The following is a 112440-nucleotide window of genomic DNA, read 5'->3' on the forward strand; positions in this document are numbered from 1 at the left end:
GCCCATTCTTCGTCGCTGACATCGGATGGGTAAGGTTTGCGGTTTTCCATGGGGCTTGGATTTTACCGCTATGGGATAGTTCAGAACAGGCTCTAGTAACCATGTCACCATGGATGGTTTATTGGTGTTGGAACTCAAAGTCACTTGCTTGCCTGAATCTTTGTGTTTCAACGTGTCTGGCTACTAAGTGGTTATGCATAACCAACCTGGAATTCCGAGTTAAACCCATCCAGTAAGTGCGCGCTCATGCAGCTGGTTTGCGCCAGCTTTGTTTTGCTTGATTACTTAGAACTTGGCCAGCATTACGAGGCAGAGTGCCGCTGCCGGACGGTGAAGTAGTCGGGTATAGCTTAGCGCTAAAAGTTGCTTCTGATCTGTACTGTTCCCTATTCTAATGCTATGGTGCAGAACTACTATATTTTAATGGGGTGGCTAATTTTTGGTTTTATGCTAGGTTTTACTAGCAAATAAGTTCAAGCCTCTTTATGTATTTGGCGCGCCTGTAGGCTGATTTGTGATGCCAAACGGAATGTGGACCGATGGTGCCACCGTACTTGCCGACTTAAGATGGCCAGGTTGATCGTCGAAGAAAATATGAGGTTTCAGTATGCCAAGAACTCTCCCTTTCTCTATCCCTCCGAGGAAAAATGCGTCATTAGCCATTACCCTCCAACTCTTCAATGTTTTCAGCGCGCGCTCGTGAGATGGCGCATTTCGTGCGGTAACAATAGATATCCGAATCCGGTTTTTATACTCAGGGTTGCTCTTTTTATGTAGCTCCTCAATTGATTGGATCTTTGAGATTCTAACCAAAAACTCTTTTAGAGGCCCAGGGTTATGAGCTTGCATGACGTTCCTTACTTCGTGCTCATGAAAAGCTGTTAAACCCGATGTCTGCATAACGGACTCTGATTCATCACCAGCCAGAACCCCATCAAAGTCGAAAGCGATACGTAAGGTTTTGTCGTTTTCATCGTCATCAAATTTCGAATCAAGAACCAGTCCTGCAGGATGACCAAGACCAATGGCAGCATCAACATCCGGCTTATTGCCAGAAAGAAACAAAGCAATGTTCAGCGCGGGAATGTAATCATATGGAGAGCGCCCTTGCATGAATATTGCCCTGGTCATACCTAAGTTATAATGTTCGATTGTTTTCATGACGCGCAACCCAGTGTCGGGGTCATTCCGAGAGAGGAGTACCACCTCCACTAGCGGGTCAGATAGGCTGGGACTGAGGTCATTAAGCGCTAATAGGCGTTTAATAAATGGATAAGCGATTCCTTTAGGTAATGGATTTTCGAGATTCTCCTCTTGATATTTGCGATACTGCTCTTCGCCTTCTCTGCGAAAAACTGCATCAGATTCACTTAGATCGAAGACTGCGCTTGATGCGACACCGATGACTAGCCGGTTATCTAATTCGTATGGCACCTATGCTTCCTTTACGTTGACTCTTGCTGCGATAAGTCGGATGGAGTAATTGTGTTACAAGGGATTGATTTTTCGCCTATACTTATTCGAGCGAACGCCAAAACAAATTCAAAACCATAGAAATTCCTATATGCGCTTTTGTACATTTGATGGTGCCATATTGCCACCACCAAATCAATGGCTGGTGGCAATATGGCGCCACATGAAATTAGCCGTGCGCACGCCTTGTGCAACGGGCTGATGCAGGAGGGTGGACGGAGCCCGTCCCCGTCGCTCCACTTTGGTTCATCCCGCCCACCCTCTATACTGCCGCTTTGTTGAGAGAGGACTTGAAGCATGGAACACAACCCCTACCGCGACGATGTGGTGATTTCCTGGGCGGAGTTGCACCGCGACACCCGTCGTTTGTGTCATGAGTTGATGGCCAAGGGGCCGTTCAAGGGCATTATCGCCATTGCCCGGGGTGGGCTGATTCCGGCAGCCTTGGTGGCGCGGGAGTTGGAGATTCGCTTGATCGACACCATTTGCGCGGCCAGTTATGAATCCAGCGACGACGACAGCGCGCAAACCCAGCGCAAGGAAGTGCGCATCCTCAAGGGCATTGAGCATGATGGCGAGGGGTATTTGCTGATTGACGATCTGGTGGATACCGGCAACACCGCGCGGGTGATTCGTCAGTTGTTGCCCAAGGCGTATTTTGTCACGCTGTACGCCAAGCCGATGGGGCGTCAGGTGGTGGATTTGTGCGTGAAGGAGTTCAGCCAGGATAAATGGGTGTACTTCCCGTGGGACATCGATTATCAGTTTGTGCCGCCGATCAAGAAGCGGCTGAAAGCTGAGCAACAGGGGTGATGATGAACGGGCCTGAGTCGCGTGGCGATTCAGGCCCGTTTAGCGTGGCGAACAAAACCCGCCTGGCGTTGTTGCCCGACCTTGCCGTACTTACCTGTACGGTCTGCGGTCGTGCGCCTGGCCAGGATCGTGGCACTGGGTTTTGCAGTGGGTCTTGGTCTGAGCTGCGCGTGGTGAAATCACTCGGCGCAGCGTCAGGCGGCTTAGGCGTTCAGGTTTTTCGACACAATTTCATACACATCGCGCGACAGGCCGTCGTGGGCCAGCACGCGGGCCAGTTCCACGCGCATCAGCTCGGCGCGGGCCGGTTCGACGCGGCTGCGGCGGTTAAAGCAGCTGACCAGCCGCGAGGCCACTTGCGGGTTGATGGCGTCAATCGCCAGCACCTGGTCGGCCATAAAGCGGTAGCCGCTGCCGTCGGCGGCGTGGAAAGCGGCCAGGTTGCGGCCAAAGGCGCCAATCAGCGCGCGCACCTTGTTCGGGTTGGTCAGCGCAAAAGCCGGGTGCTCCATCAGCGCGGTGACGGTGCGCAGCACGTCCTGGCGGCGGCTGCCGGCTTGCAGGGTGAACCATTTGTCCATCACCAGGGCTTCGTCGGCAAAGCGCTGGGCAAAGTCGGCAAACAGGGTGTCGCGGGCGTGGCTGTGGCTGTCGGCCAGCGCCGCCAGCGCGCCCATGCGGTCGGTCATATTGTCGGCTTGCTGGTATTGCTGGCTGGCCAGCGCGCCAGCGTCGCCGCCGGGCAGTAGCGCCAGATAGGACAGCGCCAGGTTTTTCAGCGCGCGCCGGCCGGCGTCTTCGTGGCGGAAGGCCAGGCCGCTGTGGCGGCGCCAGGCGGCGTCCCAGCGCTCGGCCAGCGCCTGCGCCAGCTCGGCGCGCGCCTGTTCGCGCACCTGGCACAGGCGGGCGGGGTCGGCGTGGTCTTGCAGCTCCAGCAGCTCTACTTCGGCCGGCAGGGTCAGCGCCAGCGCGGCAAAGGCCGGGTCGCTGTCGGCGTGGTCCAGCAGTTGGGCAAAGGCGTCGATCAGGCAGGCCGACAGCGTGGCCTCGCCTTCGCCCCGGTACAGGCGCAACAGCTCGCGGGTGGCCAGGGTCTGGCCGGCTTCCCAGCGGTTGAAGGCGTCGCTGTCGTGGGCGCACAGAAAAGCCAGTTCTTCATCGCGGTAGGCGTAGTTCAGCCGCACCGGGGCCGAGAAGTTGCGCAGCAGCGAGGGCAGCGGTTTTTCGTTCAGGCCGACAAAGGTAAAGGTTTGTTCGGCCTCAGTCACCGACAGCACGCGGGTGAGCGGGCCGGGGGCGTCGTCGCTGGCCAGGGTAACCGGCAGCTCGCTGCCGTCGGCAGCCAGCAGGCCCACCGCCAGCGGGATGTGAAACGGCAGCTTGTCGGTTTGCCCTGGGGTGTCCGGGCAGTGCTGGCGCACGGTCAGCGAGGCGGCGCCGCCTTCGGCAAACCAATCCAGGCTGACATCCAGCACCGGCGTGCCGGCCTGGCTGTACCAGCGTTTGAACTGGGTGAGGTCGATATGGTTGGCGTCGGCCATGGCGGCGACAAAATCTTCGCAGGTCACCGCCTGGCCGTCGTGGCGGCGGAAGTACAAATCCATGCCCTGACGGAAGCCCGCCGCGCCCACCAGGGTGTGGATCATGCGCACCACTTCGGCGCCTTTTTCGTACACCGTCAGGGTGTAGAAATTATTCATCTCGATGTAGGACTCGGGGCGCACCGGGTGGGCGGTGGGGCCGGCGTCCTCAGGAAACTGCAAGGCGCGCAGGCCGCGCGCGTCTTCGATGCGCTTGACCGCGCGGCTTTGCATGTCTGCCGAGAATTCCTGGTCGCGGAACACCGTCAGCCCTTCTTTCAGGCTGAGCTGGAACCAATCCCGGCAGGTGACGCGGTTGCCGGTCCAGTTGTGGAAGTATTCATGGGCAATCACCGCCTCGACGCCTTCAAAGTCGAAGTCGGTGGCGGTTTCGCGGTTGGCCAGCACAAACTTGGTGTTGAAGATGTTCAGGCCTTTGTTTTCCATGGCGCCCATATTGAAGTCGCCAACGGCGACAATCATATACGTGTCCAGGTCGTATTCCAGGCCAAACACCTGCTCGTCCCACTGCATGGATTTTTTCAGCGAGCTCATCGCGTGGGCGGTTTTGTCCATGTCTGCCGGGGCGACGTAAATCTCCAGCGTCACCTTGCGCCCGCCGCGCGTGGTGTAGTGGTCGCGCAGCACCGACAATTTGCCGGCCACCACGGCAAACAGATAGGCCGGTTTCCGGTATGGGTCCACCCATTTCACCCAATGGCGCTTGCGGTTTTCGGTCAGCCCTTCGCCCACTTTATTGCCATTGGACAGCAGCACCGGAAAGCGCTGGCGATCAGCAATCAGCGTGGTGGAAAACTTGGCCATCACGTCCGGGCGGTCGAGGTAATAGGTGATTTTGCGAAAGCCTTCTGGCTCGCACTGGGTGTACAGATTGCCATTGGAGGCGTACAGGCCCATCAGCGAGGTGTTGGCGGCCGGCTCCAGCCGGGTTTCGATGTCCAGAATAAAGCTCTCGGGCACGCCGGGCAGAGTCAGCACTTCATCGGCCAGCGTCCACGCCGACGGCGCCAGCGCTTCGCCATCCAGCCGCACCGCCACCAGCTCGGCGCTGCCATCCAGCTGCAGCGTGTCGCTGGCGTCGGCCTTGGGGTTGCGTTTGACCACCATGCGCGCACGCACGCTGGTGTGGCTGTCCAGAATGTCGAATTCCAGATCGACGCGATCAATCAGGAACGGGGCCGGACGGTAGTCTTTCAGGTATTTGGCGACGGGCGCAGAAGCGGACATGGCGAGAAAAATCCAGGCAACAAAAGGGGGGGAGTGCAGCGGAAAACCGCAGACAGGCCATCTAGCAGACAACGTGCCAACCGGGGTTTCGTGATGCTGAACCATTATAACGCCGGCCTGACACGCCCGAAATGCATGACTGCACAGAAATCACCACAGGGCCGCTGCCAATCGGCCGGGGCAAAACCACCAAGCGATGCGCGCGCACCGCGTGGATTCCTTTGCTGCGCTAGCGTCGCGGACACAACCCAGCGCAGCGGTCCTGGCTAGGCGGGTGACCGCAGACAATACGAAAGTACCGCTCCGCCACGCCAGGCGGGTTGTATGAGCCGCGCTTACTCGTCCAGCAGCGCATTCAGCCGGATATTGGCGATGCGCACAATCTGGCTCAGCGCCTCGGCAAATTCGTCTTCTGGCGCGCGCGCCAGCCGCTGGCGCATGGCGGCCAGAATATCCGTCCGACTCAGGCCGGTGACGGCGATGATGAACGGCCAGCCAAAGCGCTGGCGATAGGCCAGGTTCAGCGCCTGCAACTCGGCAAATTCGGCTGGGGTGCAGGCGTTCAGCCCGGCGCCGGCTTGCTCGCGGGCGGAATCCGCCGTCAGCTCGCCGCGAATGGCCGCCTTGCCGGCCAGCTCCGGGTGGGCGCACATCAGCGCCAGCTGTTCATCGCGGCTGGCGGCGTGCAAGGTGGCGGTCAGCGCGGCGGTGAGCGCGGCGCGGTCGGCAAACGGGCGGCGCGCCCAGGCGAGGCGCATCACCCACGGCGAATGCTCGAACACCGCGCCGACGGCGGCAACAAAACCCTCATTGTCCAGGGCGGACAGCTGAGCAAGAGTCAAAAAAGCAGGCATATCAGTGGCCAGGCTGTGGTTCGTGTGGCTAGCCTACGAACTTGCCCGCCCTGCCGGCAAGCGGCGGCGGGATATAATGCTCTTGCCCGTGGCGATATATGACCGCACTGATCCGCTGCAAACGCTTCATTCCGTGGGATTATGCGCAAACCGCCATAGTCCTCATGCCTCCCCGCCCATCGGCAAGCTCCCTATAATCAGGCGCATCGAACACCGTTTTGCGAAAGCCGCCCATGGGACGCCTGACCACCCACGCCCTTGACACCGCCCACGGCTGCCCGGCCGCCGGGCTGGCCTACACCCTGTACCGGCTGGACGCCGCTGGCGCACGCCAGCTGCTGGCCCACGGCCACACCAACGCCGACGGCCGCGCCGATGCGCCGCTGCTGGCCGACGCCGCCCTGCTGGCCGGGGTGTATGAGCTGGAATTTGCCGCAGGCGATTATTTTCGCCGCCGGGGCGTGACCCTGCCCGAGCCACCGTTTTTGGATGTGGTCAGCCTGCGCTTTGGCGTGGCCGACCCCGCCGGCCACTACCATGTGCCGCTGCTGGTGTCGCCGTGGGCCTACTCCACCTACCGGGGCAGCTGATGGACAGCGGATACTGGCTGGAAATCGCCTCGCTGCTGCTGCGCTGGCTGCACCTGATTGTCGGCATCGCCTGGATTGGCTCGTCGTTTTACTTTGTCTGGCTGGACAACAGCCTGCGCCCGCCAACCGACCCGGCCTTGCGCGAAAAAGGCGTGGGCGGCGAGCTGTGGGCGGTGCATGGCGGCGGGTTTTACAACCCACAAAAATACCTGGTGGCCCCCAAACAACTGCCCGACGAACTGCATTGGTTCAAGTGGGAATCGTATTCCACCTGGCTGTCCGGTTTTGCCCTGATCAGCGTGCTGTATTACGCCCAGGCCGGCAGCTATATGATCGACCCGGCCAAGGCGGCGCTGTCGCCCGGCCAGGCGGTGGCGCTGGGCCTGGCCACGCTGGCTGGCGGCTGGCTGGTGTACGACGGCCTGTGCCGGCTGCTGATGCGCCGCTCGATCCTGCTGTTTGCCGCGCTGTACTTTGCCTTTGTGGTGGCGGTGGCCTGGGGGCTGACGCACTGGCTGTCTGGCCGGGCGGCGTTTATCCATGTCGGGGCCATGCTGGCCACCACCATGAGCGGCAATGTGTTTTTCTGGATCATCCCCGGCCAGAAAAAAACCGTGGCCGCCATGCGCCGGGGCGAGGCGCCCGACCCAATCCACGGCCAGCGCGCCAAGCAGCGCAGCGTGCACAACAACTACCTCACCCTGCCGGTGTTGTTCTGCATGATCTCCAACCACTACGCGCTGACCTATAACCACCCGCAGGCCTGGCTGGTGCTGGCGCTGATTTTGCTGGCCGGCGTGCTGATCCGGCATTTTTTCAATTTACGCCACCATGGCCGGCTGGCCTGGCACTACCCGCTGGCCGGCATTGCGCTGCTGCTGGGCGTGTTTATCTGGCTGGCGCCGAAAGCCCCAACGCCTGCCGCACAAGGCAGCGCCCCCGCGCCCACCCTGGCCGAAGTGCGCCCGGTGATTGCCGCGCGCTGCCTGGCCTGCCACGCCAGCGCGCCGACGCTGATGGCCGCCGCCCCGGCCGGACTGAAGCTGGACAGCGACGAAGCGCTATACGCCCAGCGTCAGCGCGTGGTGGACCAGGCCGTGCGGCTAAAAGCCATGCCGCTGGGCAACGTCACCCAAATGACCGACGCCGAGCGCGCGCTGCTGGCGCGCTGGGCGGCCGGCGGCTTTGCCCGCTGAGTTATCCACAGTTCGATTGTTATCCACAGGCCCCGATACCCATGCCCACCTCCGCCACCCAGCTGATTCGCGGCCACATCCTGCACTTTTTGGCCGACCCAGGCGAACACGACGCCGCTGACAGCTACCAAAGCCTGCCCGACGGCGCGCTGTGGATTGTCGATGGCCGCGTGGCCGACCTTGGCCCCTGGGCCGAACTGCGCGCGCGGCGCACCCCCGACGAACTGGCCGGGGCAGAATGCTTTGACTACGGCCAGCAGCTGGTGCTGCCCGGCCTGGTGGACACCCACTGTCACTACCCGCAATCCGGGGTGATCGCCTCGTTTGGCCACCAGCTGCTGGACTGGCTGAACGACTACACCTTTCCCGCCGAAGCCGCCTTTGCCGACCCGTGCGTGGCCGAGGCCGCTGCGGAATATTTTGTCGAACGCCTGCTGGCGCACGGCACCACCACGGCATCGGTGTTTGCCACCGTCCACCCGCAATCGGTAGATGCCTTTATGGCTGCCGCCGAACGCCGCCAGCTGCGCATGCTGTGCGGCAAAGTGATGATGGACCGCCACGCCCCGCCGGAGCTGTGCGACACCGTGGCCTCCGCCGAGCGCGACAGCCTGGCGCTGATCGAACGCTGGCACCGCCGTGGCCGGCTGCGCTACAGCCTGACCCCACGCTTTGCCCCCACCTCCACCCCCGAGCAACTGGCGCTGGCCGGCGCGCTCTACCGCAGCCAACCCGACCTGCACGTGCAATCCCACCTGGCGGAAAACCCCGACGAAATCGCCTGGGTGGGCCAGCTATTCCCGCAGCGCCGCGACTACCTGGACGTCTACGCCCACTACGGCCTGCTCGGCCCGCGCACCATCTACGGCCACTGCATCCACCTCGCCCCAGAGGAAATCCGCGACATGGCGCACACCGGCACCGCCGCCGCCTTCTGCCCCACCTCCAATCTGTTTTTGGGCAGCGGCCTGTTCAACCACGCCGCCGCGCTGGACGCCGGCATCCGCGTCGGCCTGGCCACCGACGTCGGCGGCGGCACCTCGTTCAGCCTGATCCGCACCCTGGGCGAAGCCTATAAAGTCTCACAAATGCTCGGCCGCCCGCTGCCGCCACTGCGCGCCTGGTGGCTGGCCACCCTGGCCGGGGCTCGCGCGCTTTATCTGGATGAACACATCGGCAACTTCCTGCCCGGCAAAGAAGCGGATTGCGTGGTGCTGAACCCAACGGCAACCCCGGAACTGGCCTATCGGTTGCAATATGGTGGGAGTTTGAGCGAGCAGCTGTTTGCGCTGATGGTGCTGGGGGATGAACGGTGCGTGGTGGCGACGCATGTGTTGGGGAGGGTGGCTGGTAAAGGTAATTCTAGTGTGTAACTTGTAAGCCAAAGAACCCTGCGTCATAATATTTATTTTTACGGCGATCTTTGAGTTTTTATCCCGCCTCTGTTGGTTTTCAAACATACTAAAAAGCAACTTGCCATATTCGGAGGAGAGTCATGCCTAAAGCACTGATGTCATGCAAAATAGGCGCACTAGCCATACTAGTCGTCAGTTTTTTTACCCATGCAAATGCCAGCCAGTGTGATGCTCTTGCAGCCCGATTCTTACAACAAGAACAGCAGGCTAAATTTTTACGAAACAGCGTTACAACAATTTTTTTCAAAAACCCTGCTACAAGTTCAATTTCACTCAACTGCTTGCGAAATCAGCCAAACTTTTCTTTTTTCTGGAATGGCGCTTTTCCAAGCAATGATTTCTTTTCTCTGACTGCCCGCGCGGGAGCCCTGCTCACCAATAAGAAGGAAAATGAAGTCCTCAAGGCGATTCATCGCTGCCATCAACACGCGCTCAAAGACCCTCAGGAACTGTCTAGCTTGGAATCAAAAGGGTTTGCCGTGGAGTGCCAAGCATTCATTCGCGATGGTGGCGGCACAAGTATCAGCATTTATAACAACAGCCAACAATAATTCTGGCAACACAACTGACCAGTTGTACAAACAGCTTTGCTGTTTTAGGGCTCTTTCCCATATTAGGATTAATGTCATGGCAGGTACAGTCTCTGGTGGTGTTCGTGTTCTCCTGCGACTTGAAGGTCTATGCCTGCTCGCGCTCAGCCTGCTGGCTTATGCGAAGTTCGGTGGACACTGGAGCACACTTTTCTGGTACTTTCTTTTGCCAGATCTGTCGTTTGCCGGCTATCTGGTAGGGCCCAGAACGGGAGCTATTGCTTATAATCTGGCGCACGCTCTGCTCGGCCCCGTATTCGTGTTGGCTGGCGGCATGTTTCTGTCGGAGCCGGCTGCCATCACAGCGGGCCTTATCTGGATGGCGCATATCGGATTTGATCGTGCTCTGGGTTATGGACTGAAATATTTTTCAGGGTTCAGATTCACTCATTTGGGGGTTATCGGCCGGGGACATGCAGATACCTAGCTTTTTAAGAGAATCAAGCGACTTACCGTGCCAGTTTGATGCATGGGAGAGACGCTTGCACAGCCTCAGCCCAGAAACGTGTGCCCCCTGAGTGAGTTTTCACAGGTCTATTTTGTCAAAAATACTGTGAATAACCCACAATTATCTATCACCCCGCCCGTACCCTCACCCCCCATGCCGCCAACGCCGTTACCGCCGCCAGCCCCATCACCGCTGCCCAACCCCAGGCCGCCAGCAGCAAACTGCCCAAGGCGGCGCCGCTGGCCATGCCGGTGAACATGCCCACAAACAGCACGGCGTTCAGGCGGCTGCGGGCGCCGGGGTCCAGCCGATACACCAGGGTTTGGTGGGCAATCAGCGTCACCTGCACGCCCAAATCAAACAGCAGCGCGCCGATGGCCAGCATGCCCAGTTGCCAGCTGTGCGGTGCCCACAGCCAGCTGGCGGTCAGCAGGGCAAAGGCCAGCGTGCTCAGCGCCGCGCCGGCGCGGGTGACGGCGCCGGGGCCGCGTTGGTCGGCCAGATGGCCAGCCAGCGGGGCGGCCAATGCGCCGGCGGCGCCGGCCACACCAAAGGCGCCTGCCGCGGCGCTGCCCAGCTGAAAACTGTCGTGCAGCATCACCGCCAAGGTAGACCAGAACGCGCTGAAACCCACCGCCAGCAAGCCTTGCGCCACTGCTGCGTGACGCAACGGGGCATGGGCGTGCCACAGCGTGCGCAACGAGCCCAGCAAGGCGTGATAGGGCAAGGCCGTGCCGGGGGTAAAGCGTGGCAGACGCCGCCAGGCCGCCAGGCCCACACCGGCAATGCTCAGCGCCGCCAGCACAAACATCCAGCGCCAGCCAAACTGCGCCGCCACCAGGCCGCTGACCACCCGCGACAGCAAAATACCCAGCAGCAGCCCGGTCATCACCGTGCCCACCACCCGGCCGCGCTGGTGCGGCGCAGCCAGGGTGGCGGCCGCCGGCACGATGTCTTGCGCCAGGGTGGCGCACAGGCCCACTGCCAGGCCGGCGGCCAGTAACAGCTCAATCGACGGCGCGGCGGCGGCCAGCAGCAGCGCGCCAGCCAGCAAACCGGCTTTGACCATGATCACCGTGCGGCGGTCGTGGCGGTCGCCCAGCGGGGCCAGCAGCAACAGGCCCAGCGCATAGCCCAGCTGCGTCAGCGTCGGAATCTGGCCCAATAGCCGCGCCGGGGCATGAATGTCGGCGCCCAGAATGCCCAGCATGGGCTGGCTGTAGTACAGCGAGGCCACCGACAAACCGGCGCTGATGGCCAGCAGCAAAATCAGGCTGGCGGACAAGGGCTCCGCATGGGCGCCATCGGTATGCGCAGCCGGTGCGGCGGAGGAAGAAGACAAGGACATGATCAGGCGCTCCAGAAGCATCGGAATAGATGGCCGCCATCTTGCCCATTCGCCAGGTGAATGCGTAGTGGGGCAAGACGCACAACTGTGATACGTTTCACGCATGACCTCATCCAAACCCAGCCCCCACAGCCTGTCTGGCGCCAGCAGCGACCGCATCGAGTTGCTGCACACCTTTGTGCGCATTGTCGAAGCCGGCAGCCTGTCTGCCGCCGCCGAGCAACTGGCCGCCACGCAACCGACCATCAGCCGGCGCTTGCAGGCGCTGGAGCGCCAGCTGGGTGTGCGCTTGTTGCAACGCACCACCCACAGCATGCGGCTGACGCTGGATGGCGAGCGCTGCTACGAGCGCGCCCGCGAGCTGCTGAGCAACTGGGCGTCGTTCGAATCGGATATGCGCGGCGTCAGTGACGAACCGGAAGGCGTGTTGCGGGTGATCGTGCCGCATGCTTTTGGCCAGGCGCGCTTGATTGCGCCGCTGGCGCAGTATCTGTTGCGCTATCCGCGCATGCAGGTGGAGTGGCTATTGCATGATGACCGGGCGATTCAGGATTACATCGCCGCCGGCATTGATTGCGCCATCCAGGTGGGCGAAGTCACCGACCCTGGCCTGGTGGCCATCCGGCTGAGCCAAGTGCCGCGCATTGTCGCCGCCGCCCCGGCGCTGCTGGGCGGCGCGCCCTTGCCGCAAGACCCCGGCGAGCTGGCCGAACTGCCCTGGCTGGCGCTGCGCACCTATTACCGCAACGAGGTGACGCTCAGCCACGCCGACAGCGGCAAGCGCCGCCGCTTTGCCATCGCCCCACGCTTTAGCACCGACAGCCTGTTTGCCCTGCGCAGCGCCATGCAGCACGGCCTGGGCGTGGGCATTGCCTCGGCCTGGGTGCTGGCCGACGACCTGGCCAGCGGCACGCTGGTGCGCCTGGCGCCACAGTGGCGCGCAGCGCCGCTGCCGGTGAGTTTGGTCTACCCGTATGCGCGCTTTTACCCGGCGCGGCTGCGCCGCTTTGCCGAGCTGATCCGCGAGGGCGCGCCGGCGATTTTTGGCGATGTGGCCGGGGGCTGATGCCGCATAGCACCGCGCATCACACGCCGCCCGGCAAGGTCAAACGCATGACCGGGCAGTCACGGTGGGACGCCAGTCCGCTGGTAAGGTGTTGTGCGCCGTGTTCAGTGCGGCGCATTCGGGTTCCGATGCGCCCACCCCGTCAGCCGCCGTTCCACCAGCGCAAACAACTGATACATCACCACCCCCATCACGCCGATCACCATCAGGCCGGCAAACACCAGCGGCATGTTCATCGACGAGCTGGCCGACATCATCAGGTAGCCGATGCCCAGGTTAGAGGCCACGGTTTCGGAGATCACCGAGCCGACAAAAGCCAGGGTGATGGCCACTTTCAGCGAGGCGAAGAAATACGGCAGGGCGCGCGGCAGGCCGACTTTAAACAGGATGTCCAGCCGGCGGGCGCCCAGCGAGCGCAGCACGTCTTCCAGCTCGGGTTCCAGTGTGGCCAGGCCGGTGGCGACGTTGACCACCACCGGAAAAAACGAAATCAAAAACGCCGTCAGGATGGCCGGCGCCGTGCCGATGCCAAACCACACCACCAGCACCGGCACAAAAGCCACTTTCGGGATGCTGTTAAAGCCCACCAGCAGCGGGTAGCAGGCTTTGTACACCAGCGGCGAGGCGCCGACGGCCAGGCCCAGCGCCAGGCCGACGGCCACCGCCAGGGCAAAGCCGGCCAGGGTGGTGAGCAGGGTTTGCGTGGCGTGCTGCATGATGGCGCCGGCAAATTCCTGGCCGCTGGCCCATACCGCCGTGGGCGCGGGCAGCAGGTAGTCGGGCAGGGCAAAGCCGACGCAGATCAGCTCCCACAGCACAAACAGCAGGGCGGTCAGCGCCCAGGGCGCGGCCTTGACCAGGGTTGAAGAAGGCAGGGACATCGCAGGCTCCGGATTCAGTGGCGCGGCTGGCCGATGTGCTCGCGCAGGGCGTGCACATGCTGGGCAAAGGCGTCGGTGTAGGTCAGGTCAAGGTCGCGCGGGCGCGGCAGGTCGATGGGGTGGCGCAGCAACACGCGGCCGGGCCGGGCGCTCATCACATACACGGTGTCGGCCAGAAACACCGCTTCGCGCAGGTCGTGGGTGACCAGAATCACGGTGAAGGGTTTTTCCTGCCACAGGTCGCGCAACATGCACCACAGCTCTTCGCGGGTGAAGGCGTCCAGCGCGCCAAACGGCTCGTCCAGCATCAACAGGCGCGGCTGGTGAATCAGCGCCCGGCAGATCGAGGCGCGCTGTTGCATCCCGCCAGACAATTCCCATGGATGTTTGTCGGCGTAGCCATCCAGCCCCACCCGCGCCAGCAGCGCGCGCGCCTGCGCTTCATATTCAGCGCGCTGTTTGCGCAGCAGGCCCCGATGCGGCTCGACGATTTCCAGCGGCAACATCACATTGTCCAGCGTGCTGCGCCACGGCAGCAGATTGGCGGCCTGAAACGCCATGCCGACGATTTTCAGCGGGCCGCCCACTTCGCGGCCATCGACAAACACATAGCCATTGCTGGGCGGACGCAGGCCGGAGGCCAGTTTCATCAGGGTGGATTTGCCGCAGCCGGACGGGCCCACCACGGCGACAAATTCGCCTTCGGCAATGTCCAGGTTCAGCCCCTGCACCGCCAGCGCGCCGCCTGGCGCGTAGGCCAGATCGACATTTTCAAAACGCACAAACGACATGCCCGGCCCCTTATTTCACCATCCGCTCGGCGCGCGCCGGCAGGAAGGCGGGGTTGAACAGCTCGGCGGCGGCCGGCACGCGGCTCAGGCCGTAGGCTTCGGCGGTTTCCGCCAGCGAGCGCTGCATGCGCTCGGCGGTGACCGCGCCCAGGCCATTGGCGCGCACCTCGGCGGTCAGCACGCTGTGGTCCAGCGCCAGTTTCAGCCGGCGGGTTTCCAGCGGCACATTGATCAGCGGGTCGCGCTCTTTCACATAGGCAATCGCGGCGGCCGGGTTGGCCAGGGTGTCTTTCAGCGCGCGGTTAAAGCCGCGCAGCACGGCGCTGACCGCTTTGGGATTCTCGGCCAGCAGCTTGGGGCTGGCGATGATGGCGTTGCCGTACAGCTCCACGCCGTGGTCCGGGTATTTCAGCGCGACGATGTCTTCTGACTTCACCCCGCGCGCTTCCAGATTGAGCACGCTGGTGAAATAAAAGCCGGTGATGGCGTCCACATCGCCGCGCGCCAGCAGGGTTTCCCGCAGCGCCGGCTCGACGGTTTGCCATTTCACGCTGGCCGGGTCCAGCTTGTTGGATTTGGCAAACGCCGGCCAGGCCTTGCGCCCGGCGTCGAACACCGGTGCGGCCAGGGTTTTGCCCACCAGATCGGCCGGCTTGCTGATGCCGGTTTTTTTCAGGGTCAGCACCGCTGCTGGGGTGGCGTTGTACACCATATACACCGCCTGGATTTTCGAGCCGGGGGTTTTCGCGTCGTATTCCACCAGGGCGTTGAAATCGGCAAACCCCATCTCATACGCGCCAGTGGCCACGCGGGTGACGGCGCCGGCCGAACCCGAGCCGGAATCAATTTCGACGTCTACGCCTTCAGCCTGAAAATACCCTTTGGCCTTGGCCAGTAAAAACGGTGCCGACGGGCCTTCAAATCGCCAGTCCAGGGTGAATTTCACCTTGGGCAAAGGCTCGGCCAGAGTGGGGGCGGCAATCAGCGCCAGGCTGGCGGCTAAAAACCAACGGCGGCAAACGTGCAGGCGGGTGAGCATGGGGCAACTCCAGAAAGGGGCGGAAAGCCCGCTTTCTGCAAGCCGCATGCCAGCATGCAAGAGATTGATTTACAAAGAAAAATAAAACTCGTTTATGCCAAAAGAAAATTTGACGCAAAAATAAGCGCAATACACCGGCCAAATCAGCACTTTGCCGTGCATTTATTTGGTGCGCGAGGATGTTTTTTGCCTCATTCAGGTGCGCGCTTGGGCAATATTTTAAATCAGATACGCGGGGTATATTGAATCGCCAATAGGGTCGGGATTATGTGATTTTGTTTATGCGGGGTATATCTGCGCCCAGCGGGAAAATCCGGTTAAATGCAGCTCATCCGCCCCATATTGCTGTGCAGCATACGGCAGCGGGGCCGAGAATAAGCGCCAACACAAGGCGCGAACAACGATTAGCAACGCTTAGAGCCGCTAACAAAACCCAGCGAAGCGGCCCTGGCTAGGCGTGTGACCGCAGACAGTACAAGTCGTACGGCAAGGTCACACAACAACGCCAGGGGGTTTTGTTAGCGGCTCTTAGCACACCCTTGATTTCTGCACTTCCTGGAGAACCCACATCATGGCCCATCGTCCCGCCGCGCTGCTTGCCCTCACCCTGCTGGCCGCCAGCGCCTCCGCCCTGGCCGCCGACTGGAGCGACACCTCTATTGGCTACCGCTACGGCACGCACTTTGCCGAGCCGTTCAACCAAAAAGACATCAGCAAGAGCATCATCAACCTGACCCACGCCAGCGGTTACAAGTATGGCAGCAACTTCTTCAACGCCGACCTGCTGCTGGCCGACAAAAACGACCCGGCCAGCGTCGGCTCCAACACCGGCTCGCAAGAAGTGTATGTGGTGTACCGCCACACCCTGGATCTGGGCAAGGTGACGGGCGCCGACCTGAAATTCGGCCCGGTGCGCGGCCTGGGCCTGACCGCCGGTTTTGACATCAACACCAAGGACGACGCCGGCTACAACTCGAAAAAACGCATGTGGGTGGCCGGCCCAACGGTGATGTTTGACGTACCGGGCTTTTTAAACCTCAGCCTGCTGCAACTGTGGGAAAGCAACGCCCCGTACAACGGCTATAGCAAGACCAGCGTCGAGCGCTACAACTACGATCCGCACCCGATGCTGAACCTGGCCTGGGGCATTCCGTTCTCCATCGGCTCGCTGCCGCTGTCGTTTGAAGGCTACGCCAACTTTATCGCCGCCAAGGGCAAAAACGAATTTGGCGTGGGCACCAAGCCCGAAACCAATATCGACATGCAGGTAATGTACGACCTCAGCCCGCTGGTCAACGCCCAGAAAAAAACCTTCCGCGTCGGCCTGGAATACCAATACTGGCGCAATAAGTTTGGCAACGACCACAAGGGCGCCGCCGGCAAGGGCGCATTCGCCAAAACGCCGATGATCCGGGCGGAATATCACTTCTGATGGGGGGATGGCGACTCACCGTCGCCACCTCATCCGGTCATGCCCGCGCGCATCCGGCGCCGCGCCCCGGCTTGCGTCGGCAAACCCACGCCAGCCGGGCGTCCGCCATCACACCTTGCGCACAAACTCCGACTTCAGCTTCATCGCGCCGATGCCGTCGATTTTGCAGTCGATATCGTGGTCGCCGTCGCACAGGCGGATGTTCTTCACCTTGGTGCCCACTTTCACCACCAGCGACGAGCCCTTGACCTTCAGGTCTTTGATCACCGTCACCGTGTCGCCGTCTTGCAGGACATTGCCCACCGAATCCTTGTACACCTTGTCGGCGTCGCCCGCGTCTGCCGGGGCGTCGGCCGACCATTCGTGGCCACATTCCGGGCAGACCAGCTGCACGCCGTCTTCGTAGGTGTATTCAGAGGTGCATTTCGGACAGGGAGGCAGCGTGCTCATGACAATTCTTTCAAGGCAAAAGGAAAAACCCGTGATTGTACAAGGGTTTTGCCGTGTCTGTCGTCACGGCGCGAATCTTGCTGCATCGGGGCATCCCCACTTTGTGCGAGCGCCCCGATGACCCCTTACAGCCTGCGCCGCAGCGCCGACTACCCTGCGGGCAATATCCTGCTGGACACCCGCTTTGCCGACAAAACCGTGCCGCTCTTGCTCAGCCATCAACCCGATGCGCTGGTGGCGGCCAATCTGCTGCCAGCCAGCGACACCGTGCGGCTGACTCACCTGAACAATCTGTTCAGCGTCACCCGCGACCTGGGCACCACGCTGGGCGCGGTGCGCGCGGGCGAAACCCTGCTGATTGTCTGCACCAACGCCAGGATTTACCACGCCGCGCTGAAATGGCTGAATGTGCGCGAGGACAGCGCCAACGATCCGCAGCACAGCCCGGCGCCATAAGAGCCGCTAAGAGTCGCTCACCAAACCCAGCGAAGCGATCCTGGCCAGGCGCGCGGCCGCAGACAGTACAACAAGTACGGCCAGGCCGTGCAACAACGCCAGGAGGGTTTTGTGAGCGGCGCCAAGAGTCGCTAAGAGCCGCTAACAAAACCCAGCGAAGCGGTCCTGGCTAGGCGTGTGACCGCAGACAGTACAAGCAGTACGACAAGGTCACACAACAACGCCAGGGGGTTTTGTTCGCGGCTCTAAGCCACTTGAGCGGTCGGCCATCACCGGGGTATAGTCAGCACTCCCGTTTTGTCATCTGCTTGTTGCCGCCATGTCTGATTGCCTGAATGCCCTGTGCATTGCCGTGAACCCTGCCGCTGCTGTGGCCGGGCGCGTGGGCATGGCCGCCAACAAATCGAAAAAACGACTTCTCCGCTGACGGGGATGTCGTGTCCCGTCTGGCGGATGGCCTGACGGGACGCTCACTGCATAGCCAATACAGTTTTGCCTTTCGTCGCGCCGCCGCTGCCGGGCGCGGGATGGTTATTCCATTCACGATACGAAAGGTTATTGCATGCACACCCGATTCTCTGGCCTCTGGCTGCCCATCATCACCCCCTACGCCGCAGACGGCGGCATCGACCACGCCGCACTGGCGGCGCTGGCGCAGAATCGCGCCCAACACGGCCTGGCTGGCCTGGTGGCCGGCGCCACCACCGGCGAAGGCGTGTTGCTGTCCGCCGACGAGCAAGAAGCGGTATTCGCCACCCTACGCGCCGCCGTGCCGCAGCTGCCGATTGTGCTGGGCGTCACCCAGTTTGCCACCGATGCCGCGCTGGCCCAGGCGCGCCGACTGGCGGCGCTGCGCCCGGAGGGTTTGTTGGTCACCCCGCCCAGCTATGTGCGTCCGTCGGCAGACGGCGTGCGCCGCCACTTCGAGGCCATCGCCGAAGCGGCGGACCTGCCGCTGCTGATTTACGACATCCCCTACCGCACGGGCGTCACCCTCAGCCTGGACACCCTGCGCGCGCTCAGCGCAGACCCGCGCATTGTCGGGGTCAAGGCTTGTGGCTGCACGCTGGAGCGCTGGATGCAGCTGATTCATGGCACGCGACTGAGCGTGCTGTGCGGCGACGACGCCGACACCTTTGCCGCGCTGTGCCTGGGCGCCGACGGCGCGATTGCCGCCTCGGCGCATCTGTTCACCGGCTGGCAGGCGCGCATGGCCGAACACCTGGCAGCCCAGCGCCTGCACGAAGCCCGACGCATCGCCGTGGCGCTGGACCCGCTGATCCGCCTGCTGTTCGCCGAACCCAACCCGGCCCCGCTCAAGGCGCTGCTGGCGCAACGGGGCGAATGCCGGGACAGCGTGCGCGCGCCGTTCACCCCGGCCAGTGTGGCGTTGCGGGCCAAGCTGTGGGATGTACACCAGAGCGTGGCCACCGGCTTGGAAGGCCTGATGCAGTAAGCGCCGCTCAGCCCTGGCCAGGCACCAAGCACACACCCAGCCGCTCCGCCAGCGCCAGCACGGCCTCCCAGGTCGGCAGATGATGCCGCAGGGAAAGGCTGTCGCTGGCCACCCGTAACGCATCCGCAGGCACGCGGTCGCCAAACAGCATATAGGCTTGTGCGGAATCATCTCGCCGAGAAGTCCACAGCAAACCCTGGGCTTGCGGGCACTGCTGGTAAATCGCCTGGGCCCAGGCGCGGGTGCGTGGGTAATGGGCTTTTTCGCAGTCGATGAGTTCAGCGCGCGAGATGCCCAGCTTATGCAGTGCAATGCTGCGCAGATCGACCAGTTGCAAGGTGTGTTGCAATGCCAGGATGGTATGGCTCTTCATGTCCAATCTGGCCAGATCGAGCGTTTTGTAGCCGGGTAGATAGGGCACATCGTGAAACACGGTTTCCATCAGTGCGCAATCTCTGCTGCTGCCGGCATAGAGCGTTGGCGCCGGGCGGTCAGGCGAGCTTTGAATTGGGCTGAAACGGGCATTGCCCTGGTAGCCCGGATTGAATTCTGTTGCTGTGTGCAGCATGCCGTGAACGCGATGCAGCAGGCTGCCTATGGGCAGCGAGACAAAGGAGAGGTCAAGCCGCGGTGGCGGCGTGAAAAGAGGAGAGGTGGAGTCGAGCGACATGGTGCAGCTTCCGTCAGTATAATCATTATACCCCTTTCAATATTATTTAATATGTTATTTTTCTAAGTTATTTGTCGCTTTAATCACCAAGCATAATCCATCTCCTCTATCTCGTCTTTTGCCGCAGCCAGCACCCGCGCGGGATCGTGTGCCAGCACATCCTGTGGGCGCTGCCCATCTAAAAACCCATTCACCGAAGCAAACCAGTAGGCCATGCCCCAGCCATCCTTGCGCGCCGACAGCACGGCAATCACTTCGGCCAAACAGCGCAGCGGCCGAAAATTGTGCTGGGCGTCCAGACCGTAGCCCGGAAAATAATCCACCCCGGCCAGTTGAATGGCGAACAGGCGGCCTTCTTTTTTCCACTTGTTCGGCTGTGCGCTGGGGTTGCGCGCACTCAAACCAGCCAGTTGCGCCAGCTGCGCCGCGCTCAGCCAGTCGGCGCTGTCCAACACGGCCTTACGCGCCTGAGCCAGCATGGCGGCTTCTTTCAGTAAATGGGGCGACGCGGGCGCGCGCGGGGTCAGCGCCTCGGCGAGTTGTTGCAGCGCCGCCGGTTCTTGGCGCTGGCTTAACAGCGTCAGCATCGCCGTGGCGACGGCAGACAAATTCTCCGCCAAGGTGGCAAACGCCACGTCATCGGCTTGCTCGGCATCGAAGGTCAATGCCAGCACTTTATCGTTCTCAGGCGTGAGGGTCAGTTGCGTGCGCACGTCGCGTATGGCGCCAGTCAGCACGCTTTTGATTGGGGCGTGGATTTCGCTCATCGCAGTGTTCAGTTATTTTGATGATCAATATTTTTGATACTCTAGATCATCAACAGCAGGCGTGCAAGACAAGAATGCCCCATACCTGCCGATACACGCTAAGACCAGCAATGTTCAGTGGCACGATGACACGTCACCAAGAGGCGACACACTCGGAGATATACAGGCTTGATGGCAGGCATTTTTGGGGAAGTAGAAAGGCCCCGGATGGGTTTTTCGAGCAGCGCTTATTTGGTCAGAATCAGCTTGCCCTGCCGGGTTTGCCGCAGTCGGTAAAGCTCGCCTTGATGGCGGATGTAGATCTCCGCGCGCCCGTCCAGCAGTTGGGCGCTGTCGAACACCCGAGCCGCCTCGGGCAGGGTGCCGGTGGGCGATGGCGGGGCGGAGGACAGCGGCAGGGAAGCGGGAGAAGTAACCATGGCAACAACGATAATGGTTATCGTTAGCACAGTCAAGCACGCACTGTCATGAGGGAGAATACGCCCCAAGCGCCGTGCGCCAGAGCGGATTAGCTCGCCCCCTCAGCAAAGCCTTGCTCGCCACGCCAGCATGCTCACAGGCCGGGATAAACAGCAAAGGCCAGATGCCCCCTGCCCGCGAAATGCGCCAACAAGTGCAATCTGGCCCTGGCTTGTGTCACCCAGGCCGGTGGCCGGGGTGGGTGATGCGTTAGAGTCGCTAACAAAACCCAGCGAAGCGGTCCTGGCTAGGCGTGTGACCGCAGACAGTACAAGTAGTACGACAAGGTCACACAACAACGCCAGGGGGTTTTGTTCGCGGCTCTTACTTGGGGATGTTCCCTTCCACGCCTTGCACGTAGAAGTTCATCTTTTTCAGCTCGGCGTCGCTGTAGGTTTTGCCGCTGGCCAGCACTTCCTTGCCGGATTGATCCTTGATCGGGCCGGTAAACGGATGCAGCTTGCCGGCTTTCAGTGCGTCACGACGCTCTTCGGCCAGTTTTTTCACCGCAGCCGGCACGGCCGGGCCAAAGTTGTCGATATTCACCGCGCCTTCTTTCACGCCCCACCACAGGTCGCCGGTTTTCCAGGTGCCGGCTTGCACTTCGTCCAGGGTTTTCTTGTAGATCACGCCCCAGTTGAGCACCGAAGCGGCCAGTTGCGCCTTGCCGCCAAACTTGCTCATGTCAGAATCCCAGCCAAAGGCCAGCACGCCTTTTTCTTGCGCGGTTTGCACCACGGCCGGCGAGTCGGTGTTTTGCATCAGCACATCGCAACCTTGCGAAATCAGCGCCAGCGCGGCTTCGCGCTCCTTGCCCGGATCAAACCAGGCGTTCACCCAGATGGCGCGGGTGGTGATGGCCGGGTTGACGCTGCGCGCGCCCAGGGTGAAGGCGTTGATGTTGCGGATGACTTCCGGGATGGGGATGGATGCCACCACGCCCAGCTTGTTGCCCTTGCTCATCTTGCCGGCCACCACGCCCAGCATGTAGGCGCCTTCGTAGGTGCGCACGTCGTACACGCCCAGGTTGGCGCCGGTCTTGTAGCCGGTGGCGTGCATGAACACGGTGTTGGGGAAGGCCTTGGCCACTTTCACCATTTGGTTCATATAGCCAAACGAGGTGCCAAACACCACTTTATTGCCCTTTTGCGCCAGATCGCGGAACACGCGCTCGGCATCGGCGGTTTCCGGCACGTTTTCCACAAAAGTGGTGGCCACTTTGCCGCCCGACTGCGCTTCCAGCGCCTTGCGGCCGACGTCATGGGCGTAGGTCCAGCCGTGGTCGCCCACCGGGCCGATGTAAACAAAGCCGGCTTTCACCGGATCGGCGGCGTGGGCCACGCCCAGGCCAGAGACGGCCACCGTCAGCGCGACGGCCAGGGTTTTCAGACGGGACAGCAACATGGTGTGATTCCTCGGTAGGGATGGACAAAGAAAATTGGTAAGCGCTGCTCACCAAACCCAGCGCAGCGCGCCTGGCTAGGCGTGTGACCGCAGACAGTGCAAGTCGTACGGCAAGGTCACACCACAACGCCAGGAGGGTTTGGTGAGCCGCGCTCAGTGTGGCAGGGTGTCGCCACACTGTAACAAAGCCCGACGGGGTTTACCCATCCGGCGGCGGTGATGATCAGTATTCAGTTGTGCATAGCACCCAGGCGGCTCAGTCCAGCGTGCGCCGCGCGCCGGGGCACACCACGCGACGGCGGCGAAGGTGATACATCTCCAGGTCTTCGCGGATAAAGAACGGCAGCTCCCACGGGTTTTTGTCGATAAACGCCTGGCGCACCGATTCAAACAGCGCGCTGCCGTTGGCAATCTGGTGGGCGTCGCCTTCGATGATGGTGTAGTTCCACTGGATGGCGCGCTCAAAGGTGAAAGTGGCGCGCTCGTCCATGACAAAAAAGCAATGCGGATTGCGCTTGAGCAGCCGGGATTTGAAGGTTTCCGGGAAGGTGATCAAGAAAATATCGTCGTCTTCGCTGGATAAAAACGCCAGCACAGTGGTGTGCGGCTGTTCCTGCGCCTGGGTGATCAGCACGCCCACTTTATTCTCGCGGTCACGGCCTTCGATGCGCGGCATGTGCAGCAATGGCGAGGCCGGCACCGGGTGTTCGGGGCGCGGGTCGGCCGGAAAGGCGTAGCCCGGTTCGGCGATTTCCACCACCGGGGCAAAGCCGTGCATCAGCACGCACTCGCGCGGCTCCAGCAGCGCCCAGTCGTCTTCTACGCTGAGCACCCGGCCTTTGTACGAGGCGCGATACACGCGGATGCCAGAATCAAACTCATCCACGCCGCTGCGGTTATCCAGATGCAGGGTAACCAGTTCGCCCACCTGCAAGGCATGGCCGCGCGGAAAAAACACGCGCAGGCGGTTATCCCATTGAGGGTATACGCCGCAGATGTGAATGACGATGTCGTCCTGTTGGTAACAGGCCAGCACGCCAAGGATTTGCTTGCCCAGATAGGTGACAAGATTCATGGCTTGGATTCCGCAGGGAGTGGGGGAATCCGGCAATCATACAACAGACATTCCCGGCCAGCGTGGCAGGATGCATGCGTGGCCAGTCGCCAGCCATAATCTGCGGCGCATAGTGCTTATCGCTGCCGGCCCCTGCCTGCCGGCGCGCGCCATGTGCTACTTTGAGCGCATGACAGCTTGAGTGTATGCATCATGATCGAACGACCGATTCAGTTTTATTTTCGCGGCGGCCTGCGCCAGATCGCCGGCCCCTCGCCCACCCGCACCGTGCTGCAATATCTGCGTGAAGACCTGCGCCAGACCGGCAGCAAGGAAGGCTGCGCCGAGGGTGATTGCGGCGCCTGCACGGTGGTGCTGGGCGAGCTGGACGCCGACGGCAGCCTGCGCCTGCGCGCAGTGAACGCCTGTATTCAGTTTTTGCCGGCGCTGGACGGCAAGGCGCTGTTCACCGTGGAAGACCTGGCCGACGCCGACGGCCTGCATCCGCTGCAACAGGCGCTGATCGACCACCACGGCGCGCAGTGCGGCTTTTGCACGCCGGGTTTTGCCATGTCGCTGTTTGCCCGCTACCACAGCCAGCCCGACTGCCCCAACCGCGCCGAGCTGGAAGACTGCCTGTCGGGCAATCTGTGTCGCTGCACCGGCTACCGGCCAATTCTCGACGCCGCCCAGGCCGCCTGGCAGGCCCCGCGCCGGCAGTGGGACAGCGCGCCGGTAGCAGCCGCTTTGCGCCAGTTGGCGGCGCTGCCGCCTTTGCACTATCGCGCCGCTGACGGCGGCGAGAGTTTCAGCCCGCGCAGCCTGGCCGAGCTGGCCGCGCTGCGCCAGCAACACCCCGCAGCCCGGCTGGTGGCCGGCGGCACCGACGTGGGGCTGTGGGTGACCAAGCAAGGCCGCGTGCTGGACAGCTTGATTCAGCTGGGCGCGGTGACCGAGCTGAAACAGATTGCCGAAGTAGACGGCCAGCTGGAAATCGGCGCCGCCGCGCCGCTGCACGACGCCTTTGCCGCGCTCAGCCAGTGGACGCCGCACTGGGCCGAGCTGGCGCGCCGCTTTGCCTCCACCCCGGTCAAGCACGCCGGCACGCTGGGCGGCAATATCGCCAATGGCTCGCCGATTGGCGACAGCATGCCGGCGCTGATTGCCCTGGGCGCCACGCTGCGCCTGCAACGCGGCGACGTGTGCCGCGAACTGGCGCTGGAAGATTTTTACCTGGCCTACCAGCGTACCGCGCTGGCCGAGGGCGAGTTTGTGCGCGCCGTGCGCGTGCCGCGCCCGCTGGGTGAATTCCGCGCCTATAAAGTGGCCAAGCGCCACGACCAGGATATTTCCGCCGTGGCCGCCGGCATGCAGGTACACACCAACGCTGCCGGCCAAGTGAGCTTGGCGCGGCTGGCCTACGGCGGCATGGCCGCCACCCCGCGCCGCGCCGAGCAGGCCGAGGCCGCCTTGCTGGGCGCGCCGTGGAGCGCCGCCAGCGTGCGCGCCGCCATGGCCGCGCTGGAAGGTGATTTTCAGCCGCTGAGCGACGCCCGCGCCCGCGCCGACTACCGCCGCCATGTCGCCGCGCAACTGCTGTGGCGCTTCTGGCTGGACAGCCAGGGCCAGGCCGGCCACCGGCTGGATGCCCTGGCTCCGATTAGTCTGGAGGGCTGCTGAGATGCGCGCCGACACCCCACCCAAGCCGGTAGGCCATGCCTTGCCGCACGAAAGCGCCGCGCTGCACGTCAGCGGCGCCGCCCACTATCTGGACGACCTGCCCGAGCTGGCCGGCACCCTGCACGCCGCCATTGGCCAGGCCCCCTGTGCGCATGGCCGCCTGCGCGCCTTGCAGCTGGACGCAGTGCGCGCCGCCCCCGGCGTGCGCGCCGTGCTCACCGCAGTGGATATTCCCGGCGACAATAATTGCGGCCCCATCCTGCACGACGACCCGCTGCTGGCGGCGGATGAGGTGCAGTTTTACGGCCAGCCGCTGTTTGTGGTGGCCGCCGACAGCCGCGAGCAGGCGCGCCAGGCGGTGCGGCTGGCGCAGATCGATATCGAGCCCTTGCCGGCGCTGCTGGACATCGACAGCGCGGTGGCCGCCGAATCCTGGGTGCTGCCGCCGTTCGAGATGCAGCGCGGCGAGGTGGACGCCGCCTTTGCCGCCGCGCCGCACCGCTTGTCCGGCCAGGCGCGGGTGGGCGGGCAGGAGCATTTTTATCTGGAAGGGCAGATTTCTTACGCCCAGCCCGGCGACGACGACAGCCTGCATGTGTGGTGCTCCACCCAGCACCCCAGCGAGATGCAGCAGCTGATTGCCCACGCGCTGGGCTGGCGCGCGCATCAAATCACCGTCAGTTGTCGGCGCATGGGCGGAGCGTTTGGCGGCAAAGAATCGCAATCGGCGCAATGGGCCTGCCTGGCGGCGCTGCTGGCGGTGCGCACTGGCCGGCCGGTCAAGCTGCGGCTGGACCGCGACGAGGACATGAGCGCCACCGGCAAGCGCCATGGCTTTCAGTATCAATGGCAGGCGGCGTTTGCCGACGATGGCCGGCTGGCCGGGCTCAAGCTGGAGATGGCCTCGCACTGCGGGTTTTCGGCGGATTTGTCTGGCCCAGTCAACGACCGCGCCATCTGCCATCTGGACAATGCCTATTATCTGGACGCGCTGGCGCTGCGCAGCCTGCGCTGCAAAACCCACACTGTGTCCAACACTGCGTTTCGCGGTTTTGGCGGCCCGCAGGGCATGTTCTTGATCGAAACCGTGCTGGACGACATCGCCCGCCATTTGCAGCTCGACCCGCTGGCGGTGCGTCAGGCCAATTTTTACGACAGCGAGCCGGGCGGCGCGCGCAGCGTCACCCACTACGGCATGCCGGTCACCGACAATATCGCCCCGGCGCTGGTGGCCGAGCTGGCCGCGCGCTGCCAATACGCCCAGCGCCGCCAGGCAATTGCCGAATTCAATGCCGCCAGCCCCACGCTCAAGCGCGGCCTGGCGCTGACCCCGGTGAAATTTGGCATCTCGTTCAACGCCACCCACTTCAACCAGGCCGGCGCGCTGGTGCATGTCTACACCGACGGCACCGTGCTGGCCTCGCACGGCGGCACCGAGATGGGCCAGGGCTTGTACACCAAGATTCGCCAGATCGTCGCCGGTGAATTTGGCCTGCCGCTGGCCGATGTGCGGCTGGCCGCCACCGACACCAGCCGGGTGTCCAACACCTCGGCCACCGCCGCCTCCAGCGGCACCGACCTGAACGGCAAGGCGGCGCAGGCAGCCTGCCAGCAGATCAAGGCGCGGCTGGCGGCGCTGATGGTCGAGCTGGCGGGCGGCGGCAGCGCCGACGCGGTGCGGTTTGCCGACGGCCAGGTGCGGCTGGCGGACTTCAGCCTGCCGTTTGCCGAGCTGGCCATGCGCGCCTACCGGGCGCGGGTGCAGCTGTGGGACAGCGGTTTTTATCGCACCCCGGACATTCACTTTGACCCGGTCAGCAAGCTGGGCCGGCCGTTTTATTACTTTGCCTACGGCGCGGCGGCCTGCGAAGTGGCCATCGACACGCTGACCGGCGAAAGCCGGGTGCTGCGCGCCGACCTGCTGCACGACGTCGGCCAGTCGATCAACCCGGCGCTGGACATTGGCCAGATCGAGGGCGGCTTTGTGCAGGGCATGGGCTGGCTGACCAGCGAAGAACTGTACTGGCGCGCCGACGGCAAGCTGATGACTCACGCGCCATCTACCTACAAAATCCCCACCGCAGCGGATGTGCCGGCGGTGTTCAATGTGGCGCTGTACGCCAACGCCAACCGCGAAGACAGCATCCACCGCAGCAAGGCGGTGGGCGAGCCGCCGTTCATGCTGGCGCTGGCGGTGTTTTTTGCCCTGCGCGACGCGGTGGCCGCCGCCTTGCCCGCCGGCGCGCCGGTGCAACTGGACGCGCCGGCCACGCCAGAGGCGATTGTGTGCGCGTTGCGCGCCGGGAGCGGCGCATGCGCTGGCTGAACGCGCTGCTGGACGGCCTGGCGGCGGGCGAACCGATGGTGTGGGTGAGCGTGGCGCGGCTGCATGGCTCCGGCCCGCGCGAAGTGGGCGCCAGCATGGTGGTGGGCGCACACCGCCAGGCCGACACCATTGGCGGCGGCCATCTGGAATGGCAGGCCATCGCCCAGGCGCGCCAACTGCTCAGCGCCAGCACTGGCCACCCGGCGGCCCGCGTCTGCCGTTACAATCTGGGCGCGCGGCTGGGCCAGTGCTGCGGCGGCGTGGTGTGGCTGCTGTTTGAGGTGATTGCCCCCAGCGCGCTGGCCGACTGGCAGGCGCGCGCCGCCCAGCTGAGCGCCGGCCAGCCGCTGTGGCGTGAACTGAACGCTGGCGAAGCGGCCTCACGCTGGCGCTTGGCGGCGCCCACCGAGGCCAGCAGCGCGCTGGACGGCGGCGAGCACGACTGGCGCTGGCGGCAGCGGCTGGCGCGCGCGCCGTTTCCGGTGTGGCTGTTTGGCGCCGGCCATGTCGCCCAGGCGCTGGTGACGCAATTGCGCCTGCTGGCGGCGCAGGTGCGCTGGATTGACCCGCGCGACGACGCCTTTGCCGGGCTGGACCTCACCGGGGTGGACGCACGGGTGAACGACGACCCGGCCAGCGAAGTGGCCGAAGCGCCGCCGGGCTGTTTTTACCTGGTGATGAGCCACAGCCACGCGCTGGATTTTGCCCTGTGCGAAGCCATCTTTGCCCGCCGCGACGCGGCGTATTTTGGCCTGATTGGCTCACGCAGCAAACGCGCCAGTTTTGAGCAGCGGCTGCTGGCGCGCGGGCTGGACGCCGACCGCCTGAGCGAGCTGACTTGCCCGATTGGCATTGCCGGCATCACCGACAAACAGCCGGCGGCGATTGCCTTGGCCGTTGCCGCGCAGATGTTGCAGCTGCACAATGCACGCCAATGGCTGAATCAGGCGCATACGCTGATTCAGCCGACTGTTTTTTATCCGGAGTAAGCATGTCGCAGACCCCTCCCCGTCTGACCCTGACCGGGATCAGCAAGCGTTACCCCAGCGTGGTCGCCAATGATGGCGTCAGCCTGTCGGTGGCGCCCGGCGAGATCCACGCCATTCTTGGCGAAAATGGCGCGGGCAAAAGCACGCTGATGAAAATCATCTATGGCGCGGTCAAGGCCGACGCTGGCGAAATCCGCTGGAACGGCCAGCCGGTGACCATCGCCAACCCGGCGCAGGCGCGCAAGCTGGGCATTGGCATGGTGTTTCAGCATTTTTCGCTGTTCGAAACCCTGACCGTGGTCGAGAACATCGCCCTGGCGCTGGATGCGCCGTTCGACCCGGCGGCGCTGGCGCTGCGGGTGCGCGAAGTGTCCGAGCGCTACGGCCTGCCGCTGGACCCGCACCGGCTGGTGCACAGCCTGTCGGTGGGCGAGCGCCAGCGGGTGGAAATCGTGCGCTGCCTGCTGCAAGACCCCAAGCTGTTGATCCTGGACGAGCCCACCTCGGTGCTCACCCCGCAGGCGGTGCAAAAGCTGTTCGACACCCTGCGCCGGCTGGCCAGCGAGGGCGTGTCGATTGTCTACATCAGCCACAAGCTGCACGAAATCCAAACCCTGTGCGACAGCGCCACCATTCTGCGCGGCGGCAAGGTGACCGGCGAGGCGATTCCGCGTGACGAAACCCCGGCCAGCCTGGCGCGGATGATGATCGGCCGCGAACTGCCGGTGTGCGAAGCGCCGCCCTACAGTGGCCCCAGCCGGCCCGTGCTGGAAATCCGCCAGCTCAGCCAGCGCAGCGACGACCCGTTTGGCACCTCGCTAACTGATGTCTCGTTGACGGTGAACGCGGGGGAGATCGTCGGCATTGCCGGGATTTCCGGCAATGGCCAGGCCGAGCTGCTGGCGGCGTTGTCGGGCGAAGCGCCCAGTGGCAAGACCACCGTCTGGCTGGATGGCGAAGCGATTGGCCATTTGCACCCTGGCCGCCGACGCGCGCGCGGGCTGGCCTTTGTGCCGGAAGAGCGCCTGGGGCGCGGCGCGGTGCCCTCGCAATCGCTGGCGCATAACGCCCTGCTCACCGGCCACCGTCACGGCGGCATGCGCCGTTTTGGCCTGGTCAGCTATGCGCGCGCGCGCCAGTTTGCCCAGGACTGCATCGCCCGCTTTGACGTGCGCTGCGGCGGTCCGCTGGCGGCGGCGCGTTCGCTGTCCGGCGGCAATTTGCAAAAATTCATTGTCGGGCGCGAGATCATGCTCAGCCCGAAAGCCATGATCGTCGCCCAGCCCACCTGGGGGGTGGACGTGGGCGCGGCGGCGTTTTTGCGCCAGACCCTGCTGGATTTGTCCCGCTCGGGCGTGGCGATTCTGGTGATTTCCGAGGAGTTGGAAGAATTGTTTGAAATCAGCGACCGCATCGCCGTGCTGGCCCAGGGCCGGCTGTCGGCGGCCGTGCCCAAGGCCGAGGCCGACGCCGAGTCGGTGGGCCTGCAAATGGCCGGCCTGTTCAACGCGGAGGCCAGCCATGCATCTGCTTGAACCCCGCCCGCAACCCTCGCAACTGATGCGCTGGACCGCGCCGCTGATCGCCATTGTCGCCACCCTGCTGGTGGGCTCGGGGCTCTTTCTGGCGCTGGGCAAAGACCCGCTGCAATCGTTCAAGGTGTTTTTTGTCGAGCCGCTGACCAGCAGCTACGGCTGGAGCGAACTGCTGATCAAGGCCTGTCCGCTGATCCTGATCGCCCAGGGCCTGGCCATTGGCTTTAAGGCGCGCATTTACAATATCGGCGCCGAAGGCCAGCTGATTGTCGGCGCGCTGGCCGGCGGCGGCATCGCCATCCAGTTTGGCGACAGCGGCGCGGCCTGGGTGCTGCCGGCCATGGTGCTGGCCGGCGCACTGGGCGGCGCGCTGTGGGGGGCGATTCCTGCGCTACTGAAAACCCGCTTCAACGCCGAAGAAACCCTCACCACGCTGATGCTGGCTTATGTGGCCAGTTTTCTGCTGTCGTATATGGTCAACGGCCCGTGGCGCGACCCGGAGGGGATGAATTTTCCGCAATCGGTGATGTTTGCCGATGGCGCGTTGTTCCCCATCCTGCTGGAAGGCTCGCGGGTGAATGGCTCGGTGTTCATCACCCTGTTTGCCGTGCTGGGCTTCTGGCTGTTCAACGCCAAGAGCTTTCTGGCCTACCAGCTGGAAGTGGGCGGCCAGGCCCCGGCGGCGGCGCGCTACGCCGGGTTTTCTGCCCAGCGCACGGTGTGGTTCAGCCTGGTGCTCTCCGGTCTCACCGCCGGCCTGGCCGGCGTGGGCGAAGTGGCCGGCCCGGTGGGCCAGCTTAACCTGAACATCTCGCCCGGCTACGGCTTTGCCGCCATCATCGTCGCTTATCTGGGCCGCCTGCACGCGCTGGGCATCGTGCTGGCCGGCGCGCTGATGGCGCTGATCTACCTGGGCGGCGAAGCCGCACAAGTGGCGCTGCAACTGCCAGCGGCGATTACCGGGATTTTTCAGGGCATGCTGCTGTTCTTCCTGCTCGGCGCCGATGCCTTTATCGACAACCGCCTGCGTCGGCGCAAGTAAGCGCGGCGCGCTGTGGCCCACGCCTGGATTCCCGCCTGCGCGGGAATGACGGTAGGGAGCGGGCGGTGGGTGAAATCGGCGGTGCGGGGCAAGCTACGGCGGTAATGCACCGCTGCCGGGCTTACCTCCTTCACCGCGTCATCCCCGCGCAGGCGGGGATCCAGAAGAATCCACAGCGCGCTGCCCTTGGCAGGATCACCCGACCAGGGCAGGGCGTGAAGAGAAACACCGCACGCTGTGGCCCGCCCTGGATTCCCGCCTGCGCGGGAATGACGGTAGGGAGCGGGCGGTGGGTGAAATCGGCGGGGTGAGGCAAGCTACGGCGGTAATGCACCGCCGCCGGGCTTACTTCCTTCACTGCGTCATCCCCGCGCAGGCGGGGATCCAGAAAGCCGCCACCGCGCACTGCCCGTGACCATTGTCACCGACAGACTGAACTGAAACCGTTTTACCCGGCTGCGCGCAGCAGTCGGACACAGACGCGCGCCGCTGGCTGGAGGCGGCGCGCCAGGAGATGCAAACATGATGGATTCCATGATTCCGGTGCTGGCCGGCACGCTGGCGGCGGCCACGCCGCTGATTTTTGCCGGGCTGGGCGAGCTGGTGGCCGAGCGCAGCGGGGTGATCAACCTTGGCGTGGAAGGCATGATTTTGATTGGCGCGATTGCCGGCTTTGCCGCCGCCGCCGAAACCGGGCTGGGCCCGGCCGCTGGCCTGCCGGCCGGTGCGCTGGCCGGCATGGGCGCGGCGCTGGTGTTTGCCGTGTTTGCGCTGTCGCTGGCCGCCAACCAGGCCGCCTGTGGGCTGGCGCTGACCATTTTTGGCATTGGCCTGTCGGCGTTTATTGGCCAGCACTATGTCAGCTACAGCCTGCCGGGGCTCAAGCCGCTGTCGATTCCGCTGTTGTCGGATATCCCGGTGATTGGCCCGGTGCTGTTTCACCAAGACGCCGTGGTGTATCTGTCACTGGCGGCGTTTGCCCTGGTGGCGTGGGTCTTGGCGAAAACCCGGCTGGGCCTGCTGCTGAAAGCGGTGGGCGAATCGCCCGAGGCGGCGCACGCCATTGGCTATCCGGTACTGGCCATCCGCTATGGCGCGGTGCTGTTTGGCGGGGCGATGGCCGGGCTGGGTGGGGCCTATCTGTCCACCGTGTACACCCCGCTGTGGGTGCAGAACATGAGCGCCGGGCGCGGCTGGATTGCCGTGGCGCTGGTGGTGTTTGCCGCCTGGAAGCCGGGCCGCCTGCTGCTGGGGGCGTATTTGTTTGGCGCGGTGACCATTCTGCAATTCCACGCCCAGGGCCTGGGCATTGCCCTGCCGGTGCAATTGCTGGCGGCGCTACCCTACCTGGCCACCATTGTGGTGCTGGTGCTGATCTCGCGCGACCGCCGCTTGTTGCAACTGAACCTGCCGGCGTCGCTGGGCAAGCCCTACCTGCCGTAAGCGCCACTCGAAGCGCTGCTCACCACACGCCGTATCGTGCGCCTGGCCAGGCGCGTGGTGCGGCGGCCTGGGATAGGGAAGGCCGTCAAAAAACCCTCATCTTGCTGTGCCAGACTGTTCGCCCGCCACCCTTGGCACCCATCACACTAAGCGTCGCTAACAAAACCCAGCGCAGCGGCCCTGGCCAGGCGTGTGCAGACAGTGCAAGCAGTACGGCAAGGTCACACAACAACGCCAGGGGGGGTGTTAGCGGCTTTTAAAGAGGCGAACACAATGCACAAAACCCTTCTGCTGGTCAGCGCCGCCGCGCTGTCCCTGCCCGCACTGGCGGCCGACAAGCCGGTATTTCCCACCCTCAATGGCCAACCGCCGCTGATCATCGCCCACCGTGGCGCCTCGGGCTATCTGCCCGACCACACGCTGGAAGGCTACGCCAAGGCCATCGAGCTGGGCGCGGATTTTATCGAGCCGGATCTGGTGATGACCAAGGACGGCGTGCTGATCGCCCGCCACGAACCCAATCTGAAAGACACCACCGACGTGGCCCGCCGCGCCGAGTTCGCCAGCCGCAAGCGCAAGATGATGGTGGATGGCGTGGAAGAAGAAGGCTGGTTCGCCAGCGACTTTACCCTGGCGGAAATCAAAACCCTGCGCGCCATCCAGCCGCGCGCCGACCGCAGCAAGGCGTTTGACGGGCAGTTTCAGATTCCGACTTTTGACGAAATCCTCGCCCTGCGCGCGCAAAAATCCAAAGAAACCGGCCGCCAGATTGGCGTCTACCCGGAAACCAAGCACCCGACCTATCACCAGCAACTCGGCCTGAGCCTGGAAAAACCGCTGGTGGCGCTGCTGGCCAAATATCAGCTGAACAGTCAAAAAGCCCCGGTGTTTATCCAGTCTTTTGAAGCGGCCAACCTCAAGCAATTGCGCAAGCTGACCTCGAACAAACTGGTGTACCTGCTGGATGCGGAAACCGTGCGCCCGGATGGCGTGGTCGAGCGCAAGATGCCGTATGACCATGTGCTCAGCGGCGACAAGCGCAGCTATGGCGATATGCTCAGCCCGGCCAACCTCAAGCAAGTGAAAACCTTTGCCGACGGCATCGGCCCGTGGAAGCCGTATCTGATCAGCTGGCAGGCGATGACCGACCCGAAAACCGGCAAGCCCATCGACGTCAACGGCGACAATGTGATCGACCAGCGCGACATGACCCTGCTGGAGGCCAACGACGTGGTCAAGCGCGCCCACCAGCTGGGCCTGGTGGTGCACCCGTTCACCTTCCGCAACGAAGCCAAGCTGCTGGCGGCCAATTTCCAGGACAACCCGGCGGAAGAATACCGGCTGTTTTTTACGCTGGGCGTGGACGGCGTGTTCAGCGACTTCACCGACACCGCCGTGGCCACCCGCACGCTGATGCAAATGCGTTAACACGCGCCAAAACCGGTGCGCCCCGCATATTCATGTGATGCGCTTCTCTTGGCCGATTCGCTATGCTTGCGCCTTGCCCTGTCGCCCCACCCGTACCGTCGGCAGCCCCCGGTGGCACGGGGTGTGGGCAGAATGTCACGCTTATGCGCTGACATCGGCGCATGCCGGATGAATGCTGTATGGCAGGCTTGACGCCGCACAACAAACTCTGGCTGAATCATACGATCCGCATTGCACCCGGGAGATGTCATGAAACCGGTTTCCAACACCTCGTTTCCGCTGTTCCTGCGCGCACCGCAGCCTGCCGCCAAAAGCGCCACGGGCAGCGACCCCGCCCCTGCCTTCGTGCTGCGTCCGCAGCCAGCCCCCGGCCAAGCGGCCACGCCCTGTCCGCCGCAAGCACCGAAACGTCTGGCATAATGCGCCAGCCGCACCTTGAAGGCGGTGTGACTCAAGGAAACCGCCATGCAACTCGCCACCTGGAACGTCAATTCTCTTAAAGTGCGCCTGCCGCAAGTGCTGGACTGGCTGGCCGCCAATCCGGTGGACGTGCTGTGCCTGCAAGAGCTCAAGCAAGAAGACCACGCCTTTCCGCTGGAAGCCCTGGCCGCCGCCGGCTACCGCGCCGAATTTGCCGGGCAAAAAACCTATAACGGCGTGGCGATTGTCTACCGCGACACGCTGACCGCCACTGAGGTCATCAAAGACATCCCTGATTACGACGACCCGCAACGCCGGGTAATTGCCGCCAGCTTTGGCGAGCTGCGCGTGGTGTGCGCGTATTTCGTCAATGGCGAGGCGGTGGATTCGGACAAATACACCTACAAACTCACCTGGCTGGGCAAGCTGGAGCGCTATCTGGCCGACAGCCTGGCGCGCTGGCCGCAGCTGGCCTTGCTGGGGGATTTCAACATCGCCCCGGACGACCGCGACGTGTACGACCCGGCCGGTTGGGCCGGCAAGGTGCTGTGCTCCGAGTCCGAGCGCGCGGCGTTTCAGCGCCTGGTGGCCATGGGCCTGGCCGACAGCTACCGGCATTTTCATGCCGACGGCGGCCAGTACAGCTGGTGGGATTACCGCGCGGCGATGTTCCGCCGCAATCTGGGCCTGCGCATCGACCATATCCTGCTGTCGCCGCCGCTGCTGGCGCGCGCGCAATCCTGCGAGATCGACCGCGCCCCGCGCAAAAATGAACGGCCATCAGACCACACGCCGGTGGTGGTCACCCTGGGCTGAGGCGAGCTTGGCGCCCATGTGGGCGCCGCGTCACACAATCTTCATTGTCAATACTTCAAATTTAGTTGTATAGTCAAAACATGGATAAATTTACTGCGGCCAAACTGTTTGAATCGCTGGCCTCCGGCGTGCGCCTGGATGTGTATCGCCTGTTGGTGCGCCATGGTCTGGATGGCCTGGTGGCGGGCGCCATTGCCGCCGAACTGGATATTCCGCCCACCAATCTGTCGTTTCACCTGAAGGCGCTGACCCAGGCCGGCTTGCTGACGGTGACGCAGGAAGGGCGTTTTCAACGTTATCGCGCCAATATTGCGCTGATGCTGGAGCTGATTGCCTACCTGAGCGCCGAATGCTGCGCCAGCCAGCCCGAGCAATGCGCCAGCCTGCGCGCCGCCTCGCCCTGCCCGGAGGCGCTGCTGCCGCCGCTGGCCGGCGCCCACCCGACGTGTTCTGACCCTGCTTGTGAGCCTTGAATGAATATTCTGTTTTTGTGCACCGGCAACTCCTGCCGCTCCATCCTGGCTGAGGCCACCTTCAACCACCTGGCCCCGGCCGGCTGGCGCGCGCTCAGCGCCGGCAGCCAGCCCACAGGCGAAGTGCATCCGCGCTCGCTGGCGCTGCTGGCCGCCGAGGGCATCGACGCCAGCGATTGCGCCAGCAAATCCTGGGACGCGCTGCCGGTGACGCCGGATATTGTCATCACCGTGTGCGCCAGCGCCGCCGGCGAAACCTGCCCGGCGTATCTGGGCCCGGTGTTGCGCAGCCACTGGGGGGTGGACGACCCGGCCAAGGCCACCGGCAGCCCGGCCGACATCGACGCCGCCTTTGTGCGCGCCTACCGCGTGCTGCGCGCGCGCATCGAAGCCCTGCTGGCCTTGCCGGCCGAACAGCTGCACGGCGAACGCGCCGCGCTGAAAGCCGAGCTGGACCGCATTGGCCAGCTGTCGGCGTGAGCGTGATTTTTTGACAGTATTATTTCAATCATGGATGGAGCTTTGAAATGAAAGCACTACAAAGCGCCTGACCCTGGAGCCAATATGTCTGTGCAATGTGAAGTCGCCGCCCGGCCGGCGGCGGCCATGAATCTGTTTGAACGTTACCTCACCCTGTGGGTGGCGCTGTGCATCGTGCTGGGCGTGGCGCTGGGCCAGTGGCTGCCTGGCGTGTTCCAGGCGGTGGCGCGGCTGGAGGTCGCCCAGGTGAATCTGCCGGTGGGCGTGCTGATCTGGGTGATGATCATCCCGATGCTGGTCAAGGTGGATTTTGCCGCCGTGCACCAGGTGCGCCAGCATGTGCGCGGCATTGGCGTGACCTTGTTCGTCAACTGGCTGGTCAAGCCGTTTTCCATGGCGCTGCTGGGCTGGCTGTTTGTGCGCCAGCTGTTTGCCCCGTGGCTACCGGCCGAGCAGCTGGACAGCTATATCGCCGGGCTGATTCTGCTGGCCGCCGCGCCGTGCACCGCCATGGTGTTTGTCTGGAGCCGGCTCACCCAGGGCGACCCGCTGTTCACCCTCAGCCAGGTGGCGCTGAACGACGTGATCATGGTGCTGGCCTTTGCCCCGCTGGTGGGCCTGCTGCTGGGGGTGTCGGCCATTGCCGTGCCGTGGGACACCCTGCTGACCTCGGTGCTGCTGTATATCGTGGCGCCGGTGCTGCTGGCCCAGCTGTGGCGGCGCGCGCTGCTGGCGCGCGGCCAGGCGGCTTTTGACGCCGCCATGGCGCGCATCGGCCCGTGGTCGATGGCGGCGCTGTTGCTCACCCTGGTGCTGCTGTTTGCTTTTCAGGGCGAGGCGATCTTGCGCCAACCGCTGGTGATTGCCCTGCTGGCCGTGCCGATTCTGCTGCAAGTGCTGTTTAACTCGGCGCTGGCCTACTGGCTTAACCGCGCGCTGGGCGAGCAACACTGCGTGGCCGGCCCCTCGGCGCTGATTGGCGCGTCCAATTTCTTTGAGCTGGCGGTGGCTGCCGCCATCAGCCTGTTTGGCCTGCACTCCGGCGCCGCGCTGGCCACCGTGGTGGGCGTGCTGATTGAAGTGCCGGTGATGCTGCTGGTGGTGCGCGTGGTCAACGGCAGCAAGGCGTGGTACGAGGCGGGCGCCTTACGGCGCTGAGAACGTGTTCAAAGTCTGCGAGACTCGGGTGATCCTGCGTTGAAATGCCCTGAAAAATGCTCATTGACCGTGTGTCAACTGCGCTTTTTGGGAGCATTTCGCCTTGGCTGACCCGTCGTTCGCTAGACTTTGCACTCGTTCTGAGGACGGACGGGCAAAGCGTCGTCGATATTCCGCTGGCGCGCAGTGCAGTTCGCGGGTGAACAGTTTGCGAAACGCGCCGGTGTCTTGATAGCCGACCCGCTGGGCAATCTCGCCGATGTCCAGCGTGGTGGTTTCCAGCAGGCGGCGGGCGGCAAACAGGCGTTGTTGTTGCAGGTGGCGCAACGGGGTGTCGCCCAGCGCTTGCCGAAAGCGGCGCATCAGCGTGCGCTCGCTGCTGTGCACCGCCGCCGCCAGCGCGGCCAGGCTGAAGGGTTGATCCAGCCGGGCGTGCATCCAGCGCTGGCAGTCGCTGACCAAGGGGTCGTTATGGCCGTTGTAGGCGGCCAGGGTGGCGTAGGGCGCTTGTGACACGCGGTTGGGGTCGATCAGCAAAATCCGCGCACAGACTTGCGCCACATCCTCGCCCAACAGCCGGGCAATCAGTTTCAGCGCCAAGTCCTGATAGGCGCTGGTGGCGCCGCTGCACAGGATGTGCGCGCTTTCGGTGACCAGCGCTTGCGCATCCAGCTGCACGGCCGGGTAGCGGCGGCGAAACCAGCCGGCCAGCCACCAGCTGAGCGTGGCCGGCTGGCCATCCAGCACGCCGGCCTCGGCCAGCAGCGCCACGCCAGTGCAATGCGCCGCCAGCACATGGCCGGCCTCGCGCCAGCCGCGCAGGCGCGCCACCAAGTCGGCATGGCTGGCCAGCACCCGCTCGAAGCTGGCGACATCGTCAAACATCACCCCCGGCACAATAATCACCTCGCCAGCGCTCAGCTCGGCAAAGCTGCCATCCGCCGCCAGGCGCAAGCCAGAAGACGCCGCCACCGGGCCGCCGTCGGCGCTGAGCAAACGCCAGCGCAGCCCCGGCCCGCCGCGCGTCGCCATTTGGCGGTTGGCCAGCATAAAGGCGTCGATCAATCCGGTGACGCCGCTGGTGAAAAACCCCGGCGGCAGCAAAAAGGCAATATCGGTCATGGTTGGCGGGATTGGCCTGAAAAATGGCAATCCTGCCACTACGCGCCCGCGCACGGCAAGCGCAGACTGTGGGCAAGCCGGTCATCCCGACCGCTCACACAGGAGCACACCGTGTCCGCCCTACGCCCCGACATCAGCGTGGCCGTGCTGAACCAGCGCGGCCAGGAATATCTGCCCGGTTATCTGGGCATTGAAATCCTCAGCCTGGCCCCTGGCCAGCTGAACAGCCGCATGCCCATCCGCAAACTGCACATCGCCCCCAATGAGTTTCTGCATGCCGCCAGCGTGGTGGCGCTGGCCGACACCAGTTGCGGCTACGCCACCATCGCCCACCTGCCGCCAGGCGCGCAGTCGTTCACCACCATCGAGCTGAAAAGCAATCACCTGGGCACCGTCACCGAAGGCGCGGTGGCCTGCGTGGCCAACGCCCAGCACCTGGGGCGCAGCACGCAAGTGTGGGACGCCGTGGTCAGCGACGAAGCCAGCGGGCGCACGCTGGCGCTGTTTCGCTGCACGCAGATGATTTTGTGGCCGAAGTAAGCGCGTGGCCGCGCAAGCTTAAATCCAATGTGTTGATTTGGCTGAATCGACCAGTCGCCAGTCACCATGATCTGAACCGATTGGCCGTTAGACCGCTATACGCTGTGGACACGCCTGGATTCCCGCCTGCGCGGGAATGACTCGGTGTCGTGCAACCAATAGTTCTTCGTGGTGCATGAACCCTCGTGTTTCAACGTGACGGGCTACTCGCCCAACAAGGAGCATCAAAATGTCACACGCTGCTGATTTTCCGACCCAACACGGCGCACAATTCAGCGTCGGCCATCTGGGCCCGTTTGCCGAGTTGCTCAACTACCGCTTTAGCGTGCCGGCGTTGAATGGCCGGGAGGTGCCGGGCAAGGTGTTTGTCAAAGACGCCCTACAGCTGACCGGGGTGGAGATGTCGTACAACTGTTTTCCGCCGGGGTTCAGCATGCCGTTTTTGCACGCCCACCGCGACAATGAAGAGGTGTATCTGTTTCTCAGCGGTCAGGGGGAATTCATGGTGGATGGCGAGGCGTTTGCCGTCAGCGAAGGCTCGGTGGTGCGCGTCGCCCCCGGCGGCTCGCGCGCCTACCGCAACGCCGGCGAGGCGCCGATGTATTTTATTGTCTTGCAGGTGAAGCACGGCAGCGAGCCGGCCAGCGGCATTGCCGATGGTGTGCCCATGGGCAAGCCGGAATGGCCGATAGTCCAGCCCGGCTGACCCTCATGGCTTAGCACTGGCGCTCGCGCATCTGCGCCGCCACCGCCTGGCTATCCGCCAGCAGGCGGGCCAACACGCCGGCTTCGTCGGCCGCAGCCGGGGCGGCGGCGGTTTCCAGGCTCAGGCGCAGCACCAGGCCGTGGCCGCTGGGGCGGACGTCGCCCAGCAGGGCGTCCACCCGCTCGCTCAGCTCGTCCGGCGCGTGCACGCCGCCAGCGCCCAGCGCCAGTTGCAGCGCGGCCAGCCGGGCGGCGGCGCAGGCGTGGCCGGCCTCGCCATCCAGCCGGGCTTGCAGCGCATGCGCCAAGCCGCGTTGCGGCGGCAGCAAGCTTTCCAGCGCGCAACGCAGGGGCGCGCCGCTGGCCTGGCACAGCGCCGCCAGCGCCAGCGCGCGGGCGCGGCATTCATTGGCGCGGCCGGGGGCGGCGTCGATAAAGTCGCGGTCGGCAATCACCACGGTCAGCGCGTGGCGCTGGCTCAGGCTGGCCAAGGCTTCGTGCAGCGCTTGCGGGTGGGTCAGATGGTGTTGCAGGCTCAGATCAGACATGGTTTCAGGCTCCTGTGTGGGGTGTCGCAGTCGGGAGCCTGAGTGTGGTGGGGTGCGGGTGCGCGCGGTGCGCAGAAGTCAAACCCTGAAAACACACATGCCGCCCAACCGGGGCGGCATGCGTTGCGTGGATTCGATGCTGGCTTTCAGCAATACGCAAACGAGTGACGCCCGGAGTCGGTGCGCCACCAATAATACGAATGTGCGTGGAGGATGTGCTGTGCCATAGTGCGGCCATCTTGCGCCGGGCGGGCCGGGCTTGTCAAGCGCAGGCTGTCAGCCCGTGCGGGCCTCATCCCATCCGCTCGGCCAAAAACTCCAGCAGCACCCGCACCCGGTGCGGAATCTGTTTATTGCCCGGCAGCAGCGCATACACCCCCAGCGGGGGCATGGCAAAGTCGCGCAAAATCACCTCCAGCCGGCCGCTGGCCAGCCAGTCTTCGACAATAAAATCCGGCTGACTGGTGATGCCCATGCCTTGCGCGGCGGCTTCGGCCAGCACTTCGCCGTTATTGGCGGTAAGCTGCGGGCGCACCGGCACGTTCAGCAATTGGCCGTCGATGTCAAAGCTCACCATGCTGTTGGACAGCGTGTAGCCCAAAAACGCATGGTGGGCCAGTTCGCGGGGGTGGCGCGGGCTGCCGTGGCGGGCCAGGTAATCCGGCGCGGCCACCACCCGGTTGACGCAGCCGCCCAGCCGCCGCGCCACATCGCCGCTGGCCAGCTGGCGGGTGACGCGGATGGAGAGATCAATCCCTTCTTCAATCAGATTCACCCGCCGGTCGCTGTAATCCATGTCCAGGGTAACTTCCGGGTGGCGGCGGGCGAATTCCAGCAAGAGCGGGGCCACCCGCTTGACGCCAAAGCTCAGCGGCAGGCTGATGCGAATCGGCCCGCGCGGGGTTTGCCGCTCGCTGGCGATATCGGTTTCGGCGGCTTCCACCAGGTTCAAAATCACCCGGCATTTTTCCAGATAGGCGGCGCCGGCCGAGGTCAGCGTCAGGCTGCGCGTGCTGCGCGCCATCAGCTTGCAGCCCAGGTGCTGCTCCAGCGCGGCCACCTGCCGGGTGACCACCGAGCGCGCCACGCCCATTTGCTGGGCGACAGCGCTAAAGCTGCCTAGTTCGGCCACCCGCACAAACAGGCGCATGGCGGCAAAGCGATCCATTGTTGCCAATCCAGCAATAGTGATTTCTGGATTGTCGGCTATTTCGCCTCAAAAAAGAAGTCTACAGTTCACCCATCGACAACACGGACACACCGCCGCCAAGAAAGCGAGCCCCGAGATGAACGCCCCCCTGCCCAGTTTGTTTGTGCCCCACGGCGCGCCCACCTTTGCCCTGGCGCCCGGCGCCGCCGGCGCGGCGCTGCGTGACGAGGCGCAGCGCCTGCCGCAGCCGCGCGCCATCATCATGGTCAGCGCCCATTGGGACACTGCCGTGCCTACCGTCGGCGTGGCCGACCGGCTGGACACCATTCACGATTTTTGGGGGTTTCCTGAGCCCTTATATGAAATCCGCTACCCGGCCAGCGGTTGCCGCGAAGCCGCAGGCGAAGTGGCCGCCGCCCTGAGCGCCGCCGGCTTGCCGGTGCAGCAGGACGCCGAGCGCGGGCTGGACCACGGCGCCTGGATTCCGCTGCGGCTGATGTATCCGCACGCCGAGGTGCCGGTGATTCCGCTGTCGCTGGTCAGCCACGGCGGCCCGCAGCTGGCCTGGCAAATGGGCCGCGCGCTGGCGCCGCTGACCCGCCAGGGCTTTTTGGTGATGGCTTCGGGCAACCTGACCCACAATCTGCGCGATTTTCAGCGCGCCTACGCCCAGGGCGGCAGTGGCTCGGGCTATGTCAAGCAGTTCACCGACTGGCTGGCCGCGCACGCTGCGGCCGGCGATGTGCCGGCGCTGCTGGATTACCGCCGCCAGGCCCCCGGCGGCGTGCAGGCCCACCCCAGCGATGAACATCTGCTGCCGTTTTATGTGGCGCTGGGTGCGGCGGGCGAGGGCGCGCAGGCAGAACGTTTTCATGCCGGCATTGATCACTACGTGATTGCCATGGACGCCTACCGCTTTACCCCGCGCGGCACGGCACTGAACTGATTGAATTGAACAAGGAACCCACCATGAACGCCGTTCGCTACACCGCCCCGGCCCGCCTGTTGCACTGGCTGATGGCCGCCCTGCTGATTGGCCTGCTGGCGCTGGGCTTTTATATGAGCGACCTGCCGCTGTCGCCAGAAAAACTGCAACTGTATGCCTGGCATAAATGGGCGGGCGTGACAGCGTTTATCTTGCTGGCGATTCGCTTGCTGTGGCGTGCAACCCATCGCCCGCCAGCGCTGCCGGCCAGCATGTCGGCTGCGGCGCAGCGCATGGCGCATCTGGGCCATCTGGCGCTGTATGGGCTGATGATCGCCATCCCGCTGTCCGGCTGGCTGATGAGCTCGGCCAAGGGCTTTCAGACCGTGTATTTCGGCGTGCTGCCCATCCCGGACTTGCTGGCCAAAAACCCCGAGCTGGGCGAGCTGCTGGCCACCTTGCATGGCGGGCTGAACCTGCTGCTGGTGGTCACCGTGCTGGGCCACGCCGCCGCCGCGCTGAAGCACCATTTTGTCGATAAAGACGATGTGCTGCGCCGCATGCTGCCCTGAGCGACGCTAAGAGCCGCTCACAAAACTCTCCTGGCGTTGTTGCGCGGCCTTGCCGTACTAAATGTACTGTCTGCGGCCGCACGCCTAGCCAGGATCGCTGCGCTGAGTTTTGTGAGCGACTCTTAACCGAGTCCATCCCAATTGAATGATTGAATATTGCCCCCCGGAGCGACCATGAACCTCAAACCGCTGATTCTCGCCGCCGCCAGCCTGCTGGCCGCCCAGGCCCACGCCACCGAATACAACCAGGTGCAGGCCGACAAAAGCGCCATCCAATTCAGTTACCAGCAAATGGGCGTGAAGATGGACGGCAAGTTCAAAAAGTTCACCAGCCAGCTGGCTTTCGACCCGGCCAAGCCCACCGCCGCCCGCGCGCAGTTTGACGTGGAATTGGCCAGCGTGGACGCTGGCTCCAGCGACGCCAATCAAGAAGTGGCCGGCAAAGCCTGGTTCAACAGCAAGGCTTTCCCCACCGCGCGCTTTGTCTCCAGCGAGGTCAAGCCGCTGGGCGGCAACCACTACGAAGTCACCGGCGAGCTGAGCATCAAGGGCCAGGCGCGCAAGATGGTGATCCCCGCCACCTTCACCGCACAAGGCGCCACTGGCGTGTTTGACGGCGCCTTCACCCTGCGCCGGGGCGACTTCAATATCGGCGAAGGCAGCTGGGCCAAGTTCGATATTGTCGCCAACGATGTGCACGTGCGTTTTCGCATCACCGCCGCTGGCAAGTAACTGAGCTGATTTGACCTGATTATTTTTTTACTGATCTTCTGACCCTACACCCCGACAGGAAACCACACCATGAACTTCATGCAAAAATCCCTCGCCGCCCTGGTTGTGTCTCTGGCTGCCGCCGCCCCGGCGCTGGCCGCCCCGGTGACCTACACCGTGGACAACACCCACACCTTCCCGCGCTTCTCCTACAGCCACTTTGGCTACTCCACCCAGCTGTCGCGCTTTGACACCACCCGTGGCAGCGTGGTGTTTGACGCCGCCGCCAAAACCGGCTCGGTGGACATCACCATCGACGCCAAATCGGTGAACACCGGCTACGCCACCTTTAACGAACACATCCAGGGCGAAGATTTCCTGGACACCGCCAAATTCCCCACCGCCACCTTCAAATCCACCAAGGTGATCTTCAAGGGCGACAAGCCGGTGAAGGTGGAAGGCAATCTGACGCTGAAGGGCGTGACCAAGCCGGTGACGCTGACGGTGACCTCGTTCCAGTCCATGGCCCACCCGATGCTGAAAAAGCCGGCCATCGGCGCCAACGCCTTCACCGTGGTCAAGCGCTCTGACTTTGGCGCTGGCAAGTACGCGCCGTACGTGGGCGACGAAGTGCGCATCGACATCGCACTGGAAGCGATTGCTGAGTAAACATCACTCCGCCACATGACAACCCCCTGCGTCAGGCGGCTGACGCAGGGGGTTGTCTATGCGCGTCAGCTCATGCCGCCTGCACCGAGCCCGGCAAAGGCCAATCCTCACAGCCCGGCGCCGGCTGCGGCGCGCCCCAGCCGCTCAAGGCCGGCAACACCCCGGCCCACACCGGGGCGGCTTCGTCTTCTGCCTTGTCCTGCGGCGGGCCGCTGCGCACCTTGCACACCGCCTGCTCCAGCGGCAAGGCCAGCACCGTGGTGGCCGCCAGCTCGCTGGCGTCCGGCTCGCGCACCTCATCCCAGCGGCCGGGCAGATAGTGCTCAAAAAACGCCTTGAGACTGGCGCGCTTGGCGTCTTCTCCTTCCAGCGCGGCAAACTGGCCGTAAATCAGCGCCGAGCGGTAATTCACCGAGGTTGAAAACGACGACTTGGCCAGCACCAGCCCATCAAACAAACTCACCGCCACGCACACACTGGCCCCGGCGCGCAAGGCGCGGATCATCCGGCTGCCATTCGAGCCGTGAATATACAAATGCTCACCTTCCCGCCAGCAGGCGGTGGGAATCTGCTGCACCTGGCCATCCAGCACAAAGGCAATGTGGCAAATCAGCGCCGAGTCCAGCAGCGCATGCAGGGTGTCGCGGTCATAATGCGCGCGCTCCGGGTGACGGCGCACTCGGGTCAGATCAGTCACGGTCAGTTGGCTCATGGCAACGCTCCTTGGGTCAAAGCAAAATAACACCGGGGGGGTTGGCATACACCGCCTGCCAGCTCGCCCCAGATCACGCCCCATCTTCGCCTACCTTTGGCTGCATAATAAGAGCCAATTTTGACTAAATCATGGAGCCAATCATGGCCGGAGAATGGGTAGCCGAATTGCTAGTCGGCCGCATTCTGCGCACCGAGCCCGCCAGCCTCAGCCGTCAGCTTTACACCCTGCTGCGCGCCGCCATGCTCGATGGCCGTTTGCCGGCCGACACGCGCCTGCCCTCGTCGCGCTGGCTGGCCAAAGAACTTGGCCTGGCGCGCAACACCGTGCTGGAGGTGTACGAGCAACTGCTGGCCGAGGGTTATCTGCGCGCGCGGCGTGGGGCGGGGAGTTTTGTTGAAGCCGGCCTGCTGCGCGCCGCCAGCGCCGCGCCCAGGCGCGCCCCGGCGCTGTCGCAGCGCGGGCAGACGCTGATCGACTGCGGGCCGACGCCGCTGGCGCTGGATGGCGCGTTTGCGCCGGGCGTGCCGGCCTTGTCGGCGTTTCCGCGCCAGCGCTGGCAGCGCGCGCTCAATCGCCATTTGCGCCATGCGCCAGCGCACTGGCTGGGCTACCAGGCGCAAGGCGGCCTGCCGGCGCTGCGCGAGGCGCTGGCGGCGTATCTTGGCCAGTCGCGCGGGGTGCGCTGCCAGCCCGAACAGCTGCTGATCACTGGCGGCGCGCAGCAGGCGCTTGATTGGCTGGCGCGGCTATTGGCCGATGTCGGCGATGTGGCGTGGATGGAAGACCCCGGTTATCTGGGCGCGCGCAGCGCGCTGACCGCCGCCGGTTTGCAGCTGCACCCGGCGCCAGTGGACGCCAGCGGGCTGGACGTGGCTTATGCGCAAGCGCAGTTGCCCGCGCCCCGGCTGATTTACGTCACCCCCTCGCACCAATACCCCGGCGGCGCAGTGATGCCGCTGGCGCGCCGGCAAGCCTTGCTGGCCTGCGCCGAAGCGCATGGCGCGTGGATTATCGAAGACGATTACGACAGCGAGTTCCGCTACGCCAGCCAGCCGGTGGCCGCCTTGCAGGGGCTGGCCGACAGCGCGCGGGTGATTTATCTGGGGACCTTATCCAAGGTGATGTGCCCGGCCTTGCGCCTGGCGTATTTGGTGGTGCCAGAAAGCCTGATCGACGCTTTTCGCCGCGCCAGTTGGCATCTGGCGCGCGAGGGGCATTACCCGACGCAGGCGGCGCTGGCGGATTTCATCAGCAGCGGCGAGCTGGCGCGGCATATCCGCCGCATGCGCGAGCTGTACCAAAGCCGTCAGCAGGCGCTGCGCCAGGCGGTGACGCAACAGCTGGGCGCGGCGCTGCCGCTGTCGGGCGGGGAGGCCGGCATGCATGTGCTGGCGCACTTGCCGGCGGAGATCGACGATGTGGCGCTGGCGCGGCGCGGCTGGCTGGAGCAGCAACTGGTGCTGCGGCCCTTATCCAGCCACAGCCTGCGCACGCCTGCGCCGCGCGGCTGGTTATTGGGTTACGCCGGGGTGGAGGAAAGCGCCATGGCGCCGGCGGTGGCGCGCATGGCGCGGCTGCTGGAGGGGGTGTGGTGAGCCGGCTCACCACACTCAGCGCCGTGCGCCTGGCCAGACCACGCAATAACGCCAGGAGGATTTGGTGAGCGACTCTTAACGTGGCGGAGTCAGCCAAGGCAAGGCTGCGCGCTCATAGCGACCATACATAAAACCGATGCTGCGCCGCCATTCGGCGCGCGCCTCGCCCCAGTGGGCAAAGCGCTCGGGGATGGGCAGCAACATGGCTTCGGTCGGGGCCAGGCCGCGCTCGGCGGCGTCGCGCAGGGTGGCGTCCAGCCAGTCCAGATAATCACGGGTGGCGGCAATCGGCGTGGCGTCGCGGCTGACCGGGCCATGGCCAGGCACCAGGAGCTTGAACGGCACGGCGGCCAGCTGCGCCAGCGATTGCCGCCATTGCGCCAGATCGGCATTGGGCAGGGTGGGGGTGCGCTGGTTGAACACCTGATCAATGGCGAACAGCACGCCAGTGGTGTGATCAAACACGGCGATATCGGATTGGGTGTGGCCGGGCACGGCGATGAACTCCAGCCGGTGGCCGCCAATATTGCGCACGCCCAGATTCAGCGGCGCCGTGGGGGCCAGCGCCTCGGTGCCGCGCATGCCGTCGCCCACCAGCCGGTACAGATTCTCGGCCAGACCCTCGCCTTCGGCTTTGATCATGGCCGTGGTTTTGGCGTCGGCGCGAATCGGCACGTCACGAAACGCCTGATTGCCCAAAAAGTGATCCGGGTGCTTGTGGGTGATGATGACTTCCAGCACGCGCTTGCCGGTGGTGTCTTCAATCAGCTTGCGGTAGCGCTCGCCAAACTGGCGCGAGGGGCCGCTGCCAATCACCACCACGCCTTCATCGGTGGCGATAAACGCCATATTCACCAAAAAGCCGCCGTTTTGCGGGGTGAAGTAACCGGTGTCGGCTTCCAGCATCCAGGTGTCGGGGGCAATGGCCTGGGGACGCAATTCCAGCGCGGCCGCCAGCGGAGCCAGCAGCAGGGCGCACCAGGCCAGGCAGAGGCGCAGGGTGGGCATAGTTGTTCTCCTTGCAAGAAGCGGCTGGCTTAGCGCCGCTGACAAAACCCTCTGGCGTTGTGGTGTGACCTTGCCGTACTGCTTGCACTGTCTGCGTGCGCCTAAGAGCCGCTAACAAAACCCCCTGACGTTGTTGTGTGACCTTGCCGTACTTGTTGTACTGTCTGCGGTCACACGCCTAGTCAGGACCGCTGCGCTGGGTTTTGTTCGCGACTCTAAGTCGGGATCACTGCGCGGGGTTTTGTGAGCAACGCTTATGGCGCCAGCGGCAGGGTGGCGGTGTAGTGGTTGCCGTCGTTGTCCTGGCTGCTGGCACGCAGCAGCGGCGTGGGGGTCGGGCGCAGATGCAGGGTGAACAGCGGGTTTTCCGCCAGCGAGGCGTCGGTTTCCAGCCGGGCCAGCAGGCGGTTGTCGGCGTCGCGGATGTCCAGCTGTTCGATATTAAAGCGGGCGACATTGCTGACCAGGCCGGTGTCCATCGGGTGCATCACTCCCAGGCGCACGCGCAGCGCGCCGTCTTCGCGCCAGGCACGGCCGCTGACCCGGCCCAGCAGGCTGTTCCAGTCCGTGGTGGAGCGGGTCTGGCTGGGCAGCGCGCAGCCGCCACCGGGCGCATCCAGCCATTGGCCGCTGACGTGCCACACGCCCTTGCCGTCCAGCGCGGCGGCGCGAATCGGCGTGGCCTGATTGACGCGCATGGCCACCGACAGGCGCGGCTGTGCCGCCAGCGGCTGGTAGCGCAGCGCGCGCGGAATCGGGTTGTAATCGGCAAACAGCACCAGCTCGCGCACCTCACCCAACTCGCGGGCGTCCACCGTCACCGGCACAAAATGGCCGTCTTCCACCCGCTCGGGGATGGTGACTTTGACTTTGGGGTCGAACACCACCTTGCCGCCGCCCAGCATCAGCTTGTGCATATTCGGCCACAAGGGCGAATTAAACGGGTCGCCAGCCGGCGCCGCCCGGGCGGGCAAGGCGCTGCATAGCGCAGCCAAACAGATCAAACGCAGCCATTGCATGGTGGTTCTCCTGCAAGCGCATGGATGAGGAAGGCACAGCGCACTGCCGCCAGGGAGTTTTGTGAGCGACGCTTAGCGGCGCTCAATGAGCAGCCGACGGCAAAAAGCGCACCTGATGCCGCTGGTAAATCCGTTCCAGCTCGCCAGACTGGCGCAAGGCTTCGATCACATCAGTCACCGCCCAGGCCAGGTCGCGCAGGCTTTCTTTGGTGGCCATGCCGATTTCCCACTGTGACTTGATCAGGCCTGGCGCCGCCAGCGGCTCAATGCGCTGGCCAGTGCCAGCCAAGGCCCAATCCAGCTCGCCCTGTGGGGCAAACACGGCGTCTACATCACCGGCCAGCAAGGCGCGGGCGGCGGCGGGGCTGTTGGGGTAGTGCTTGATGCTGTCGCGCAGCCGCCCGCCTTGCAAGGAAGACAAATACAAATCCGCCAGGCTGTCGTTTTCCACGCCGATGCGGCTGGCGCGGTCGATCAGGGTCATCGCGGTGGGACGCTGGCCGGCCCAGGCCAGCTGTTCGCTGGCGTAAGCGCCAAACAGCACGGCATTGTGGTTGCGCTGGGCAAATTCGGGATCGAACGGCACGCGCAACATCAGCTCGGCAGTGCCGCCGCCCAGGTAGTGGCCTTTCCAGATGGCGTTGCGCAAATCACCGTCTACATCGTCGGCCGGCGTCAGCGGCATGAAGGTGACTTTCAGCCCCAGCTCACGGCCAATGGTGCGCGCCAGATCGGCGTCGATGCCGCGCATCTCGCCGGCTTCCTGCCAGGAATACGGGGGGAAATCCCGATACAAAGCCACGCGCAAACCACCGGCGGCTTTCAGGTCGTCCAGATTGGGGGCGGCCCACACTGGCGCCGCGCACGCGCAGGCCAGCGCAGCCAACAGAAAATGGCGGCGGTTCATGTGTCTTCCTCGGGTGCGCGCCGACGCCAGCGCCGGACGTCATGGGCCCGGCTTTCTTGGCGGCAATGCATTGGCGCAGGCTGGCGCGAACGCCAGCCTGCTGGTCGCTCACCAAACCCGGCGCTGCGCGCCTGCCGCAGATCACGGCAAGGTCACACAAGCACAGCAGACGGGTGTTGTGCGCGATGCTTAGTCGATGTGAACAGTTTCAATCCAGCTGCGAATCGCCCAGGCGGCTTCTTGCGACAGCACGCCTTCAAACGACGGCATATAGGTCACGCCATTGCGCACCGAGCCGTGGCGGATGCGTTCCTGGAAGATCGGATCGCCTTCGTCCTGCAGCGGCAGCTTGCGCAGGTCCGGGGCGATGCCACCGGAAACGGCGTCAATGCCGTGGCAACGCGCGCAGTTTTGTGCAAACGCAGCCTTGCCAATGTGGATGGCATCGGCGTTGCCACGGTAGGGGTTGCTGTCCAGCCAGGTCGCGCCCAGTTTTTTCAGGTTGCCGGTGTCCACCGGTTGCGGCACGACGTCGCCGTGGGCGCTCGCCGCGCCCATGACCACCAGGGCGCCAGCGGCGGCCAGCGCCAGGGAGAGCAAACGCAGAGGGTGTTTCATGGTAGTGATCCTTCGCATGTCATCGGGGGGATGCAAGTCGGCTGATGTGGCGTCAGCCGGTCAATTCGTCAGCGCGCGGCGGCTCGCCAGCGGCTTCCAGGGCGGCCAGTTCATCATCGGTGAACAGCCGCGAGCGGGTGAGAAAGCGCACGCCCTCGGGCGCTTCCACAGAAAAACTTGAACCTCGGCCTTCGACCACGTCGATGGTGAGGTGGGTATTGCGCCAGTAGTCAAACTGAAAGGCGCTCATATAAAACGGACAGCCCACAATTTCGCCCAGCAAGACATCCTGATGTCCCAAGTGAAACTCGCCTTGCGGGTAACACATCGGTGCGCTGCCATCACAGCATCCGCCAGACTGGTGAAACAGCAGTGGGCCATGCTGGACAAGCAAACGTTCGATCAATTCTGCGGCCACAGGGGTGGCAACCACGCGTTCAACCATGACGATGCTCCTCTTGCCGGCCATACCGGCGGCACGGTGTCCGCGCAACCCTGCGGACAGGGGTGACGGGCGGCGCACCGCCCGTCGGCACATCTTTCTCGCCTGACGCCGAAGCGTCAGGTTCAGCGTGGCTCACTCACCAGAACGCCAGGAGCGTGTGGTGAGTGACGCTAGAGTCGCTCACCAAACCCAGCGAAGCGGTCCTGGCTAGGCGTGTGACCGCAGACAGTGCAAGTCGCACGGCAAGGTCACACAACAACGCCAGGGGGTTTTGTGAGTGGCGCTTAGAAGAAGCCCAGGGCGTTCGGGCTGTAGCTCACCAACAAGTTCTTGGTTTGCTGGTAGTGGTCCAGCATCATCTTGTGGGTTTCGCGGCCGATGCCGGACTTCTTGTAGCCACCGAAGGCGGCGTGAGCCGGGTACAGGTGGTAGCAGTTGGTCCACACGCGGCCGGCCTTGATGCCACGGCCCATGCGATACGCCAGGGTGCCATCACGGGTCCACACGCCAGCGCCCAGACCGAAGCTGGTGTCGTTGGCCAGCGCCAGGGCTTCTTCCTTGTCCTTGAAGGTGGTCACGGCCACCACCGGGCCAAAGATTTCTTCCTGGAACACGCGCATTTTGTTGTGGCCAGCCAGGATGGTCGGCTGCACATAGAAGCCGCCTTCCAGGTCGCCGCCCAGTTGCGCTTGGGCGCCGCCGGTCAACACTTGCGCGCCTTCCTGGCGGCCGATGTCGATGTAGGACAGGATCTTGTCCAGCTGTTCCTTGGAAGCCTGGGCGCCGATCATGGTGTCCGGATCATACGGGCTGCCTTGCTTGATGGCGTTGACGCGGGCGACAGCGCGTTCCATGAATTTTTCGTAGATGGATTCTTGTACCAGCACGCGGCTCGGGCAGGTGCACACTTCGCCTTGGTTCAGGGCAAACAGGGCAAAGCCTTCCAGCGCCTTGTCGAAGAAGGCGTCGTCTTCGCGCATGACGTCTTCGAAGAAGATGTTGGGGGACTTGCCGCCCAGCTCCAGGGTCACCGGAATGATGTTTTCCGAAGCGTATTGCATGATCAGGCGGCCGGTGGAGGTTTCACCGGTGAAGGCCACCTTGTTGATGCGGCTGTTGGTGGCCAGCGGCTTGCCGGCTTCCAGACCAAAGCCGTTCACCACGTTCAGCACGCCCGGCGGCAGCAGGTCGCCGATGACGTCCATCAGCACGACGATGCCCATCGGGGTTTGTTCGGCCGGCTTGAGCACCACGCAGTTGCCGGCGGCCAGGGCCGGGGCCAGCTTCCAGGCGGCCATCAGCAGCGGGAAGTTCCACGGAATGATCTGACCCACCACGCCCAGCGGCTCGTGGAAGTGATAGGCGACGGTGTTGTCGTCGATTTCGCAGACCGAGCCTTCTTGCGCACGCACGCAGCCGGCAAAGTAGCGGAAGTGGTCGATGGCCAAGGGGATGTCAGCGGCGTTGGTTTCGCGGATCGGCTTGCCGTTGTCGGCGGTTTCCACGGCGGCGATGAAGCTGGCGTACTGCTCCATGCGGTCGGCGATTTTCAGCAGGATGTTGGAGCGCTCGGCCGGCGAGGTGCGCGCCCATTTGTCGGCGGCGGCGTGAGCGGCGTCCAGCGCCAGTTCGATGTCTTCAGCGGTGGAGCGGGCGATTTCGCACAGCGGCTTGCCATCCACCGGGCTGATGTTCACAAAGTATTGACCACGAGTCGGGGCCACCCAGCCGCCGTTGATGAAGTTTTCGTAGCGGCTGCGCAGCGGAATTTTTTTGTCGATGCAATCGAGGGTGTGTTGCAGCATGGCGGTGTCTCCTGGCTCTGGGTTAGACGTGCTTGCTGTCGTTGTTGACAGTAAGCGGATTGTCGTCACCCGCCGGCCGCTCAGCCATGCTACTTTGGTCGAAAAGCCCACCTGTATCAGGATGAAACAGCGCGGGTGACTAGAAATGAAACAGCTGAGACAGTCTGCCATACCGATGGCATGATGCGTTATCGCAAAACTACCTAATCACCTGGAATTTTTCATGCTGGAACAGCGTATTGCCCAAGGGGGACCAAAGTCGTAGGCAGGCAGGGATTTTCGGGCATGTGGCTTGCGCTTTAGGCGGCGCAGTCACACCACACCCGAATACACATAATGGAGAAGACATGAAACACGCATCCCCCCTGACTCTGGCCGCCCTGATCGCCGCCGGCCTGGCCAGCACCCCAGCGCTGGCGCTGGAAGTCTATAACGACAAGGGCTGGACGCTGGACATCAGCGGCTCGGTCAACGCCTTCTACACCACCAGCAAAACCGAACAAAGCAACCGCTCCAGCCAGATCGAAAACGGCCTGCTGCCGGGCTACTTCAACATCACCGCCAGCACCAAGCAAAAAGGCTGGGACATCAAGGGTGTGATCGGCATTTGGCCGGGCCTGGATTCGGATTCTCCGGCCATCTCCAGCGCCACGGCCGGCGTGGGCAAATCCACGGTGGATGCCCGCACCAACTACCTGAGCTTTGGCAAGCCGAATGTCGGCACCTTCAAATTTGGCCGTGACGTCGGTCTGTTCCAGTCCAATGCCATTCTGAACGACATGACCCTGATCGGCGTGGGCGGCGGCGGCGGTCAGGCGCGTAATATCAACACCACCCTGGGTGGCATTGGCGCTGGCTACATCTACGCAGAATTCCAGCCGCAAATCACCTACACCACGCCCACTTTCAATGGCTTTTCCGCCACGGTCGGCGCCTTTGACAACAAGGACGTGAACGGCAGCGGCAAAACCGGCCGCAATGTCGGCTACCAAGGCCAGGCGCAATACGAATTCAAGAACAACACCCTGTCCGGCAAAGCCTGGCTGGGTTTTGTCAATCAACAGTTCAACCTGATCCGCAGCAACAACGCCACCGGCTTTGAACTGGGCGCCAAGATGGATATTGGCAACCTGGGCCTGATGGTGGAAGGCTTTACCGGCAAGGGCATTGGCGACACCATCTTGTTCTCGGGTGGCACCGACGCCCGTGGCGAAAACCGCCGTTCGGATGGCTATCTGCTGCAAGCCACCTATAAATTCGACGACCTCAAGCTGGGCGTGAGCCATGGTGAAAGCCGCACCAAGCGCACCAGCGCCGAAGGCAATGGCTACGCCAACCGCGTGGTGGGCACCACCCTGGGCGCCTACTACAGCCTGACCGACAACCTGACCCTGGTGGGCGAAGTCAACCGCCGCACCAACAAGGTCACCAACCGCGATACCGACGGCGTGTCGCTGGGCGCCATCCTGTTCTTCTAAGCGCATCCCCCCCGGCGCATTGGCAAACGCCCCAACCGAGTCTGCTCGGCTGGGGCGTTTTTTGTGCCAGGGGCATCAGTACAACAAGTACAGCCAGATCGGGCAACCACGCCAGGAGGGTTTTGTGAGCGGCGCTTATTGCAAGGCGTAGGGAAAGCGCCCCTCTTCGGTAATCCCCTTCATGATGCGGAAGGGGTGGTCGCCAAAGCGGATTTCGCCGCGCCGGCGCTCAAACAGGCTGGCGGGCTGGCGGGCGCTGGGCAGGGCGCGGCTGATCTGCTGGCGGGCACGGAACATCTGGATATTGATATAGGGCGGATCCACGCCCAGCATGCGCGCCAGATTATCCAGGGCAATCCAGCCCTGGCTGGGCGGCTCGATCCCTTGGCGGGCATCGCGCAGGCGCTGGCGGGCCAGGGTGGCCAGGGTGTAGTGGTGAATGCGTTCGCCCAGCGAGATCACCTGCTGGCCCACGTGCACATCCAGGCTGGCATGTTCTTCGTTCTGGCTCAGCCGGAAATCAAATTGCAGGGCTTGTGTGCTTTCCAGCAGCGCACCAGGCGGTGAGACTTCCTGAGTGGCGTCCAGTGCCTCGCCCTGCACAAATTCCCACAATTGCTGATCAATGCGCACGCAATCGCCATCGGCCAGTTCATCGACGCGATCCATGCGGTCCAGTAGCCAGCGTTCGTCTGCCCGGTAGATATTCACCTCGGCAGCGTCAGCGTGGGGCAGCAGGTTTTCGTCGGGGTGCAGGGTACGAATCTGGCAGGGCTCGTCCAGCGCAAACAGGCAGACGCAGGGGGCTTCCAGGTCGGAGACCGTCCATTGCGCCTCGTCGCTGGCGGCAAAGCGGATGACATCCCCCACTTTCAGCGCCCGCCACTGACCAGATAGCAGTTTATCGCCAGAGACGTAGGTGCCGTTGCGGCTCTGGTCGCAGATTTCCCATTGCTGGCCGTTCCAGCGCACCAGGGCGTGCAGCTTGGAAACGTCCGCCTCTTGCAGCACCGTGCGTGATGACGCGGGGTGCCGGCCAAAGGTGTGCACCGGTCGCAGCATGACGCGACGGCGCAGATGCTCATTATGCAAAATCGCCATGAATCAGCTCCTGACTAGATGTGGAAAGAAGCGCCGGCACGCTGTCACGGGCGTTGCCGCGCGGTGCCCCGACCAGAAAACCCCATGGCCAAGGCATATGGCACAAGCATTGTAACAACACAGCCGGGGATATGCCCGACGATTGCTGACGGGATTATACGTATAAATCACAAGGATTTAGCGCTTCCTCCGTCAACGCCTCCGACCGCCAGCCCAGTGCCGGCGGCACCGCCAGCAAGCGCGGATTGGCGCGCTCGGGCCAGATATGGCAGGCCCCAGGCACCACCACCTTGACCGTTGCCAGGGCGATGTCCGGGCGACTGTAGTCGTGCACGATGACTTCGTGCCCGACGGCCCGCCAGGCCGCCACACACAGGCGGATGTCGTCGGCGATATCGGCATGCTGCGCGGCGTCCTGCGGCATCTGTGCGCCCTCGGGCCATAAAAAGCCGGCATCCGGGCCAATGGCATCGGCCGCCAGGCATTTATCAGCGGCAATCAGTTGTGCCAGCTCGGTCAGCGCACGCTCGGCGGCCAGCTCGGCGCTCAGGCTGGCGCCAAAGCCCAGCGCCCAGCGGGCGCTGGCAGCGTGCCAGCCAATCGCGGCCAGCACGGGAATACCCAGGTCGTGGCTCAAGTCCAGCAGCCAGCATGACCAGTCACCGCCCAATGCCGTTGCCAGCTGGCGCAGGGCAGCATTGGCACACTGGGCGCGCGGACGGGGAATGCGGTTATACCACCAGATGGCGACGGCATCGCGTTCGATCACCTCCAACAAGCCTTGCAAGATGGCTTCTTCGCGGCAGTTCCCGCTGGCGCAACCATTGGAGCTCCAGTTGGCCGTATCTGCCCAGGGTGTGGGCACGTCGGCATAGCAGGCCGCCAGCGGCAAATAACGCGGAGCGTCGTCGCTGAGCGACCAGGCCGGCGTCCAGGCCAGTGGCGCGCGCGGATCATAGCGGCATTGGGCGGCGCGCTCGCCAGGGGGGGCGCTGGCACGTTGGGCCGCGCTGAAAAAACTCAGGGCATCGGGACGAATCGCCAGCGCCGGCAACTCGGCTTCACGCGCCACGCGCATGGCTTCGTCGCCCTGCCAGGCTGCGGCATAACGCTCGACGGCCTCGCACAGGGCACTGGCGCGCGACTGCGCATCGCTGGCCCCCTTGCCCAGACAGCTTTGCGCCACCACCGACGCCAAGCCCATCCCCTGAGGACGCCAGGGCCGGAAAAACTGGCTGTGATACACCGGCATGTCGCCTGCGCTGGACAGCGCGCACAAATCCGCCACCACGCCAGTCAGCGGGCTGACTTCGGCCAACAGGCGCGCCACGGTAGCGTGCGAAGCTTGCGTACGCGCCCCGCCCGCCACCCCCGCCAGTTTGGGCGTCGGCGCCAGACGCAAGGGCTGTTGCTGACGCGCCGCCAGCCAGTTGCGGTCGCCACAAGCCGGGCACTGCGGCCGCTGTGGGCTGGGGTGGCCATGCAGCGCGCCGTCGGCGTGCAGGCTGTGCAATGACAGACCCGCCAGCGGCTGGGCCAGGTGTTCCGCCAGACTCACCAGCCGCGCCCGCACGGCATCGGCCTGCACCGGCAGCGGCACGCCATGATGCAGGCCCGCCGGCAGGCTGCGCCAATAGGCGCGCACCGGCTGATTGCGGGCCAATCTTGCGTCCAGGCACTGCCAGCAGGGGCTGCCCGGCTGATGGTCAAAATACGGCCCCCACCATAAGGCCTCACCGCTCAGTCGCACCGGCAGCCAGGCCAGGCCGGCGACACGGCACTCGGCATCCAGCGCGGGCAGGCGCGGGTCGAAATAATCGTCGCACAGCACCAGCCGCAGCGGCTGCGCCGGCCTGAGCGCACCGGCCCAGTCCAACAGCGCCTGGCGATCCAAGGCCTGCGACAGCACAGCGACCTCCAGCGTGGCTGACAGCCGTTGCCAGTGCCACGGCGACTGAAAATCCGGGGTCAGCCAGCCGCCGGGCAGCTGTTGCGCTGAGCAGATCCAGCCTTCGTCGGCCATCTGCGCCAATGCGCCCAGCACGGCGGGGAGGTGCGCCAGCCAGTCGGGTTCGGCGCACACCGCCGCCAGCGGCTGAGCGCGAGCAATCAATTGCGCCACCCGGCGCACGGCGGGCTGCGCAAAGCGCAGCAGACCGGCGTCGTCCAGCAAGGTCACGCCATCGGCGTCGCACACGGCCTGATAGCGTGGCGGCCAGGCGGGGGTGAGCGTAAACCAGTCCATGCTAGGCCTCTGGCTCACCCAGCGCCAAGGTGGCCAGGGTATAGGGCGGGCGTTGATGGCGGGCCAGAAAATCCTCGGCAAATTGCCGATGGCCCAAGGAGAATTCGGCAAACGGGTGCTGCTCGGCCAGCACGCGCAGGCCAGGGCAGCCGGCAATCAGCTCGGCGGCGTCACGCGCGCCGCTTTGCACCGGCAGATGCACACCGCCCTGCACCGAAGGCACGGCCATGGCCGGGTGCAAAAAATCCGCCAGCAACTGGCCGCGCAGGCCATGGCGAACAAAATGCCCGGCGATGGCAGCCAGCAGGGCGCGCACGGCATCGGCCGGCAAATAGGGCAGCACGCCTTCCAGCACCAGCACATGTGGCACATCAGCGCACAAGCGGGCGGCGTGCAGCCAGCGGGTGTCTTGCAGCGAGCCAGCCCAGTCGTGCTCGCCGCCCTGGGCAGGCAAACACAGTCGGCGCACTGCCATCACCGCCGGCAGATCCACATAAAACCAGCCGACGGCGGCATCCAGCTCGGCCGCCAGACGGGCGCGCCGGGTGCATAGCCCAGCGCCCAGGGTCAGCAACTGACTGCCGGCACGCAAATCGGCGGCGCGCACGGCCTGATCAAAATACTGGCTGCGCACAATGATGCCGCGCACCAGCGCCGGGTCGGCGCACAGTTGCGCCGCCGGCAACGGGCAGGCGCGCATCACGTGCTCGGCCTGCGGGTCGCGCCAGCCCAGCTCGGGCACGGGGCAAGCACGCGCTGCCACGGTCAGCGCCAGGGTGGCCGAGCTGTCGGCGAGCGCCGACCAGGCAGCGCGGGCGGCGACAAGAGAAGGAAAGCGATCAGTCATGGCAAGTTTTCCAGACAAGGGGCGCAGGGCGCGCGCTTGCCGCATGACGCGCAAACGCCATGTGGCAAACGTGGCCCGCCAGCGCACACAGTGATGCGCTGGCAAAGCGGCCTGATAGAACAGCGCACAACACCCAGCTAGGCGCGCGACCGCAGACAGTACGGGTAGTACGGCAAGGTCGGGCAACAACGCCAGGAGGGTTTTGTGAGCGGCGCTTAGAGCCGCTCACAACACTCAGCGAAGCGGTCCTGGCTAGTAGCCAGTCACGTTGAAACACGAGGGTTCATGTGCCACGAAGAACCCCTCGTCGCACCACACCGCGTCATTCCCGCGCAGGCGGGAATCCAGGTGTGCCCACAGCGTACAGCCGGGTGAGCGCTCACCCGCGCCATGCCCACCGCGCACGCTGTGGCGCCGTCTGGGTTCCCGCCTTCGCGGGAACGACACCGGGGATGAAACTCATGCTGTTCAGATCATGGTGACTGGCTACTAGGCGTGTGACCGCAGACAGTACAAGTCGTACGGCAAGGTCACACAACAACGCCAGGAGGGTTTTGTGAGTGGCTCTTAGCAGGTGAACGGGTAGGCCGGGCCAGTATTGTTATACGAGGTCAGCGCGATCGGGCGCAGCGGCTCATCCTTCGGTGCATTCGGATAGTTGAGCACGATGCGGTTTTTGATCGGCGAGCCATCTGCGTTTTTCTGGTGCCATTTGCCGTCTTCCCACTTCAGATTGGGGTTGGCTTTAAATTGGATGACAAAGTTGAACGGGCAGTTATAGCCCAGCCACTGGCTGAGCACCGAGGTGGCGTCGCCGCCCGGCGGGTTGAGCAGGGCTTCCTTGAAGTTGGCGTCGGTCCAGGCTAGGGCGATGGCGCGCAGCACCACGCCGCCAAAGGCCAGCATGGAATCCGCGCCGCCACCCGGAATGCCCAGGTCGGTGGGCATGGCAGCCATCATCACGCCATTAGACGCCGGTTTCTGCTCGACATCACCCACCGGGCCGAGTAGATCCGGGAAGATTTGATAAAACGCCGCCAGGGCTTCGGTGGCGCCGTCGGTCGGGCGGGTCGGCAGCACGATTTCAAAGCGGTCGTCCATGCCAATCCAGCCGCCGGTGAGTTCCGGCTTCCACAGGGTTTGTTCGCTCGGGTTGACGCTGTTTTCCAGATGAATATCCAGTTTCGGCCAGACAGTAGTCAAACCGAATTGCTCGACCAGCAAGGGCTGAATATCGTCAGCGGCCAGCAAGGTGGTGGCAAATGCCGGATCGGCCCAAGAACGGGCAATCGCGCGCAGATAGGCCAGACGGAATTCCAGCATCGGTTCGCCGGCTTGCATGGAGAGGGTAGTCATCGTTGGAAGCTCCTAGTGGTTCAGGTGGGGGACAAATGGGCCCATGACGCCAGTTCGGGGCGCAGGGCAAGCAGTTCACGCACACGCTGCACAGCATGCGCGCGCAAATCGGGATCGGTGTCCAGCTCGGCCAGCAGGGTCATGGCCTGGGCTTCGGTGCGGCATTTGCCGCCAGTGCGGGCGCAGTCGGCGGCGGCAACGGCGGCGGCGCGCACCTGGCTGGCTTCGGCGCCGCTGGCGCGCAGATAGCGTGCCTTGTGCCAATAGAGCTCAGCTTCGTGCAGGCGCTCGGCCAGCGGGGCCACCAGCGACAGGCTGTCGTCCAGCCGCGCCAGCGCGCCGGCAAAATCGCCCTGGCGAGCCAGGGTGTGGGCGGCAAAAGCCCGGTAATAGGTTTGGCAGTAGCGGCAGCCAATGCTCCACAGCGCCTGAATACCCGTATCGGCATCTGCCACTTCACCCACTGCCCAGCTGCGGATGATTTGGGCATAGCCCAAAAATGCCGGCAGGCCGTAGCGATTGGCCAGTTCAATCAGCTCATCGCACACGGTTTGTGCGGCAATGGCGTCGTCACGGCCCAGCTCAAACAGGCCCAGATACAACAAAGCCATCCCCAGCGATGGCGCATGCGCCTGCTGGCGTGCGCGCGCCACCGCCACGCGGGCGTCGTCGCGGGCCAGTTGCTCGTGGCCCAAGCCCCAGCGCACCAGCGCACGTGCCGCGCGCGACCACACCAGGGTGTCCAGGCCAAAGCGCACGGCGTGGCCGGCATGGGCCTGGTGGTCATGGGTGTCAATGGCGGCGGTCAACTCGCGCTCGGCGTGGTCAAAGCGGCCTTCGGAGTAGTGCGCCAGCCCCAGCCACAGCCGCGCCGACACGTGGGTATGGCTGTCGTGACTGCTCAGCGCTTGCTGCAACATGGCGTCGGCCAGTTGCATGACTTCAGCGCGATTGCTGGCGACGTGGTGAAAGGTCAGCGTGGTCCACAGATGTTGCAGGCGCAGCTCGGCGGAGATGTCTTGCGCCAGAATGGCTTCGGACAGGGCGATTTTTTCTGCCACTTGCGGATGCGCCCAGCCGTATTTATTCATCAGCGCCTGGGTGACGCAGCCGTTCAGTTCCAGCCGGGCTTCCAGTTGGGCGCGGCCTTCCAGCCGGTGAATCCATTCGTCTACCTGGCCGGCGTAGGCCAGGGTTTCATCGTTGAGCGAGCGGTGCTGGGTCAGGCGCAGTTGGGCCAGCCCCAGTTCGACGGCGCGTGGGTAATGTTCGGCGCGGGCAAAGTGGTGGGCCACCGCGCCGGGGGCGTCGATCAGCTGTTGCGGGTCGTGCGCAACAATCGCCTGAGCCACCCGTTCATGGCGTTGGCGCTGCTGGCTGACCAGCATGATGTCGTAAGCAGCGTCGCGGATCAGCGCATGGCGGAACACATAGCGGTCGTGGTCGGCGCGCGCCAGCAGGCCGGCGTCTACCAGAATATGCAGCGCCAGGGCCAGCGCATCTGGCCCAGCCTCGGCGGCACACACGCGCAGCAAGCCGCCATCCACTTCGCGGCCAATGGTGGCGGCCAGTTGCAGAATGTCGCGCGCCGCGCCCAGTTGGTCAAAACGGCTGTGCAGCGATTCGCGCAGGGTGATGGGGATGGCGTTGACCTGGGCGCCAGGCTTGAAGCCCCACACCCCATCGGCTTCTACCAGGCTGGTGTCGCGCAGCACATGGGCCAGTTCCTGGATGAATAGCGGCACGCCTTCGGTGCGCGCCACCACGCTGTCCACCACGCTGTCGGCCAGCTGACGCGGGGCAAACAGGTGACGCACCATGGCGGCGGCCTCGGCCGGCTTGAGCCGGGCCAGCTCCAGGGCATGCACGGATTCGGCTTCCAGCGTCACGCCGGGACGGCAGGTCATCAGCAGCACCATGGCTTGCCCGCTCAGGCGCTGGGCCACATGGCGCAGGGCGTCCAGCGTGGCTGAATCCGCCCAGTGCAGGTCTTCCACCATCAGCAGCACCGGGGTTTGCCGGGCCAGATGCGCCAGCCACTGGGCCAGCGCCTCGATCAGCAATTGCTTTTGCAGCACGGGCGACACTGCGCCGGCATCCTGGCGGGCAAATGGCAGCGCCAGCCAGGCGCAAAAAATCGGCATCACCCGGTCCACATCACAACCGGCGTCGTGCAGCGCCTGGGTGAGGCGGGCGATTTGCGCCACCGGCTCGACGCCGGCCAGCACCTGTTGGCGCAGCAAGGACAGTAGCGGCGACAGGGCGTTGTTTTCGTATTCCGGAAAGCAACGGGCGCACAATGTCAGGCCGCCACGGCTGGCGATATGCCGACGCAGGGTTTCGCTCAGGCAGGATTTGCCCACCCCAGCCTCGCCACGCAGCAACCAGCCACTGCCTTGGCCCAGGCGGGCCTGCCGCCAGCCGCGCAACACCTGGCGCAGCTCACTGGCGCGACCGATGCAGCGGGTGTGCCAGGAATCCGACCCGGCGGCCACTTCGATGGGCTGCAAGGTGTGGGCCAAGAGCTTGAAGCAGCCTACGGTGGCCGACGCCGACGGCACGCGCACGCGCCCGGCCGCTTCAAACTCGGCCAGACCGCGCAGCAACTGGCGATAGGCCTCGCTGGCCCAGATTTCGCCGGGGCCGGCGTGGCTTTCCATTTGCAAGGCGATGTTCAGGGTATTGCCCGGCGAGACTTCACCGTCAGCGGCCACCACCATGCCGGCATGCAGGCCGATGCGCACTTGCAATTCGGCGCCGGCCCGGCACAAGGCGGCGTCGCCCTGGCGCGCGCACGCCAACTGGGCCAGCTCGACGGCAATACTGGCGGCCAAGCGCGCATCACCCTCGGTACTGCGCGGGTAGCCGAACATCACGCTGAACTGATGACCCAGCGAGCCAATCAGCGCACCTCCGCGCATCAGGGCGGCTTCCTGAAACACCTGGCACAAGGTGCGTTGCAGGCTCTCTTGCTGCTCAAAGCCGGCGTTGTCCAGGCTGTCGAAGGTTTCGGGCAGGCATACCGACACGCTGCAACACAACATGGTGACTTGGCGTTTTTCTTCGCGGCTGGGCTGGCAAATGGCGGTGGGCAGCTCGGCGGCGCGGTCGGCCGCAGGCAGCGGCAGCGACACACCCACCAGATCGTCCAGGCGGATGCGAGCCAGTTCCAGCAGCATATCGCCAGCGGAGGCATGGCGTTCGACGCGCTTCTTGCGCAGCGCCTTGCGCAACAAAGTAGCCACCGGGTGCAGGCCAATAGCCTTGGGCAGAACGGTTTCTTGCGGCACCAGCTTTTGATAAAAGATATCCGCTGCCGACGCGCCTTCAAACACCGGCCGCCCGGTCAGGCACTCGATAAACACCAGCGCCCAGGCGTACAAATCCGCCTGCACGCTGGGCGATTCGCCGCGCAATTGCTCGGGCGCACAGTAGGCTGGCGTGCCCAGGCACTCGTCGGCCAGGGTCATGTTTTTGAAATGCGGCTCGCGCAGATCCGGCGCCACGGTGCTGATGCCAAAATCCAGTACCTTGGCGTGGTTGACCACCCCATAGCGGGCAATCATGATGTTTTCTGGCTTGATGTCACGGTGCACAATGCCCAGTTGGTGGGCGCAAGCCAGCGCATCCAGCACCTGGCTCATCAGCCGGCCGGTTTCCAGTGGGTCCAGCGGGCCTTCTTGCAACAAACGCTGCTTGAGGGTCACACCGGGGACATATTCAAATACCCCGTAAACATACTGTCCGCATACGCCATCATCCAGCAGTTGCACAATGCTGGGATGACGCAGCCGTGAGCATAACGTGGTTTCTCGGCGGAAGCGCTCGATGCGGCGGGCATCGTCATGCACATGGGCAATCTTGATGGCGACGGTTTGGCCATTTTTGTCGGCGCGCGCCAGATACACGGCGCCATAGCTGCCGGCGCCCAGCAGGGATTCCAGGGTGTAACCGGGAATCTCGATGCGCACGGGTGACCCGGAGGGAGGGAGCGGGCGGGGGATGTCCCCGGCAAGAGGCGCTTTCATGGCTGGTCCTTATCCTTGGGTGGCTCAGGCGCGCATGCCCCATGCCAAACCAATGGACGTCATGGCCAACACATGAACTCTGCGCACCTGCATCATGCTGAACTCTCCGACTCAAAACGCCATGTGGATACACAGCCACCGCAGCATCAGGTCGAATGGCCCCATAGTGACACAGGGCAGCACGTTCTCGACACATGACATCACGCCTTCCGCCGTAGCGGATATTTGGCCAACCTTGCAGACCGACGGGAGCGGCAAATTCAACGCCACCCCAAAAACCATGTCGTTTTGCTAAATACGTAAAACTACTTGAGTAAATCTACGCATATTGACCCATATCCCGGATAGCTGCCTCAATTACACCTCATAACAACCATGGCATCAGGGTAGCTGGCAACAGGATGGACGTGCGGTGCCAGTGTTGTAATCGCGCATCATTGCTGAACAGGCTGCGCAAAAAGCATCACGCCGCCCCCAGGACAGGGGGCGGCGTGATGGCTCAGGCAGAGAGACGGCCGACTCAAAAGGCGGCCAGAGTATCAAGCAGGCAGGCTCAAGAAGCTGGGGCGCTCACTGCTGCCGGCGGGGTTTTCGGCTCGTCATGCGGCGCATCCGGGTGCCAGCCCAGGGTGAACAGCAGCACGGCAAAGCCAGCCACATAGCCCACCGGCACATGCCAGCCGTGGCGCAGCCATTGCCCGGCGGAGCGGCCCTCGGGGAACATATTGGTCAGCGCCACGCCAGAGGACGAACCAAACCACAGCATCGAGCCGCCAAAGCCAACGGCGTAGGCCAAAAAGCCCCAGTCGTAGCCGCCTTGCTTGAGCGCCAGCGCGGTGAGCGGGATGTTGTCAAAAATCGCCGAGATAAAGCCCAGCGCCAAGGCAGTCATCCACGAGGCGGGCGGCAGTTGCTCCACCGGCATCATCGAGGCGCACATCACCAGCGACAGCAAGAAGATCGAACCTTGCACGGTTTCCGGCAGCACTTCCCAGTCGTGACGGCGCACCGGGATAGTCAGCAGGATGGCGCTCCACACCGCCACGCCGATAAACGGAAAGCCGTCGGCCATACTGGTATAGAACGTGTTGACGGTGACATTGGCGCCCACGGCAAACACCAGCATCAGGCCAACAATCAACAAGCGCCCCCAATCCACATGGGTGTGGGCGTGGCTATGTTTGAGGATGGGCGAATAGGCATGCTGTTGCTTGGCGCCAAAGTAGCCGACAATCACCAGCGCCACCACGGCGGCGATATAAGCATCCAGCACAATCAACGGGCTGACGCCGTCGATCCACATCATGGTGGTGGTGGTGTCGCCCACCACCGAGCCGGCGCCACCGGCATTGGACGCGGCGACAATCGCCGCCAGAAAACCGATATGCACCTTGGCCTTGAACAGCTGGTGGGCCATGGCGCCGCCAATCAGCGCGGCGGCGATATTGTCCAGAAAGCTGGAAATCACAAACACCATCACCAGCAGCGCAAAGCCGCCCTTCCAGTCGTTGGGCAGGTATTTGGGCAGAATCACCGGCACATGGCTTTTTTCAAAATGCCGGGCCAGGATGGCAAAGCCGGTGAGCAGGCAGAACAAATTGGCCACCGTCACCCATTCGTGGTGCAAATGCCCGGCAAAACCGGCCAGACCCGCGCCAGTCACAAAGCCAGTGACGGCGATTTTATACACGCTGATGACGGCAAAACCGCCCAGCGCCACCCACAGCGAGAAGTGGTGAAACAGCGCCACGCCCAGCAGGGTGGCGGCAAACAAAAAGAACTCCAGCGGGATGCCGCCTACGCTGACGCCATTGCCGGCCAACGCCGACATGGGCAGCGCGAGGCCCGCGCCCAACAGGGCGATGCGCGAGGGAATAGTCATGATGGCTTACTCAAAGGTTGAAAAAACGGCAATCGCCCCGTCAAGACGCGACGCGCTGCGGCAGGCGCGCGGGCCAGGAGGCGCCGCCTGTTGCGTAGAATGTGGGCTCCACCCAACCGCGCCAGTAAAGATTGGGTGGGCGCTTCTTCAGCGCCGCTCACCCCACACTCAGCGCAGCGTCACAACGCCAGGAGGGTTTTGAGAGCGGCGCCCAGCACAGGCGGCCAGAACAACTTGCCAAGGCCGGCAGTATACCCAAGACACTTTCGGCCATGGATTCGGGTTATCCCGATCATTCCTCCCCGCCCGTGTCGCGGCGCGGCACGGTTTCAGGGTCGGCGATGATGGGCCGATAGATTTCCACCCGGTCGCCGGCCTTGAGCACGGCGTCGGGCTTGACCACGCGGCCAAAGATGCCCAGCTTGCGCTCGGCCAGCGCCACATGCGGAAACTGCTTGAGAATGCCAGAGCGCTCGATGGCCTCGACCACGGTGGATTCGTCCGGCACTTCCAGATTCAGCCAGACTTGCTGGCCCGGTTCGGAATAGACCACACCCACTTGCATGATGAAACTCCTTGATGATGTCGTCGATGTCGGCTTAGGGCGGCTCACAAAACCCAGCGAAGCGACCCTGGCTAGGCGCACGACCGCAGACAGTACAACAGTCGGGCAACAACGCCAGGAGGGTTTTGTGAGCGGTTCTTAGAGCGGCTCACAAAACCCAGCGCAGCGATCCTGGCTAGGCGCACGACCGCAGACAGTACGGGTAGTACGGCAAGGTCGTGCAACAACGCCAGGAGGGTTTTGTTAGCCGCTCTTAGCAGTGCGAAGGCTGGGCGGCGGGCGGCGGGGCGGCCTTGGCCAGACGGGCCTGGCGCAGCTCCATGGCGCGTTTGCCCGCCAGCAAAAAACCCAGCACGGCAAAGCCACCCGGCGGCAGAATCATCAGCAGGGCGCCGCCGTAGCCGGGCAGTTTCATTTCCAGGAAGGCAAAGCCCGGCCCGAGCAAGCCAGAGGCGTTGCTGAACAGCGTACCCGCGCCAAAGAACTCACGCACCAAGCCAATCACCGTCAAGGCGCCAGTAAAGCCCAGGCCCATGGCCAGGCCGTCCACGGCGGAAATCAGCACGCCGTTTTTCACGGCAAACGCCTCGGCGCGGCCCAGGATGGCGCAGTTGACCACAATCAGCGCAATAAACAGGCCCAGCACCTTGTATAGGTCGTGCATCCAGGCGTTGAGCACCATGTCCACCACGGTCACCAGGCCGGCAATCACCACCACAAACACCGGGATGCGCACTTGCGAGCTGACGGTGTGGCGAATCATCGACACCAGAATATTCGACACAATCAGCACTGCCGTGGTGGCCATCCCCATGCCCAGGCCATTGGTGCCGCTGGTGGTCACCGCCATGGCCGGACACATGGCCAGCAGTTGCGAGAACACCACGTTTTGTCCCCACAGGCCTTCTTTCATTACATTGCCCAGCGCGGGCGCCTTGCTGTCAGCCATGATCAGCCTCCGAGAATTTCCGCTTTGTGTTCACTGAAAAACAGCATGCCGCCCTTTACCGCCTTGACCACGGCGCGCGGGGTGATGGTGGCGCCGGCAAACTGGTCAAACACGCCGCCGTCTTTTTTCACGCCCCATTTGTCTGCCGGCGGCTCGCCCAGCGATTTGCCGTTGAAGCTGAGAATCCATTTGTCTTTGGCGATTTCAATCTTGTCGCCCAGACCAGGGGTTTCGGTGTGCTTGAGCACGCGCGCGCCCAGCATCTTGCCGTCCACATCCACCGCCATCAGCACCAGAATCTCGCCGCTGTAGCCGCGTTCGCTGACCTGAAACACCACGCCCTTGAGCGCGCTGCCCAGCCGGGCGCGGTAGATGGTCAGCGGTTTATCCTTGTATTGCAGGGTGACCACGTCCTTGACCAGGTCGTTGTCGGCAAAGCCCTTGGGCAGCACGTCGCTGAGCGAATTGCGCAGGTCGGCGGCCTCGGCGGCGGCGATGGCGTCGTGGGTGCTGGTGGCGGCCAGCGCCAGCGCGCCGCTGACCACCAGGGCCACCACGCCCAACAGCACGGGTTGATAGCCCAGTTTTTCCCGAATTGCATCCAGATTCATGTCAGGCCTCCTTGGGGGCGTCCAGCGGTTTGCCGTTGCGTTGACGGCCGAGGATGCGCGGCTTGAAGGCGCGGTCCAGCATCGGCGCCAGCGCATTCATGAACAGCACGGCAAACGCCATGCCCTCCGGGTAGCCGCCCCAGGTGCGGATGATCCAGGTCAAAAAGCCAATGCCCAGACCAAACAGCAGCTTGCCCAGCGGCGTGGTCGGCGAGGTCACATAGTCGGTGGCGATGAAAAACGCGCCCAGAATCGCCGCGCCAGACAGCAGGTGGGTGGCGGCGTCCAGGTAGTGCGCCGGATTGGCGGCGTGGCCGATGGCGGCCGGGATGGCCAGGCCAGCCAGCACCGCCAGCGGGATGTGCCAGGAGATAATGCGCACGGCGATCAGGTATAGCCCGCCGGCCAACAGCAGCGGCGCGGCGCTTTCACCCAGGCTGCCCACCCGCACGCCGTGCCAGGCGGCCAAGGGCGCATGGCCGCTGCTCAGGCTGTGCAGCAAATCCACGCCGCGCGACAGCTCGGTTTTGGCAAAGCCCAGCGGCGAAGCGCTGGCCATGGCGTCCGGAATCGGCATGGCGCCCAAAAAAATCATCAGGCTGTCGGCCAGGCCCGGCGCTGGCAGGCTGGCTTGCGCGCCCGGCAACACCCAGGTGGTCAGCGGCAGCGGAAACGACACCAGCAGCGCCACCCGCGCCACCATGGCCGGGTTGAACACGTTCTGCCCCAGGCCGCCAAACACCTGCTTGCCAATCACGATGGCGATAAAACCGCCCAGCACCGGGACCCACCACGGCGCCCACGGCGGCAAGGTCAGCGCCAGCAGCCAACCCGTGAGCAGGGCGGAATGGTCCTTGAGCACGCGCGCCGGCTGCGGATGGCCCTTCAGCCGCAGGCACAGCGCCTCAAACCCGGCACAAGAGGCCAGGGTCAGCGCCCACACCAGAAACGACGGCCAGCCATACAGCCAAAACGAAAACAAGGTGGCCGGAACCAGCGCCAGCTCCACCCGCAGCATGGTGCCTGTGACGGTTTTGCCCGCATGGGCGTGCGGCGAGGCAACCAGCTGGCTGCCCGACAAAGACGACGGCATCATGTCGGTTCTCCTTGCTTGCTTGCCTCAGCCGCAGCGGCGGTTTTGGCGGCGGCGGCAGCGCGCTCGGCCTTGCGGCGGGCGGCGGCTTCGGCCTTTTCCTGGGCTTCGCGCGCCAGCCGCGCTTCGCGCGCCTGGGCGAGTTTCTTGGTGGCCTCCATGCGCAGGGTGGCGCGGTCGCGGGCGGCCAGTTCGTTTTTGGCGTAGGTGAAGTGCTGCACCAGCGGAATGCTGGACGGGCACACATAGGCGCAACAGCCGCAGGCAATGCAGTCTTTCAGGCCCAGCTCCACGGCTTCGCCCAGGGCTTCCTTGCGGATATTGGCGGCCATGTCCGAGGGCAGCAGGCCCATCGGGCAGGCCTCTACGCAGCTGCCGCAGCGGATGCAGTCGCTGGCGTCTTCCAGCCTGGCTTCTTTGGCGTCCAGCGCCAGAATGCCGCTGACGCCCTTCATCACCGGCACGCGCCAATGCTGCACTTGCGCGCCCATCATCGGCCCGCCAATCACCCGGCGCGCCAGGCCAAGGCCGTCGCCCTTGAGGCCGCCGGCAAAGGCCAGCACGTCTTCAGCCAAGGCGCCCAGCGGCACGTCGATATTGCCCGGCGCATTCACGCACGCGCCGCCCAAGGTCACCAGCCGCGACACCAGCGGCCGGCCTTCGGCCACCGCCTGCCACACGGCCAGCGCCGTGCCCACATTGTTGACCAGCACGCCAGCGTCAAACGAGCGGCCATCGGCCGGCACTTCGATGCCGGTGAGGGTCTTGACCATCTGTTTGTCAAAGCCCATGGGAAAACGCGCCGGCACCGGGCACACGCGCACGGTGTCGTAGCCGGCGGCGGCGGCCTGCATGGCGGCGATGGCTTCGGGTTTATTGTCTTCAATGCCGATCAGCGCGCGCTTGGCGCCGCTGGCGTGCACGATCAGCCGCACGCCAGCGACGATGCCGGCCGCCTGGGTGCGCATCAGCACGTCGTCGCAGGACAGATAGGGCTCGCACTCGCCGCCATTGATGATGACGGTGTGAATGCCGGCGCGGTTGGCGCCGGTCAGCTTGACCGCCGACGGAAAGGTGCCGCCGCCCATGCCCACCACGCCAGCGGCGGCGACCTTTTTGTTGATCTCGGCCGGCGACAGGGCAAAGGGGTCGTCACAGCCTTTGAGCTCAATCCATTCATCCAGGCCATCCGGCTCAAGCATGATGGCGGGCATGGCCAGGCCGGAGGGATGCGGCGCGGTCACATCGGCCACCGCCAGCACCGTGCCGGAGGTCGGCGCGTGCACCGGCGCGGACACCATGCCCTGGGCTTCGGCCAGACATTCGCCTTTTTTGACTTTTTGGCCCACCAGCACAATCGGCCGGGCCGGGGCGCCCGAGTGTTGCGACAGCGGCAGATACAGCCGCGATGGCGCGGGCATCACCCGCACCGGCGCATCGGCGCCAGGGCGCTTGTGGTCGTCGGGGTGAATGCCCCAATCGGCGCTGCCCAGTAATTTATCCAGCAAGGTGCGCAGGTTCATGACAGGATTTCCTTGACGATTGAGCGATTCAGGCCACGGCGGCCGGGCGCGGCATCACCCAGTGTTGCAGGGTGACCGGCATCGGCTTCATCAGCAGGGCTTCGGTGGGGCACACCGGCACGCAGCTTTCGCAACCGGTGCAGGCTTCGCGCAGCACGTTGTGAATCTGGCGGGCGGCGCCGACGATGGCGTCGGTGGGGCACACCTTGGCGCAGCGGCAGCAGCCGATGCAGAGTTCTTCGGCGACGGCGGCCAGCTTGGGGCCGCTGTCGTCCATGCCGGACAAATCCAGGCTCAGCCCCAGCTTGGCGGCCAGCGCCGAGGCCAGCGCCTTGCCGCCGGGCGGGCACAGGGTGGCGGGGGCCGAACCATCCACGACGGCGGCGGCGGCGCCAGCACAGCCCGGAAAACCGCACTGGCCACAGTTGGAGCCGGGCATCATCTCCAGCACTTCATCCACCACAGGATTGCCTTCCACCTGCAAAAAGCGGTTGGCCACCCCCAGCACCACACCCAGCACGGCGCCCAGCACGGTCAGACTCAAGACAGCGGCAAGCATGACGGTTCCTTTCAGAGATTCAGATGTTCAAGCCGGAGAAGCCCATGAAGGCCAGCGCCAGCAAACTGATGGTGACAAAGGCGATGGGCGCGCCGTCAAAGGCCTGCGGCACGCGCGACAGCGCCACGCGTTCGCGCAGGCCGGCAAAGATCACCATCACCAAGGTAAAGCCCATAGCCGAGCCAAAGCCGTACACCAGGCTCTTGAACAGGCCAAATTGTTGAGAAATATTGAGCAGCGCCACGCCCAGCACGGCGCAGTTGGTGGTGATCAGCGGCAGATAGATGCCCAGCGCTTGGTACAGGCCGGGGCTCATCTTGCGAATCACCATTTCGGTGAACTGCACCACGGCGGCAATCACCAGAATGAAGGTGAGGATGCGCAGGTAAGAAAGCCCCAGCGGCGCCAGCAGCCAGTTTTCCAGCATCCAGGACGCGCCAGCCGCCAGGGTGATGACAAAGGTGGTGGCCAGGCCCATGCCCAGCGCGCTGTCCACGCTCTTGGACACCCCCATGGCCGGGCATAAGCCGAGAAACTTCACCAGCACCACGTTATTGACCAGGGCAGTGGACAATAACAGGAGAATATATTCGCTCATGATGCGCTCACAGACGGATTTGGGAATGTCCGCGCCTGTGCATAAGGCATGCCACGCCGGCCAGAGAAAACATAAACCCATGTATAAACTGGATTTTTTGTTTTGACGGCAAACATTGTTGCAACGCAATGTCGGGTATCCGACAGGGGTTTCGTCAGTTTTGTCCCTTGGCGAGCGATTTCAGCGATTTACCCGATTTCGATGGTCGGCACGATTCCTGCTAAGCCTTATTGCGCGCCAGCCCGCAGCTTTATTTAGAGTCGCTCACAAAGCTCAGCGAAGCGATCCTGGCCAGGCGTGCGGCCGCAGACAGCACAAGCAGTACGGCAAGGCCGCACAACAACGCCAGGAGGGTTTTGTGAGCGACGCTTTACACCCTGCCTGCGGCCTGACGCCCCACCACCCGCCGCATGCGCGCGGGGCCAAACCGGACAGACATCCGCACGCAAGGAGAGACCCATCATGTCGGCCGCATCCGCTTTCTCCCCCCAGGTTTCATTACCGCCGGAGCTGTACCGACAGGCGGTGGAAGAAGCCGATCTGGCCATCTCCATCACTGACCGCCACGCCAATATCCTGTACGCCAACGCCGCCTTCACCCGCGTCACCGGCTATCAGCCCGAGCAGGTGATTGGCCACAACGAATCCATGCTGTCGCACCGCACCACCCCGCGCGAGGTGTACCAGGAGCTCTGGAGCCGGCTGGCCGCCGGCCAGCCCTGGAATGGCCGGCTGCTCAACCGCCGGCAGGATGGCAGCGTGTACCTGGCCGAGGTCAGCATCACCCCGGTGCACGCGCCGGATGGCAGCGTCAGCCACTATCTGGGCATGCACCGCGACGTCACCACCCTGCGCCAGCTGGAATGCATGGTGAACAACCAAAAACAACTGATCGCCTCGGTGCTGGACGCCGCGCCGATGGTGTTTGCCCTGCTGGATGGCAATGGCGGGCTGATGCTGAGTAATCAGGCCTACCACAGCATGGCGCGCGAGCTGAGCAACGACAATCCGGCGCACGCGCTGATGGACACGCTGTGCCCGGACTGGCGCGCCCAACTGGCCAGCGACCCGGCGCACTGCACCTTCACCGACCAGGAAGCCCGGCTGGACCGGCCCGGCGGCGCGCCGCGCTGGTATACCTGCAGCGCCCAGCTGATTCGCCTGAGCAATGAGGCGGTGGATGGGTTTTTCTGTGCGCAAAACGCCGCTGGCCTGCTGCTGACCTGCACCGACATCACCGCGCTGCGCGCCGAGCAGGAGCGCGCGCGCACCGCCGCGCTGAAGGCCATTCTGGCTGACGAAGAACGGGTGGCGTCGATTCGCGAAAGCCTGTCGGCGGCCCTGTTCCGGCTGGAAGAGCCGATGAATGTGATTTTCTCGGCAGTCAACCTGCTGCGCCGACGCGACCCGGCCAGCGCCAGCATGCTGGAAGACGCGCTGGACGCCAGCCGCGTGCATCTGGACGCGCTGCGCGAGGTGATTCCGCCGCGCGGGCCGGAAACCATGAGCAACGTCAACCTCAACGAAATCCTGCGCGACGTGCTGGACATCGTCACCCCCAGCCTGCTGGCCAATGGCGTGGTGGTGGACTGGCTGCCGGCGCCCACCCTGCCCACCATGTACGGCCGCTCGGTGCAGTTGCGCATTCTGTTCAAGGCCCTGATCGACAACGCCATCGAGGCAATGAGCGGCAAGGGCTGGGCGCGACGCGAGCTGACACTGAAAACACGCCAGCGCGACGACTGTATTGTCATCACCGTCGCCGACCGGGGGCCAGGCATGAGCCCGGATTGCGAGCTGCGCGCCTTTGAGCCGTTTTTCACCACCAAACGCGGCGGCGGCCGCCACCTGGGCACCGGCTTGTCGCGCGCCTACCAGGTGGCGACCGACCACGGCGGTTATATCGACCTGGGAGAAAACCCTGGCGGCGGCTGCCTGGTGACCGTGGAATTCCGCCTTGACGGCGACCCGGTATGAGCCTGGCGTCGTCAATGCCCCTGAGTCCGGATAGAGCGAACTGAATGATGGATACCCCGCACCCCCCGCATGCGGCTGGTGGACAAGGTTGTCATTTTTGCCCCACCCATAGCCTGAACCTGTTGCAGCTGTCGGCGCTGTACGCGGTCAGCCAGGTGCTCAACCGCACCCTGGACACCGCCGACATGCTGCGCGAAATGCTGCGCGTGCTGCACGACGAAGCCGGCCTCACCCACGGCCTGATTGCCGTGGTCGAGCCGGACAGCGGCGCACTCATGGTGCATAGCCTGCACCATCCACAAGCGCCACAACCCGAAACGGTGCGCTATCAGCCTGGCGAGGGCATTCTCGGCCTGCTGCTGGAGCAGCCGCGCACGGTCATGCTCAAGCGCGTGGCCGATGAGCCGCGTTTTCTCAACCGGCTGGGCGTGTACGCCCCACACCTGCCGTTTATCGCCGTGCCGATCAAGGTTGGCAGCGCGGTGTGCGGCGTGCTGGCGGTGCAGCCGGAAGACGAAGACGACGGCTTGCTCAGCGACCGTGGCCAGTTTGTGGAAATGGTCGCCAACCTGATCGGCAAGAGCGTGCAGCTGGCGCGCGAAGTGGCGCAGGAGCGCCACGCGCTGATCGAAGAGCGCGACTCGCTGCGCCGCACCGTGCGCCAGCAGTTTGGCTTTGACAATGTCGCCGGCCACTCGGCCAGTATGCGCCGGGTGTTCGACCAGGCGCGTCAGGTGGCGCGCTGGAACACCACGGTGCTGATTCGCGGCGAAACCGGCACCGGCAAGGAGCTGATCGCCAACGCCATTCATTACCACTCGCCGCGCTCGCGCCATGCGCTGGTCAAGCTCAACTGCGCGGCGCTGCCGGAAAACCTGCTGGAAACCGAGCTGTTTGGCCACGAACGCGGCGCCTTCACCGGCGCGGTGGACACCCACAAGGGCCGTTTTGAGCAGGCGCATGGCGGCACCTTGTTTCTGGACGAAATCGGCGAAATTTCTTCGGCGTTTCAGGCCAAGCTGTTGCGGGTGTTGCAGGAAGGCGAGTTCGAGCGGGTGGGCGGCAGCCGCACCATCCGCGTGGACGTGCGGGTGATCGCCGCCACCCACCGTGACCTGGAAGCGGCGGTGGACGCTGGCGAATTCCGCGAGGATTTGTTTTACCGGCTGAACGTGATGCCCTTGTTTCTGCCGCCGCTGCGCGAGCGCATCGAGGACATCCCGGACATTGCCCAGCATCTGTTGGGCAAAATCGGCCAGGCGCAGGGCCGCAAGCTGCGCATGACCGACGCCGCCATCAGCCGGCTGGCCGCCCACCACTGGCCGGGCAATGTGCGCGAGCTGGAAAACTGTCTGGAGCGGGCGGCGGTGTTGTCAGAAGACGGCCGCATTGATGTGGGCTTGATCTGTTTTCCGGGCGCGCGCGAACGCGGCAACGCGCGCCCGGCGGCGGCGCGCCCCGCTCCCGCCATGCATGCTGCGCCGCCCTCGGTGGACGACCCTTCGCTGTCCGAGCGCGAACGGGTGATCGCCGCGCTGGAGCAAGCCGGCTGGGTGCAGGCCAAAGCCGCGCGCCTGTTGGGCATGACCCCCCGGCAGATTGCCTATCGCATCCAGACCTTGAATATCGAGGTCAAGCAGCTGTAATACAGCGCGATTTTCATCGCACGCCACAAGGCGCCACGCCCGCCAGACTGCGCGGCCGACAGCGCCAGGACACAAGCCCGACTGGGCTGGTGTCTTACCTACCGTCGTATTGTCAGATATATTACGCACTCACTGCGCCAGCCAGCGTGCCAGGCAAGCGCCACAAGCAACGCAACAAAGCTTCGCCAACGCCGGGCAGGGCCGCTGAACGGCGCCAAACCTGCTTGGCTGGCCAGATATTCTGCACCGCCCAGCTTGGGCACAGCATTTGCTAAGAGTCGCTCACCAAACTCAGCGAAGCGCGCCTGGCCAGGCGTGCTGCGGCAGACAGTACCAGCAGGACGACCAGGCCGCGCAACAAGGCCAGGAGGGTTTTGTGAGCGGCTCTAAACGCCCGGTTATATCCATCACACCATCACGCCAAATGCCCACCTTCACGCTTTTCTCTGTACGCACCGGAGCCCGCCATGCTGCAAGATGACCTGCAAGCCGTCTGGCTGACGCTCAAGCTGGCCAGTGTGGTCACCCTGTTGCTGTTGCTGATCGGCACGCCGCTGGCCTGGTGGCTGGCGCGCACCCGCTCACGCGCGCGCGAACTGGTGGCCGCGCTGGTGGCCATGCCGCTGGTGCTGCCGCCAACGGTGATCGGCTTTTATCTCTTGCTGCTGATGGGGCCGCACGGCCCAGTGGGCCAGGCCATGCAGGCGCTGGGGCTGCCGCTGCTGCCGTTCACCTTTCCGGGGGTGGTGATTGCCTCGGTGTGTTATTCGCTGCCGTTTGTGGTGCAGCCCATCCAGAATGCGTTTGAGGCGATTGGCGAACGGCCAGCCGAAGTGGCCGCCACCCTGCGCGCCAGCCCGTGGGACACGTTCTGGCATGTGATGGTGCCGCTGGCGCGGCCGGGCTTTCTGACCGGGGCGATTCTGGGTTTTGCCCACACCATCGGCGAATTTGGCGTAGTGCTGATGATTGGCGGCAATATTCCCGGCGTCAGCCGGGTGGTGTCGGTGCAGATTTACGACCATGTAGAAGCCATGGAATACGCCCAGGCGCACTGGCTGGCCGGCGGCATGGTGGCCTTCAGCCTGACCGTGCTGCTGGTGCTGTACACCCTGAACCCCAGCACACGAGAACGCCGATGAGCCAGCTGCGCGCCCGTTTTTCCCTGTACCGCCCGGCCTTCAGCCTGGAGATTGATCTGCACCTGCCCGGCCGTGGCGTCACCGCACTGTTTGGCCCATCCGGCTCGGGCAAGACCACCTGTTTGCGCGCCATTGCCGGCCTGGAGCGCGTGCCGGGTGGCCATGTCAGCCTGGGCGAGCAGGTCTGGCAGGATGACCGCCATTTCACCCCGCCGCACCAGCGCGCGCTGGGCATGGTGTTTCAGGAAGCCAGCCTGTTTGCCCACCTGAACGCCCGCGACAATTTGCTGTTTGGCTACCGACGCACGCCGGCCCATGAGCGGCGCTTTGGCGAAGAAGAAGTGGTCGAGCTGCTCGGCATCGGCGGCCTGTTGTCGCGCAAGCCGCACCAGCTATCTGGCGGCGAGCGCCAGCGGGTGGGCATTGGCCGCGCGCTGCTCACCTCGCCGCAACTCCTGCTGATGGACGAACCGCTGGCGGCGCTGGACTTGCGGCGCAAGCAGGAAATCCTGCCCTATCTGGAAAAAGTCACCACCCAACTGGAAATCCCGGTGCTCTACGTCAGCCACGCGCCAGACGAAGTCGCCCGGCTGGCCGACCATATGGTGGTGCTGGATCAGGGCCGGGTGCTGGCCAGCGGCGCGCTGAACGATGTGCTGGGCCGGGTGGATGTGCCGGCGGTGTTTGCCGACGACGCCGGCACGGTGCTCAGCGTCACCCTGACTTCGCACGAAGACGACGCGCTCAGCCGGCTCAGCTTTGCTGGTGGCGATATTTATGTGGCGCAACAGCCACAGCCGGTGGGCGCCCAACTGCGCTGCCGGGTGCACGCCCGCGACATCAGCCTAAGCCTGTCCGCCGCCACCGACGACAGCATTCTTAACCGGGTGACCGCACAGATCGAAGCACTGGCCCCCGCGCCGACGCCAGGTCATGTGCTGGTGCGGCTGAACGCGGGCGGCGCGCCGCTGTTGGCGCGGGTGACGCAACGCTCGGCGCGCGCGCTGAACCTGGCGCCCGGCATGACGGTGTTCGCCCAGATCAAGGCGGTGGCGCTGCTGGATTGAGCATGGCGCGCATCCACCGAATCGCGCCACTTAAAATGGCGCGATTCGCCATCACCCGGAACAGAACCCATGCCACAGCCCCGCCATCCACACGCTTGGCGCGCACGTGGCCTCACCTGATAAAAAAACCCGGCGCAAGGCTTGACAAGCCAAAAACACCCCCGTAATATTGCGCTCTCTTTTACGTGGCTATGTAGCTCAGTTGGTTAGAGCACAGCACTCATAATGCTGGGGTCACTGGTTCAACTCCAGTCATAGCCACCAAAGATTCCAAGCCCGTCGCCTCAGCGACGGGCTTTTTGCATTGTCGCCCGCCCGCCGCCGGATGGCTTGGGGTATCATGGCGGGCTGTTTAGCCACCCTGTCACCCAGACGGATTCCCGTGAGCAAGAAAGTCTTTATCAAAACCTTCGGCTGCCAGATGAACGAGTATGACTCGGCCAAAATGCTGGATGTGCTGGGGGCCAGCGAAGGCGCTGTCCGCACCGACACCCCGGAAGACGCCGACATCATTCTGTTCAACACCTGTTCGGTGCGCGAAAAAGCCCAGGAAAAAGTGTTTTCCGACTTGGGCCGCGTGCGCGAGCTCAAGCTGCAACGCCCTGATCTGGTGATTGGCGTGGGCGGTTGCGTGGCCAGTCAGGAGGGCGAAGCGATTGTCAAACGCGCACCCTTTGTCGATGTGGTGTTTGGCCCGCAAACCCTGCACCGCCTGCCGGACATGCTGCGCGCGCGCAGCGACAGCGGCCGCGCCCAGGTGGATATTTCCTTCCCGGAAATCGAAAAATTCGACCATCTGCCGCCAGCGCGGGTGGAAGGCGGCGCGGCGTTTGTCTCCATCATGGAAGGCTGCTCGAAATACTGCACCTTCTGCGTGGTGCCCTATACCCGTGGCGAAGAAGTCTCGCGTCCGCTGGACGATGTGCTGGTGGAAATCGCCGGCCTGGCGCAACAGGGGGTAAAAGAAATCACCCTGCTGGGCCAGAACGTCAACGCCTATCGCGGCCTGATGCACGACGGCGAAATCGCCGACTTTGCCCTGCTGCTGGACTATGTGCACGAGATCCCCGGCGTGGAGCGCATCCGCTTCACCACCAGCCATCCGCGCGAATTCACCGACCGCATCATTGATTGCTACGCGCGCCTGCCCAAGCTGGTGTCGCATCTGCATCTGCCGGTGCAATCCGGCTCGGACCGGGTGCTGGCGGCGATGAAGCGCGGCTACACCGTGCTGGAATATAAATCCATCATCCGCAAGCTGCGCGCGGTGCGCCCGGACTTGTGCCTGAGCTCGGATTTTATTGTCGGCTTCCCCGGCGAAACCGAGGCGGACTTTGACGCCACGCTGAAACTGGCCAAGGACCTGGCTTTTGATTTCAGCTTTGTGTTCATCTACAGCCCGCGCCCCGGCACGCCGGCGGCCAATCTGCCGGATGACATTGCGCACAGCGAGAAGGTGCGCCGGCTGGAGGCGCTGAACGAGGTGATCGAAGCCGAGGGCCTGCGCATCAATCAAAGCATGGTGGGCACGGTGCAGCGCGTGCTGGTGGAAGACATCTCGCGCCGCGACGCCGAGGTGCTGGCGGCGCGCACCATGAACAACCGGGTGGTGAACGTGCCCGGCCTGCCGCGCCTGTTGCGCCAGATGATCGACGTGCGCATCACCGAGGCTTACCCCCATTCGCTGCGCGGAGAAATCGTCACCCGCGAAAGCATTGCCTGAGCGCGCCATGTCCCTGAGCCAACGCATTCAATTCACCCCGGTGGACAACGCCCGCCTGCAAAACCTGTGCGGCCCGCTGGACGAAAACCTGAAACAGATCGAAACCGCGCTGGATGTCAGCATCGCCCGGCGCGGCGAGGGTTTCAAGGTGGTGGGCGCACGGGCCGCCGACGCGGTGACCGCGCTGGAGATGTTCTACCTGCGCGCCGAGCGCCAGCCGCTGGAGGTCGAAGACATTCAGCTGGGCTTGGTGGAGTTTCAGCGCACGCCGCCCGAGGCGGTCGACGAGGGCGTGCCGGTGCTGATGACCCGGCGCGGCGACCTGCGCGGGCGCACCCAGCGCCAGAACCACTATCTGAGCGCCATCCAGAACCACGACATCACCTTTGGCATCGGCCCGGCCGGCACCGGCAAAACCTATCTGGCGGTGGCCAGCGCGGTGGACGCCATGGAGCGCGACGCGGTCAAGCGCATTGTGCTGGTGCGCCCGGCGGTGGAAGCCGGCGAAAAGCTGGGTTTTCTGCCCGGCGATCTGGCGCAGAAAGTCGATCCCTATCTGCGCCCACTGTACGATGCGCTGTATGACCTGATGGGCTTTGACCGGGTGAGCAAGCTGTTTGAAAAAAACCTGATCGAAATCGCCCCGCTGGCGTATATGCGCGGCCGCACGCTGAACCACGCCTTTATCATTCTGGATGAGGCGCAGAACACCACGCCCGAGCAGATGAAGATGTTCCTCACCCGCATCGGCTTTGGCTCCAAGGCAGTGATCACCGGCGACGTCACCCAGATCGACCTGGCCCGCCACCAAAAGAGCGGCCTGATTGAGGTGGAAAAAATCCTCAATCAGGTGCGCGGCATTTGTTTTCACCATTTTCAAAGCGACGACGTGGTGCGCCATCCCCTGGTGCAGAAAATCGTTGACGCTTACGACCGCTGGCAAGCCGCCAGCCCGGATACCCACGCATGAAACTCGCCAAGACTGTTTACCGCCCCCGCCCGCGCCAGCTCGATCTGGACGTGCATTACGCCGTGCCGCTGATCGGCCTGCCCAGCCCCGAGCAGTTCTCGCGCTGGGTGGCCGCCGCGCTGCGCAATGGCCCGCGCCTGGCGCAAATCGGCCTGCGCGTGGTGGATGAGGCCGAAGGCCGCGAGCTAAACCACGGCTATCGCGGCAAGGACGCCGCCACCAATGTGCTGAGCTTTGCCCTGAACGAGGGCGAAGACAGCCCGGCCGATTTGCCGCTGTTTGGCGACATCGTGCTGTGCGCGCCAGTGGTGGCGCACGAGGCCGCCGAGCAAGGCAAGACCCTGCACGCCCATTACGCCCACCTGACTGTGCATGGCGTGCTGCATCTGTGCGGCCACGACCATGAGGACGACAGCGAGGCCGAAGCGATGGAAGCGCTTGAAACTGTCATCCTGGCAAGGTTAGGATACGACAACCCTTACGCCGAATCGGCTGACTGAACCTCACACTATGGACGAAGCTGGCAGTAAACCATCCTGGCTGGAGCGCCTGTCGGCGCTGCTGATGCGCGAACCGGAAGACCGCGAAGAGCTGATCGAACAATTGCACGCGGCGTTTGAGCGCAATCTGCTCGACGCCGACGCCCTGGGCATGATCGAAGGCGTGTTGCAGGTGGGCGAATTATCAGTGCGCGACATCATGATTCCGCGCAGCCAGATGGATGTGATCCGCGTCAGCGAATCGGTGGCGCATTTCCTGCCCTTCGTGCTGGACACCGCGCATTCGCGCTTTCCGGTGATTGGCCGCGACAAGGACGATGTGCTGGGCATCCTGCTGGCCAAAGACCTGCTGCGCTACTTTGCCGACCCGGACGCCTTTGACCTGCGCGACAGCCTGCGCCCGGCGGTGTTCATCCCCGAATCCAAACGCCTGAACGTGCTGCTGAAGGAATTTCGCAGCACGCGCAACCACATGGCCATCGTGGTGGACGAATACGGCGGCGTGGCCGGGCTGGTGACCATCGAAGATGTGATCGAGCAAATCATCGGCGACATCGAAGACGAATACGACTTTGACGAAACCGAGAGCAATATCATCCGCGACCACAGCGGCCGCTACCGGGTGAAGGCGCTGACCGAGATCGAAGACTTCAATGCCGCGCTGGGCGTGGCCTTTGCCGATGACGAATACGACACTATCGGCGGCTTGGTGGTGTCCCGCTTTGGCCATCTGCCCAAGCGCGGCGAGAGCATCGACCACGCCGGCCTGCGCTTTCAGGTGATCCGCGCCGACAGCCGGCGCATTCACTCCCTGCTGGTCGAACGCCTGCCCGAGGCAGACACGACCGAGCAACCAGCCCCTGCCGCATGAAACTCCCTGATTCGCGCGCCAGCCACTGGCTGCTGACCGTCGCCAGCGGCGCGCTCAGCGTGCTGTGCTTTGCCCCATTCCGCCAGTTCTGGTTGATGCCGCTATTGCTGGCGCTGCTGTTCAGTCTGGCGCTGGCGCAACCGCGCGCGCGCCAGGCCGCCGGCTTGGGCGCGCTGTGGGGGCTGTCCGCCTACACGGCCAATTTCTACTGGATTTATATCAGCCTGCACGACGTGGGCGGCATGCCGGCCTGGCTGGCGCTGCCGATGACGCTGCTGCTGCCGGCTTATCTCTGCCTGTACCCTGCTTTGGCGCTGGGACTGGCTCACCGGCTGGGTGCGGAACGGGCGTGGTGGACCTTGCCAGCGTTATGGATACTAAGCGAATGGCTGCGCGCGACGGTGATGACCGGCTTTCCCTGGGGCAATATCGGCTACAGCCAGATCCCGGAAGGCCCGCTGGCCGGCTGGGCGCCAGTGGGTGGGGTGTATCTGGTGGCGGCCTGGGTAGCTTTGAGCGCTGCCGCGCTGGCGCACAGCGCACGCCATGGCCTGCGCCGCGCCGCGCCGGCACTGGCGCTAGGCGTATTGGTCTGGCTGGCGGGCATGGGCCTGAAAACAGTGTCCTGGACCGAGGATGCAGGAGAGCTGGACGTCGCGCTGCTACAAGGCAATATCGCCCAGGAAATGAAATGGCGGCCAGAAACTTTTGCCCACACCTTGCAGACCTATCAACAGCTGCTTGATCAATATCCCGCCCGGGTGGTGATTCTGCCGGAAACCGCCATTCCGCTGTTTGCCGATCAGGTTCCGCCTGGCGTGCTGGCCTGGCTGGCCGACAGCGCGCGCGCGCAGGGCAGCGAATTGGTGACAGGCATGCCTTATCTGCATCCGCAAAACCCTGATCGCTATTACAACGCGGCGCTGGCGCTGACCTCGCCACAGCCAGTATACGGCAAGGATCATCTGGTGCCATTTGGCGAATTTGTGCCGCTCCCCTGGCTGACCGGCTGGGTATATCGCTACCTGAACATGCCACTGGCAGGTTTTAGCTCGGGCGGTGCAGTGCAAGCACCCATGCAGTTGGCCGGCCACCGGCTGGCGTTCAACATCTGCTATGAAGACAGCTTTGGCGATGAGCTGCGCGCAGGCGCGCGGCAAGCAGAAGCCTTGGTGAACCTGAGCAATCTGGCCTGGTTTGGTCATTCCACCGCCGCCGACCAGCATTTGCAGCTGTCGCAAACCCGTGCACTGGAAACCGGCCGCCCGATGCTGCGCGCCACCAACACCGGCGCCACCGCCGTGGTGCGCGCCGATGGCAGCGTGCAGGCGCGACTGGCGGACTTCACCACGGGCGGCTTGCGCGCCCGAGTGGAAACCCGGCGCGGTAATACACCTTACCTGCGTGGGGGCGACCTTCCAACTCTACTGGCCTCGCTTATGGTGTTATTAGCAGCCTTCTGGACACGCAGGCATTGCCAGACTCACCTTGATTCTGACAAGAATCTCCACGATTTTCGCCACAGTGGCCATAAAGGAGCACCATGAGACACTTTACTTTTTCATTTATTTTTACCGCTATCGCCCTAGCGCTAGTCGGAGCCTGGGGATTTCATTTAGGTGGAATGCCCACAGCCCTGACAGCCATGACCTTAGCTGCGGTGTTAGCCGCCATGGAAGTTTCTTTATCGTTTGACAACGCAGTGGTCAACGCGGGTGTGCTCAAAACGATGAACCACTTCTGGCGGATCATGTTTTTGACTGTTGGCATCTTGGTAGCCGTATTCGGCATGCGCCTGCTGTTTCCGATCATGATAGTGTCGGTTGCAGCAGAGATGAGCATGGGCGATGTAGTGCGTATGGCGCTCGAACAACCGGATGCCTATGCCGCACGCCTGACCGCCCACCACGCCGAAGTCTCAGCATTTGGTGGCATGTTCCTGCTACTGGTGTTCCTCAATTACTTTTTTGACGACGAAAAGGAAACTCACTGGTTTCACTGGCTAGAGAGCCGTCTGGGTGGACTGGGCCGCATCAATGCCATCGGTGTACTGGTTGCATTGCTAGCACTGATGGTGAGCTTGCGCGGCGTAGGAGAAGCACAACGTCTAGCCGTGCTACTTGCAGGCATCTGGGGCATCCTGACCTATTTGCTGGTGGATTGCCTGGCGGCGCTGCTGGAACAAGACGAAGACAGCAACAATGGCCAGGTGGTGCGCCGGGCCGGGCTGGGGGCGTTCATGTATCTGGAAGTGCTGGACGCTTCGTTCTCGTTTGACGGCGTGATTGGCGCGTTCGCCATCACCAAAGACATCGTGATCATCATGTCCGGCCTGGGTATTGGCGCCATGTTCGTGCGTTCGATCACCATTTATCTGGTGGAAAAAGGCACGCTGGACGAGTATGTGTTTCTGGAGCACGGCGCCCACTACGCGATTGGCGCACTGGCGCTGATCATGCTGGCGTCGATGAAGTGGCACATCCCCGAGCTGTTTACCGGCTTGATTGGCATTGCTTTGATTGTGTTGTCGGTATGGTCGTCAATCCGTTATAGCAAGACGCAAGCTGCCAACTGAACACAAAACCAGCAGAATCAGACGGGCAACGGTGGTGGGCTATAACAGGTGGCGCGATTGCGGCCAGCCGCCTTGCTGACATACATGGCGGCATCGGCCGCGGCCACCAGGTCCTGCAAGATACGGCCATGCGCTGGCGCGTGGGCAATGCCGATGCTGGCAGAGATCTGGAAGCTGCGCCCATCCACTTCAAAAGGCATGCTCAGTTGCTGATTCAGGCGGCCAGCCACCCGTTCCGCCAACGCGGGCAAGGCTGGCGCACTCAGCACCACGACAAATTCGTCGCCGCCATAGCGGCCAACAATATCGGTTGGCCGCACCGATTGCTGGATGCGCCGGGCGGCTTTAATCAGGATCTGGTCACCGGTCTGGTGCCCTTGCGCGTCATTGATGTCCTTGAAATGATCCAGATCGACAAACAGCACAGCCAAGGGTAAGGCATGCTCCAGCGACTGTGCCAGTAATTCATTGAAGCAAGCGCGGTTATACAGGCCGGTCAGCTCATCATGGCTGGATAAATAACGCAGCTTATGAGCATGGGCATGGCTGTCTGTCAAGTCGTGCTGCACCAGCACCACGGTATCCGCACTGTCGGTCAGGCGCTGCACGGTCAGTTGATAGACGCGCGGCTGGCCATCGGCATCAAACAGGCTGAGTTCTTCAGGAGGGGCGTGCGTCTGGCTGCCCTGCAATACCCGCGACAGCTTGGCCAGCCAGCTTTCCGTCACCGGGCGATCCCCCGCGCGAGTACGATACAACGACAACAAGCTGTCATGGTCGTGCTGCTCGCCGGTAAAACGGCGCCATTCCGGATTGCCATGCAGCGGAAACCCGCCGCGCCCCAGCACCACCACCGCATCCGGCAGGCTGTCGATCAGTTGGGCCAGACGAGACACCTCTGCCTGGGTACGGGCCTCCATGGAACGAATGGCGCTGAAGCGCTGGCGTACCATCATCAGCGTGGCGGCCAACAGGCCGGCCAGCAGCGGCAAGAATACCCAAAGCGACATCTGCAAATTACTGCGCCAGTCGGCCAGCACGCGCGCACGATTTTCTGCGGCCACCACCACCACTGGCATGCGACGGGCAGCACGATAACTTTCCAGCACTGGCTCACCCAGACGCAGACGTTCAGCGGCAGGGCCGATTTCCCGCGCAGCCAGTTGTACGCCAAAGCGATCCTGGCGTTCCACCGTGGTCAGCCACTGGCCGCTGCCGTATGCAAACAGTGGTACGCCGTCATAGCGATAGACCTCCAGGCGACCTTCGCCCAGCAAATCCAGTCGGGAAAAATAATTGCGGAATGTCTCAGGCGACAAGGTAGCCACCGCCCACCATTGTTCGCCTTCTAGCTCAAGTGGCATGGCCGCGAGGACAAAACCCGGAGCATCACTGATCACAACCTTGCCTGCCTCAGCAAGATCACGCCCAGGATAGGCCTGAGAGAGCCACATCAGCGCACCGCGCTGCGGGGCTTCCGGCAGCAACAAACCCAGATTGGCAGGCTCGGAGCTGGCCACCACGCGACCATCAGTGCGGACCAGCGAAACACTGCGCACATTCGGCACACCTTGCAAACCGGCCTTGAGCAAGGCTTGTGCCTGCCCGCCCAGACGGGCACTGGCCGGCAGCTGTTCCCACTGGCTGGCCCGATCCATTAACAGCAGGCGGGTTTGCTCCAGCGCCTGTGAGAGATAATCCTCGGCCACCATCGCCCCGACATCCAACTGGCGGGCATGGGTGTCGATCGTCTGCCGATAGTCCCTTGAAATGCCCCAGGCCAGCAAGCCAATACCGGAACAGGCAAAGATGGCCAGCAGAATATACAGCATGCGGTTGGCGCGACCGGTAATGTCGCCATCAAAGGCACGCCCTCCCCAGGAAAACTCCGACTCGCTCACTGAGCATCCCTGACAATCGGTTGCAAATCATAGCGCTGTGCCAACAGGCGCAGGCGGCCGGAGCGTTGCTGATTGCGCACAAACTGGTTCAGCGTACCCAGCCAGGCCGGCTGGCCCGGGGCAATGGCATAGGCGTAATTCACCACATGAAACGGCTTGTCCGGGGCGATGATCCGCACCCAGTCATGGTCTTTGACCATGCGGCGTGTAAATGGATAATCCGACATGAACACATCGGCACGTCCGGATTCCACCTCGCCCTCGCGAGTGGCTGGTGGCGCCACCACCAGCAGCCTGGCTGCATGCAGGCGCTCGCGCATCAGCGGTTCGTGAAAAGTCCCGGCGGCCACGGCCACCACTCGACCAGGGCGATCAATGTCCAACCAGGACTGGACATTGACATTGCTGCGGCTGGCCACTGCATAGACATCGCTGAACATATGCGGCTGGGTGAAATCCATCACAGCCTGACGGGCAGGTGTCACGGCCACGGCAAACATGCCAACGTCGCAGCGATTACCCAGCAGATCGTCCTTGAGCTTGGCAAAATTGCTGTCGATGAATTTCAGCGAGACATTTTGCTGGGTAGCCAGATCACGCGCCATGTCGGCATCTACCCCCGCCACCGCACCAGACTTGGGATTGCGGTAGGAGATGCCATAGTATTCCGGCCAAATGCACACCCGCAGCTCACCCCGTGCCTTGATGTCATGCAGGCGGTCTGCCGCCAGCACCAGGCTGCCGTGCAGCAACAGACCCAGCGCAATAAAAAATGCTTTCATGCTCAATCCGGTGACCTTGTCGGCCAGGAAAAAACCACACCATGCGCCGGTCCACTCCCAGTCGAAACCTGCTGGCCCGGCCGGCGCGCCGCCGCAGACACTACCGCAGCCAGCCCGCAGACACAACCATTGTCAGAGATTTTTGTGAAGGCGAGCAAAACCTGCGATACATGCTGTGAATACAGTGTGCCATCTGATCACAGCAACACAATGGCAGGCCAGACAAAAGCCTGCTGATAGTAGCCAACTGGTCGCAGCAGATAAAACAAAACCCCGCCAAGGCGGGGTTTTGTTTATGCCAGAGTCGAATCCGACTTAAGCCTCGGCTTCGTCAGCCAGCTCAACAGCTTCGACATCCGGGCGATCCACCAGCTCAACCAGAGCCAGCGGCGCATTGTCGCCCTTGCGGAAACCGCATTTCAGGATGCGCAGATAGCCGCCGTTGCGGGTGGCGTAACGCGGACCCAGCACGTCGAACAGCTTGACCACGATCTGACGGTCGCGAGTGCGATCGAAAGCCAGGCGACGGTTAGCCAGCGACGGCTTCTTGCCCAGGGTGATCAGCGGTTCTGCGACACGGCGCAGTTCCTTGGCTTTCGGCAGCGTGGTCACGATGGCTTCGTGACGCAGCAGCGAGTTCGCCATATTGCGAAGCATCGCCAGACGATGGCTCGTCGTGCGATTGAGTTTACGATTGCTTAAACGATGACGCATGTCTTTATCCTTTTGTCACACACCGCTTACGGCTGCTTGTCCAGCCCTGCCGGCGGCCAGTTTTCGAGCTTCATGCCCAGCGTCAGACCCTTGGAAGCCAATACTTCCTTGATTTCATTGAGCGACTTGCGACCCAGGTTCGGGGTCTTGAGCAACTCGGTCTCGGTGCGCTGAATCAGGTCGCCGATGTAGTAGATGTTTTCTGCCTTCAGGCAGTTGGCAGAGCGGACAGTCAGCTCAAGGTCGTCCACCGGACGCAGCAGGATCGGATCGACCTGCGGAGCGCGAACTTCTTCCACTTCGACAGCAGTGCCCTGGAGATCGGCGAAGATGGACAGTTGATCCATCAGGATGCGCGCGGCAGCGCGCACCGCTTCTTCCGGCTCGATCACGCCATTGGTTTCAATGTCCATCACCAGACGGTCAAGGTCAGTCCGCTGCTCAACGCGAGCATTTTCCACCGTGAAGCTGACACGGTGAACCGGGCTGAACGACGCATCCAGGAGGATGTTGCCAATAGTGCGGTTATCGTCCTGGTTGACACGGACCGACACCGGCTGGTAGCCGCGGCCCTTCTCAACCTTGATCTCCATTTCGATCTTGCCGTTGGCGGCGAGATGGCAAATCGGATGATCCGGATTCACCACTTCCACGTCATGCGGCAGCTCGATATCGCCGGCCAGCACAGGGCCTTCACCTTCTTTTTTGAGGGTGAGCAGCACACTGTCGCGACCATGAAGTTTGAGCACCACGCCCTTCAGGTTCAGGAGAATGTCAACAACATCCTCCCGAACGCCGTCGAGCGCGGAGTATTCATGCAAAACGCCAGCGATAGACACTTCGGTCGGCGCAAAACCAGGCATGGACGACAGCAGGATGCGGCGCAGCGCGTTGCCCAGGGTATGGGCGTAGCCACGCTCGAACGGCTCCATGGTGACGCGCGCTTGCGTAGCCGACACCGGCTGCACGTCGATCAGACGCGGTTTGAGAAATTCCGAAGCGCTGTTTTGCATAGTGTTTCCTTGTTGGCTAGCGATTACTTGGAGTAGAACTCAACGACAAGCTGCTCGTTGATATCGCTAGACAGATCGGTACGTTCCGGGGCGGACTTAAAGACGCCTTCCATCTTCTTGGCGTCGATGCTCACCCAGGACGGCATGCCGATTTGTTCGGCCAGCGCCAGGGCTTCCTGGATACGGACTTGCTTCTTGGACTTTTCACGCACAGCCACCACGTCGCCAGATTTGACCTGGAACGACGGGATGTTCACGCATTGACCGTTGACGGTGATCGCCTTGTGGCTGACCAACTGACGCGCTTCAGCGCGAGTCGAGCCAAAGCCCATGCGATACACCACGTTGTCCAGGCGCGATTCCAGCAGTTGCAGCAGGTTTTCGCCAGTGGAACCCTTGCGGCGGGCGGCTTCAGCGAAGTACTTGCGGAACTGACGCTCCAGCACGCCGTAGATGCGGCGGATCTTTTGCTTTTCACGCAGTTGGACGCCATAGTCCGACACGCGGGTGTTCTTAGCGCCATGCTGACCCGGACGGGTGTCCAGCTTGCACTTGCTGTCCAGCGAGCGGCGAGCGCTCTTCAGGAACAGGTCGGTGCCCTCGCGACGCGCGAGTTTACATTTCGGGCCGATGTAACGTGCCATGTTGACTCTTTCTCCTGATTAGATGCGACGTTTCTTGGGAGGACGGCAGCCGTTGTGCGGAACCGGCGTCACATCGGAGATGCTGGTAATCTTGAAACCCAGCGAGTTCAGAGCACGCACAGCCGATTCACGGCCGGGGCCGGGGCCCTTGATGCGCACTTCAAGATTCTTAACGCCATATTCTTGGGCAACTTTACCAGCGGCTTCCGCGGCTACCTGAGCTGCGAAAGGTGTACTTTTGCGCGAACCTTTAAAACCAGCACCGCCGGAGGTAGCCCAAGACAAAGCATTCCCTTGACGATCGGTGATGGTGATGATGGTGTTATTAAAGGACGCGTGAACGTGAACGATCCCTTCGGATACGCTCTTCTTCACTTTTTTGCGTACACGCACTGTGTTTGCTTTAGCCATTATTGATCCTTACGAATTACTTCTTGCCGGCAATCGCCTTGCGCGGACCTTTACGGGTACGGGCATTGGTGCGAGTGCGCTGGCCACGGCACGGCAGGCCGCGACGATGGCGCAGGCCACGATAGCAGCCCAAATCCATCAGGCGCTTGATGCTCATGGTGACTTCACGGCGCAGATCACCTTCAACGGTGAACTTGGCCACTTCGTCACGCAGCTTTTCCATTTCAGCGTCGGTCAGGTCTTTGACCTTGGTCGACTCGGTCACGCCAGTAGCCTGGCAGATAGCCTGGGCACGGGTCTTGCCGATACCGTAGATGGCTTGCAGGCCAATCACGGTGTGCTGATGATTAGGAATGTTTACCCCAGCAATACGGGCCATACATTATCCTCAAATCTAAAAAGTTGGCGATTCTAGCACGCAATCGCACGGGCAACAAATCAGCCCTGCTTTTGCTTGTGCCGCGGATCCGTGCAGATCACGCGAACGATGCGATTGCGACGGATGATCTTGCAGTTACGGCAAATTTTCTTTACCGACGGCTGGACTCTCATTGATTTTCCTTTCGAAAGAACTGGGCGCCAAATGGATGCTTACTTGGCGCGGAACACGATTCTGGCGCGGCTCAGATCATACGGGGTCAGTTCCACTGTCACCTTGTCACCAGGCAGGATGCGAATATAGTGCATGCGCATCTTGCCGGAGATGTGGCCCAGCACCACGTGCCCGTTTTCGAGCTTGACCCGGAAGGTTGCATTGGGCAACGTTTCCAGGACTTCGCCTTGCATCTGGATCGTATCTTCTTTAGCCATGTTTCACTTTGCCTGAATACGGTTGTTAGCGCGACATCAGGCCGCTGTTCTTGAAGTTGGCCTTCTTGAGCAGGTTTTCGTATTGATGGGTCATCACGTACGATTGCACCTGCGCCATGAAGTCCATGGTCACGACAACGATGATCAACAGCGAAGTGCCGCCAAAGTAGAACGGAACGTTCCACTTCAGGATCAGGAACTCCGGCAGCAGACAGACCAGACCAATATAGATCGCACCAATCAGCGTCAGACGCAGAATGATCCGTTCGATATAGCGCGAAGTCTGCTCACCCGGACGAATGCCCGGAATGAAGGCGCCGCTCTTTTTCAGGTTGTCGGCGGTTTCCTTCGGATTGAACACCAGAGCGGTGTAGAAATAGCAGAAGAAAACGATTGCCGCTGCGTACAGCAGCACATACACCGGCTGTCCCGGATGCAGGGAGTTGCTGATCGATTTCAGCCAGCCCAGCCCTTCAGTGTTGCCAAACCAGCCCACCACCGTAGCAGGAAACAAAATGATGCTGGATGCGAAAATGGGCGGAATCACACCCGCCATGTTCAGCTTCAGCGGCAGGTGCGTGCTTTGCCCCTGCATCACTCGGTTACCCACCTGGCGCTTGGCATAGTTGACCAGCACCTTGCGTTGGCCGCGTTCGACAAACACGACCAGATACGTCACAGCAATGACCCCGATGAACAGTGCGATCACCAGCAGAATCGGCAGGCTGCCTTGCGAGGTCAGCGTCAGCGTCTTGCCAATGGCCGACGGCACACCCGCAGCAATACCGCCGCAGATGATCAGGGAAATGCCATTGCCAATGCCACGCTCGGTGATCTGTTCGCCCAGCCACATCAGGAACATCGTGCCAGTCACCAGGGTGACGACCGTGGTCAGGTAGAACTCGAATTGCGAGGTCACCACCAGATTGGGCTGCTTGAACAACATCACGGCAATGCCGAAGCTTTGGAAGGTTGCCAGCAACACGGTGGCGTACCGTGTGTACTGGGTGATCTTCCGCCGTCCCGCGTCGCCCTCTTTTTTCAGCTGCTTGAGGCTGGGCAATACTTCACTGGCCAGCTGCAGAATGATGGAAGCCGAGATGTACGGCATGATGCCAATAGCAAACACCGTAAACCGGGACAGGGCCCCGCCCGAAAACATGTTGAACATGTCGAGGAGGCCCGTCTGGGACGACTGGAACAACTTCGCTAGCTCGGCCGGGTTGATGCCCGGAACCGGAATGTGCGCACCGATACGGTAAACGATCAACGCACCGATCAAAAACCAGATGCGCTTTTTCAGATCACCAAACTTGTTGGTGTTCGCCGCTAGAGAAGGATTGGCCACTTAAATCGCGCCTTATTCAGCGAAACGGCCACCGGCGGCTTCGATCGCGGCGCGAGCGCCGGCGGTTGCCGAAATGCCACGCAGGGTCAGCGCACGTTCCACGGTACCGGAAGCAATGACTTTGGCAGCCTTGGCGCCGTTAGGCAGCAGGCCGGCTTGAGCCAGGGTCAGCAGGTCGATTTCATCAACCGGCAGTTTGCTCAGCTCGTCCAGGCGCACTTCCACGGTCAGGTGCTTGGTCAGCGACTTGAAGCCACGCTTGGGCAGGCGACGATGCAGCGGCATTTGACCGCCTTCGAAACCCACTTTGTGGAAGCCACCAGAACGCGACTTCTGGCCTTTGTGACCGCGACCGGCAGTCTTGCCCAGGCCGCTGCCAATGCCGCGACCGACGCGACGCTTGGCGTGCTTGGCGCCAGCGCCCGGCTTGATGGTATTGAGTTGCATGGTCAGCCCTCGCACTTCAACAGGTAGCTGATCTTGTTGATCATGCCGCGATTTTCAGGGGTGTCGATTACTTCGACGGACTGGCGAATTTTCTTCAGACCCAGGCCGCGAGCGCACGCCTTGTGCGACTCGATGCGACCGATCAGGCTCTTCACCAAGGTCACTTTGACGGTTTTGTTGTCACTCATTCTTCCACTCCCAGGATTTCCGCCACGGTCTTGCCGCGCTTGGCAGCGACGTCGCCCGGGGTGTACATCTTGGACAGGCCGTCCAGGGTGGCGCGAACGATGTTGTACGGGTTGGTCGAACCGTGGCACTTGGCCGACACGTTCTTCACACCCAGAGCATCGAACACGGCGCGCATCGGGCCGCCGGCGATGATACCGGTACCTTCCGGAGCCGGTTGCATGAACACGGTGGTGGCGCCATGCTTACCGGTCACGGCGTGGTGCAGGGTGCCGTTCTTGAGCGGAATCTTGACCATCTTGCGACGGGCTTCTTCCATTGCTTTTTGCACAGCAACCGGCACTTCCTTGGACTTGCCTTTGCCCATGCCGATGCCGCCATCGCCATCGCCGACCACGGTCAGCGCGGAGAAAGCCATGATGCGACCGCCCTTGACCACTTTGGTCACGCGGTTGACACCGATCATCTTCTCGATGAGGCCGTCGCCGCGTTCTTCGATTTCGTGCTTAGCCATTATTCACTCCGAATTAGAATACGAGACCGTGCTCGCGCGCGGCTTCGGCCAGGGCCTTGACGCGGCCATGGTAGTGGAAGCCGGAACGATCAAACGCGACCTTCTCGATGCCGGCGGCCTTGGCCTTCTCGGCAATGCGCTGACCCACCAGAGCAGCGGCCTTGGCGTTGCCGCCGTTGCTCACGTCCTTGCGCACTTCAACTTCGAGGGTGGAAGCGCTGGCCAGCACTTTGCTGCCAGTCTCATCAATGATCTGAGCGTAAATATGGCAGTTGCTGCGATGCACGCTAAGGCGTGCCACTTTGAGCTCCGCAATCTTGGCACGGGTTTTACGTGCACGACGGAGTCGAGCTTCTTTCTTATCCATGACTGGGCCTCAGTTATTTCTTCTTGGTTTCTTTCAAAACCACCACTTCGTCAGCATAGCGAACGCCCTTGCCCTTATAGGGTTCCGGCGAGCGGTAAGCACGGATTTCGGCAGCGACCTGACCCACTTTTTGCTTATCCACGCCCTTGAGCAGGATTTCGGTCTGGGTCGGGGTTTCCACCTTGACGCCTGCCGGCATCGGGTGAGCCACCGGGTGGGAGAAGCCAAGAGACAGGTTGAGGGTGTCACCCTGGGCTTGGGCACGATAGCCCACGCCAACCAGGGTCAGCTTCTTTTCGAAGCCCTTGGACACGCCGATCACCATGTTGTTGACCAGGGCGCGCATGGTGCCAGACATGGAACGGGCAAACTTGCTGTCGTTCTTGGCAGCGAAAGTCAGAGCGTTTTCTTCCAGCTTGACATCCACTTCGCCGTTCAGCGGCACGGAGATGCTGCCCAGCGAACCTTTGATGGTCAGCTCGGCTGCGGAAAACTTGGCTTCAACGCCAGCGGGCAGAGCGACCGGATTTTTAGCGACGCGAGACATTTTTCCTCCTTACGCCACGATGCACAGCAGCTCGCCGCCGACACCGGCTGCGCGCGCCTTGCGATCAGTCATGACACCCTTGGAGGTGGACACGATGGCCACGCCCAGGCCGTTCATGACCTTCGGAATGTCGTTGGAGCCCTTGTAGATACGCAGGCCAGGACGGGAAACGCGCTCGATGCGCTCGATCACCGGACGACCAGCGTAGTACTTCAGCTGAATGTCAAGCACCGGCTTGTTGTCTTCGGCGCGAACGGCGAATTCTTCGACGTAGCCTTCATCCTTCAGCACCTGGGCAATCGCCACTTTCAGCTTGGACGACGGCATCGATACCGAGGCCTTGTCCGCACGCTGAGCGTTGCGGATGCGGGTCAGCATATCGGAAATAGGATCATGCATGCTCATTGTATAATTCCCCTATTACCAGCTGGCTTTCACGATGCCCGGGATTTCCCCACGCATTGCGATTTCACGGAGCTTGTTACGGCCCAGGCCGAACTTGCGGAACACGCCACGGGCGCGGCCGGTCAGCGCACAACGGTTGCGCTGGCGCACCGGGCTGGCGTTGCGCGGCAGCTGTTGCAGCTTCAGACGGGCTTCGAAGCGCTCTTCGTCGGACAGGCTGGCGTTGTTGATGACGGCCATCAACTGTTCACGCTTGGCGGCGAACTTGGCGACCAGCTTGGCCCGCTTGTCTTCGCGGTTGATCAGTGCGAGTTTTGCCATGTTATTAACCCTTGAACGGGAACTTGAACGCAGCCAGCAGCGCGCGGGCTTCTTCGTCAGTTTTAGCGGTAGTGGTGATGGTGATGTTCATCCCGCGCAGCGCATCGATCTTGTCGTACTCGATTTCCGGGAAGATGATCTGCTCACGCACACCCATGTTGTAGTTACCGCGACCGTCAAAGGACTTGCCGTTGATGCCACGGAAATCACGCACGCGCGGCAGCGCGATGGTGATCAGGCGATCCAGGAATTCGTACATGCGCTCGCGGCGCAGGGTCACCTTGCAGCCGATCGGGTAGCCATCACGAATCTTGAAGCCGGCGATCGACTTGCGGGCAGTGGTCACCACCGGTTTTTGACCGGCGATCTTCTGCATGTCGCCAACGGCGTGTTCCAGAACCTTTTTGTCCGCCACAGCTTCGCCCACACCCATGTTCAGGGTGATCTTTTCGATGCGCGGGACTTCCATGACGGATTTGTAACCAAACTGTTTCATCAGTTCGGGCACAATGGCGCTTTTGTAGTAGTCGTGCAAACGTGCCATGTTCACTCCTTAAGCGCCGACAACTTCGCCGTTCGATTTGAACACGCGAACCTTGCGGCCATCTTCCAGCAGCTTGAAGCCAACACGATCGGCCTTCTGGGTTGCCGGGTTGAACAGAGCCACGTTGGAAACATCAATCGGCATGGTTTTTTCAACAACACCGCCCTGAACGCCTTTAACCGGGTTCGGCTTTTGGTGTTTCTTCACCACGTTGACGCCTTCGACGATCAGTTTGCCGTCGAGGACGCGCAGCACGGCGCCACGCTTGCCTTTGTCTTTGCCGGTGAGAACGATAACGTCGTCACCTTTGCGAATCTTTTGCATGCTGAGCCTCTCCTTACAGCACTTCAGGCGCGAGCGACACGATCTTCATGAAGCGCTCGGTACGCAGTTCGCGGGTTACCGGCCCGAAGATGCGGGTGCCAATCGGCTCAAGCTTGTTGTTGAGCAGCACGGCGGCATTGCCGTCGAACTTGATCAACGAGCCGTCCGGACGGCGAACGCCCTTGGCGGTGCGAACCACCACAGCGTTGTACACGTCGCCCTTTTTGACACGGCCACGCGGTGCAGCATCTTTGATGCTCACCTTGATGATGTCGCCCACAGATGCGTAGCGACGCTTCGAGCCACCGAGAACCTTGATGCACATCACTTGACGCGCACCAGTGTTGTCAGCGACCTCCAGCATGGTCTGCATTTGAATCATGGATTTTTTACCTTTCCAACTTAACCCGTTCTTGGTCTCACCAGATTGGTGAAGCGCCGCACTCGGAGGTGCGGCGCATCAAACGGCCAGTTTTGGAACCCGTACGGGTAAGTCGCCAGAAACTGGCGATTGAAAAAATGGCATTATACAGAGAGCTTGCGCTCTCTGCAACAGGCATTACACCTGACGTGCCTTTTCCACCAAAGCCGAAACCACCCAGGTCTTGGTCTTCGAGAGCGGGCGGGATTCGGTGATGATCACCGTATCGCCGATGCCGAACTCGTTGTTCTCGTCATGGGCGTGGAACTTCTTCGACAGACGGATCACCTTGCCATAGATCGGGTGCTTGACCTTGCGCTCAACCAACACGACAACAGTCTTATCCATCTTGTCGCTGACCACTTTGCCGGTCAGCGTGCGGACGATTTTCGTGGTTTCGCTCATATCAAGCTGCCTTCTCATGCAAAACGGTGCGCACGCGAGCGATGTCGCGACGAACCTTTTTCAGTTCGCTGGTCTTGGCCAGCTGTTGGGTAGCCAGCTGCATGCGCAGGCCGAACTGGGCCTTCAACAGGCTCAGCAGTTCGGACTTGAGCTCTTCAGCCGACTTAGCTCTCAGTTCAGACGCTTTCATTTATTGACCTACCTGTCTCACGACGAACGTGGTGGGAATCGGCAGCTTGGCGGCGGCCAGGCGGAAGGCTTCGCGGGCCAATTCTTCGCCCACACCGTCCATCTCGTACAGCACCTTGCCAGGCTGGATTTCAGCCACGTAGTACTCGGGGCTACCCTTACCGTTACCCATACGAACTTCGGCCGGCTTGGAAGAAATCGGCTTGTCCGGGAACACACGGATCCAGATCTTGCCGCCACGCTTGATGTGACGGGTCATCGCGCGACGCGCGGCTTCGATCTGGCGGGCGGTCAGACGGCCACGACCCACGGCCTTCAGGCCGAAGTCGCCAAAGCTCACCTTGTTGCCACGGGTGGCGACGCCGGTGTTGCGGCCTTTTTGCTGTTTACGGTACTTGAGTCTAGTTGGTTGCAGCATGACGCGACCCTGCCTTTCTCGATTTCTTCTCCGGTTGCACCGGCTCGGCCTGAACCTGACCCGGCTTCACTTCGCCTTTGTACACCCACACCTTGATGCCGATGATGCCGTAGGTGGTCTTGGCTTCGGAGGTGGCGTAGTCCACGTCGGCGCGCAGGGTGTGCAGCGGCACACGGCCTTCGCGGTACCATTCGCTACGGGCAATTTCAATGCCGTTCAGACGGCCCGAGCTCATGATCTTGATGCCCTGGGCGCCCATGCGCATGGCGTTTTGCATGGCGCGCTTCATGGCGCGGCGGAACATCACGCGCTTTTCCAGCTGGGCGGCGATGCCGTCGGCGATGATTTGTGCGTCGATTTCCGGCTTGCGGACTTCTTCGATGCTCACGTGCACCGGCACGCCCATGCGGCGGGCCAGTTCTTGCTTGAGCAACTCGATGTCTTCACCCTTCTTGCCAATCACTACACCCGGACGGGCGCTGTGAATGGTGATGCGGGCGCTCTTGGCCGGGCGCTCAATCACCACACGGCTCACCGAGGCGTGGCTCAGCTTCTTTTTCAGGAAGTCGCGAACCTCAATGTCTTCCTTCAGCATGCCGGCAAAGTTTTGGCTATTGGCAAACCACTTGGAAGACCAGTTTTTGTTTACGCAGAGGCGGAAACCCCGCGGATCAATCTTCTGTCCCATGCTCTTGTCCTTAGTTGCCCACGGTCAGCGTGATGTGGCAGGTTTGCTTCTCGATGCGGTTGCCACGACCCTTGGCACGGGCAGTGAAGCGCTTCAGGCTCGGGCCCTTGTCCACGTAAACCGTCGTCACCTTCAGGGTGTCGATGTCAGCGCCTTCGTTGTGCTCGGCATTGGCGATGGCGCTTTCCAGCACCTTCTTCAGCAGCACAGCGCCCTTTTTCGGGCTGAAGGTCAGGATGTTCAGCGCAGCGTCAACCGGCAGGCCGCGAACTTGGTCGGCCACCAGGCGGCACTTTTGTGCCGACAGGCGAGCGTTTTTCAAAACAGCAGAAACTCTCATCGCATCACCTTACCGTTTGGCCTTCTTGTCGGCCGCGTGGCCTTTGAAGGTGCGAGTCAGGGAAAATTCACCCAGCTTGTGACCAACCATGTTTTCGGTGACATACACCGGCACATGGGTCTTGCCGTTGTGCACGGCGATGGTGAAGCCGACAAACTCGGGCAGAACGGTGGAGCGACGGGACCAGGTCTTGATCGGGCGCTTGTCGCTCGTTGCGCGGGCAGCATCGACCTTCTTGATCAGGTGCAGGTCAACGAACGGGCCCTTTTTAATCGAACGTGCCATTGTCAATTACCCTTTATTCGAATAGCGGCGGCGCACAATCATATTGTTGGTGCGCTTGTTGCGACGGGTGCGGTAACCCTTGGTCGGAGTGCCCCACGGGCTGACCGGATCGCGACCGGCAGCGGTCTTGCCTTCGCCACCACCATGCGGGTGATCAACCGGGTTCATCGCCACACCGCGAACGGTCGGACGAATGCCCTTCCAGCGCTTGGCGCCGGCTTTGCCGATGGATTTCAGTTGATGCTCTTCGTTGCCCACTTCGCCAATGGTGGCGCGGCAGTCAACGTGCACACGGCGGATTTCGCCAGAGCGCAGACGCAGCTGAGCGTAAGAGCCTTCGCGGGCCAGCAGTTGCACGGAAGCGCCAGCAGAGCGAGCCAGTTGCGCGCCCTTGCCCGGCTGCATCTCGATGCAGTGGATGGTGGTACCCACCGGGATATTGCGCAGCGGCAGCGCGTTACCAGCCTTGATCGGGGCTTCCGAGCCGGACATCAGCACGGCGCCGGCCTTCACGCCCTTCGGGGCGATGATGTAGCGGCGCTCGCCGTCGGCGTAGCACAGCAGGGCGATGTGCGCGGTGCGGTTCGGATCGTATTCGATGCGCTCAACCTTGGCGGCAATGCCATCCTTGTTGCGACGGAAGTCGACAACGCGGTAGTGGTGCTTGTGACCACCGCCCTTGTGACGGGTGGTGATGTGACCGTTGTTGTTGCGGCCGGCGTTCTGGATCTGCTTTTCCAGCAACGGTGCGTACGGAGCGCCCTTGTGCAGGTCCGGATTGACAACCTTGACGACCGCGCGGCGACCCGGAGACGTCGGTTTAACTTTCACTAATGCCATGATCTGTCTCCCTTACTGCACGGCGGAAAAGTCGATTTCCTGGCCCGGGGTCAGGCTCACGTAAGCCTTTTTCCAGTCGCTGCGACGGCCGGTAAAGCGACCGAAGCGCTTGACCTTGCCCTTCACGTTCAGGATTTGCACGCTGTCCACCTTGACGTTGAACAGCAGCTCGACAGCGGCTTTCACTTCCGGCTTGGTTGCGTCGGTAGCCACCTTGAACACAACTTGCTCGTACTTGTCTGCCACGAGGGTGCTTTTCTCGGAGACAACCGGAGCAAGGATTACTTGCGTCAGACGTTCCTGGTTCATGCCCATTGCTCCTCGAGTTGCTTCACGGCATCACGGGTGATGACGATCTTCTTGAAACGCACCAGGCTGTACGGGTCAGCCTGAGCGGCTTCGATCACCAGCACGTTGGTCAGGTTGCGGGAGGACAGATACAGGTTTTCGTCCAGTTCCTTGGTGATCACCAGCGCCTGCTCCAGACCCAGGGACTTCACCTTGGCGGCGAATTCCTTGGTTTTCGGGCTGTCGACGGTCAGGGAATCCACCACCACCAGGCGTTCGTCACGCACCAGTTGCGACAGAATGGCCGACACGCCAGCGCGGAACATCTTGCGGTTCACTTTCTGACCGAAGTTTTCTTCCGGGCTGTTCGGGAAGACCTTACCACCCCCACGCCAGATCGGGCTGGAAGCCATACCGCCACGCGCGCGGCCGGTACCCTTTTGGCGCCACGGCTTGCGGGTGGACTTGGCGATCTCGCTGCGGTCTTTTTGCGCGCGGTTGCCGCTGCGGGCATTGGCCAGGTAAGCGGTCACCACCTGGTGAACCAGGGCTTCGTTGTATTCGCGGCCAAACAGGGCGTCGGACGCCTGCAGGCTTTCAACGGCCTGGCCTTGCTGATTGATTACTTTCAGTTCCATCACGCACCTGCCTTCACTGCCGGACGAACGACCACATCACCGCCCTTGGAGCCCGGGACAGCGCCCTTGACCAACAGCAGTTGACGTTCCACATCGATGCGGACGACTTCCAGGCTTTGCACGGTGCTCTTGACGTTACCCAGCTGACCGGCCATGCGCTTGCCCGGAAACACGCGACCCGGATCCTGGGCCATACCGATGGAGCCCGGAGCGCGGTGCGACACGGAGTTACCGTGAGAGGCGCGGTTGGAAGAGAAGTTGTGACGCTTGATGGAGCCGGCGAAACCCTTACCTTGGCTGGTGCCGGTCACGTCGACCAGTTGACCCACCTGGAACACTTCGACGGTGATGGCGTCGCCAACCTTCAGCTCGCCCAGCTTGGCGGCGTCCAGAGCGAATTCGTGCAGACCGCGACCTGCTTCGACGCCAGCCTTGGCGAAATGACCGGCTTCGGCTTTGTTCACGCGATTGGCTTTGCGCGAACCGAAGGTCACTTGCACGGCGCTGTAGCCGTCAGTTTCGGCGGTTTTGATTTGCGTGACGCGGTTGTTGGACATGTCCAGCACCGTCACCGGGATGGTTGCGCCATCCTCGGCAAAGATGCGGGTCATGCCGACTTTGCGACCGACAAGACCTAAACTCATCGTTATTTCCTTTATCAGGCGCCGGTTACGATTGACCGGCGTAATAAAAAACGGGCTCACCAACAGGTGAGCCCGCGAATCTAACACAGCTTTTCTAATGACTGCAAGCACTTACAGTCAGAAAAATCACCAGTGTCTCATTATTGCAGCTTGATCTCGACATCCACGCCGGCCGGCAGGTCCAGCTTCATCAGGGCATCGACGGTCTTGTCGGTCGGATCGACGATGTCCATCAGGCGCAGGTGGGTGCGGATTTCGAACTGATCGCGCGAGGTTTTGTTGACGTGCGGGGAACGCAGCACGTCATAACGCTCGATCTTGGTCGGCAGCGGCACCGGACCCTTGACCACAGCGCCAGTGCGCTTGGCGGTATCGACGATTTCCTGGGCGGAACGGTCGATCAGGTTGTAGTCAAACGCCTTCAGACGGATGCGGATTTTCTGGCTTTGCATGTTCAATCCTCTCCGGCTTACTTGATGATCTTGGCAACCACGCCTGCGCCGACGGTGCGACCGCCTTCACGGATGGCGAAGCGCAGACCGTCTTCCATGGCGATCGGGGCGATCAGGGCAACGCTGAATTCCACGTTGTCACCCGGCATCACCATTTCCACGCCTTCTTTCAGCGAGATGGCGCCGGTCACGTCGGTGGTGCGGAAGTAGAACTGCGGGCGGTAGTTGGCGAAGAACGGGGTGTGACGGCCGCCTTCGTCCTTGCTCAGCACGTACACCGAAGCTTCGAACTCGGTGTGCGGGGTGATGGAGCCCGGCTTGGCCAGCACTTGGCCACGCTCAACGTCTTCACGCTTGGTGCCGCGCAGCAGCACGCCCACGTTGTCGCCAGCTTGACCTTGGTCCAGCAGCTTGCGGAACATTTCCACGCCGGTGCAGGTGGTCTTGGTGGTGGCCTTCAGGCCCACGATTTCCACTTCTTCGCCGACCTTGACGATGCCGCGCTCAACGCGACCGGTCACCACGGTGCCACGACCGGAGATCGAGAACACGTCTTCGATCGGCAGCAGGAACGGCTTGTCGATGGCGCGTTCCGGGGTCGGGATGTAGGTGTCCAGGGCTTCAGCCAGACGGAAGATTGCCGGTTCGCCGTATTCGGATTGGTCGCCTTCCAGCGCCAGACGGGCGGAGCCAGTCACGATCGGGGTGTCGTCACCCGGGAAGTCGTAGGAAGACAGCAGATCGCGCACTTCCATTTCCACCAGTTCCAGCAGTTCAGCGTCGTCCACCAGATCAGCCTTGTTCAGGAAGACGATGATGTACGGCACGCCCACTTGGCGGGACAGCAGGATGTGTTCGCGGGTTTGCGGCATCGGGCCGTCAGCGGCCGAGCACACCAGGATGGCGCCGTCCATTTGGGCTGCGCCGGTAATCATGTTCTTCACATAGTCAGCGTGACCCGGGCAGTCCACGTGAGCGTAGTGACGGTTTTCGGTTTCGTATTCGACGTGTGCGGTATTGATGGTAATGCCGCGGGCCTTTTCTTCCGGCGCGCTGTCGATTTGGTCGTAACCCTTGGCTTCGCCACCGAATTTCTTCGACAGGATCGTGGTGATCGCAGCGGTCAGGGTGGTCTTGCCGTGGTCAACGTGACCGATGGTGCCAACGTTGACGTGCGGTTTGGTCCGTTCGAACTTTTCCTTAGCCATTTCGCTAAATTCCTTAATAAAGAGCGTATGTAGAGATAAAGCCGGTTTCCGCCAGACAAGGCAGAAACCGGGGTGCGGCAATTACTTGCGGCTGGCCATCACGGCGTCGGCAACGTTGCGCGGCGCTTCGGAGTAGTGCTTGAACTCCATCGAGTAGGTGGCGCGGCCTTGCGACATCGAGCGCAGGTCGGTCGAGTAACCGAACATCTCGGCCAGCGGCACTTCGGCTTTGATCTTCTTGCCGCCAATGCCGTCATCGTCCATGCCTTGCACGATGCCGCGACGACGGTTCAGGTCACCCATCACGTCGCCCATGTAGTCTTCCGGCGTTTCCACTTCCACGGCCATCATCGGCTCGAGAATCACCGGACCGGCGCGACGCATGGCTTCCTTGAATGCCATGGAGCCAGCCAGTTCGAAGGCGATTTGCGAGGAGTCAACATCGTGGTAAGAACCGAAGGTCAGACGCACAGTCACGTCCACCACCGGGAAGCCAGCCAGAATGCCGCTGCCCAGGGTGTTCTGGATACCCTTGTCCACCGACGGGATGAATTCGCGCGGAATCACGCCACCCTTGATTTCGTCGAAGAACTGGTAGCCCTTGCCTTCGCCAGACGGCTCCAGGGTGATCACGGCGTGACCGTACTGACCCTTACCACCAGACTGCTTGACGTGCTTGCCTTCCACGTCAGTGACCTTCTTGGTGATGGTTTCGCGGTAGGCCACTTGCGGGGCGCCCACGTTGGCTTCCACACCGAATTCACGACGCATGCGATCGACCAGAATTTCCAGGTGCAGTTCGCCCATGCCGGAAATAATGGTTTGACCGGATTCTTCGTCGGTGCGCACGCGGAACGACGGGTCTTCCTTGGCCAGGCGGTTCAGGGCCACGCCCATCTTTTCCTGGTCAGCCTTGGTCTTCGGCTCAACAGCCACGTGAATCACCGGCTCCGGGAACTCCATGCGTTCCAGGATCAGCGGCGCGTCGGTGGAACACAGGGTTTCGCCCGTGGTCACTTCTTTCAGGCCGATACCGGCAGCGATGTCGCCTGCGCGAACTTCGGTGATTTCCTGACGCTCGTTGGCGTGCATCTGCACGATACGGCCGATGCGCTCTTTCTTGCCCTTCACCGAGTTCAGCACGGTGTCACCGGAGTTCACCACACCGGAGTAGACGCGGAAGAAGGTCAGCTGACCCACGTACGGGTCGTTCATCAGCTTGAAGGCCAGCGCGGAGAACGGCGCATCGTCGGAAGCTTCGCGGGTGGTCGGGGTGCCGTCTTCCAGCTCGCCCGGAACCGGCGGAACGTCCAGCGGGCTCGGCAGCAGCTCGATCACGGCATCCAGCATACGCTGCACGCCCTTGTTCTTGAAGGCGGAGCCGCACAGCATCGGCTGGATTTCGCAGCGCAGGGTGCGCTCGCGCAGACCACGGATGATCTCTTCCTCGGTCAGGGTTTCGCCTTCGAGGTATTTGTTCATGGTGTCTTCGTCAACTTCAGCCGCCGCTTCCACCATTTTTTCGCGCCATTCTTCGGCCACGTCAACCAGATCAGCCGGAATGTCGCCGTATTCGAACTTCATGCCTTGCGAGGCTTCGTCCCAAATAATGGCTTTCATCTTCAGCAGGTCAACCACACCGGCGAAGCCGTCTTCGGCGCCGATCGGCACCACGATGGGCACCGGGTTACCGCGCAGGCGGGTCTTGACTTGTTCCACAGCGCGGAAGAAGTTGGCGCCCTGACGGTCCATCTTGTTGACGAAGGCGATGCGGGGCACGCCGTACTTGTTGGCTTGACGCCACACGGTTTCGGACTGCGGCTGAACGCCACCCACCGCGCAGTACACCATCACGGCGCCGTCCAGCACACGCATGGAGCGCTCCACCTCAATAGTGAAGTCCACGTGGCCCGGGGTGTCGATGATGTTGAAGCGGTGCTCGGGGAATTGCAGCCCCATGCCCTTCCAGAACGTGGTGGTCGCGGCGGAGGTGATGGTGATGCCACGCTCCTGCTCTTGCTCCATCCAGTCCATGGTGGCGGCGCCGTCGTGCACTTCGCCGATCTTGTGGTTCACACCGGTGTAGAACAGGATGCGTTCGGTCGTCGTCGTCTTACCAGCATCAATGTGTGCGCTAATGCCGATATTACGGTAGCGCTCAATGGGGGTTTTTCTAGCCACAGCCAAAACCTTTTCAGCAATAAAGATCGGTTAGAAGCGGAAGTGCGAGAAGGCTTTGTTGGCTTCTGCCATACGGTGCACTTCGTCACGCTTTTTCATTGCGCCGCCGCGACCTTCTGCTGCATCCAGAAGCTCACCAGCCAGACGCAGGTCCATGGATTTCTCACCGCGCTTGCGAGCGGCTTCACGCAGCCAGCGCATGGCCAGAGCCAGACGGCGGGACGGGCGGACTTCAACCGGAACCTGGTAGTTGGCGCCGCCAACTCGACGGGACTTCACTTCAACGATCGGCTTCACGTTGCCGATGGCGGTGGAGAACACTTCGAGTGCATTCTTGCCAGTCTTCTTTTCGATCTGGGCCAGCGCGCCGTAGACGATGCGTTCGGCAACAGACTTCTTGCCGTCGATCATCACGACGTTCATGAACTTGGACAATTCGACGTTGCCGAACTTCGGATCCGGCAATACATCGCGTTTCGGTACTTCTCTGCGTCTTGGCATAATAACCTCTGGATATTTCAATTCAGTTGAGCGAAATGCGCTCTCGGCCGCCCATGTGGGGACAGCCACTTACTCGACGGCACAGCGGGCCGCCTAGTTGTACGGCAAGGGGTCCGATTACTTCGGACGCTTGGCGCCGTACTTGGAACGCGACTGCTTACGATCTTTCACGCCAGCCGTATCCAAGGAACCGCGCACGGTGTGATAACGCACACCCGGCAAATCCTTCACACGACCACCGCGGATCAGCACGACGCTGTGTTCCTGCAGGTTGTGGCCTTCACCGCCGATGTAGCTGGTGACTTCGAAGCCGTTGGTCAGGCGCACACGGCAAACCTTACGCAGCGCCGAGTTCGGCTTTTTCGGGGTGGTGGTGTACACGCGGGTGCACACGCCACGTTTTTGCGGGCAGGCTTCCAGGGCCGGCACCTTGCTGCTTTCGCGCACCGGCGTGCGCGGCTTACGAACAAGCTGGTTGATTGTTGGCATTGATGGTTGGTTCCTAGAAAAGTCAATGGCGACATGCATGCATGTCGCCGCAAAAGACCCGGCATTATAGGGGAACAGTTTCGCCAGCGTCAATGAACAGCACATCGCCAACCCACGGTAATACCTTGGATTGGCGATGTTTTTCACGACAGTCTTGCCTTAGGCGTTGTGTTCCTGACTGGCCGGGCTGTCTTCCAGCAGGGAGTCGGTCATCAAACGATCCCCGCCGGCCTGGCTTTGCCGACGGCGAGTGTTGTGATAGGCCAGACCCGTGCCTGCCGGAATCAAACGACCGACGATCACGTTTTCCTTCAGGCCGCGCAGATCATCGCGCTTGCCCATGATCGCGGCTTCAGTCAGCACGCGGGTGGTTTCCTGGAAGGACGCCGCCGAGATGAACGAGTCGGTGGACAACGACGCCTTGGTGATGCCCAACAGCACGTTTTCGTACTGCGCCGGAATCTTGTTCTCGGCGTTCAGGCGATCGTTGGCTTCCAGCACTTCGGCGCGTTCGACTTGCTCACCCTGGATGAAGTCGGAATCACCCGAATCCGAAATCACCACACGACGCAGCATCTGGCGAATGATCACCTCGATGTGCTTGTCGTTAATCTTCACACCTTGCAAGCGGTACACTTCCTGCACTTCCTGCACGATGTAGCGCGACAGCGCCTCGATGCCCTGCAGACGCAGGATATCGTGCGGATCGACCGGGCCGTCGACAATCACTTCGCCACGGTTCACCACCTGACCGTCGTGGACCAGCACATGCTTGTCCTTCGGAATCAGGGTTTCGCTGGCGCTGCCGTCCAGATCAGTGATGATCAGACGCTGCTTGCCCTTGGTGTCCTTGCCGAACGACACGGTGCCGGTCACTTCCGCCAGCATGCCGGCATCCTTGGGCGAACGGGCTTCGAACAGCTCGGCCACACGCGGCAGACCCCCGGTAATATCGCGGGTCTTGGACGATTCTTGCGGGATGCGGGCCAGCACTTCACCCACGCCCACTTCCTGACCGTCCTTCACCGTAATAATGGCGCCGACCTGGAAGGTGATGTTCACCGACGCGTCGGAGCCGGCCAGCTTGACTTCCAGTCCGTATTCGTCGAGCAGTTTCACCTGCGGACGCAGCACCTTGGAGGTGGCGCCAGCGCGACGTTTCGGGTCAATCACCACCAGGGTGGACAGACCGGTCACATCGTCAACCTGCTTGGCTACGGTCACGCCTTCTTCGATGTTCTCGAATTTCACGCGGCCGCCGTATTCGGTAATGATCGGACGGGTGTGCGGATCCCAGGTGGCCAGCACCTGGCCAGCCTTCAGCGGCATGCCGTCCTGCACCATCAGTGTGGCGCCGTACGGTACCTTGTGACGTTCGCGCTCGCGGCCGTTGTCGTCCTGAATCACCACTTCGCCGGAACGGGCGATCACCACCAGTTCGCCCTTGTCGGTCTTGACGTAGCGCATCTGCGAAGAGAAGCGCGCCACACCGTTGGACTTGGATTCCACCTGGCTGGCAGCAGCGGCTCGCGACGCGGCGCCACCGATGTGGAAGGTCCGCATGGTCAGCTGGGTGCCCGGTTCGCCAATCGACTGGGCAGCGATCACGCCCACGGCTTCGCCGGTGTTCACCAGCTTGCCGCGGCCCAGATCACGGCCGTAGCACTTGGCGCACAGGCCATAGCGGGTTTCGCAGGTCAGCGGCGTGCGCACCTTGACTTCGTCGATGCCCAGGGCGTCGATATTGTCAACAGCAGCCTCGTCCAGCAGGGTGCCGGCTTCGTATACAGTTTCGCCAGTGGACGGGTTGACCACGTCGATAGCGGCCACGCGGCCAAGGATACGGTCGCGCAGCGGCTCGATCACATCACCGCCTTGCAGCACGGCCTTCATCGACACACCGTGGCTGGTGCCGCAGTTGTCTTCGATCACCACCAGATCCTGGGTCACGTCAACCAGACGACGGGTCAGGTAACCGGAGTTGGCGGTCTTCAGCGCGGTATCGGCCAGACCCTTACGGGCGCCGTGCGTCGAGATGAAGTACTGCAACACGGTCAAACCTTCGCGGAAGTTCGAGGTAATCGGCGTTTCGATAATCGAGCCATCCGGCTTGGCCATCAGGCCCCGCATACCGGCCAGCTGACGAATCTGCGCCACCGAACCCCGGGCGCCGGAGTCGGCCATCATGTAAATGGCGTTGAACGACTCTTGATCGACTTCCTTGCCTTCACGGTTGATGGTTTTTTCTTTACCCAACTGCTCCATCATGGCCTTGGCCACCTGGTCGCCGCAACGACCCCAGATATCCACCACCTTGTTGTAGCGTTCGCCCTGGGTGACCAGACCCTGACGGTACTGTTCTTCGATTTCCTTGACTTCTTTTTGCGCGCTGGCCAGCAGGTCGACCTTCTTGGTCGGCACCAGCATATCGTCCACGCAAATGGAGATGCCGGCGCGGGTGGAGAAGGCAAAACCGGTGTACATCAGCTGGTCAGCGAAGATCACCGTGTCGCGGATGCCGCAACGACGGAACGAAGCGTTGATCAGCTTGGAGATTTCTTTCTTCTTCAGCGCCTTGTTGATGTGCTCGAAACCCAGGCCCTTGGGCAGGATGTCAGACAGCAGCGCACGGCCGACGGTGGTCTCGAAACGACGCATCACCGGCTGGAATTCGCCCTGGTCGTCCAGCTCCCACTCTTTCAGGCGCACCGAGATGCGCGAGGCCAGTTCCACCTGACGGGTTTCGTAGGCGCGGCTGACTTCCGACACATTGGCAAACGCCATGCCTTCGCCACGGCCGTTGATCTTGTCGCGGGTCAGGTAGTACAGACCCAGCACGATATCCTGCGACGGCACGATGATCGGTTCGCCGTTGGCCGGCGACAGCACGTTGTTGGAGGCCAGCATCAGGGTGCGGGCTTCCATCTGCGCTTCCAGCGACAGCGGCACGTGAACGGCCATCTGGTCACCGTCAAAGTCGGCGTTAAAGGCCGCGCACACCAGCGGGTGCAGCTGGATGGCCTTGCCTTCGATCAGCGTCGGTTCAAACGCCTGGATGCCCAGACGGTGCAGGGTCGGCGCGCGGTTCAGCAGCACCGGATGTTCGCGGATGACTTCTTCCAGGATGTCCCAGACTTCCGGCACTTCCTGCTCGACCAGCTTTTTGGCGGCCTTGATGGTGGACGCCATGCCCAGCACTTCCAGCTTGTGGAAGATGAACGGCTTGAACAGCTCCAGCGCCATTTTCTTCGGCAGACCGCACTGATGCAGACGCAGCGCCGGACCCACGGTAATCACCGAACGGCCCGAGTAGTCCACGCGCTTACCCAGCAGGTTTTGACGGAAGCGACCGCCCTTACCCTTGATCATGTCAGCCAGCGACTTCAGCGGGCGCTTGTTGGCGCCAGTCATCGCCTTGCCGCGACGGCCGTTGTCCAGCAGGCTGTCCACCGCTTCTTGCAGCATGCGCTTTTCGTTGCGCACGATGATTTCCGGCGCGCGCAGCTCCAGCAGACGCTTCAGGCGGTTGTTGCGGTTGATGACGCGACGATACAGGTCGTTCAGGTCGGAGGTGGCGAAGCGGCCGCCATCCAGCGGCACCAGCGGACGCAGTTCCGGCGGCAGCACCGGCAGCACTTCCAGAATCATCCATTCCGGCTTGATGCCGGAACGCTGGAAGGCTTCCAGCACTTTCAGACGCTTGGCGATCTTCTTGATCTTGGTGTCCGAGCTGGTGCTGGCCAGTTCGTGGCGCAGGGTTTCGATTTCGCTGTTGATGTCCATGCGGCGCAGCAGTTCGCCCACCGCTTCGGCGCCCATCAGCGCAGCAAATTCGTCGCCGTATTCTTCCAGCTTGTCCAGGTAGTCTTCTTCGGTCAGCAGTTGCTTGTATTGCAGCGGGGTCATGCCGCTGTCCACCACCACATAACCTTCAAAGTACAGCACGCGTTCGATGTCGCGCAGGGTCATGTCGAGCACCATACCCAGACGGGACGGCAGGCTCTTCAGGAACCAGATGTGCGCCACCGGGCTGGCCAGCTCGATGTGGCCCATGCGCTCGCGGCGCACCTTGGACAGGGTGACTTCCACGCCGCACTTTTCGCAGATCACGCCGCGATGCTTGAGGCGCTTGTACTTGCCGCACAGGCATTCGTAGTCTTTGATCGGGCCAAAAATGCGCGCGCAGAACAGGCCATCGCGTTCCGGCTTGAAGGTGCGATAGTTGATGGTCTCCGGCTTTTTCACTTCGCCGAACGACCAGGAGCGGATTTTCTCCGGCGAGGCGACGCCGATCTTGATCGCGTCGAACTCTTCTTCCTGCGTGACCTGTTTGAATAAATCGAGCAGAGCTTTCATGACTTCTCCAGTGAGGCGTTCGGGGTCGGCGAGCGCGGTGCGCTCACCCCATTCCCCTCACAAGTTCTTAGTAGCGGTCCAGGTCGATGTCGAGACCCAGCGAGCGAATTTCCTTCACCAGCACATTGAAGGATTCCGGCATGCCGGCATCAATCTTGTGCTCGCCCTTGACGATGTTCTCGTAAACCTTGGTCCGGCCGGTCACGTCATCCGACTTCACCGTCAGCATTTCCTGCAGGGTGTAGGCGGCGCCGTAGGCTTCCAGCGCCCACACTTCCATTTCACCGAAACGCTGACCACCAAACTGCGCCTTACCACCCAGCGGCTGCTGGGTCACCAGCGAGTACGGGCCGGTGGAGCGGGCGTGCATCTTGTCGTCGACCAAGTGGTGCAGCTTCAGGAAGTGCATGATGCCCACGGTGGTGCGACGCTCGAACGGCTCGCCGGAACGGCCATCGTACAGTTGCAGCTGGGTCTTGGACGGATTGAAGCCCATGCGCGGCGACAGCGGGTCGCTGTCCGGATAGGCCAGATCCAGCATGCGCTTGATTTCTTCTTCCTTGGCGCCATCGAACACCGGGGTGGCGAACGGCACACCGCGACGCAGGTTGTGCGCCAGGTCCATGATCTCCACATCGGTCAGGTTGGCGATGTCTTCCGACTTGCCGCTGCTGTTGTAGAGCTTTTCCAGGTATTCGCGCATTTCCGCCACATTGCGCTGTTCGCGCAGCATGCGGTCAAACTGCTTGCCCAGACCGCGCGCGGCCCAGCCCAGGTGAACTTCCAGGATCTGACCGACGTTCATCCGCGACGGCACACCCAGCGGGTTCAGCACGATGTCCACCGGCGTGCCATCGGCCATGAACGGCATGTCTTCCACCGGCAGAATCTTGGAGACCACACCCTTGTTACCGTGACGACCGGCCATCTTGTCACCCGGTTGCAGGCGACGTTTGACGGCGATGTACACCTTGACCATCTTCTGCACGCCCGGCGGCAGTTCGTCGCCCTGGGTCAGCTTGCGCTTCTTGTCGTCAAACTTCAGGTCGAATTCTTCGCGCTTCTGGATCAGCGATTCTTTCATCAGCTCCAGTTGCTTGGCGATGTCTTCATCGGCCATGCGAATGTCGAACCAGTCGTGCTTGGACGGCAGGCTGTCCAGGTATTCCTTGCTGATTTCGCTGCCCTTGGCCAGACGCTTCGGACCGCCATTGGCCACTTTGCCGGCGATCAGACGTTCGATCCGGCTGAAGGCGTCAGCTTCGAAGATGCGCATCTGGTCGTTCAGGTCCAGACGATAGCGCTTGAGTTCTTCGTCGATGATGGACTGGGCGCGCTTGTCGCGCTCGATGCCTTCGCGGGTGAACACCTGCACATCGATCACCGTGCCTTGCATGCCGGTCGGGATGCGCAGCGAGGTGTCTTTCACGTCCGAGGCTTTTTCGCCAAAGATGGCGCGCAGCAGCTTTTCTTCCGGGGTCAGCTGGGTTTCGCCCTTCGGCGTCACCTTGCCCACCAGCACGTCGCCGGCTTCCACTTCGGCGCCGATGTAGACAATGCCGGATTCGTCCAGACGGCCTTGCATGCGCTCGGACAGGTTCGGAATATCACGGGTGATTTCTTCCGGCCCCAGCTTGGTGTCGCGCGCCACCACTTGCAGTTCTTCGATGTGAATCGAGGTGTAGCGGTCATCGGCCACCACGCGCTCGGAAATCAGGATCGAATCTTCGAAGTTGTAGCCGTTCCACGGCATGAAGGCGATGGTCATGTTCTGACCCAGCGCCAGTTCGCCCAAGTCAGTCGACGCGCCATCGGCCAGCACGTCGCCACGGGCGACATGGTCACCCACCTTGACGATGGGGCGCTGGTTGATGTTGGTATTCTGGTTGGAGCGGGTGTACTTGGTCATATTGTAGATGTCCACACCCACTTCGCCGGCCAGCGCTTCCTCGTCATTGACGCGGATCACCACCCGGTTGGCGTCGACATACTCGACCAGACCGCCACGACGGGCCACCACGGTGGTGCCCGAGTCAGTGGCCACGGCGCGCTCGATGCCGGTACCGACCAGCGGCTTTTCGGCACGCAGGCAAGGCACAGCCTGACGCTGCATGTTGGCGCCCATCAGTGCACGGTTGGCATCATCGTGCTCCAGGAACGGAATCAACGAAGCCGCCACCGACACCACCTGGCTCGGAGCCACGTCCATGTACTGCACGCGATCCGGCATGGCCAGAATGGTTTCACCCTTTTCACGGCAGGTGACCAGCTCATCAATCAGGCGGCCTTCGTCGTCCAGCTCGGCGTTGGCCTGAGCGATCACATAGCGGCCTTCTTCGATGGCCGACAGGTAATGGATTTCGTCGGTGACCTTGCTGTCCACCACCTTGCGGTACGGAGTTTCCAGGAAACCGTACTCATTGGTGCGGGCATAAATGGCCAGCGAGTTGATCAGGCCGATGTTCGGGCCTTCCGGCGTTTCAATCGGGCACACGCGGCCGTAGTGGGTCGGGTGCACGTCACGCACTTCAAAGCCAGCGCGTTCGCGGGTCAAACCGCCCGGGCCCAGGGCCGACACGCGGCGCTTGTGGGTGACTTCCGACAGCGGGTTGGTCTGGTCCATGAACTGCGACAATTGACTGGAGCCGAAAAACTCCTTGATGGCGGCGCTGACCGGCTTGGCGTTGATCAGGTCGTGCGGCATCAGGTTGTCGGATTCAGCCTGGTTCAGGCGTTCCTTGACGGCGCGCTCAACGCGCACCAGACCGGCGCGGAATTGGTTCTCGGCCAGTTCGCCCACCGAACGCACGCGACGGTTGCCCAGGTGATCGATGTCATCGACTTCGCCACGGCCATTGCGCAGGTCCACCAGAATCTTGATCACGGCGACGATGTCTTCATGGGACAGCGTGCCGGAACCCACCAGCTCATCACGGCCGATGCGGCGGTTGAACTTCATGCGGCCGACGCGCGACAGGTCGTAGGCGTCTTCGTTGAAGAACAGGCGCTGGAACAGTGCTTCCACGGCTTCTTCGGTCGGCGGCTCGCCCGGGCGCATCATGCGATAGATGGCGACCTTGGCTTGCAGCTGGTCCTGGATGTCGTCACTGCGCATGGTCTGCGAAATGAAGGCGCCCTGGTCCAGTTCGTTGGTGTACAGCACGTCCACCTGACGCACATCGCAGATGT

At 62.7% G+C, this 112440-nt stretch carries 114 protein-coding genes and 1 tRNA gene (1 of these 115 only partly in view); 42 read left to right on the forward strand and 73 right to left on the reverse strand.

Features of this window, described 5'->3' with window-relative positions:
- Positions 1–483 precede the first annotated feature (483 nt).
- On the reverse strand, positions 484–1434 hold the full coding sequence (locus DFR34_RS05195) for a 5'-nucleotidase (protein ID WP_110390110.1): 951 nt from the start codon (positions 1432–1434) through the stop codon (positions 484–486).
- Between the two features lie 336 nt (positions 1435–1770).
- Here DFR34_RS05195 and gpt point away from each other — a divergent pair, with 336 nt between their 5' ends.
- On the forward strand, positions 1771–2286 hold the full coding sequence (gene gpt / locus DFR34_RS05200) for a xanthine phosphoribosyltransferase (RefSeq protein ID WP_110390111.1): 516 nt from the start codon (positions 1771–1773) through the stop codon (positions 2284–2286).
- Positions 2287–2489: 203 nt separating this feature from the next.
- On the opposite strand, the gene pepN is transcribed toward gpt, so the two are convergent.
- Complete coding sequence (gene pepN / locus DFR34_RS05205; RefSeq protein WP_110390112.1) at positions 2490–5114, reverse strand: aminopeptidase N; 2625 nt, start codon at positions 5112–5114, stop codon at positions 2490–2492.
- 335 nt (positions 5115–5449) lie between these two features.
- Positions 5450–5968, reverse strand: coding sequence for a 2-oxo-4-hydroxy-4-carboxy-5-ureidoimidazoline decarboxylase (gene uraD, locus DFR34_RS05210; RefSeq protein ID WP_110390113.1), 519 nt, complete (start codon positions 5966–5968; stop codon positions 5450–5452).
- Positions 5969–6201: 233 nt separating this feature from the next.
- Between uraD and uraH the strand changes: the two genes are divergently transcribed.
- From uraH to DFR34_RS05230, 5 genes are all read left to right on the forward strand, one after another.
- On the forward strand, positions 6202–6558 hold the full coding sequence (uraH, locus tag DFR34_RS05215) for a hydroxyisourate hydrolase (protein WP_110390114.1): 357 nt from the start codon (positions 6202–6204) through the stop codon (positions 6556–6558).
- The gene (locus tag DFR34_RS05220) at positions 6558–7754 is read left to right on the forward strand and encodes a urate hydroxylase PuuD (protein WP_110390115.1); all 1197 of its coding nucleotides are present in this window, start codon (positions 6558–6560) and stop codon (positions 7752–7754) included. Before uraH ends, DFR34_RS05220 begins: the two co-directional genes overlap by 1 nt.
- A 41-nt stretch (positions 7755–7795) precedes the next feature.
- A complete protein-coding gene (gene guaD / locus DFR34_RS05225) occupies positions 7796–9127 on the forward strand; it encodes a guanine deaminase (RefSeq protein WP_110390116.1) in 1332 nt (443 codons plus the stop codon).
- 122 nt (positions 9128–9249) lie between these two features.
- Complete coding sequence (locus DFR34_RS16775) at positions 9250–9720, forward strand: hypothetical protein (protein ID WP_146215059.1); 471 nt, start codon at positions 9250–9252, stop codon at positions 9718–9720.
- A 76-nt stretch (positions 9721–9796) separates the two neighbouring features.
- Positions 9797–10186: a DUF4260 domain-containing protein gene (locus DFR34_RS05230; RefSeq protein ID WP_110390117.1), complete on the forward strand. Its 390-nt coding sequence runs from the start codon at positions 9797–9799 to the stop codon at positions 10184–10186.
- 148 nt (positions 10187–10334) lie between these two features.
- Here the strand turns inward: DFR34_RS05230 and DFR34_RS05235 are convergent, their stop codons facing one another.
- Positions 10335–11555: an MFS transporter gene (locus DFR34_RS05235; protein ID WP_110390274.1), complete on the reverse strand. Its 1221-nt coding sequence runs from the start codon at positions 11553–11555 to the stop codon at positions 10335–10337.
- 103 nt (positions 11556–11658) lie between these two features.
- Between DFR34_RS05235 and DFR34_RS05240 the strand changes: the two genes are divergently transcribed.
- Positions 11659–12621 carry a LysR family transcriptional regulator gene (locus DFR34_RS05240; RefSeq protein ID WP_110390118.1) on the forward strand — a complete coding sequence of 321 codons (963 nt, stop codon included), beginning with the start codon at positions 11659–11661 and terminating at the stop codon, positions 12619–12621.
- Between the two features lie 104 nt (positions 12622–12725).
- Here DFR34_RS05240 and DFR34_RS05245 read toward each other — a convergent pair whose 3' ends face one another.
- The 3 genes from DFR34_RS05245 to DFR34_RS05255 are packed head-to-tail and all read right to left on the reverse strand — an operon-like array spanning position 12726 to position 15332.
- Positions 12726–13502 (reverse strand): ABC transporter permease, encoded by a 777-nt coding sequence (locus DFR34_RS05245; protein ID WP_110390119.1) that lies wholly within the window; start codon positions 13500–13502, stop codon positions 12726–12728.
- 14 nt (positions 13503–13516) lie between these two features.
- Positions 13517–14293 carry an ABC transporter ATP-binding protein gene (locus DFR34_RS05250; RefSeq protein WP_110390120.1) on the reverse strand — a complete coding sequence of 259 codons (777 nt, stop codon included), beginning with the start codon at positions 14291–14293 and terminating at the stop codon, positions 13517–13519.
- A gap of 10 nt (positions 14294–14303) precedes the next feature.
- Positions 14304–15332 carry an ABC transporter substrate-binding protein gene (locus DFR34_RS05255; RefSeq protein ID WP_110390121.1) on the reverse strand — a complete coding sequence of 343 codons (1029 nt, stop codon included), beginning with the start codon at positions 15330–15332 and terminating at the stop codon, positions 14304–14306.
- A gap of 54 nt (positions 15333–15386) precedes the next feature.
- Between DFR34_RS05255 and DFR34_RS16780 the strand changes: the two genes are divergently transcribed.
- Both DFR34_RS16780 and DFR34_RS05260 read left to right on the forward strand, forming a co-directional pair.
- On the forward strand, positions 15387–15578 hold the full coding sequence (locus DFR34_RS16780; RefSeq protein ID WP_146215060.1) for a hypothetical protein: 192 nt from the start codon (positions 15387–15389) through the stop codon (positions 15576–15578).
- A gap of 325 nt (positions 15579–15903) precedes the next feature.
- Entirely contained in the window at positions 15904–16764 is an 861-nt protein-coding gene (locus DFR34_RS05260; protein WP_110390122.1) for an outer envelope protein, read from the forward strand.
- 108 nt (positions 16765–16872) lie between these two features.
- Here the strand turns inward: DFR34_RS05260 and DFR34_RS05265 are convergent, their stop codons facing one another.
- Positions 16873–17214 carry a zinc ribbon domain-containing protein YjdM gene (locus DFR34_RS05265; protein ID WP_110390123.1) on the reverse strand — a complete coding sequence of 114 codons (342 nt, stop codon included), beginning with the start codon at positions 17212–17214 and terminating at the stop codon, positions 16873–16875.
- 117 nt (positions 17215–17331) lie between these two features.
- On the opposite strand from DFR34_RS05265, the gene DFR34_RS05270 reads away from it, so the two are divergent.
- Positions 17332–17670: a hypothetical protein gene (locus DFR34_RS05270; RefSeq protein ID WP_110390124.1), complete on the forward strand. Its 339-nt coding sequence runs from the start codon at positions 17332–17334 to the stop codon at positions 17668–17670.
- A gap of 562 nt (positions 17671–18232) precedes the next feature.
- Positions 18233–19126 (forward strand): 4-hydroxy-tetrahydrodipicolinate synthase, encoded by an 894-nt coding sequence (gene dapA, locus DFR34_RS05275; protein ID WP_110390125.1) that lies wholly within the window; start codon positions 18233–18235, stop codon positions 19124–19126.
- Between the two features lie 7 nt (positions 19127–19133).
- Here dapA and DFR34_RS05280 read toward each other — a convergent pair whose 3' ends face one another.
- From DFR34_RS05280 to DFR34_RS05300, 5 genes are all read right to left on the reverse strand, one after another.
- Positions 19134–19796 carry an RES family NAD+ phosphorylase gene (locus DFR34_RS05280; RefSeq protein ID WP_110390126.1) on the reverse strand — a complete coding sequence of 221 codons (663 nt, stop codon included), beginning with the start codon at positions 19794–19796 and terminating at the stop codon, positions 19134–19136.
- Positions 19797–19879: 83 nt separating this feature from the next.
- Positions 19880–20563 (reverse strand): hypothetical protein, encoded by a 684-nt coding sequence (locus DFR34_RS05285; protein WP_211309295.1) that lies wholly within the window; start codon positions 20561–20563, stop codon positions 19880–19882.
- 227 nt (positions 20564–20790) lie between these two features.
- A complete protein-coding gene (hemP, locus tag DFR34_RS05290; RefSeq protein ID WP_110390127.1) occupies positions 20791–20982 on the reverse strand; it encodes a hemin uptake protein HemP in 192 nt (63 codons plus the stop codon).
- 364 nt (positions 20983–21346) lie between these two features.
- Positions 21347–22426 carry a BMP family ABC transporter substrate-binding protein gene (locus DFR34_RS05295; protein WP_110390128.1) on the reverse strand — a complete coding sequence of 360 codons (1080 nt, stop codon included), beginning with the start codon at positions 22424–22426 and terminating at the stop codon, positions 21347–21349.
- A 256-nt stretch (positions 22427–22682) separates the two neighbouring features.
- Positions 22683–23501 carry a hypothetical protein gene (locus DFR34_RS05300; protein ID WP_110390129.1) on the reverse strand — a complete coding sequence of 273 codons (819 nt, stop codon included), beginning with the start codon at positions 23499–23501 and terminating at the stop codon, positions 22683–22685.
- A gap of 192 nt (positions 23502–23693) precedes the next feature.
- On the opposite strand from DFR34_RS05300, the gene xdhA reads away from it, so the two are divergent.
- The 12 genes from xdhA to arsB all read left to right on the forward strand — a co-directional run bounded on the left by xdhA (position 23694) and on the right by arsB (position 37270).
- Positions 23694–25160 carry a xanthine dehydrogenase small subunit gene (gene xdhA, locus DFR34_RS05305; protein WP_110390130.1) on the forward strand — a complete coding sequence of 489 codons (1467 nt, stop codon included), beginning with the start codon at positions 23694–23696 and terminating at the stop codon, positions 25158–25160.
- A 1-nt stretch (position 25161) separates the two neighbouring features.
- Positions 25162–27486, forward strand: coding sequence for a xanthine dehydrogenase molybdopterin binding subunit (gene xdhB, locus DFR34_RS05310; protein ID WP_110390131.1), 2325 nt, complete (start codon positions 25162–25164; stop codon positions 27484–27486).
- Positions 27474–28475: a xanthine dehydrogenase accessory protein XdhC gene (xdhC, locus tag DFR34_RS05315; protein ID WP_110390132.1), complete on the forward strand. Its 1002-nt coding sequence runs from the start codon at positions 27474–27476 to the stop codon at positions 28473–28475. Before xdhB ends, xdhC begins: the two co-directional genes overlap by 13 nt.
- A 2-nt stretch (positions 28476–28477) precedes the next feature.
- Positions 28478–30010, forward strand: a complete 1533-nt coding sequence (locus tag DFR34_RS05320) for an ABC transporter ATP-binding protein (RefSeq protein ID WP_211309296.1) — start codon at positions 28478–28480, stop codon at positions 30008–30010.
- Complete coding sequence (locus DFR34_RS05325) at positions 29997–31052, forward strand: ABC transporter permease (RefSeq protein WP_110390133.1); 1056 nt, start codon at positions 29997–29999, stop codon at positions 31050–31052. Before DFR34_RS05320 ends, DFR34_RS05325 begins: the two co-directional genes overlap by 14 nt.
- A 522-nt stretch (positions 31053–31574) precedes the next feature.
- On the forward strand, positions 31575–32495 hold the full coding sequence (locus DFR34_RS05330; RefSeq protein ID WP_211309297.1) for an ABC transporter permease: 921 nt from the start codon (positions 31575–31577) through the stop codon (positions 32493–32495).
- A gap of 273 nt (positions 32496–32768) precedes the next feature.
- On the forward strand, positions 32769–33923 hold the full coding sequence (locus tag DFR34_RS05335; protein ID WP_110390134.1) for a glycerophosphodiester phosphodiesterase: 1155 nt from the start codon (positions 32769–32771) through the stop codon (positions 33921–33923).
- A gap of 249 nt (positions 33924–34172) precedes the next feature.
- Complete coding sequence (locus tag DFR34_RS17085; RefSeq protein ID WP_158281742.1) at positions 34173–34343, forward strand: hypothetical protein; 171 nt, start codon at positions 34173–34175, stop codon at positions 34341–34343.
- Between the two features lie 45 nt (positions 34344–34388).
- Positions 34389–35159: an exodeoxyribonuclease III gene (locus DFR34_RS05340; RefSeq protein WP_110390135.1), complete on the forward strand. Its 771-nt coding sequence runs from the start codon at positions 34389–34391 to the stop codon at positions 35157–35159.
- A gap of 80 nt (positions 35160–35239) precedes the next feature.
- Entirely contained in the window at positions 35240–35632 is a 393-nt protein-coding gene (locus DFR34_RS05345; RefSeq protein WP_110390136.1) for an ArsR/SmtB family transcription factor, read from the forward strand.
- Positions 35633–36112 carry an arsenate reductase ArsC gene (locus DFR34_RS05350; RefSeq protein WP_110390137.1) on the forward strand — a complete coding sequence of 160 codons (480 nt, stop codon included), beginning with the start codon at positions 35633–35635 and terminating at the stop codon, positions 36110–36112. It begins immediately after the preceding gene.
- 84 nt (positions 36113–36196) lie between these two features.
- Positions 36197–37270 (forward strand): ACR3 family arsenite efflux transporter, encoded by a 1074-nt coding sequence (gene arsB / locus DFR34_RS05355; protein ID WP_110390138.1) that lies wholly within the window; start codon positions 36197–36199, stop codon positions 37268–37270.
- A 60-nt stretch (positions 37271–37330) separates the two neighbouring features.
- Here arsB and DFR34_RS05360 read toward each other — a convergent pair whose 3' ends face one another.
- Positions 37331–38392, reverse strand: a complete 1062-nt coding sequence (locus DFR34_RS05360) for a GlxA family transcriptional regulator (protein WP_110390139.1) — start codon at positions 38390–38392, stop codon at positions 37331–37333.
- A 111-nt stretch (positions 38393–38503) separates the two neighbouring features.
- Here DFR34_RS05360 and DFR34_RS05365 point away from each other — a divergent pair, with 111 nt between their 5' ends.
- The gene (locus DFR34_RS05365) at positions 38504–38932 is read left to right on the forward strand and encodes a PaaI family thioesterase (protein WP_110390140.1); all 429 of its coding nucleotides are present in this window, start codon (positions 38504–38506) and stop codon (positions 38930–38932) included.
- A 229-nt stretch (positions 38933–39161) separates the two neighbouring features.
- Positions 39162–39638, forward strand: a complete 477-nt coding sequence (locus DFR34_RS05370; RefSeq protein ID WP_110390141.1) for a cupin domain-containing protein — start codon at positions 39162–39164, stop codon at positions 39636–39638.
- A 10-nt stretch (positions 39639–39648) separates the two neighbouring features.
- Here DFR34_RS05370 and DFR34_RS05375 read toward each other — a convergent pair whose 3' ends face one another.
- Positions 39649–40185, reverse strand: coding sequence for a hypothetical protein (locus DFR34_RS05375; protein ID WP_110390142.1), 537 nt, complete (start codon positions 40183–40185; stop codon positions 39649–39651).
- A gap of 292 nt (positions 40186–40477) precedes the next feature.
- Entirely contained in the window at positions 40478–41353 is an 876-nt protein-coding gene (locus tag DFR34_RS05380) for a LysR family transcriptional regulator (protein ID WP_110390143.1), read from the reverse strand.
- Positions 41354–41471: 118 nt separating this feature from the next.
- Between DFR34_RS05380 and DFR34_RS05385 the strand changes: the two genes are divergently transcribed.
- The 4 genes from DFR34_RS05385 to DFR34_RS05400 all read left to right on the forward strand — a co-directional run bounded on the left by DFR34_RS05385 (position 41472) and on the right by DFR34_RS05400 (position 44212).
- The gene (locus DFR34_RS05385; RefSeq protein ID WP_110390144.1) at positions 41472–42281 is read left to right on the forward strand and encodes a DODA-type extradiol aromatic ring-opening family dioxygenase; all 810 of its coding nucleotides are present in this window, start codon (positions 41472–41474) and stop codon (positions 42279–42281) included.
- 23 nt (positions 42282–42304) lie between these two features.
- A complete protein-coding gene (locus DFR34_RS05390) occupies positions 42305–42832 on the forward strand; it encodes a cytochrome b (protein WP_110390145.1) in 528 nt (175 codons plus the stop codon).
- Positions 42833–43006: 174 nt separating this feature from the next.
- Positions 43007–43564 carry a YceI family protein gene (locus DFR34_RS05395; RefSeq protein WP_110390146.1) on the forward strand — a complete coding sequence of 186 codons (558 nt, stop codon included), beginning with the start codon at positions 43007–43009 and terminating at the stop codon, positions 43562–43564.
- A gap of 69 nt (positions 43565–43633) precedes the next feature.
- Positions 43634–44212, forward strand: a complete 579-nt coding sequence (locus DFR34_RS05400; protein ID WP_110390147.1) for a YceI family protein — start codon at positions 43634–43636, stop codon at positions 44210–44212.
- 70 nt (positions 44213–44282) lie between these two features.
- On the opposite strand, the gene DFR34_RS05405 is transcribed toward DFR34_RS05400, so the two are convergent.
- Positions 44283–44924, reverse strand: coding sequence for a pyridoxamine 5'-phosphate oxidase family protein (locus DFR34_RS05405; protein WP_110390148.1), 642 nt, complete (start codon positions 44922–44924; stop codon positions 44283–44285).
- 143 nt (positions 44925–45067) lie between these two features.
- Between DFR34_RS05405 and pdxR the strand changes: the two genes are divergently transcribed.
- The gene (pdxR, locus tag DFR34_RS05410; RefSeq protein ID WP_110390149.1) at positions 45068–46522 is read left to right on the forward strand and encodes a MocR-like pyridoxine biosynthesis transcription factor PdxR; all 1455 of its coding nucleotides are present in this window, start codon (positions 45068–45070) and stop codon (positions 46520–46522) included.
- Between the two features lie 75 nt (positions 46523–46597).
- On the opposite strand, the gene DFR34_RS05415 is transcribed toward pdxR, so the two are convergent.
- From DFR34_RS05415 to adh, 6 genes are all read right to left on the reverse strand, one after another.
- Positions 46598–47530: a quinoprotein relay system zinc metallohydrolase 1 gene (locus DFR34_RS05415; protein WP_110390150.1), complete on the reverse strand. Its 933-nt coding sequence runs from the start codon at positions 47528–47530 to the stop codon at positions 46598–46600.
- Between the two features lie 254 nt (positions 47531–47784).
- Positions 47785–48549 carry a quinoprotein dehydrogenase-associated SoxYZ-like carrier gene (locus tag DFR34_RS05420; RefSeq protein ID WP_110390151.1) on the reverse strand — a complete coding sequence of 255 codons (765 nt, stop codon included), beginning with the start codon at positions 48547–48549 and terminating at the stop codon, positions 47785–47787.
- A gap of 82 nt (positions 48550–48631) precedes the next feature.
- Entirely contained in the window at positions 48632–49456 is an 825-nt protein-coding gene (locus DFR34_RS05425; RefSeq protein WP_110390152.1) for a substrate-binding periplasmic protein, read from the reverse strand.
- A 189-nt stretch (positions 49457–49645) separates the two neighbouring features.
- Positions 49646–50074 carry a cytochrome c-550 PedF gene (gene pedF / locus DFR34_RS05435; RefSeq protein WP_110390154.1) on the reverse strand — a complete coding sequence of 143 codons (429 nt, stop codon included), beginning with the start codon at positions 50072–50074 and terminating at the stop codon, positions 49646–49648.
- A 52-nt stretch (positions 50075–50126) separates the two neighbouring features.
- Positions 50127–50519: a DUF779 domain-containing protein gene (locus tag DFR34_RS05440; protein ID WP_110390155.1), complete on the reverse strand. Its 393-nt coding sequence runs from the start codon at positions 50517–50519 to the stop codon at positions 50127–50129.
- Between the two features lie 284 nt (positions 50520–50803).
- Positions 50804–52324, reverse strand: coding sequence for an aldehyde dehydrogenase (adh, locus tag DFR34_RS05445; RefSeq protein WP_110390156.1), 1521 nt, complete (start codon positions 52322–52324; stop codon positions 50804–50806).
- Between the two features lie 347 nt (positions 52325–52671).
- On the opposite strand from adh, the gene DFR34_RS05450 reads away from it, so the two are divergent.
- On the forward strand, positions 52672–53802 hold the full coding sequence (locus tag DFR34_RS05450) for a porin (RefSeq protein WP_110390157.1): 1131 nt from the start codon (positions 52672–52674) through the stop codon (positions 53800–53802).
- Positions 53803–53937: 135 nt separating this feature from the next.
- On the opposite strand, the gene DFR34_RS05455 is transcribed toward DFR34_RS05450, so the two are convergent.
- The 13 genes from DFR34_RS05455 to rsxA form a co-directional block, all read right to left on the reverse strand.
- Positions 53938–54903, reverse strand: a complete 966-nt coding sequence (locus DFR34_RS05455; RefSeq protein WP_110390158.1) for an FHA domain-containing protein — start codon at positions 54901–54903, stop codon at positions 53938–53940.
- Positions 54904–55057: 154 nt separating this feature from the next.
- Positions 55058–57148, reverse strand: a complete 2091-nt coding sequence (locus DFR34_RS05460; RefSeq protein ID WP_110390159.1) for a TOMM precursor leader peptide-binding protein — start codon at positions 57146–57148, stop codon at positions 55058–55060.
- 1 nt (position 57149) lies between these two features.
- Positions 57150–57995 carry a class I SAM-dependent methyltransferase gene (locus DFR34_RS05465; protein ID WP_158281743.1) on the reverse strand — a complete coding sequence of 282 codons (846 nt, stop codon included), beginning with the start codon at positions 57993–57995 and terminating at the stop codon, positions 57150–57152.
- 567 nt (positions 57996–58562) lie between these two features.
- Positions 58563–59351 (reverse strand): BMA_0021/BMA_0022 family TOMM bacteriocin, encoded by a 789-nt coding sequence (locus tag DFR34_RS05470; RefSeq protein WP_110390161.1) that lies wholly within the window; start codon positions 59349–59351, stop codon positions 58563–58565.
- A gap of 20 nt (positions 59352–59371) precedes the next feature.
- On the reverse strand, positions 59372–63379 hold the full coding sequence (locus DFR34_RS05475) for a TOMM system kinase/cyclase fusion protein (protein WP_110390162.1): 4008 nt from the start codon (positions 63377–63379) through the stop codon (positions 59372–59374).
- Between the two features lie 553 nt (positions 63380–63932).
- Entirely contained in the window at positions 63933–65261 is a 1329-nt protein-coding gene (locus DFR34_RS05480; RefSeq protein WP_211309298.1) for a hypothetical protein, read from the reverse strand.
- 292 nt (positions 65262–65553) lie between these two features.
- A complete protein-coding gene (locus DFR34_RS05485) occupies positions 65554–65826 on the reverse strand; it encodes an RnfH family protein (protein ID WP_110390163.1) in 273 nt (90 codons plus the stop codon).
- Positions 65827–66079: 253 nt separating this feature from the next.
- The gene (locus DFR34_RS05490) at positions 66080–66775 is read right to left on the reverse strand and encodes an electron transport complex subunit E (protein WP_110390164.1); all 696 of its coding nucleotides are present in this window, start codon (positions 66773–66775) and stop codon (positions 66080–66082) included.
- Between the two features lie 2 nt (positions 66776–66777).
- Positions 66778–67386, reverse strand: coding sequence for an electron transport complex subunit RsxG (rsxG, locus tag DFR34_RS05495; protein WP_110390165.1), 609 nt, complete (start codon positions 67384–67386; stop codon positions 66778–66780).
- Position 67387: 1 nt separating this feature from the next.
- Positions 67388–68482 (reverse strand): RnfABCDGE type electron transport complex subunit D, encoded by a 1095-nt coding sequence (locus DFR34_RS05500; protein ID WP_211309299.1) that lies wholly within the window; start codon positions 68480–68482, stop codon positions 67388–67390.
- Positions 68479–70002 carry an electron transport complex subunit RsxC gene (gene rsxC / locus DFR34_RS05505; protein WP_110390166.1) on the reverse strand — a complete coding sequence of 508 codons (1524 nt, stop codon included), beginning with the start codon at positions 70000–70002 and terminating at the stop codon, positions 68479–68481. Before rsxC ends, DFR34_RS05500 begins: the two co-directional genes overlap by 4 nt.
- 28 nt (positions 70003–70030) lie before the next feature.
- Positions 70031–70561 (reverse strand): RnfABCDGE type electron transport complex subunit B, encoded by a 531-nt coding sequence (locus DFR34_RS05510; RefSeq protein ID WP_110390167.1) that lies wholly within the window; start codon positions 70559–70561, stop codon positions 70031–70033.
- 19 nt (positions 70562–70580) lie between these two features.
- Positions 70581–71159: an electron transport complex subunit RsxA gene (gene rsxA / locus DFR34_RS05515; RefSeq protein WP_110390168.1), complete on the reverse strand. Its 579-nt coding sequence runs from the start codon at positions 71157–71159 to the stop codon at positions 70581–70583.
- Between the two features lie 462 nt (positions 71160–71621).
- Here rsxA and nifL point away from each other — a divergent pair, with 462 nt between their 5' ends.
- The 11 genes from nifL to DFR34_RS05570 all read left to right on the forward strand — a co-directional run bounded on the left by nifL (position 71622) and on the right by DFR34_RS05570 (position 83630).
- Complete coding sequence (gene nifL / locus DFR34_RS05520) at positions 71622–73136, forward strand: nitrogen fixation negative regulator NifL (RefSeq protein ID WP_110390169.1); 1515 nt, start codon at positions 71622–71624, stop codon at positions 73134–73136.
- 44 nt (positions 73137–73180) lie between these two features.
- Positions 73181–74782, forward strand: coding sequence for a nif-specific transcriptional activator NifA (gene nifA, locus DFR34_RS05525; RefSeq protein ID WP_211309300.1), 1602 nt, complete (start codon positions 73181–73183; stop codon positions 74780–74782).
- A gap of 467 nt (positions 74783–75249) precedes the next feature.
- Positions 75250–75924 (forward strand): molybdate ABC transporter permease subunit, encoded by a 675-nt coding sequence (gene modB / locus DFR34_RS05530; RefSeq protein ID WP_110390170.1) that lies wholly within the window; start codon positions 75250–75252, stop codon positions 75922–75924.
- A complete protein-coding gene (modC, locus tag DFR34_RS05535) occupies positions 75921–76991 on the forward strand; it encodes a molybdenum ABC transporter ATP-binding protein (protein ID WP_110390171.1) in 1071 nt (356 codons plus the stop codon). The genes modB and modC overlap by 4 nt, the downstream gene beginning before the upstream one ends.
- Before the next feature lie 187 nt (positions 76992–77178).
- A tRNA-Met gene (locus DFR34_RS05540) sits at positions 77179–77255 on the forward strand.
- Positions 77256–77373: 118 nt separating this feature from the next.
- Positions 77374–78714, forward strand: a complete 1341-nt coding sequence (gene miaB / locus DFR34_RS05545) for a tRNA (N6-isopentenyl adenosine(37)-C2)-methylthiotransferase MiaB (protein ID WP_276329684.1) — start codon at positions 77374–77376, stop codon at positions 78712–78714.
- A gap of 7 nt (positions 78715–78721) precedes the next feature.
- Positions 78722–79684, forward strand: coding sequence for a PhoH family protein (locus tag DFR34_RS05550; RefSeq protein WP_110390172.1), 963 nt, complete (start codon positions 78722–78724; stop codon positions 79682–79684).
- Positions 79681–80184, forward strand: a complete 504-nt coding sequence (gene ybeY, locus DFR34_RS05555) for an rRNA maturation RNase YbeY (protein ID WP_110390173.1) — start codon at positions 79681–79683, stop codon at positions 80182–80184. The genes DFR34_RS05550 and ybeY overlap by 4 nt, the downstream gene beginning before the upstream one ends.
- A 10-nt stretch (positions 80185–80194) precedes the next feature.
- A complete protein-coding gene (locus DFR34_RS05560; RefSeq protein WP_110390174.1) occupies positions 80195–81055 on the forward strand; it encodes a CorC family transporter in 861 nt (286 codons plus the stop codon).
- The gene (lnt, locus tag DFR34_RS05565; protein WP_110390175.1) at positions 81052–82602 is read left to right on the forward strand and encodes an apolipoprotein N-acyltransferase; all 1551 of its coding nucleotides are present in this window, start codon (positions 81052–81054) and stop codon (positions 82600–82602) included. Before DFR34_RS05560 ends, lnt begins: the two co-directional genes overlap by 4 nt.
- Positions 82599–83630: a DUF475 domain-containing protein gene (locus DFR34_RS05570; protein ID WP_110390176.1), complete on the forward strand. Its 1032-nt coding sequence runs from the start codon at positions 82599–82601 to the stop codon at positions 83628–83630. The genes lnt and DFR34_RS05570 overlap by 4 nt, the downstream gene beginning before the upstream one ends.
- Before the next feature lie 17 nt (positions 83631–83647).
- On the opposite strand, the gene DFR34_RS05575 is transcribed toward DFR34_RS05570, so the two are convergent.
- The 37 genes from DFR34_RS05575 to rpoB all read right to left on the reverse strand — a co-directional run.
- Positions 83648–85531, reverse strand: coding sequence for a diguanylate cyclase domain-containing protein (locus DFR34_RS05575; protein ID WP_110390177.1), 1884 nt, complete (start codon positions 85529–85531; stop codon positions 83648–83650).
- Positions 85528–86313, reverse strand: coding sequence for a substrate-binding periplasmic protein (locus DFR34_RS05580; RefSeq protein ID WP_110390178.1), 786 nt, complete (start codon positions 86311–86313; stop codon positions 85528–85530). The genes DFR34_RS05575 and DFR34_RS05580 overlap by 4 nt, the downstream gene beginning before the upstream one ends.
- A gap of 315 nt (positions 86314–86628) precedes the next feature.
- The gene (rplQ, locus tag DFR34_RS05585) at positions 86629–87027 is read right to left on the reverse strand and encodes a 50S ribosomal protein L17 (RefSeq protein ID WP_110390179.1); all 399 of its coding nucleotides are present in this window, start codon (positions 87025–87027) and stop codon (positions 86629–86631) included.
- A gap of 26 nt (positions 87028–87053) precedes the next feature.
- A complete protein-coding gene (locus DFR34_RS05590) occupies positions 87054–88040 on the reverse strand; it encodes a DNA-directed RNA polymerase subunit alpha (protein ID WP_110390180.1) in 987 nt (328 codons plus the stop codon).
- 23 nt (positions 88041–88063) lie between these two features.
- Positions 88064–88684, reverse strand: coding sequence for a 30S ribosomal protein S4 (rpsD, locus tag DFR34_RS05595; RefSeq protein ID WP_110390181.1), 621 nt, complete (start codon positions 88682–88684; stop codon positions 88064–88066).
- Between the two features lie 18 nt (positions 88685–88702).
- The gene (rpsK, locus tag DFR34_RS05600; protein ID WP_077296116.1) at positions 88703–89095 is read right to left on the reverse strand and encodes a 30S ribosomal protein S11; all 393 of its coding nucleotides are present in this window, start codon (positions 89093–89095) and stop codon (positions 88703–88705) included.
- Positions 89096–89111: 16 nt separating this feature from the next.
- Complete coding sequence (gene rpsM / locus DFR34_RS05605; RefSeq protein ID WP_110390182.1) at positions 89112–89474, reverse strand: 30S ribosomal protein S13; 363 nt, start codon at positions 89472–89474, stop codon at positions 89112–89114.
- A gap of 59 nt (positions 89475–89533) precedes the next feature.
- The gene (rpmJ, locus tag DFR34_RS05610) at positions 89534–89647 is read right to left on the reverse strand and encodes a 50S ribosomal protein L36 (RefSeq protein ID WP_077296114.1); all 114 of its coding nucleotides are present in this window, start codon (positions 89645–89647) and stop codon (positions 89534–89536) included.
- Positions 89648–89686: 39 nt separating this feature from the next.
- On the reverse strand, positions 89687–89905 hold the full coding sequence (gene infA / locus DFR34_RS05615) for a translation initiation factor IF-1 (protein ID WP_110390183.1): 219 nt from the start codon (positions 89903–89905) through the stop codon (positions 89687–89689).
- Between the two features lie 25 nt (positions 89906–89930).
- On the reverse strand, positions 89931–91253 hold the full coding sequence (gene secY / locus DFR34_RS05620) for a preprotein translocase subunit SecY (protein WP_110390184.1): 1323 nt from the start codon (positions 91251–91253) through the stop codon (positions 89931–89933).
- Positions 91254–91265: 12 nt separating this feature from the next.
- A complete protein-coding gene (gene rplO / locus DFR34_RS05625) occupies positions 91266–91700 on the reverse strand; it encodes a 50S ribosomal protein L15 (protein WP_110390185.1) in 435 nt (144 codons plus the stop codon).
- Positions 91701–91702: 2 nt separating this feature from the next.
- Entirely contained in the window at positions 91703–91888 is a 186-nt protein-coding gene (gene rpmD, locus DFR34_RS05630) for a 50S ribosomal protein L30 (RefSeq protein WP_110390186.1), read from the reverse strand.
- A complete protein-coding gene (gene rpsE / locus DFR34_RS05635; protein ID WP_110390187.1) occupies positions 91885–92400 on the reverse strand; it encodes a 30S ribosomal protein S5 in 516 nt (171 codons plus the stop codon). The genes rpmD and rpsE overlap by 4 nt, the downstream gene beginning before the upstream one ends.
- Before the next feature lie 13 nt (positions 92401–92413).
- The gene (gene rplR, locus DFR34_RS05640) at positions 92414–92767 is read right to left on the reverse strand and encodes a 50S ribosomal protein L18 (protein WP_110390188.1); all 354 of its coding nucleotides are present in this window, start codon (positions 92765–92767) and stop codon (positions 92414–92416) included.
- 13 nt (positions 92768–92780) lie between these two features.
- Complete coding sequence (gene rplF, locus DFR34_RS05645) at positions 92781–93314, reverse strand: 50S ribosomal protein L6 (RefSeq protein ID WP_110390189.1); 534 nt, start codon at positions 93312–93314, stop codon at positions 92781–92783.
- 9 nt (positions 93315–93323) lie between these two features.
- Complete coding sequence (rpsH, locus tag DFR34_RS05650; protein WP_110390190.1) at positions 93324–93719, reverse strand: 30S ribosomal protein S8; 396 nt, start codon at positions 93717–93719, stop codon at positions 93324–93326.
- Between the two features lie 15 nt (positions 93720–93734).
- Positions 93735–94040 carry a 30S ribosomal protein S14 gene (rpsN, locus tag DFR34_RS05655; RefSeq protein WP_110390191.1) on the reverse strand — a complete coding sequence of 102 codons (306 nt, stop codon included), beginning with the start codon at positions 94038–94040 and terminating at the stop codon, positions 93735–93737.
- A 4-nt stretch (positions 94041–94044) separates the two neighbouring features.
- Positions 94045–94584: a 50S ribosomal protein L5 gene (gene rplE / locus DFR34_RS05660; RefSeq protein WP_110390192.1), complete on the reverse strand. Its 540-nt coding sequence runs from the start codon at positions 94582–94584 to the stop codon at positions 94045–94047.
- Positions 94585–94593: 9 nt separating this feature from the next.
- The gene (gene rplX / locus DFR34_RS05665) at positions 94594–94908 is read right to left on the reverse strand and encodes a 50S ribosomal protein L24 (protein ID WP_110390193.1); all 315 of its coding nucleotides are present in this window, start codon (positions 94906–94908) and stop codon (positions 94594–94596) included.
- A gap of 13 nt (positions 94909–94921) precedes the next feature.
- The gene (gene rplN, locus DFR34_RS05670) at positions 94922–95290 is read right to left on the reverse strand and encodes a 50S ribosomal protein L14 (protein WP_077296102.1); all 369 of its coding nucleotides are present in this window, start codon (positions 95288–95290) and stop codon (positions 94922–94924) included.
- Between the two features lie 177 nt (positions 95291–95467).
- A complete protein-coding gene (gene rpsQ, locus DFR34_RS05675; RefSeq protein ID WP_110390194.1) occupies positions 95468–95734 on the reverse strand; it encodes a 30S ribosomal protein S17 in 267 nt (88 codons plus the stop codon).
- A 1-nt stretch (position 95735) separates the two neighbouring features.
- Positions 95736–95924 (reverse strand): 50S ribosomal protein L29, encoded by a 189-nt coding sequence (gene rpmC, locus DFR34_RS05680; protein WP_110390195.1) that lies wholly within the window; start codon positions 95922–95924, stop codon positions 95736–95738.
- Positions 95925–96341, reverse strand: a complete 417-nt coding sequence (gene rplP / locus DFR34_RS05685; RefSeq protein ID WP_110390196.1) for a 50S ribosomal protein L16 — start codon at positions 96339–96341, stop codon at positions 95925–95927. It lies immediately after the preceding gene.
- A complete protein-coding gene (gene rpsC, locus DFR34_RS05690; RefSeq protein WP_110390197.1) occupies positions 96325–97029 on the reverse strand; it encodes a 30S ribosomal protein S3 in 705 nt (234 codons plus the stop codon). Before rpsC ends, rplP begins: the two co-directional genes overlap by 17 nt.
- A gap of 10 nt (positions 97030–97039) precedes the next feature.
- Positions 97040–97369, reverse strand: a complete 330-nt coding sequence (gene rplV, locus DFR34_RS05695) for a 50S ribosomal protein L22 (protein ID WP_110390198.1) — start codon at positions 97367–97369, stop codon at positions 97040–97042.
- 9 nt (positions 97370–97378) lie between these two features.
- Positions 97379–97654, reverse strand: a complete 276-nt coding sequence (rpsS, locus tag DFR34_RS05700) for a 30S ribosomal protein S19 (RefSeq protein ID WP_077296097.1) — start codon at positions 97652–97654, stop codon at positions 97379–97381.
- A gap of 6 nt (positions 97655–97660) precedes the next feature.
- On the reverse strand, positions 97661–98494 hold the full coding sequence (gene rplB / locus DFR34_RS05705; protein ID WP_110390199.1) for a 50S ribosomal protein L2: 834 nt from the start codon (positions 98492–98494) through the stop codon (positions 97661–97663).
- Positions 98495–98506: 12 nt separating this feature from the next.
- Entirely contained in the window at positions 98507–98803 is a 297-nt protein-coding gene (gene rplW / locus DFR34_RS05710; protein WP_110390282.1) for a 50S ribosomal protein L23, read from the reverse strand.
- Positions 98800–99420: a 50S ribosomal protein L4 gene (rplD, locus tag DFR34_RS05715; RefSeq protein ID WP_110390200.1), complete on the reverse strand. Its 621-nt coding sequence runs from the start codon at positions 99418–99420 to the stop codon at positions 98800–98802. Before rplD ends, rplW begins: the two co-directional genes overlap by 4 nt.
- Positions 99420–100064: a 50S ribosomal protein L3 gene (gene rplC / locus DFR34_RS05720; protein WP_110390201.1), complete on the reverse strand. Its 645-nt coding sequence runs from the start codon at positions 100062–100064 to the stop codon at positions 99420–99422. The genes rplD and rplC overlap by 1 nt, the downstream gene beginning before the upstream one ends.
- A 140-nt stretch (positions 100065–100204) precedes the next feature.
- Entirely contained in the window at positions 100205–100516 is a 312-nt protein-coding gene (gene rpsJ / locus DFR34_RS05725; protein ID WP_077296092.1) for a 30S ribosomal protein S10, read from the reverse strand.
- Between the two features lie 17 nt (positions 100517–100533).
- A complete protein-coding gene (gene tuf, locus DFR34_RS05730; RefSeq protein ID WP_110390202.1) occupies positions 100534–101724 on the reverse strand; it encodes an elongation factor Tu in 1191 nt (396 codons plus the stop codon).
- 81 nt (positions 101725–101805) lie between these two features.
- A complete protein-coding gene (gene fusA / locus DFR34_RS05735; RefSeq protein WP_110390283.1) occupies positions 101806–103905 on the reverse strand; it encodes an elongation factor G in 2100 nt (699 codons plus the stop codon).
- Between the two features lie 30 nt (positions 103906–103935).
- Positions 103936–104406, reverse strand: a complete 471-nt coding sequence (gene rpsG / locus DFR34_RS05740; protein ID WP_110390203.1) for a 30S ribosomal protein S7 — start codon at positions 104404–104406, stop codon at positions 103936–103938.
- A gap of 117 nt (positions 104407–104523) precedes the next feature.
- Complete coding sequence (rpsL, locus tag DFR34_RS05745; protein WP_110390204.1) at positions 104524–104895, reverse strand: 30S ribosomal protein S12; 372 nt, start codon at positions 104893–104895, stop codon at positions 104524–104526.
- 159 nt (positions 104896–105054) lie between these two features.
- Positions 105055–109251 (reverse strand): DNA-directed RNA polymerase subunit beta', encoded by a 4197-nt coding sequence (gene rpoC / locus DFR34_RS05750; RefSeq protein ID WP_110390205.1) that lies wholly within the window; start codon positions 109249–109251, stop codon positions 105055–105057.
- Positions 109252–109318: 67 nt separating this feature from the next.
- Positions 109319–112440 carry the 3' portion of a DNA-directed RNA polymerase subunit beta gene (rpoB, locus tag DFR34_RS05755; RefSeq protein WP_110390206.1) on the reverse strand. The gene runs 991 nt beyond the window's last position, so 3122 of the gene's 4113 nt are visible here — the last part of the coding sequence; the start codon falls outside the window, past its right edge — the gene reads right to left on this strand; its stop codon occupies positions 109319–109321.

Source organism: Rivihabitans pingtungensis (assembly GCF_003201855.1).
In the GTDB taxonomy this organism is placed as follows: Bacteria; Pseudomonadota; Gammaproteobacteria; order Burkholderiales; family Aquaspirillaceae; genus Rivihabitans; species Rivihabitans pingtungensis.

Bases quoted from the DNA above. Each gene is read 5' to 3' on its own strand.
- gpt (WP_110390111.1), top strand. From the start codon at position 1,771: ATGGAACACAACCCCTACCGCGACGATGTGGTGATTTCCTGGGCGGAG.
- pepN (WP_110390112.1), bottom strand. From the start codon at position 5,114: ATGTCCGCTTCTGCGCCCGTCGCCAAATACCTGAAAGACTACCGTCCG.
- uraD (WP_110390113.1), bottom strand. From the start codon at position 5,968: ATGCCTGCTTTTTTGACTCTTGCTCAGCTGTCCGCCCTGGACAATGAG.
- uraH (WP_110390114.1), top strand. From the start codon at position 6,202: ATGGGACGCCTGACCACCCACGCCCTTGACACCGCCCACGGCTGCCCG.
- DFR34_RS05220 (WP_110390115.1), top strand. From the start codon at position 6,558: ATGGACAGCGGATACTGGCTGGAAATCGCCTCGCTGCTGCTGCGCTGG.
- guaD (WP_110390116.1), top strand. From the start codon at position 7,796: ATGCCCACCTCCGCCACCCAGCTGATTCGCGGCCACATCCTGCACTTT.
- DFR34_RS16775 (WP_146215059.1), top strand. From the start codon at position 9,250: ATGCCTAAAGCACTGATGTCATGCAAAATAGGCGCACTAGCCATACTA.
- DFR34_RS05230 (WP_110390117.1), top strand. From the start codon at position 9,797: ATGGCAGGTACAGTCTCTGGTGGTGTTCGTGTTCTCCTGCGACTTGAA.
- DFR34_RS05235 (WP_110390274.1), bottom strand. From the start codon at position 11,555: ATGTCCTTGTCTTCTTCCTCCGCCGCACCGGCTGCGCATACCGATGGC.
- DFR34_RS05240 (WP_110390118.1), top strand. From the start codon at position 11,659: ATGACCTCATCCAAACCCAGCCCCCACAGCCTGTCTGGCGCCAGCAGC.
- DFR34_RS05245 (WP_110390119.1), bottom strand. From the start codon at position 13,502: ATGTCCCTGCCTTCTTCAACCCTGGTCAAGGCCGCGCCCTGGGCGCTG.
- DFR34_RS05250 (WP_110390120.1), bottom strand. From the start codon at position 14,293: ATGTCGTTTGTGCGTTTTGAAAATGTCGATCTGGCCTACGCGCCAGGC.
- DFR34_RS05255 (WP_110390121.1), bottom strand. From the start codon at position 15,332: ATGCTCACCCGCCTGCACGTTTGCCGCCGTTGGTTTTTAGCCGCCAGC.
- DFR34_RS16780 (WP_146215060.1), top strand. From the start codon at position 15,387: ATGCAAGAGATTGATTTACAAAGAAAAATAAAACTCGTTTATGCCAAA.
- DFR34_RS05260 (WP_110390122.1), top strand. From the start codon at position 15,904: ATGGCCCATCGTCCCGCCGCGCTGCTTGCCCTCACCCTGCTGGCCGCC.
- DFR34_RS05265 (WP_110390123.1), bottom strand. From the start codon at position 17,214: ATGAGCACGCTGCCTCCCTGTCCGAAATGCACCTCTGAATACACCTAC.
- DFR34_RS05270 (WP_110390124.1), top strand. From the start codon at position 17,332: ATGACCCCTTACAGCCTGCGCCGCAGCGCCGACTACCCTGCGGGCAAT.
- dapA (WP_110390125.1), top strand. From the start codon at position 18,233: ATGCACACCCGATTCTCTGGCCTCTGGCTGCCCATCATCACCCCCTAC.
- DFR34_RS05280 (WP_110390126.1), bottom strand. From the start codon at position 19,796: ATGTCGCTCGACTCCACCTCTCCTCTTTTCACGCCGCCACCGCGGCTT.
- DFR34_RS05285 (WP_211309295.1), bottom strand. From the start codon at position 20,563: ATGAGCGAAATCCACGCCCCAATCAAAAGCGTGCTGACTGGCGCCATA.
- hemP (WP_110390127.1), bottom strand. From the start codon at position 20,982: ATGGTTACTTCTCCCGCTTCCCTGCCGCTGTCCTCCGCCCCGCCATCG.
- DFR34_RS05295 (WP_110390128.1), bottom strand. From the start codon at position 22,426: ATGTTGCTGTCCCGTCTGAAAACCCTGGCCGTCGCGCTGACGGTGGCC.
- DFR34_RS05300 (WP_110390129.1), bottom strand. From the start codon at position 23,501: ATGAATCTTGTCACCTATCTGGGCAAGCAAATCCTTGGCGTGCTGGCC.
- xdhA (WP_110390130.1), top strand. From the start codon at position 23,694: ATGATCGAACGACCGATTCAGTTTTATTTTCGCGGCGGCCTGCGCCAG.
- xdhB (WP_110390131.1), top strand. From the start codon at position 25,162: ATGCGCGCCGACACCCCACCCAAGCCGGTAGGCCATGCCTTGCCGCAC.
- xdhC (WP_110390132.1), top strand. From the start codon at position 27,474: ATGCGCTGGCTGAACGCGCTGCTGGACGGCCTGGCGGCGGGCGAACCG.
- DFR34_RS05320 (WP_211309296.1), top strand. From the start codon at position 28,478: ATGTCGCAGACCCCTCCCCGTCTGACCCTGACCGGGATCAGCAAGCGT.
- DFR34_RS05325 (WP_110390133.1), top strand. From the start codon at position 29,997: ATGCATCTGCTTGAACCCCGCCCGCAACCCTCGCAACTGATGCGCTGG.
- DFR34_RS05330 (WP_211309297.1), top strand. From the start codon at position 31,575: ATGATGGATTCCATGATTCCGGTGCTGGCCGGCACGCTGGCGGCGGCC.
- DFR34_RS05335 (WP_110390134.1), top strand. From the start codon at position 32,769: ATGCACAAAACCCTTCTGCTGGTCAGCGCCGCCGCGCTGTCCCTGCCC.
- DFR34_RS17085 (WP_158281742.1), top strand. From the start codon at position 34,173: ATGAAACCGGTTTCCAACACCTCGTTTCCGCTGTTCCTGCGCGCACCG.
- DFR34_RS05340 (WP_110390135.1), top strand. From the start codon at position 34,389: ATGCAACTCGCCACCTGGAACGTCAATTCTCTTAAAGTGCGCCTGCCG.
- DFR34_RS05345 (WP_110390136.1), top strand. From the start codon at position 35,240: ATGGATAAATTTACTGCGGCCAAACTGTTTGAATCGCTGGCCTCCGGC.
- DFR34_RS05350 (WP_110390137.1), top strand. From the start codon at position 35,633: ATGAATATTCTGTTTTTGTGCACCGGCAACTCCTGCCGCTCCATCCTG.
- arsB (WP_110390138.1), top strand. From the start codon at position 36,197: ATGTCTGTGCAATGTGAAGTCGCCGCCCGGCCGGCGGCGGCCATGAAT.
- DFR34_RS05360 (WP_110390139.1), bottom strand. From the start codon at position 38,392: ATGACCGATATTGCCTTTTTGCTGCCGCCGGGGTTTTTCACCAGCGGC.
- DFR34_RS05370 (WP_110390141.1), top strand. From the start codon at position 39,162: ATGTCACACGCTGCTGATTTTCCGACCCAACACGGCGCACAATTCAGC.
- DFR34_RS05375 (WP_110390142.1), bottom strand. From the start codon at position 40,185: ATGTCTGATCTGAGCCTGCAACACCATCTGACCCACCCGCAAGCGCTG.
- DFR34_RS05380 (WP_110390143.1), bottom strand. From the start codon at position 41,353: ATGGATCGCTTTGCCGCCATGCGCCTGTTTGTGCGGGTGGCCGAACTA.
- DFR34_RS05385 (WP_110390144.1), top strand. From the start codon at position 41,472: ATGAACGCCCCCCTGCCCAGTTTGTTTGTGCCCCACGGCGCGCCCACC.
- DFR34_RS05390 (WP_110390145.1), top strand. From the start codon at position 42,305: ATGAACGCCGTTCGCTACACCGCCCCGGCCCGCCTGTTGCACTGGCTG.
- DFR34_RS05395 (WP_110390146.1), top strand. From the start codon at position 43,007: ATGAACCTCAAACCGCTGATTCTCGCCGCCGCCAGCCTGCTGGCCGCC.
- DFR34_RS05400 (WP_110390147.1), top strand. From the start codon at position 43,634: ATGAACTTCATGCAAAAATCCCTCGCCGCCCTGGTTGTGTCTCTGGCT.
- DFR34_RS05405 (WP_110390148.1), bottom strand. From the start codon at position 44,924: ATGAGCCAACTGACCGTGACTGATCTGACCCGAGTGCGCCGTCACCCG.
- pdxR (WP_110390149.1), top strand. From the start codon at position 45,068: ATGGCCGGAGAATGGGTAGCCGAATTGCTAGTCGGCCGCATTCTGCGC.
- DFR34_RS05415 (WP_110390150.1), bottom strand. From the start codon at position 47,530: ATGCCCACCCTGCGCCTCTGCCTGGCCTGGTGCGCCCTGCTGCTGGCT.
- DFR34_RS05420 (WP_110390151.1), bottom strand. From the start codon at position 48,549: ATGCAATGGCTGCGTTTGATCTGTTTGGCTGCGCTATGCAGCGCCTTG.
- DFR34_RS05425 (WP_110390152.1), bottom strand. From the start codon at position 49,456: ATGAACCGCCGCCATTTTCTGTTGGCTGCGCTGGCCTGCGCGTGCGCG.
- pedF (WP_110390154.1), bottom strand. From the start codon at position 50,074: ATGAAACACCCTCTGCGTTTGCTCTCCCTGGCGCTGGCCGCCGCTGGC.
- DFR34_RS05440 (WP_110390155.1), bottom strand. From the start codon at position 50,519: ATGGTTGAACGCGTGGTTGCCACCCCTGTGGCCGCAGAATTGATCGAA.
- adh (WP_110390156.1), bottom strand. From the start codon at position 52,324: ATGCTGCAACACACCCTCGATTGCATCGACAAAAAAATTCCGCTGCGC.
- DFR34_RS05450 (WP_110390157.1), top strand. From the start codon at position 52,672: ATGAAACACGCATCCCCCCTGACTCTGGCCGCCCTGATCGCCGCCGGC.
- DFR34_RS05455 (WP_110390158.1), bottom strand. From the start codon at position 54,903: ATGGCGATTTTGCATAATGAGCATCTGCGCCGTCGCGTCATGCTGCGA.
- DFR34_RS05460 (WP_110390159.1), bottom strand. From the start codon at position 57,148: ATGGACTGGTTTACGCTCACCCCCGCCTGGCCGCCACGCTATCAGGCC.
- DFR34_RS05465 (WP_158281743.1), bottom strand. From the start codon at position 57,995: ATGACTGATCGCTTTCCTTCTCTTGTCGCCGCCCGCGCTGCCTGGTCG.
- DFR34_RS05470 (WP_110390161.1), bottom strand. From the start codon at position 59,351: ATGACTACCCTCTCCATGCAAGCCGGCGAACCGATGCTGGAATTCCGT.
- DFR34_RS05475 (WP_110390162.1), bottom strand. From the start codon at position 63,379: ATGAAAGCGCCTCTTGCCGGGGACATCCCCCGCCCGCTCCCTCCCTCC.
- DFR34_RS05480 (WP_211309298.1), bottom strand. From the start codon at position 65,261: ATGACTATTCCCTCGCGCATCGCCCTGTTGGGCGCGGGCCTCGCGCTG.
- DFR34_RS05485 (WP_110390163.1), bottom strand. From the start codon at position 65,826: ATGCAAGTGGGTGTGGTCTATTCCGAACCGGGCCAGCAAGTCTGGCTG.
- DFR34_RS05490 (WP_110390164.1), bottom strand. From the start codon at position 66,775: ATGGCTGACAGCAAGGCGCCCGCGCTGGGCAATGTAATGAAAGAAGGC.
- rsxG (WP_110390165.1), bottom strand. From the start codon at position 67,386: ATGAATCTGGATGCAATTCGGGAAAAACTGGGCTATCAACCCGTGCTG.
- DFR34_RS05500 (WP_211309299.1), bottom strand. From the start codon at position 68,482: ATGATGCCGTCGTCTTTGTCGGGCAGCCAGCTGGTTGCCTCGCCGCAC.
- rsxC (WP_110390166.1), bottom strand. From the start codon at position 70,002: ATGAACCTGCGCACCTTGCTGGATAAATTACTGGGCAGCGCCGATTGG.
- DFR34_RS05510 (WP_110390167.1), bottom strand. From the start codon at position 70,561: ATGCTTGCCGCTGTCTTGAGTCTGACCGTGCTGGGCGCCGTGCTGGGT.
- rsxA (WP_110390168.1), bottom strand. From the start codon at position 71,159: ATGAGCGAATATATTCTCCTGTTATTGTCCACTGCCCTGGTCAATAAC.
- nifL (WP_110390169.1), top strand. From the start codon at position 71,622: ATGTCGGCCGCATCCGCTTTCTCCCCCCAGGTTTCATTACCGCCGGAG.
- nifA (WP_211309300.1), top strand. From the start codon at position 73,181: ATGATGGATACCCCGCACCCCCCGCATGCGGCTGGTGGACAAGGTTGT.
- modB (WP_110390170.1), top strand. From the start codon at position 75,250: ATGCTGCAAGATGACCTGCAAGCCGTCTGGCTGACGCTCAAGCTGGCC.
- modC (WP_110390171.1), top strand. From the start codon at position 75,921: ATGAGCCAGCTGCGCGCCCGTTTTTCCCTGTACCGCCCGGCCTTCAGC.
- DFR34_RS05550 (WP_110390172.1), top strand. From the start codon at position 78,722: ATGTCCCTGAGCCAACGCATTCAATTCACCCCGGTGGACAACGCCCGC.
- ybeY (WP_110390173.1), top strand. From the start codon at position 79,681: ATGAAACTCGCCAAGACTGTTTACCGCCCCCGCCCGCGCCAGCTCGAT.
- DFR34_RS05560 (WP_110390174.1), top strand. From the start codon at position 80,195: ATGGACGAAGCTGGCAGTAAACCATCCTGGCTGGAGCGCCTGTCGGCG.
- lnt (WP_110390175.1), top strand. From the start codon at position 81,052: ATGAAACTCCCTGATTCGCGCGCCAGCCACTGGCTGCTGACCGTCGCC.
- DFR34_RS05570 (WP_110390176.1), top strand. From the start codon at position 82,599: ATGAGACACTTTACTTTTTCATTTATTTTTACCGCTATCGCCCTAGCG.
- DFR34_RS05580 (WP_110390178.1), bottom strand. From the start codon at position 86,313: ATGAAAGCATTTTTTATTGCGCTGGGTCTGTTGCTGCACGGCAGCCTG.
- rplQ (WP_110390179.1), bottom strand. From the start codon at position 87,027: ATGCGTCATCGTTTAAGCAATCGTAAACTCAATCGCACGACGAGCCAT.
- DFR34_RS05590 (WP_110390180.1), bottom strand. From the start codon at position 88,040: ATGCAAAACAGCGCTTCGGAATTTCTCAAACCGCGTCTGATCGACGTG.
- rpsD (WP_110390181.1), bottom strand. From the start codon at position 88,684: ATGGCACGTTACATCGGCCCGAAATGTAAACTCGCGCGTCGCGAGGGC.
- rpsK (WP_077296116.1), bottom strand. From the start codon at position 89,095: ATGGCTAAAGCAAACACAGTGCGTGTACGCAAAAAAGTGAAGAAGAGC.
- rpsM (WP_110390182.1), bottom strand. From the start codon at position 89,474: ATGGCCCGTATTGCTGGGGTAAACATTCCTAATCATCAGCACACCGTG.
- rpmJ (WP_077296114.1), bottom strand. From the start codon at position 89,647: ATGAGAGTCCAGCCGTCGGTAAAGAAAATTTGCCGTAACTGCAAGATC.
- infA (WP_110390183.1), bottom strand. From the start codon at position 89,905: ATGGCTAAAGAAGATACGATCCAGATGCAAGGCGAAGTCCTGGAAACG.
- rplO (WP_110390185.1), bottom strand. From the start codon at position 91,700: ATGCAACTCAATACCATCAAGCCGGGCGCTGGCGCCAAGCACGCCAAG.
- rpmD (WP_110390186.1), bottom strand. From the start codon at position 91,888: ATGAGTGACAACAAAACCGTCAAAGTGACCTTGGTGAAGAGCCTGATC.
- rpsE (WP_110390187.1), bottom strand. From the start codon at position 92,400: ATGGCTAAGCACGAAATCGAAGAACGCGGCGACGGCCTCATCGAGAAG.
- rplR (WP_110390188.1), bottom strand. From the start codon at position 92,767: ATGGATAAGAAAGAAGCTCGACTCCGTCGTGCACGTAAAACCCGTGCC.
- rplF (WP_110390189.1), bottom strand. From the start codon at position 93,314: ATGTCTCGCGTCGCTAAAAATCCGGTCGCTCTGCCCGCTGGCGTTGAA.
- rpsH (WP_110390190.1), bottom strand. From the start codon at position 93,719: ATGAGCATGCATGATCCTATTTCCGATATGCTGACCCGCATCCGCAAC.
- rpsN (WP_110390191.1), bottom strand. From the start codon at position 94,040: ATGGCAAAACTCGCACTGATCAACCGCGAAGACAAGCGGGCCAAGCTG.
- rplE (WP_110390192.1), bottom strand. From the start codon at position 94,584: ATGGCACGTTTGCACGACTACTACAAAAGCGCCATTGTGCCCGAACTG.
- rplX (WP_110390193.1), bottom strand. From the start codon at position 94,908: ATGCAAAAGATTCGCAAAGGTGACGACGTTATCGTTCTCACCGGCAAA.
- rplN (WP_077296102.1), bottom strand. From the start codon at position 95,290: ATGATTCAAATGCAGACCATGCTGGAGGTCGCTGACAACACTGGTGCG.
- rpsQ (WP_110390194.1), bottom strand. From the start codon at position 95,734: ATGAGCGAAACCACGAAAATCGTCCGCACGCTGACCGGCAAAGTGGTC.
- rpmC (WP_110390195.1), bottom strand. From the start codon at position 95,924: ATGAAAGCGTCTGAACTGAGAGCTAAGTCGGCTGAAGAGCTCAAGTCC.
- rplP (WP_110390196.1), bottom strand. From the start codon at position 96,341: ATGCTGCAACCAACTAGACTCAAGTACCGTAAACAGCAAAAAGGCCGC.
- rpsC (WP_110390197.1), bottom strand. From the start codon at position 97,029: ATGGGACAGAAGATTGATCCGCGGGGTTTCCGCCTCTGCGTAAACAAA.
- rplV (WP_110390198.1), bottom strand. From the start codon at position 97,369: ATGAGAGTTTCTGCTGTTTTGAAAAACGCTCGCCTGTCGGCACAAAAG.
- rpsS (WP_077296097.1), bottom strand. From the start codon at position 97,654: ATGGCACGTTCGATTAAAAAGGGCCCGTTCGTTGACCTGCACCTGATC.
- rplB (WP_110390199.1), bottom strand. From the start codon at position 98,494: ATGGCATTAGTGAAAGTTAAACCGACGTCTCCGGGTCGCCGCGCGGTC.
- rplW (WP_110390282.1), bottom strand. From the start codon at position 98,803: ATGAACCAGGAACGTCTGACGCAAGTAATCCTTGCTCCGGTTGTCTCC.
- rplD (WP_110390200.1), bottom strand. From the start codon at position 99,420: ATGGAACTGAAAGTAATCAATCAGCAAGGCCAGGCCGTTGAAAGCCTG.
- rplC (WP_110390201.1), bottom strand. From the start codon at position 100,064: ATGAGTTTAGGTCTTGTCGGTCGCAAAGTCGGCATGACCCGCATCTTT.
- rpsJ (WP_077296092.1), bottom strand. From the start codon at position 100,516: ATGCAAAGCCAGAAAATCCGCATCCGTCTGAAGGCGTTTGACTACAAC.
- tuf (WP_110390202.1), bottom strand. From the start codon at position 101,724: ATGGCTAAGGAAAAGTTCGAACGGACCAAACCGCACGTCAACGTTGGC.
- rpsG (WP_110390203.1), bottom strand. From the start codon at position 104,406: ATGCCAAGACGCAGAGAAGTACCGAAACGCGATGTATTGCCGGATCCG.
- rpsL (WP_110390204.1), bottom strand. From the start codon at position 104,895: ATGCCAACAATCAACCAGCTTGTTCGTAAGCCGCGCACGCCGGTGCGC.
- rpoC (WP_110390205.1), bottom strand. From the start codon at position 109,251: ATGAAAGCTCTGCTCGATTTATTCAAACAGGTCACGCAGGAAGAAGAG.